This is a genomic window from Enterobacter sp. kpr-6 (assembly GCF_900116015.1).
Lineage (GTDB): Bacteria > Pseudomonadota > Gammaproteobacteria > Enterobacterales > Enterobacteriaceae > Enterobacter_D.
Genome location: NZ_FOYH01000007.1, coordinates 110,280 through 196,719 on the forward strand (window position 1 = coordinate 110,280; position 86,440 = coordinate 196,719).

Annotated in this window: 85 protein-coding genes, 2 tRNA genes, 1 other RNA gene and 1 pseudogene (1 of these 89 running past the window's edge); 44 read left to right on the forward strand and 45 right to left on the reverse strand. The window is 55.6% G+C overall.

The window, feature by feature from the left end:
• Together BM373_RS16385 and BM373_RS16390 are read right to left on the reverse strand one after the other, a co-directional pair.
• A protein-coding gene (locus BM373_RS16385) for a carbohydrate ABC transporter permease (protein ID WP_090463631.1) crosses the window boundary here: on the reverse strand, positions 1-351 show its 5' portion. Its footprint begins 516 nt before the window's first position; 351 of the gene's 867 nt are visible here — the first part of the coding sequence; the start codon lies at positions 349-351; the stop codon falls past the left edge of the window.
• Between the two features lie 9 nt (positions 352-360).
• Positions 361-1,650 carry an ABC transporter substrate-binding protein gene (locus tag BM373_RS16390; protein ID WP_090463634.1) on the reverse strand — a complete coding sequence of 430 codons (1,290 nt, stop codon included), beginning with the start codon at positions 1,648-1,650 and terminating at the stop codon, positions 361-363.
• Positions 1,651-1,834: 184 nt separating this feature from the next.
• Here BM373_RS16390 and BM373_RS16395 point away from each other — a divergent pair, with 184 nt between their 5' ends.
• Genes BM373_RS16395 through BM373_RS16405 form a run of 3 tightly spaced genes read left to right on the forward strand, consistent with a single transcriptional unit; the run spans position 1,835 to position 5,348 of the window.
• Complete coding sequence (locus BM373_RS16395) at positions 1,835-2,869, forward strand: LacI family DNA-binding transcriptional regulator (protein ID WP_090463637.1); 1,035 nt, start codon at positions 1,835-1,837, stop codon at positions 2,867-2,869.
• 27 nt (positions 2,870-2,896) lie between these two features.
• On the forward strand, positions 2,897-4,270 hold the full coding sequence (locus BM373_RS16400; protein ID WP_090463640.1) for a phosphohexomutase domain-containing protein: 1,374 nt from the start codon (positions 2,897-2,899) through the stop codon (positions 4,268-4,270).
• Positions 4,271-4,283: 13 nt separating this feature from the next.
• Positions 4,284-5,348 carry an ABC transporter ATP-binding protein gene (locus BM373_RS16405; RefSeq protein ID WP_090463643.1) on the forward strand — a complete coding sequence of 355 codons (1,065 nt, stop codon included), beginning with the start codon at positions 4,284-4,286 and terminating at the stop codon, positions 5,346-5,348.
• A gap of 129 nt (positions 5,349-5,477) precedes the next feature.
• Here the strand turns inward: BM373_RS16405 and lsrG are convergent, their stop codons facing one another.
• The 6 genes from lsrG to lsrA are packed head-to-tail and all read right to left on the reverse strand — an operon-like array spanning position 5,478 to position 11,184.
• Positions 5,478-5,771 (reverse strand): (4S)-4-hydroxy-5-phosphonooxypentane-2,3-dione isomerase, encoded by a 294-nt coding sequence (gene lsrG / locus BM373_RS16410; RefSeq protein ID WP_090463645.1) that lies wholly within the window; start codon positions 5,769-5,771, stop codon positions 5,478-5,480.
• Positions 5,768-6,655, reverse strand: a complete 888-nt coding sequence (lsrF, locus tag BM373_RS16415; RefSeq protein ID WP_090463647.1) for a 3-hydroxy-5-phosphonooxypentane-2,4-dione thiolase — start codon at positions 6,653-6,655, stop codon at positions 5,768-5,770. The genes lsrG and lsrF overlap by 4 nt, the downstream gene beginning before the upstream one ends.
• A gap of 11 nt (positions 6,656-6,666) precedes the next feature.
• A complete protein-coding gene (lsrB, locus tag BM373_RS16420) occupies positions 6,667-7,668 on the reverse strand; it encodes an autoinducer 2 ABC transporter substrate-binding protein LsrB (protein ID WP_090463650.1) in 1,002 nt (333 codons plus the stop codon).
• Position 7,669: 1 nt separating this feature from the next.
• Complete coding sequence (lsrD, locus tag BM373_RS16425) at positions 7,670-8,662, reverse strand: autoinducer 2 ABC transporter permease LsrD (protein WP_090463653.1); 993 nt, start codon at positions 8,660-8,662, stop codon at positions 7,670-7,672.
• Complete coding sequence (gene lsrC, locus BM373_RS16430; RefSeq protein ID WP_090463655.1) at positions 8,663-9,697, reverse strand: autoinducer 2 ABC transporter permease LsrC; 1,035 nt, start codon at positions 9,695-9,697, stop codon at positions 8,663-8,665.
• Positions 9,694-11,184 (reverse strand): autoinducer 2 ABC transporter ATP-binding protein LsrA, encoded by a 1,491-nt coding sequence (lsrA, locus tag BM373_RS16435; protein ID WP_090463658.1) that lies wholly within the window; start codon positions 11,182-11,184, stop codon positions 9,694-9,696. The genes lsrC and lsrA overlap by 4 nt, the downstream gene beginning before the upstream one ends.
• A 216-nt stretch (positions 11,185-11,400) precedes the next feature.
• Here lsrA and lsrR point away from each other — a divergent pair, with 216 nt between their 5' ends.
• The 3 genes and pseudogenes from lsrR (at position 11,401) to BM373_RS16450 (ending at position 16,327) form a co-directional block, all read left to right on the forward strand.
• Positions 11,401-12,372 carry a transcriptional regulator LsrR gene (gene lsrR, locus BM373_RS16440; protein ID WP_090463661.1) on the forward strand — a complete coding sequence of 324 codons (972 nt, stop codon included), beginning with the start codon at positions 11,401-11,403 and terminating at the stop codon, positions 12,370-12,372.
• 36 nt (positions 12,373-12,408) lie between these two features.
• Positions 12,409-14,008 (forward strand): annotated as a pseudogene (gene lsrK / locus BM373_RS16445) (autoinducer-2 kinase).
• A 297-nt stretch (positions 14,009-14,305) separates the two neighbouring features.
• The gene (locus BM373_RS16450; RefSeq protein WP_090463892.1) at positions 14,306-16,327 is read left to right on the forward strand and encodes an NADPH-dependent 2,4-dienoyl-CoA reductase; all 2,022 of its coding nucleotides are present in this window, start codon (positions 14,306-14,308) and stop codon (positions 16,325-16,327) included.
• Positions 16,328-16,363: 36 nt separating this feature from the next.
• Here BM373_RS16450 and BM373_RS16455 read toward each other — a convergent pair whose 3' ends face one another.
• The 3 genes from BM373_RS16455 to rlmG all read right to left on the reverse strand — a co-directional run bounded on the left by BM373_RS16455 (position 16,364) and on the right by rlmG (position 19,044).
• Positions 16,364-16,891 (reverse strand): DUF943 family protein, encoded by a 528-nt coding sequence (locus tag BM373_RS16455; RefSeq protein ID WP_090463667.1) that lies wholly within the window; start codon positions 16,889-16,891, stop codon positions 16,364-16,366.
• Positions 16,888-17,748 carry a DUF3289 family protein gene (locus tag BM373_RS16460; protein ID WP_090463670.1) on the reverse strand — a complete coding sequence of 287 codons (861 nt, stop codon included), beginning with the start codon at positions 17,746-17,748 and terminating at the stop codon, positions 16,888-16,890. The genes BM373_RS16455 and BM373_RS16460 overlap by 4 nt, the downstream gene beginning before the upstream one ends.
• A 159-nt stretch (positions 17,749-17,907) precedes the next feature.
• On the reverse strand, positions 17,908-19,044 hold the full coding sequence (gene rlmG / locus BM373_RS16465) for a 23S rRNA (guanine(1835)-N(2))-methyltransferase RlmG (RefSeq protein ID WP_090463674.1): 1,137 nt from the start codon (positions 19,042-19,044) through the stop codon (positions 17,908-17,910).
• A gap of 84 nt (positions 19,045-19,128) precedes the next feature.
• On the opposite strand from rlmG, the gene BM373_RS16470 reads away from it, so the two are divergent.
• From BM373_RS16470 to sstT, 4 genes are all read left to right on the forward strand, one after another.
• Positions 19,129-19,620, forward strand: a complete 492-nt coding sequence (locus BM373_RS16470; protein ID WP_090463677.1) for a M48 metallopeptidase family protein — start codon at positions 19,129-19,131, stop codon at positions 19,618-19,620.
• Positions 19,621-19,709: 89 nt separating this feature from the next.
• Positions 19,710-20,690 carry a Gfo/Idh/MocA family protein gene (locus BM373_RS16475; protein WP_090463680.1) on the forward strand — a complete coding sequence of 327 codons (981 nt, stop codon included), beginning with the start codon at positions 19,710-19,712 and terminating at the stop codon, positions 20,688-20,690.
• A gap of 245 nt (positions 20,691-20,935) precedes the next feature.
• Complete coding sequence (locus BM373_RS16480) at positions 20,936-21,904, forward strand: TerC family protein (RefSeq protein ID WP_090463684.1); 969 nt, start codon at positions 20,936-20,938, stop codon at positions 21,902-21,904.
• A 228-nt stretch (positions 21,905-22,132) separates the two neighbouring features.
• A complete protein-coding gene (gene sstT / locus BM373_RS16485) occupies positions 22,133-23,377 on the forward strand; it encodes a serine/threonine transporter SstT (RefSeq protein WP_090463687.1) in 1,245 nt (414 codons plus the stop codon).
• Between the two features lie 16 nt (positions 23,378-23,393).
• Here the strand turns inward: sstT and BM373_RS16490 are convergent, their stop codons facing one another.
• The 3 genes from BM373_RS16490 to uxaC form a co-directional block, all read right to left on the reverse strand.
• On the reverse strand, positions 23,394-23,948 hold the full coding sequence (locus BM373_RS16490; RefSeq protein ID WP_090463690.1) for a YgjV family protein: 555 nt from the start codon (positions 23,946-23,948) through the stop codon (positions 23,394-23,396).
• A 105-nt stretch (positions 23,949-24,053) separates the two neighbouring features.
• Positions 24,054-25,541 carry a UxaA family hydrolase gene (locus BM373_RS16495; protein WP_090463692.1) on the reverse strand — a complete coding sequence of 496 codons (1,488 nt, stop codon included), beginning with the start codon at positions 25,539-25,541 and terminating at the stop codon, positions 24,054-24,056.
• A gap of 17 nt (positions 25,542-25,558) precedes the next feature.
• Entirely contained in the window at positions 25,559-26,971 is a 1,413-nt protein-coding gene (gene uxaC / locus BM373_RS16500) for a glucuronate isomerase (RefSeq protein ID WP_090463695.1), read from the reverse strand.
• Between the two features lie 467 nt (positions 26,972-27,438).
• Here uxaC and BM373_RS16505 point away from each other — a divergent pair, with 467 nt between their 5' ends.
• From BM373_RS16505 to BM373_RS16550, 10 genes are all read left to right on the forward strand, one after another.
• Positions 27,439-28,743, forward strand: a complete 1,305-nt coding sequence (locus tag BM373_RS16505; RefSeq protein ID WP_090463697.1) for an MFS transporter — start codon at positions 27,439-27,441, stop codon at positions 28,741-28,743.
• A 138-nt stretch (positions 28,744-28,881) separates the two neighbouring features.
• Positions 28,882-29,658 (forward strand): transcriptional regulator ExuR, encoded by a 777-nt coding sequence (gene exuR, locus BM373_RS16510; protein ID WP_090463700.1) that lies wholly within the window; start codon positions 28,882-28,884, stop codon positions 29,656-29,658.
• Positions 29,659-29,988: 330 nt separating this feature from the next.
• Complete coding sequence (gene yqjA, locus BM373_RS16515; RefSeq protein ID WP_090463703.1) at positions 29,989-30,651, forward strand: DedA family general envelope maintenance protein YqjA; 663 nt, start codon at positions 29,989-29,991, stop codon at positions 30,649-30,651.
• A 1-nt stretch (position 30,652) separates the two neighbouring features.
• Positions 30,653-31,036 carry an EnvZ/OmpR regulon moderator MzrA gene (gene mzrA / locus BM373_RS16520; RefSeq protein WP_090463706.1) on the forward strand — a complete coding sequence of 128 codons (384 nt, stop codon included), beginning with the start codon at positions 30,653-30,655 and terminating at the stop codon, positions 31,034-31,036.
• Between the two features lie 148 nt (positions 31,037-31,184).
• Positions 31,185-31,553, forward strand: a complete 369-nt coding sequence (locus BM373_RS16525) for a DUF1090 domain-containing protein (protein ID WP_090463709.1) — start codon at positions 31,185-31,187, stop codon at positions 31,551-31,553.
• Between the two features lie 32 nt (positions 31,554-31,585).
• Entirely contained in the window at positions 31,586-31,894 is a 309-nt protein-coding gene (locus BM373_RS16530; RefSeq protein ID WP_090463712.1) for an ElaB/YgaM/YqjD family protein, read from the forward strand.
• 1 nt (position 31,895) lies between these two features.
• Positions 31,896-32,291, forward strand: a complete 396-nt coding sequence (locus BM373_RS16535) for a phage holin family protein (RefSeq protein ID WP_090463715.1) — start codon at positions 31,896-31,898, stop codon at positions 32,289-32,291.
• A gap of 35 nt (positions 32,292-32,326) precedes the next feature.
• On the forward strand, positions 32,327-32,587 hold the full coding sequence (locus tag BM373_RS16540; RefSeq protein WP_371261136.1) for a YqjK-like family protein: 261 nt from the start codon (positions 32,327-32,329) through the stop codon (positions 32,585-32,587).
• A gap of 196 nt (positions 32,588-32,783) precedes the next feature.
• Positions 32,784-33,176 carry a DoxX family protein gene (locus BM373_RS16545; RefSeq protein ID WP_090463721.1) on the forward strand — a complete coding sequence of 131 codons (393 nt, stop codon included), beginning with the start codon at positions 32,784-32,786 and terminating at the stop codon, positions 33,174-33,176.
• Positions 33,177-33,246: 70 nt separating this feature from the next.
• Entirely contained in the window at positions 33,247-34,251 is a 1,005-nt protein-coding gene (locus tag BM373_RS16550) for a glutathione S-transferase family protein (RefSeq protein WP_090463724.1), read from the forward strand.
• 20 nt (positions 34,252-34,271) lie between these two features.
• Here the strand turns inward: BM373_RS16550 and BM373_RS16555 are convergent, their stop codons facing one another.
• Genes BM373_RS16555 through BM373_RS16565 form a run of 3 tightly spaced genes read right to left on the reverse strand, consistent with a single transcriptional unit; the run spans position 34,272 to position 37,620 of the window.
• Positions 34,272-35,087: a sugar phosphate isomerase/epimerase family protein gene (locus tag BM373_RS16555; protein ID WP_090463727.1), complete on the reverse strand. Its 816-nt coding sequence runs from the start codon at positions 35,085-35,087 to the stop codon at positions 34,272-34,274.
• Between the two features lie 56 nt (positions 35,088-35,143).
• Positions 35,144-36,430: an ABC transporter substrate-binding protein gene (locus BM373_RS16560; RefSeq protein WP_090463729.1), complete on the reverse strand. Its 1,287-nt coding sequence runs from the start codon at positions 36,428-36,430 to the stop codon at positions 35,144-35,146.
• An 11-nt stretch (positions 36,431-36,441) separates the two neighbouring features.
• On the reverse strand, positions 36,442-37,620 hold the full coding sequence (locus tag BM373_RS16565) for an oligogalacturonate lyase family protein (protein ID WP_090463732.1): 1,179 nt from the start codon (positions 37,618-37,620) through the stop codon (positions 36,442-36,444).
• Between the two features lie 141 nt (positions 37,621-37,761).
• Between BM373_RS16565 and BM373_RS16570 the strand changes: the two genes are divergently transcribed.
• Together BM373_RS16570 and BM373_RS16575 are read left to right on the forward strand one after the other, a co-directional pair.
• Positions 37,762-39,402, forward strand: coding sequence for a hypothetical protein (locus tag BM373_RS16570; RefSeq protein ID WP_090463735.1), 1,641 nt, complete (start codon positions 37,762-37,764; stop codon positions 39,400-39,402).
• A gap of 223 nt (positions 39,403-39,625) precedes the next feature.
• On the forward strand, positions 39,626-39,991 hold the full coding sequence (locus BM373_RS16575; RefSeq protein WP_090463738.1) for a DUF805 domain-containing protein: 366 nt from the start codon (positions 39,626-39,628) through the stop codon (positions 39,989-39,991).
• Between the two features lie 25 nt (positions 39,992-40,016).
• Here BM373_RS16575 and yhaJ read toward each other — a convergent pair whose 3' ends face one another.
• Entirely contained in the window at positions 40,017-40,916 is a 900-nt protein-coding gene (yhaJ, locus tag BM373_RS16580) for a DNA-binding transcriptional regulator YhaJ (protein ID WP_090463741.1), read from the reverse strand.
• Positions 40,917-41,020: 104 nt separating this feature from the next.
• On the opposite strand from yhaJ, the gene BM373_RS16585 reads away from it, so the two are divergent.
• Complete coding sequence (locus BM373_RS16585) at positions 41,021-41,722, forward strand: pirin family protein (RefSeq protein WP_090463744.1); 702 nt, start codon at positions 41,021-41,023, stop codon at positions 41,720-41,722.
• 22 nt (positions 41,723-41,744) lie between these two features.
• Positions 41,745-41,912, forward strand: coding sequence for a hypothetical protein (locus BM373_RS21630; RefSeq protein ID WP_177220163.1), 168 nt, complete (start codon positions 41,745-41,747; stop codon positions 41,910-41,912).
• Between the two features lie 211 nt (positions 41,913-42,123).
• Here the strand turns inward: BM373_RS21630 and rnpB are convergent.
• From rnpB to garL, 4 genes are all read right to left on the reverse strand, one after another.
• Positions 42,124-42,502, reverse strand: an RNA gene (rnpB, locus tag BM373_RS16590) — RNase P RNA component class A.
• A gap of 32 nt (positions 42,503-42,534) precedes the next feature.
• Complete coding sequence (gene garK, locus BM373_RS16595) at positions 42,535-43,680, reverse strand: glycerate 2-kinase (RefSeq protein WP_090463747.1); 1,146 nt, start codon at positions 43,678-43,680, stop codon at positions 42,535-42,537.
• A gap of 93 nt (positions 43,681-43,773) precedes the next feature.
• Positions 43,774-44,664, reverse strand: coding sequence for a 2-hydroxy-3-oxopropionate reductase (gene garR / locus BM373_RS16600; RefSeq protein ID WP_090463750.1), 891 nt, complete (start codon positions 44,662-44,664; stop codon positions 43,774-43,776).
• Between the two features lie 31 nt (positions 44,665-44,695).
• Positions 44,696-45,466 (reverse strand): 2-dehydro-3-deoxyglucarate aldolase, encoded by a 771-nt coding sequence (gene garL / locus BM373_RS16605; protein WP_090463753.1) that lies wholly within the window; start codon positions 45,464-45,466, stop codon positions 44,696-44,698.
• Positions 45,467-45,941: 475 nt separating this feature from the next.
• Between garL and garD the strand changes: the two genes are divergently transcribed.
• On the forward strand, positions 45,942-47,513 hold the full coding sequence (gene garD / locus BM373_RS16610; RefSeq protein ID WP_090463758.1) for a galactarate dehydratase: 1,572 nt from the start codon (positions 45,942-45,944) through the stop codon (positions 47,511-47,513).
• Positions 47,514-47,591: 78 nt separating this feature from the next.
• Here the strand turns inward: garD and BM373_RS16615 are convergent, their stop codons facing one another.
• Positions 47,592-47,861: a hypothetical protein gene (locus BM373_RS16615; RefSeq protein ID WP_090463761.1), complete on the reverse strand. Its 270-nt coding sequence runs from the start codon at positions 47,859-47,861 to the stop codon at positions 47,592-47,594.
• A 206-nt stretch (positions 47,862-48,067) separates the two neighbouring features.
• Between BM373_RS16615 and BM373_RS16620 the strand changes: the two genes are divergently transcribed.
• Positions 48,068-48,742, forward strand: a complete 675-nt coding sequence (locus tag BM373_RS16620) for a hypothetical protein (protein ID WP_256214672.1) — start codon at positions 48,068-48,070, stop codon at positions 48,740-48,742.
• Between the two features lie 58 nt (positions 48,743-48,800).
• Here BM373_RS16620 and BM373_RS16625 read toward each other — a convergent pair whose 3' ends face one another.
• Positions 48,801-49,808 carry an SDR family oxidoreductase gene (locus tag BM373_RS16625; RefSeq protein ID WP_090463767.1) on the reverse strand — a complete coding sequence of 336 codons (1,008 nt, stop codon included), beginning with the start codon at positions 49,806-49,808 and terminating at the stop codon, positions 48,801-48,803.
• Positions 49,809-49,907: 99 nt separating this feature from the next.
• Between BM373_RS16625 and BM373_RS16630 the strand changes: the two genes are divergently transcribed.
• Positions 49,908-50,525 (forward strand): TetR/AcrR family transcriptional regulator, encoded by a 618-nt coding sequence (locus BM373_RS16630; RefSeq protein ID WP_177220164.1) that lies wholly within the window; start codon positions 49,908-49,910, stop codon positions 50,523-50,525.
• A 71-nt stretch (positions 50,526-50,596) separates the two neighbouring features.
• Positions 50,597-51,487 carry an oxidoreductase gene (locus BM373_RS16635; RefSeq protein WP_090463773.1) on the forward strand — a complete coding sequence of 297 codons (891 nt, stop codon included), beginning with the start codon at positions 50,597-50,599 and terminating at the stop codon, positions 51,485-51,487.
• A 56-nt stretch (positions 51,488-51,543) separates the two neighbouring features.
• On the opposite strand, the gene BM373_RS16640 is transcribed toward BM373_RS16635, so the two are convergent.
• Positions 51,544-52,353: a DeoR family transcriptional regulator gene (locus BM373_RS16640; protein ID WP_090463776.1), complete on the reverse strand. Its 810-nt coding sequence runs from the start codon at positions 52,351-52,353 to the stop codon at positions 51,544-51,546.
• A gap of 246 nt (positions 52,354-52,599) precedes the next feature.
• Here BM373_RS16640 and kbaZ point away from each other — a divergent pair, with 246 nt between their 5' ends.
• The 7 genes from kbaZ (at position 52,600) to agaD (ending at position 58,927) form a co-directional block, all read left to right on the forward strand.
• Positions 52,600-53,904 (forward strand): tagatose-bisphosphate aldolase subunit KbaZ, encoded by a 1,305-nt coding sequence (gene kbaZ, locus BM373_RS16645; protein ID WP_090463779.1) that lies wholly within the window; start codon positions 52,600-52,602, stop codon positions 53,902-53,904.
• A gap of 126 nt (positions 53,905-54,030) precedes the next feature.
• Entirely contained in the window at positions 54,031-54,465 is a 435-nt protein-coding gene (gene agaF / locus BM373_RS16650) for a PTS galactosamine/N-acetylgalactosamine transporter subunit IIA (RefSeq protein ID WP_090463782.1), read from the forward strand.
• Positions 54,466-54,740: 275 nt separating this feature from the next.
• A complete protein-coding gene (locus tag BM373_RS16655) occupies positions 54,741-55,886 on the forward strand; it encodes an SIS domain-containing protein (RefSeq protein ID WP_090463784.1) in 1,146 nt (381 codons plus the stop codon).
• A 3-nt stretch (positions 55,887-55,889) separates the two neighbouring features.
• A complete protein-coding gene (gene kbaY, locus BM373_RS16660) occupies positions 55,890-56,762 on the forward strand; it encodes a tagatose-bisphosphate aldolase subunit KbaY (protein ID WP_090463787.1) in 873 nt (290 codons plus the stop codon).
• A 49-nt stretch (positions 56,763-56,811) separates the two neighbouring features.
• A complete protein-coding gene (gene agaB / locus BM373_RS16665) occupies positions 56,812-57,288 on the forward strand; it encodes a PTS galactosamine transporter subunit IIB (protein WP_090463790.1) in 477 nt (158 codons plus the stop codon).
• A 54-nt stretch (positions 57,289-57,342) separates the two neighbouring features.
• Entirely contained in the window at positions 57,343-58,146 is an 804-nt protein-coding gene (gene agaC, locus BM373_RS16670; RefSeq protein WP_090463793.1) for a PTS galactosamine transporter subunit IIC, read from the forward strand.
• A complete protein-coding gene (gene agaD / locus BM373_RS16675; protein WP_090463796.1) occupies positions 58,136-58,927 on the forward strand; it encodes a PTS galactosamine transporter subunit IID in 792 nt (263 codons plus the stop codon). Before agaC ends, agaD begins: the two co-directional genes overlap by 11 nt.
• 103 nt (positions 58,928-59,030) lie before the next feature.
• Here agaD and BM373_RS16680 read toward each other — a convergent pair whose 3' ends face one another.
• A complete protein-coding gene (locus BM373_RS16680; RefSeq protein ID WP_090463799.1) occupies positions 59,031-60,032 on the reverse strand; it encodes a Fic family protein in 1,002 nt (333 codons plus the stop codon).
• A 3-nt stretch (positions 60,033-60,035) separates the two neighbouring features.
• Positions 60,036-60,899 carry a 16S rRNA (cytidine(1402)-2'-O)-methyltransferase gene (rsmI, locus tag BM373_RS16685; RefSeq protein WP_090463802.1) on the reverse strand — a complete coding sequence of 288 codons (864 nt, stop codon included), beginning with the start codon at positions 60,897-60,899 and terminating at the stop codon, positions 60,036-60,038.
• A gap of 62 nt (positions 60,900-60,961) precedes the next feature.
• Between rsmI and BM373_RS16690 the strand changes: the two genes are divergently transcribed.
• Genes BM373_RS16690 through dolP form a run of 4 tightly spaced genes read left to right on the forward strand, consistent with a single transcriptional unit; the run spans position 60,962 to position 64,597 of the window.
• The gene (locus BM373_RS16690) at positions 60,962-63,046 is read left to right on the forward strand and encodes a penicillin-binding protein activator (RefSeq protein ID WP_090463805.1); all 2,085 of its coding nucleotides are present in this window, start codon (positions 60,962-60,964) and stop codon (positions 63,044-63,046) included.
• Positions 63,004-63,399: a YraN family protein gene (locus BM373_RS16695; RefSeq protein ID WP_090463808.1), complete on the forward strand. Its 396-nt coding sequence runs from the start codon at positions 63,004-63,006 to the stop codon at positions 63,397-63,399. Before BM373_RS16690 ends, BM373_RS16695 begins: the two co-directional genes overlap by 43 nt.
• 22 nt (positions 63,400-63,421) lie before the next feature.
• On the forward strand, positions 63,422-64,012 hold the full coding sequence (diaA, locus tag BM373_RS16700; RefSeq protein ID WP_090463811.1) for a DnaA initiator-associating protein DiaA: 591 nt from the start codon (positions 63,422-63,424) through the stop codon (positions 64,010-64,012).
• A gap of 9 nt (positions 64,013-64,021) precedes the next feature.
• Positions 64,022-64,597 (forward strand): division/outer membrane stress-associated lipid-binding lipoprotein, encoded by a 576-nt coding sequence (gene dolP / locus BM373_RS16705; protein ID WP_090463813.1) that lies wholly within the window; start codon positions 64,022-64,024, stop codon positions 64,595-64,597.
• 147 nt (positions 64,598-64,744) lie between these two features.
• Here the strand turns inward: dolP and BM373_RS16710 are convergent, their stop codons facing one another.
• Both BM373_RS16710 and BM373_RS16715 read right to left on the reverse strand, forming a co-directional pair.
• Positions 64,745-65,785 carry a permease gene (locus BM373_RS16710; RefSeq protein ID WP_090463816.1) on the reverse strand — a complete coding sequence of 347 codons (1,041 nt, stop codon included), beginning with the start codon at positions 65,783-65,785 and terminating at the stop codon, positions 64,745-64,747.
• Positions 65,786-65,861: 76 nt separating this feature from the next.
• Positions 65,862-66,509 (reverse strand): NAD(P)H-binding protein, encoded by a 648-nt coding sequence (locus BM373_RS16715; protein WP_090463819.1) that lies wholly within the window; start codon positions 66,507-66,509, stop codon positions 65,862-65,864.
• Between the two features lie 131 nt (positions 66,510-66,640).
• Between BM373_RS16715 and BM373_RS16720 the strand changes: the two genes are divergently transcribed.
• Positions 66,641-67,159, forward strand: a complete 519-nt coding sequence (locus BM373_RS16720; protein WP_090463822.1) for a type 1 glutamine amidotransferase domain-containing protein — start codon at positions 66,641-66,643, stop codon at positions 67,157-67,159.
• On the opposite strand, the gene BM373_RS16725 is transcribed toward BM373_RS16720, so the two are convergent.
• On the reverse strand, positions 67,145-67,582 hold the full coding sequence (locus tag BM373_RS16725; protein WP_090463825.1) for a YhbP family protein: 438 nt from the start codon (positions 67,580-67,582) through the stop codon (positions 67,145-67,147). The two genes, BM373_RS16720 and BM373_RS16725, sit on opposite strands and share 15 nt — an antisense overlap.
• Positions 67,583-67,636: 54 nt before the next feature.
• On the opposite strand from BM373_RS16725, the gene BM373_RS16730 reads away from it, so the two are divergent.
• The gene (locus BM373_RS16730; RefSeq protein ID WP_090463895.1) at positions 67,637-67,939 is read left to right on the forward strand and encodes a GIY-YIG nuclease family protein; all 303 of its coding nucleotides are present in this window, start codon (positions 67,637-67,639) and stop codon (positions 67,937-67,939) included.
• On the opposite strand, the gene BM373_RS16735 is transcribed toward BM373_RS16730, so the two are convergent.
• Both BM373_RS16735 and BM373_RS16740 read right to left on the reverse strand, forming a co-directional pair.
• Positions 67,926-68,429, reverse strand: a complete 504-nt coding sequence (locus BM373_RS16735) for a GNAT family N-acetyltransferase (RefSeq protein WP_090463828.1) — start codon at positions 68,427-68,429, stop codon at positions 67,926-67,928. The two genes, BM373_RS16730 and BM373_RS16735, sit on opposite strands and share 14 nt — an antisense overlap.
• On the reverse strand, positions 68,423-68,947 hold the full coding sequence (locus tag BM373_RS16740; protein ID WP_090463831.1) for a ubiquinone anaerobic biosynthesis accessory factor UbiT: 525 nt from the start codon (positions 68,945-68,947) through the stop codon (positions 68,423-68,425). The genes BM373_RS16735 and BM373_RS16740 overlap by 7 nt, the downstream gene beginning before the upstream one ends.
• 240 nt (positions 68,948-69,187) lie before the next feature.
• On the opposite strand from BM373_RS16740, the gene BM373_RS16745 reads away from it, so the two are divergent.
• From BM373_RS16745 to BM373_RS16755, 3 genes are all read left to right on the forward strand, one after another.
• A complete protein-coding gene (locus BM373_RS16745; RefSeq protein WP_090463833.1) occupies positions 69,188-70,183 on the forward strand; it encodes a ubiquinone anaerobic biosynthesis protein UbiU in 996 nt (331 codons plus the stop codon).
• A complete protein-coding gene (locus BM373_RS16750) occupies positions 70,174-71,070 on the forward strand; it encodes a U32 family peptidase (RefSeq protein WP_090463836.1) in 897 nt (298 codons plus the stop codon). Before BM373_RS16745 ends, BM373_RS16750 begins: the two co-directional genes overlap by 10 nt.
• A gap of 80 nt (positions 71,071-71,150) precedes the next feature.
• Positions 71,151-72,158, forward strand: a complete 1,008-nt coding sequence (locus BM373_RS16755) for a luciferase-like monooxygenase (protein ID WP_090463839.1) — start codon at positions 71,151-71,153, stop codon at positions 72,156-72,158.
• A gap of 150 nt (positions 72,159-72,308) precedes the next feature.
• On the opposite strand, the gene mtr is transcribed toward BM373_RS16755, so the two are convergent.
• The 13 genes from mtr to BM373_RS16815 form a co-directional block, all read right to left on the reverse strand.
• Positions 72,309-73,553, reverse strand: a complete 1,245-nt coding sequence (gene mtr / locus BM373_RS16760) for a tryptophan permease (RefSeq protein ID WP_090463842.1) — start codon at positions 73,551-73,553, stop codon at positions 72,309-72,311.
• Positions 73,554-73,702: 149 nt separating this feature from the next.
• Positions 73,703-75,622 carry a DEAD/DEAH family ATP-dependent RNA helicase gene (locus BM373_RS16765; protein ID WP_090463848.1) on the reverse strand — a complete coding sequence of 640 codons (1,920 nt, stop codon included), beginning with the start codon at positions 75,620-75,622 and terminating at the stop codon, positions 73,703-73,705.
• A complete protein-coding gene (gene yrbN / locus BM373_RS21500; protein ID WP_123349176.1) occupies positions 75,615-75,695 on the reverse strand; it encodes a protein YrbN in 81 nt (26 codons plus the stop codon). Before yrbN ends, BM373_RS16765 begins: the two co-directional genes overlap by 8 nt.
• A gap of 106 nt (positions 75,696-75,801) precedes the next feature.
• A complete protein-coding gene (gene nlpI, locus BM373_RS16770; protein WP_090463851.1) occupies positions 75,802-76,686 on the reverse strand; it encodes a lipoprotein NlpI in 885 nt (294 codons plus the stop codon).
• A gap of 113 nt (positions 76,687-76,799) precedes the next feature.
• Entirely contained in the window at positions 76,800-78,935 is a 2,136-nt protein-coding gene (gene pnp, locus BM373_RS16775; protein ID WP_090463854.1) for a polyribonucleotide nucleotidyltransferase, read from the reverse strand.
• Between the two features lie 244 nt (positions 78,936-79,179).
• Complete coding sequence (rpsO, locus tag BM373_RS16780; RefSeq protein WP_004385056.1) at positions 79,180-79,449, reverse strand: 30S ribosomal protein S15; 270 nt, start codon at positions 79,447-79,449, stop codon at positions 79,180-79,182.
• A gap of 149 nt (positions 79,450-79,598) precedes the next feature.
• Complete coding sequence (gene truB, locus BM373_RS16785) at positions 79,599-80,543, reverse strand: tRNA pseudouridine(55) synthase TruB (protein ID WP_090463856.1); 945 nt, start codon at positions 80,541-80,543, stop codon at positions 79,599-79,601.
• A complete protein-coding gene (rbfA, locus tag BM373_RS16790) occupies positions 80,543-80,947 on the reverse strand; it encodes a 30S ribosome-binding factor RbfA (protein WP_090463859.1) in 405 nt (134 codons plus the stop codon). Before rbfA ends, truB begins: the two co-directional genes overlap by 1 nt.
• 143 nt (positions 80,948-81,090) lie before the next feature.
• Positions 81,091-83,802 (reverse strand): translation initiation factor IF-2, encoded by a 2,712-nt coding sequence (infB, locus tag BM373_RS16795; RefSeq protein WP_090463862.1) that lies wholly within the window; start codon positions 83,800-83,802, stop codon positions 81,091-81,093.
• A gap of 24 nt (positions 83,803-83,826) precedes the next feature.
• Positions 83,827-85,329 (reverse strand): transcription termination factor NusA, encoded by a 1,503-nt coding sequence (gene nusA, locus BM373_RS16800; RefSeq protein ID WP_090463866.1) that lies wholly within the window; start codon positions 85,327-85,329, stop codon positions 83,827-83,829.
• Positions 85,330-85,357: 28 nt separating this feature from the next.
• Positions 85,358-85,810 carry a ribosome maturation factor RimP gene (gene rimP / locus BM373_RS16805; RefSeq protein ID WP_143102675.1) on the reverse strand — a complete coding sequence of 151 codons (453 nt, stop codon included), beginning with the start codon at positions 85,808-85,810 and terminating at the stop codon, positions 85,358-85,360.
• Positions 85,811-86,018: 208 nt separating this feature from the next.
• Positions 86,019-86,095: transfer RNA gene (locus BM373_RS16810), tRNA-Met, on the reverse strand.
• A 47-nt stretch (positions 86,096-86,142) separates the two neighbouring features.
• Positions 86,143-86,219 (reverse strand) — tRNA-Met (locus BM373_RS16815).
• Between the last annotated feature and the right edge of the window lie 221 nt (positions 86,220-86,440).

Sequence of the window (86,440 nt, forward strand, 5' to 3'; positions counted from 1 at the left end):
GGAATAGGCCACGCCGGAGGAAATATTGGCGAGTAAAAAACTCAGGGCAATAAACGTTTTGCCGTATTTAATTCGCTTAAGCCCGGCGGCAAATAACAGCGAGGCGATAAAGACAATTGGCAAATAATAGAGCAGGAATCGCGCGACGTTGAGCATCGATGTCCAGAACAGCTTATCGTTTATGACGTTAATCATATTTTGCAGGCCGCTAAACGACGGCGAGCCAATAAACTGCCACTGGGTGACGCTTAATACCACCAGCCAGCCCAGCGGATAAAACCAGAACAGCAGCGAATAGCCTATCCATGAGGAGGCCAGAAGGCCTCCGGTGCGTGAATCATATCCGGCCATAGATCCCTCTTACTTTTGCAGCAGGCCGTTGATCTCTTGTGCGGACTGGTCGAGCGCTTTCGCCGGATCGTCCTGTTTGAAGATCACCTGCTCCAGCATCTGCGTCATGCTGCGCTGGATCTCCGTGGTCTGCGTGGTGGCGACCGGCGGCAGGGCGACATCCACATACGAGGCGATCTCTTTTTCCAGCGGATTTTTACTGAAGTAATCCACAAACAGCGGGTTGGTCAGCAGATCGGAACGTGCAGGCGGCATTCCGGTTAAGGTCAGCCAGGTCAGGTCGTGCTCCGCTTTGCTGTAAACCCACTGAATGAAGGCCCAGGCTTCCGCCTTGTGTTTACTGGTGCGGAACATCACCACGCCTTTACTGTCGCCAAAGGTGTGCGGGTGCGCGGTGCCTTTTTCGGTGAGCATCGGGCCGATTTTGATTTTTTGCAGCAATTCCGGCGATTCGGTGCGATAGCGGGCGATATCCCACGGTCCGCGTGCGGAACCCAGCACCTGCCCGGTTGCCAGCGGATCGTCTGCCGCCGTGAAATCGTAGCTGCTCCACTTATTGCTGAACACTTTGCCCATAAAGCTCAGCACTGCGTTGCCCGCGTCGTTATTAAACTGGGCTTTGTTATCGGCGATATAAGCCTGGCCGCCGCTTTGCGCGTAAAACAGCGGGATCAGATCAAACCAGCGCTCCCACCAGTTTTTGCCCGCCGTAAGCTGCATCACGTAGCCGTTGTTATCGGCGGCGCGGCGCTGTGCAAGGGTATAAATGTCGTCATAGGTGGTCGGCACCTGGTCAAAACCATATTGTTGCAGCAGGTCGCCGCGCCACCACCAGACAATCGGGTTCACGTACAGCGGCAGGACGTGCTGCTTACCCTTTAACGTCCAGGCGGGCATGATGGCGTCCATATGGCGGTTTTTCACCACGTCAGCAAAACCGGGCATGGCGGAGAGATCTTCAATCTGGTCGATCTCCGCCAGCTGGCTGGCGAAACCGATAAAGATATTGCTGGAGATATCAGGTTCCGTTCCCGACGCCAGCGCGTTCATGATCGCTTCTTCTGAGCTGCCCGCGACCGGGATCGCGGTGAATTCAACGGGGGTATGGGAAGGGTCCTTGTTCCACTCCTTTACCATTTCATTCCAGAACGCTTCTTCATTGACCGTGGGGGTGACCCACATTTTGATCGGGGTTTTCGCCCCGCTGCTCGCCGTTGGTTTCTCTTCCCCGTCGCAGCCGACAATACAGATACTGAGAAGCGCCGACGCCGTCCATTTCGCTACTGTTGTAAGGTTCACGATAACTCTCCCTGACTCTTGTTAAGAGGTGTCCCTGGGACTGTCCTGCTCATGTGAGCGAGGCGTAAACTAGCACCTGATTTTTATGTTTAACGTTAAACACTTCACATTTTGCTTTTTGTTTAACGTTAAACTTAGCAACCGTGATCGCGCCCACTCTGTGTGTAAAAACTAAGTTAATGAGATGAAAAATAACAAGAAAATTACCACCAAATCCCTTGCGCAAACGCTCGGGATCTCGCATACCACGGTATCGAACGCCTGGAACAACCCTGAGAAGCTTTCTGCCCGGTTGCGCGAGCGCATTTTGCGTTATGCCGACGAAGTGGGCTTCAAAGGGCCGGACACCCTCGCGCGGGCATTGCGCACCGGCAAATCCGATACCATCGGCGTGATCTTTAACGACTCCATGAGCTACGTGTTTATCGATCCGCACGACATCAACCTGATGCGCGGCATCGCCACCCGGTGCGAAAAACAGCACATCAATCTGGTGCTGATCCCGCTGCAACAGCGCCAGCACGCGGGCATCGCGCCGCTCACCACCCTGGTGGACGGCTATATCCTGAACGCCACGCACAATAACGACGCCATTATTTTGCAGACGCTGGCGCGGCGGCTGCCGGTGGTCACGCTGGATTTTCGCCTTCCCCAGTACAGCAGCGTCTCAATTGATAACGCCCGGGCGATGCAGGACATGACCCGCTATCTGCTCGGCAAAGGCCATCAGCACGTCGGGATCATCGCCTTCCCCGCCAGCACCGGTTCCCTCGGTATGCGCGATCTCAGCGCGCCAGTGACCGGGGATAATGCCCTGATGGTCACGCGCGTCAACGCCTGTCGCGACACCCTCCTCGCCCATCAGATTGCGCCGGAACAGTGCTGGCTGTATGAAACCCGCCACGACGAAGAACACGGCGCGGAAGCAGCACACGCCTTGCTGGCAGCGCACCCGGAAATTACCGCGCTGATTTGCCTGTCGGATCGCTTTGCTATGGGGGCCATGCAGCACTGCCAGCGGCGCAACATCGCCGTGCCGCAGCAGGTGGCGATCACCGGCTTTGACGATCTTGCCGTGGAATCAGGCGGCCCGGCGCTGACCACCATCGCCCAGGACGCGGTGAAAAAGGGTGAGATTGCGGTTGAGCTTCTGTTAAACAATGGGCCGGTGACCCATTACGAGCTGGAACACCGGCTGATTATTCGCGAATCAGCCTGAGGAAATTAACCCACAAGGAGCAGTTTTATGGATGAACTGACGTGTTTTAAAGCCTATGACATTCGGGGCGAAGTGGGCGTGACGCTGACGCCGGAGATTGTGTTTCGCATTGGTCGCGCATATGCCGCCTGGCTGCAACCGCGCCGGGTGGTGATTGGCGCAGATGTTCGAATAAGTTCTGATACGCTCAAAATGGCGCTGGCTGAAGGGCTGCGCGCGAGCGGCGTGGACGTGATTGATATCGGCATGTGCGGCACGGAGGAGATCTACTTCGCCACCCGCGAACTGGCGGCGGATGGCGGAATTGAAATCACCGCCAGCCACAATCCCGCCCAGGACAACGGCATGAAGCTGGTGCGTGAAGAGGCGCGCCCCATCAGCAACGATAACGGCCTGCTGGAGATTAAAGCCCTGGCGCAGCGCAACGACTTCCCGCCCGCTGCCCGCGTGGGTGACTATGTCGCGTTTGATCACCGCCCGGTGTGGGCCGCGCATCTGCTGCGCTATCTGACTCCCCGCGCGCTGCGCCCGCTGCGGGTGGTGGTCAATCCCGGCCACGGCACCGCAGGCCCGGCACTGGATGTGCTGGAAGCCGCACTGCGCGCCCGTGGCGTTAACGTGGAATTTATCCGCCTCTATCACCAGCCTGACGGACGCTTTCCCGCAGGCGTCCCGAACCCGATGCTCAAAGAAAACCGCAGCGCCACCCGTAACACGGTGCGCCTGAGAAACGCAGATTTTGGCGTGGCCTGGGACGGCGATTTCGACCGCTGTTTTTTCTTTGATGAGCACGGCGATTTTATCGAAAGCTATTATCTGGTCGGCCTGTTTGCGGAACACTTTATCCGCCAGTCGCCCGGCTGCACGGTGCTGCTCGATCCGCGTTTAACGTGGAACACGCAGGAAGTGGTGGCGAAATGCGGCGGACGGCCGGTGATCGGCAAAACCGGTCACGCCTTTATCAAAGCGCGGATGCGCGAGGAAGATGCGATTTACGGCGGCGAGATGAGCGGCCACCACTATTTCCGCGACTTCGGCTACTGCGACAGCGGCATGATCCCGTTCATCCTGATGCTGAGCATTCTCGGTCAATCCACGACCCCGCTTTCGCACTATATGGCGCAGGCACAGCAGCGCTTTCCTGTTTCCGGCGAGATCAATCTGACGGTGGCGTCACCGGAGAAGGTGATTGAGCGCATCGCCACCCACTATTCGCCCGCGTGCGTTGAGCGCGATTCGCTCGACGGGCTGAGCATGGCCTTTAGCGACTGGCGTTTTAACCTGCGCGCCTCCAACACCGAACCGCTGTTGCGGCTGAACGTGGAAACGCGCGGCAACCCGGAACGGCTGGCGGAAAAAACCGCCGAGCTACAGCAACTGATCGCCCACTATCAGGCATAAGAAAGGACGCCTCATGACTGCCCTGACCCTACGCCATATCCATAAAAAATATGAAAAATCGACCATCATTGAAAACCTGTCGCTCGATATCGCTTCCGGCGAATTTATTGTGCTGGTTGGTCCGTCCGGCTGCGGTAAATCGACGCTGCTGAAGATTATCGCCGGGCTGGAATCCCCCGACGGCGGCACGCTGCACATGGGTGAACAAGACGTCACCCAGCTTGCGGCGGGCAAACGTAATTTGTCGATGGTGTTTCAGTCCTACGCGCTCTATCCGCACATGACGGTGCGGGAGAATCTGGCGTTTGGCCTGAAGAACATCAAAACGCCTGCCGATGAAATTGACCGGCGGATTCAGGAAGCGGCGCGGATGCTGAAGCTCGACGAGATGCTCGACCGTCTGCCGCAAAACCTCTCCGGCGGGCAGCGTCAGCGCGTGGCGATTGGTCGCTCCATCGTCCAGCAGCCGGAGCTGTTTCTGTTTGACGAACCGCTCTCCAACCTCGACGCCGCGCTGCGCGTGGAGATGCGTCAGGAGATCCAGCAACTGCACAACACGCTGAATAACACCATGGTGTACGTCACCCACGATCAGGTCGAAGCCATGACCCTCGCGGATCGCATCGTGGTGCTTTACAAAGGCAAGATCGAGCAGGTTGGCACGCCGCTGGAGCTGTACAACACCCCGGCGAATCTGTTTGTCGCGGAGTTTATCGGCACGCCGAAGATCAACGTGTTTCCGGCGGTCTGGCACGACGGCGCGCTGCGCATTACTGACCGGGTGGCAATTCCACTCAGTCAGCCCCCGCAGGGTGTGAAGGAAGGCGATAAGCTGTTCGCCGCCCTGCGCCCGGAGCATGTGCAGTATGAAGGCGACGGCGGATTTACCTTCACCGCCCGCACAAAACTGTGCGAGTTACAGGGCGATTCCACGCTGGTGTGGCTGGATCTCGACGGCCTGCCGCTGTGCCTGAAATCCTTCCGCCAGTTGAGCTTTGCGCAAGGGACGGCGCTGAGTGTGTCGATCGCTGAAAGGGATTTGCATTTGTTTGATAGTCTGGGGAAAAGGATGGGGTAGTTTGCAGATCTCTCACCCTCACCCTAGCCCTCTCCCTGAGGGAGAGGGGACAGATCGAGCACGGATTTGCCCTTCCCCCTCTCCCTCAGGGAGAGGGCCGGGGTGAAGGTGAAAGCGCCCCCTCCAGAATCACTCCGGCAACAACCCCACAAAACACCGTTTCTTACGCGGCTCCGACATCAACTCATCCAGCTTTTCCACGCACGCCAGGTAGTGCGGGGTTTCTTTGTGCGCCAGCACCGCCGCTTCGTCCTTGTACGCCTCGTAAATATAAAACCGCGTCTTCACCTTTGGGTCCTGCAACACGTCGAAGCGCAGATTTCCCGGCTCCTTTATCGCCCCTTCGTGGTTGGCGCGGAACACGTCGAGAAACTCGTCCACCCTCTCAGGCTTAATGTTGATCTCCACCAGCGTCACGTTCATTGCTGCTCTCCCTGTTTTTCTTCCTGCCAGAACTGGTACGCCTCGCGGGCGCTCATATTCTCGTGCACCACTTTTTTCACCGCTTTCAGCATGGCGAGCGGCGCGCTGGACTGGAAGATATTGCGCCCCATGTCCACGCCGGATGCGCCCTGGTCAATCGCGCGGAAACACATCTCCAGCGCCTCCTGCTCCGGCAGCTTTTTACCCCCGGCGATAACAATCGGCACCGGGCAACTGGCGGTGACTTTCTCAAACCCCTCTTCGACGAAATAGGTCTTCACGAACTGCGCGCCCATCTCGGCGGCGATGCGGCTGGCGAGGGAGAAATAGCGCGCGTCGCGGGCCATCTCTTTACCCACGCCGGTCACCGCCAGCGTCGGAATACCGTAGCGATTCCCGGCGTCCACCAGCTTGATGATGTTATTGATCGACTGGTGCTCGTACTCGCTGCCGATGTACACCTGAGCGGCCACCGCGCAGGCGTTCAGGCGCAGCGCGTCTTCCATCGCCACCGCCACGCACTCGTTCGACAACTCAGTGAGGATCGAATTGCCCCCGGAGGCGCGCAGCACCACCGGCTTGTTGGTCGCGGGCGGCACCACGCTTCGCAGTATGCCGCGCGTGCACATCAGCACGTCGGTTTCACCGAACAGCGGCGCAATAGAGAGATCGATGCGCTCAAGCCCGGTAGTCGGCCCCTGAAAATAGCCGTGGTCAAACGCCAGCATCACCGTGCGGTTGCTGGCCGGGTTGAAAATACGCGCAAGCCGCGACTGCATCCCCCAGTCCAGCGCGCCGCAGCCCTTCAGCGCGAACAGCGCATTTTTCTGCGGCGTCTCCAGGCCAAAATTTTTGCCCTCTTTGATGTCATCTAAATCTGCCATTTTCTCCCCCGTCAGAAATCGTATTTGCCGATGTTCTCTTTGGTGAACACCACGCGCTCCGGCAGTAGCACGATGCCGTTGCCCTTCGCTTCATACTGATAACCCTGCACGCTGTTCGGCTCGACTTTCAGCGTACCGATATCTTTCACTTCCACGCTGTCGCCCACGTTGAGATCGCCTTTTTTCAGCAGATGATCGGCGACGTTCACCGAGATTTTCCCCTGCTGCACCACGTCCCACAGGCCGAAGGCTTTCACCGTGCCGCGCTCGACATACGGACGCATCACGTTAGGCGTACTGAAGCCGACAATCGCCACCCCTTCCCGCTTGAGGTTCTCCGCCGCCTGTGCCGCCGCAGGCAGCGCGTTAGCATCCGGGGCGATGATCGCATCCAGATCCGGGTACGCTTTTAAGATCCCCTCGGCGGTCTGCAACGATTTGGTGGCGTCGTTATAGCCAAACTGGGTGGTGACGATCTGCCACTGCGGATGATCTTTGGCGATCTTCGCTTTTGCCTCTTTCACCCACTGGTTCTGGTCGGTGACGGTCGGGCTGGAATAGAAAAAGGCGACTTTGGCGTTGGGCCTGGTCACCTGCTTTTGCGCCATCTCTACCAGCAGGCCACCAAGCTGTTCCGGCGTGCCCTGGTTGATGTAAATGCTGCGGCACTCGGGTTTGGTATCAGAATCCCAGGTCAGCACTTTTACCCCGCGCTGCATCGCCCGCTTGAGCGCCGGGCAGAGGCCGTCCGGCGACACCGCCGAAACAATAATCGCCTTGAAGCCCTGGTTGACGAAGTTGTTGATGAGCTGCACCTGGCCGGAAACGCTCGGCTCGGTCGGGCCGTCATAGGTGACGTCCACGCCCAGATCTTTGCCCGCCTCTTTCGCGCCGTTGCCGCCGCTGGTAAAGAAGCCGACGCCCACCAGTTTGGGAATAAACGCGATGCGATCGGCGGCCTGGGCCGAGGCGACGCTTAACGCCATAGCCAGCACTAACAGTTTTGTTTTCATCTTAAGCTCCGAGTGTTTTCTGTGAGAAAAGACGCCGCCAGGCCATGCGCACCCCTTCGCGGTGCAGACTCAGTGAACGCCCCATCACCACCACAACCAACAGCGCACCTGACAACGCGCTCGACACCTGGTTGGGGATGCCGACCATCTGTAACCCCTGCTGCAAATACCCCACCAGCAACGCCGCCAGCGCAGTACCTAAAACCGAACCCGATCCCCCGTAGATATTGGCCCCGCCAAGCACGGCGGCGGTGAGCGCGGGCATCAGTAAATCGCGCCCCAGATCCGAACGCGCCGAACCGAAATAAGACACCAGTACCAGCGCGGCAATCGCCGACGCCACGCCCACCAGCCCGTACAGCGCGTAGGGCATCCCGTTGACCGACAGCGCCGCATAGCGCGCCGCGCGCGGATTCTGGCCGAGGAGAAAAAGATGGCGGCCAAAGCGCCCGCGATGGGTCATCAGCCAGAAGAAAAAGGTCAGCACGCCGAACAGCACCAGCGGCACCGGCAGGCCGAACAGCGTGAGGTTGGCAAAGGCGGTGAAGCTGTCCGGGAAGCCGCCGATGCCTTCGTAACCGGTCGCCCCCGCCATCCCGGAAAGCAGCAGCGCGCCGCCGCCGTACAGGTAGAGCGTGCCGAGGGTGATCACCAGCGGGCTGATGCCGGTGTAGTGGATCAACGCGGCGTTAAACAGGCCGCACAACAGGCCGAGCAGTAGCGTCAGCGGGATCGCCACCGCCATCGGCCAGCCCGCCTGCATCATCACGCCCAGCGCAATGGCGCACAGGCCAATGGTGGAACCGAGCGAAATGTCGATGCCGCCGCTGATGATCACAAGCGTCAGAGGCAGCGCCACAATGCCGATGCAGATGAAATCGCTGGTGCTGAACAGCAGCATGTTGACGTCGAGCATGCGCGGGTTGATCGCCCCGAACAGCGCAATCTCCAGCACCAGCAGGCCGAGCAGCGCCCATTCCCAGTTGAGCTTCATTTACGCCACCTCTTTGTTTTTGCGTTTCGGAAAGGGGGCGACGTTTTTGCCGCCTTTATTGCCGGGCTGAAAACGGCTGTATTTGAGGTTGCGCTGGTGGCGGGTCAGCGCCTGGCGCAGCCGTCCGTCCAGCACCAGCACGCCCAGCAGCACCAGTCCGGCGATAAAGTCGTTCCACCAGGCGGGGAGTTTGAACAGCACCAGCACGGTGTCGATTTGGGTGAGGAAGAACGCGCCGAGAAACGCACCGATGAGCGTCCCGGTGCCGCCAAGCAGCGAAATCCCGCCGAGCACGCAGGCGGCGATGGCTTTCATCTCCAGCCCGCTGCCGGTCTGGTTCGGCACAAAACCGATTTGCGAGGCAAACACGATCCCCGCGCAGGCCGCCAGCACGCCGTTTAAGGTAAAGGCCAGCATCCGGGTGCGGTTCACCGCCACGCCAAGCTGACGGGCGGCAGCGAGGTTATCGCCCACCGCATAAAAATCGCGGCCAAACGCAGTGCGGGCGAGCAGCCACGCGCCGATCCCCAGCACGCCAAACACCAGCAGACCGAGCGGCGACACGCCCGCAACCACCGGCACCGACAGCGCTTTCAGGCTGGCGGGCAGCCCTTCAATCCATTTCCCGCCCGTCCACAGCAGCATTGCGCCCCGGTATAAACCGAGCGTGCCGAGGGTGGCGACAATCGCCGGAATGCGCAGGCCGACCACCAGCAGGCCGTTAAACGCCCCCGCCAGCGCACCGATGGAGAGCGCAAACAGCATCGCCAGCGGCAGACTGTAGCCGCTGTTGAGCGCCACGCCGACGGCAATCGCGCACAGCCCGACCGTCGATCCCACCGAGACGTCAATATTGCGCGTCAGCATCACCAGCGCCGCGCCCATCGCAAGCAGCGCCAGAATCTGGCTACTGGCGAAAATCATGCCGAGGGTCTGCAAACTCAAATACGCCGGGTTGAGCGCCACCAGCACGGCAAACAGCACCGCAATCGCCAGAAACGCGCTCAGTTCACGGTTTTTTAATAACGTCTTCATGGGCGACCTCCGCCAAATGCCAGCGCCATCATCCGATCCACGCTCACCGCCTGGCGCGGTAATTCGCCGCTGAGCCTCCCCTGATGCATCACCAGCACCCGATCCGCGAGGCCGGGAAATTCATCCAGATCGCTTGAGATCATCAGCACCGCCACGTTTTGCGCCGCCACGCTTTTTAATAGCTGGTAGATATCCGCGCGGGCGGAGACGTCCACGCCGCGCGTCGGTTCATCGACGATCAGCAGCAGCGGATTGGCTTCCAGGCAGCGGGCGAGCAGCACTTTTTGCTGATTACCACCGGAGAGCGTGCGCACGATCTGATCCGCGTCGTTCAGTTTGATCCCCAGCGCCCGGTGGTAGCGCTCCACCACCGCCGATTCCCGCTGCCGTTGCTGCCAGAGCGACGGTTCGTTAAGCGCCACCGTGTTCCAGCGCACCGACGCGTCCGGGAACAGCCCGGAAACCTGGCGATCTTCCGGCAGATAGACCAGCCCGCGCGCCAGCCGGGACTGGGTGTTCAGCTCGCCAATCTGTTGATTCTCCAGCCATACACGCCCGCCGCGCACCGGGCGCAGGCCGTAGAGCGTTTCGGCAAATTCGGTACGCCCGGAGCCGACCAGCCCGGCGAGGCCGACGATCTCACCCGCGTAGATCTCAAGGTTCAGATCGATAAACCCTTCTCCGGTCAGATCTTCCACCCGCAGCACCGGGAAATCCTGCGGCTGGGTGCGGCGATTGCCCGGCAGCGCCAGCCACAGCTTTTGCGTGTCGCTGAGGCTGTGCTCGCGGCTGGCCGGGGTCATGGCGCTGATTAATGCCGCATCGTCAAACTGCGCGGTTTCACCGTTCAGCACCACCGCCCCGTCGCGCATCACCGAAATGTGGCTGGCGAGCTGGCGGATTTCCGGCAGTTTGTGGGAGATAAAGACGATCCCAACGCCAAGCGCTGAGAGGGCGCGGATCTGGGTAAACAGCCGTTCAGTTTCCCCCGGCGTCAGCGAGGCGGTGGGTTCGTCGAGGATCAGGATCTTCGCGTCACGCATCAGCCCGCGCAGGATCTCCACCATCTGTTGATCCGCCACTTCCAGGGTGCTGGCCGCCGCCTGCAAATTTAACTGGCAATTAAGCTGCTGGAGTTTATCGACGAGCAGCGCATCGTTTTGCCGGGAGCGCGGCAGGCGAAAGAGAATGTTTTCCCGCACGCTGAGGTTGGGAAACAGCATCGGCTCCTGCGGCACCAGATAAATTCCCAACTGGTGCGCCTGGCCTGGCGTTAAGCGCGTGAAGCGTTGCCCGTTAACGGTCAACTCGCCGCTGTCGGGCGTTTCCACCCCGGCGATGATTTTCATCAGCGTCGATTTTCCCGCACCGTTGCCGCCCATCAGCGCATGCACCTGGCCCGCGAGCAAGGTGAAATCGATGCCTTTCAGCACGTCGACGCCGGAGAACTGTTTGGTGATCGTTCGGGCTGCAATCAGTGGGGTCATTTTCGCTCCGCGACTGAACAAAAGATTTTTGAATTTATTAATGTTCAAAAGCGTAGTCGGTGAACTATATTTACAACCGTGCAGGGATCACAGTTTTAGCCATTCGGATCCGCGCAAAGAATTCGCGTCAGTAAAAGATCCGTTTTGCCAGTCGGCTCACACTTTGCAGGCGGGCAATAACGAACATATGATCTAAATTTTTATAAGAGTTCAGACATGAGCGATAAAAGAGCAGCAGAAGAGAGCCGTTTCGCAGGACTTGCGCTGGCAGAAGAAGAACTGGTGGCCCGCGTGGCCTGGTGTTACTACCACGACGGGTTAACCCAGAACGACATTGGCGAGCGCCTGGGGCTGCCGCGCCTGAAGATTTCGCGGCTGCTGGAAAAGGGCCGCCAGTCGGGTGTGATTCGGGTGCACATCAATTCGCGCTACGAAGGGTGCCTGGCGCTGGAAACGGCGCTGACAGAGCGGTTTGGTTTGAAAATCACCCGTGTGGTGCCGGCGCTGAATACCTCGTCAATGAGCGTGCGGTTGGGTATTGGCGCGGCGCAGTCGCTGATGGGCGTGCTGGAACCGGGGCAGTTGCTGGCGGTGGGTTTCGGTGAAACCACCATGAGCTGCCTGCAACACTTGAGCGGGTTTATCAGCTCGCAGCAGATCCGTATGGTGACGCTCTCCGGCGGCGTCGGGCCGTATATGACCGGCATCGGCCAGCTCGACGCGGCCTGTAGCGTCAGCATTATTCCCGCCCCGCTGCGCGTCTCATCGCCGGAAGTGGCGGAGATCTTAAAACGTGAATCGAGCGTGCGGGACGTGATCCTCGCCGCCGCCGCTGCCGACGTTGCCGTGGTGGGGATTGGATCGATAAATCAGAAACGCGACGCCACCATTTTACGCTCCGGCTACATCAGCGAGGGCGAGCAACTGTTGTACGCCCGCAAAGGCGCGGTAGGCGATATCCTCGGCTACTTTTTGCAGGCTGACGGCGAGCGGGTCGACAACCTTGATATCCACCGGGAACTGCTCGGTGTGACGCTCGATGAACTGGCGCAACTGCCGACGATTGTTGGCGTGGCGGGAGGCGTTGATAAAGCAGAAGCCATTTATGCCGCACTGAAGGGTCGCCGTATCAATGGCCTGGTGACGGAAGAGACGACAGCACGCGCGGTTCTGGCACTGGCGGAGTAAAAGCCGCTTGCCCCGCGCAGACAGCGAGGCAAGCTCATGAGTTACCTTTTAGCGTTAGATGCCGGGACCGGCAGCGTTCGCGCGGTGATCTTCGATTTACAGGGGCGGCAGATTGCCGCAGGTCAGGCGGAATGGAAGCATCTTTCCGTTGAAAACGTCCCCGGTTCGATGGAGTTCGATCTGTCGACTAACTGGCAGCTTGCCTGCCAGTGCATCCACCAGGCGCTGGCGAAGGCGAACCTGACGGCGGCGGATATTCAGTCCGTGGCCTGCTGTTCGATGCGCGAAGGGATAGTGCTATACGACCGCAACGGCGAGGCGATCTGGGCCTGCGCTAACGTCGACGCCCGCGCCAGCCGCGAGGTGGCGGAACTCAAAGAGATCCACGACTACCGCTTTGAATCTGAAGTTTACGAGGTTTCCGGGCAGACGCTGGCCCTCAGCGCCATGCCGCGCCTGCTGTGGCTGGCGCACCATCGCCCGGACATTTACCGCAACGCGGCCACCATCACCATGATCAGCGACTGGCTGGCGGCGAAGCTGTCCGGCGAGCTGGCGGTCGATCCGTCAAATGCAGGCACCACCGGTATGCTGGATCTGTTCAGCCGCGACTGGCGACCCGCCCTGCTGGATATGGCCGGGCTGCGCGCGGATATTCTCTCCCCGGTAAAAGAAACAGGCACGGTACTCGGCGCGGTAACGCGGGAAGCCGCAGCGCTATGCGGGCTGCGCGAAGGCACGCCGGTGGTGATGGGTGGCGGCGATGTGCAGCTCGGCTGCCTCGGCCTTGGCGTGGTACACGCCGGACAAACGGCGGTGCTGGGCGGGACTTTCTGGCAACAGGTGGTGAATCTGCCGCAGGTGCGTACCGATCCCGATATGAATATTCGTGTGAATCCGCATGTGATCCCCGGCATGGCGCAGGCGGAGTCGATCAGCTTCTTTACCGGACTGACGATGCGCTGGTTCCGCGACGCATTTTGCGCGGAAGAGAAGCTGATTGCCGAACGGATGGGCATGGACACTTATGCGCTGATGGAGGAGATGGCCAGCCGCGTGCCCGCCGGGTCGCACGGGGTGATGCCGATTTTCTCTGACGCGATGCATTTCAGGCAGTGGTATCACGCCGCGCCGTCGTTTATTAACCTCTCCATCGATCCGGAAAAATGCAACAAAGCGACGCTTTTCCGCGCCCTGGAGGAGAACGCGGCGATTGTGTCGGCGTGCAATCTGGCGCAGATCTCGCACTTTTCCGGCGTGCAGTTTGACAGCCTGGTGTTCGCTGGCGGCGGCGCAAAAGGCGCGCTATGGAGCCAGATTTTAAGCGACGTAACTGGCCTGCCAGTGCGTGTGCCGGAGGTGAAAGAAGCCACCGCCCTGGGTTGCGCGATCGCCGCCGGCGTGGGGGCCGGGCTGTTTGACGATATGGCCGCGACGGGCGAGCGGCTGGTGAGCTGGAGCCGTGAATTCACGCCGAACCCCGCCTACCGGGAGCTGTACGACGGCATGATGCAAAAATGGCAGGCGGTGTACGCGGACCAACTGGGGCTGGTGGACAGCGGGCTGACGACGTCAATGTGGCAGGCACCCGGGCTGGTGCGGGCGGCGTCTTCTTTGTAAATACCCCTCACCCTAACCCTCTCCCCAGGGGAGAGGGGACAGATCGAGCGCGGACTTACCTCCCCCCTCTCCCTCAGGGAAGAGGGACAGATCGAGCGCGGACTTACCTTCCCCCTCTCCCTCAGGGAGGAGGGACAGATCGAGCGCGGACTCGCCTTTCTCCCTCTCCCTCAGGGAGAGGGCCGGGGTGAGGGTGTCAGCCCCCTTTTTTTGAATCCCATCACATCCCCTTCACGCTGCTTTTCCCTTTTACGCACCGGACGCTAAATTAGAACTCATCCGACCACATAACAATTATTTTACATTGGAAGAGATTATGAGCTATCCGTCGCTGTTCGCCCCGCTCGATCTGGGCTTCACCACGCTGAAAAATCGCGTGTTAATGGGTTCGATGCATACCGGGCTGGAAGAGCGCCCGGACGGACCGGAGCGGCTGGCGGCGTTTTACGCCGAGCGCGCCCGGCACGGGGTGGCGCTGATAGTGACCGGTGGCGTGGCTCCGGCGTTTTCGGGTGTCACTATGGAAGGCGGCGCGGTGCTCTGCGATGCCAGCCAGTTGCCGCATCATCGCCTGGTCACGGATGCAGTTCATCGCGAAGGGGGCAAAATCGCGCTGCAAATCCTGCACACCGGGCGCTACAGCTATCAGTCGCATCCGGTCGCGCCTTCCGCGATTCAGGCTCCCATCAACCGCTTTAAGCCCCACGCCCTCACCCACGGTGAGATCCTCGCACTGATTGACGACTTCGCCCGCTGCGCGGGACTGGCGCGTGAGGCGGGATACGACGGCGTGGAAGTCATGGGCTCGGAAGGCTATCTGATTAACGAATTTCTCGCCGCCCGCACCAATCAGCGCGACGACGAATGGGGCGGCGATTACGCCCGGCGGATGCGATTTGCCGTTGAGGTGGTGCGCGCTGTCCGCGAACGGGTCGGGGCCGATTTCATCATTATTTATCGCCTGTCGATGCTCGATCTGGTTGAAGGCGGCGGCACGTTTGATGAAACCGTGCAACTGGCGCAGGCCATTGAAGCGGCGGGCGCGAGCATCATCAATACCGGGATCGGCTGGCACGAGGCGCGTATTCCGACCATCGCCACCCCGGTGCCGCGCGGGGCGTTTACCTGGGCGACGCGCAAACTCAGGGGCAAAGTTGCGCTGCCGCTCATCACCACTAACCGGATCAACGATCCGCAGGTCGCCGACGATATTCTGGCGCGTGGCGATGCCGATATGGTGTCGATGGCGCGGCCTTTTCTGGCAGATGCGGAGATCCTCTCCAAAGCGCAAAGCGGCCGGGCTGACGAGATCAACACCTGCATCGGCTGCAATCAGGCGTGCCTCGACCAGATTTTTGCTGGCAAAGTCACCTCCTGCCTCGTCAATCCCCGCGCCTGCCATGAAACCAAAATGCCGGTGGTGCCTGCCGTGAAAAGTAAAAAGCTGGCGGTGATCGGCGCAGGCCCGGCGGGACTGGCGTTCTCGGTTAACGCTGCTGCACGCGGTCATCAGGTGACGCTGTTCGATGCCCAGGCCGAACCCGGCGGGCAGTTTAATATTGCCAAACAGATCCCTGGCAAAGAGGAGTTCTACGAAACGCTGCGCTATTACCGCCGGATGATCGAAGTAACGGGCGTCGATCTTAAGCTGAATCAACACGTCACGGCTGCCATGCTGGACGGGTTTGATGAGGTGATCCTCGCCTGCGGTATAGAGCCGCGCATCCCGCTTATCGATGGCATCGATCATCCTAAGGTGCTGACTTATCTGCAGGTGCTGCGCGACAAAGTGCCGGTCGGTGACCGGGTGGCGATTATCGGCTGCGGTGGGATCGGCTTTGATACCGCGATGTATTTAAGCCAGCCGGGTGAGCCTACCAGTCAGAATATCGACGAGTTTTGCGAGGAATGGGGGATTGATACCAGCCTCGATCAGCCCGGCGGCTTACGCCCGGAAGGAGCGAAACTGCCGAGAAGCCCGCGCCAGATCGTGATGCTGCAACGCAAAGCCAGCAAGCCCGGCGAAGGGCTCGGCAAAACCACTGGCTGGATCCACCGCGCTACCCTGCTGGCGCGTGGGGTGAAGATGATCCCAGCAGTGAGCTACGAGAGAATCGACAACGACGGCCTGCATGTGCTGATCGGCGGAGAACCGCAGGTATTTCCGGTGGATCATGTGGTGATCTGCGCAGGGCAGGATCCGCGACGTGAACTGGCGGAACCGCTACGCGAAGCGGGAAAAACGGTGCATCTGATTGGCGGCTGTGACGTGGCGCTGGAACTGGACGCCCGCCGCGCGATTGCGCAGGGCACACGGCTGGCGCTGGAGATATAAGGCTTTATACGCCGGGCGGCGCTGCGCTTGCCCGGCCTACAGATAATTCAGCGGATTAATGGATTGCATTACATTGTCATAAACACGCTCAAAAAAATGTTCATCTCTGTTCATTTTAATTATGCCATCTTTGCCAATAGTGTAAGTAATATCAGAATAACCATGCACAGTGTAGATTTCATTTCCATCGATATAAACTTCTATCGTTAAAAGCCTATTTTTATCAATACAATTTTTCTCAGACTGCATTTTATCGAAACAATATAAATCTGAGTGGCGGGAGAGTATATGGTTAGTAAATCCATTTCCGACATCCCATACAAAAATTTTATAATAAAATATATTGCTTATGTTAAATCTTTTTTTTAATTCTTCCCTGTGATTCCGAAACCACTGAATGCGATCGCGGTCGGTCAATGGTAAATGATCGACCACGACATCATTAAACCTTTCTGTACCGGTATATAAAATAGTTACTGGCTTTAGTGTCCATAGATTATAAAGCGCCACTATTAAAAAAACTAAAGAAATTTTTTTGAAAATATGCCCCCTTCTATTGCTCATAAACCTCTCCCAATACGAATATTAGCGTTGAAATTGGTAAAGAATGGTTTAAAGGCAAAGTTATGGTGACGCTGAAGAAAAAACCAGATACGAAAAAATCTAAACTTACTATAAATATGATGAGTGATATCTGTTTTATCCAGACCGAAATGATCCTGAGCTTTAAACGATAACGTCGCCTCCCAATTTCGGAGTGTATGTTTTAAATGCATCAGAGAAATTTCTTGTGCATGGATATCATGGACAGCTATTGCCAACCCATTATAATTATCCTGTACCCGTGAAAATTTAGGTAACCTTGCATTATAGATATCTTTTTTTATTTGCATAATAAGAGGCAGTCCACTACTTAGATCAATAGCACTCCCCTTTTTTTTATTAATCGTGTTTTTTATTGTGGCAAGCATACTTTCGCCCGAGGGCTCCTGAATCAAACTTTCAAATGCTTTATTCAACATGCTTGAGTGAAAAGGTTGTCCATTTCCATAGCGAAAGTGATCAATCATTTCACGAATGAGGTGCGTATATTCTCCTCGTTGAGCGAACATCGATGATAGTTCTTTCATTTCATTAAAGAGAATATCAACACATTCATAATGAGAAATTGTTTTACCTGATAAATTCCTGCGATGAATATCTAAATTTGATACCTGACCAGATATAACAAACGCGGTATTGAATTTAAGTAAACGATAAGGATCTACTTTTGCTGATACATCGTTTAATCCGAGAGATTTAAGTTGTGGTTCATTTAAATCGCCATATTGCATATCGTCTGCGTTTGTATCATTAAAACGATTAATCGTTGTAAAAATAGTGCAAGGTAAATGCAGTGATAGCTCATTATAGATGCTCATATATTCACTCCATGAATTATTATTAAAACCCTACTCACGAAATAAAATATACTGTGTGCGAAAAAATCAAACGCACACGCTGTTCACAATTAGACGTATTTATTTATACCAGACGGCGCAGTGCTTGCCCGGTCAGCGCAGCGCTGCCGGGCATTATGCTTAGCGGCGGCGGCCCAGTTTTACCGCTTTCAGCACCACAAACTTCTGGTTGGTGGCGATGGTTTCGCAGTTGCCGAAGATCTTTTTCAGTTTGTGGAAGTAGTCCAGATGGCGGTTGGCCACGATGTACAGCTCGCCGTTGATCTTCAGGCAGCGGCGGGCGTGGTGGAACATCTCCCAGGCAATGTTATCGGTCAGCGCGTGTTTCTGGTGGAACGGCGGGTTGCACAGGACCGCATTGAAGCGGAACGGTTCGACGCCGGATAACGCGTTGTTGATCATAAATTCACAGCGATCCAGCGCGTCCGGCATATTGGTTTCGACGTTCAGGCGGCTTGACGCAACCGCCATTGGCGATTCATCCACAAATACCACGTTCGCCTGCGGGTTTTTATCCAGCAGGGTCAGACCAATCACGCCGTTACCACAGCCAAGATCGACGATTTCACCTTCCAGATCGGACGGCAGATGCTGCATAAAGAAACGTGCGCCAATGTCCAGCCCGGTGCGGGAGAAAACGTTGGCGTGGTTATGAATAGTCCAGTCGGTGCCGTCGAGTTTCCAGCTAAGCGTCTGCGGGGCGTCGGCCAGGGCTGGAGCGGTAAACGTACCGTTGATCAGGCGCGCCTTCTTCCAGGCCAGCGTGGTGGTGGTCGGACCGAGCACTTTCTCAAACAATTCCAGCGTCGAGTTATGAATATCACGCGCTTTGGTGCCCGCGATGATGCGCGTTTGCGGCGTGACGACGTTGCGCAATGCGCGTAACTGCTGCTCCAGCAGTGCCAGCGTTTTGGGGATCTTAATCAACACCACGCCTGGTGCGGCCGGGTAAGCCGCCGTGCTGTCGAGGAAGGTCACGTCGCCCTCATTCAGCTCGTTATGACGCAGGTTCTCGCGGGTTGCCAGCTCACTCAGGTAGGAATCACCGATGCTGTACGGCTTGTGCTCCACCAGCGCGCAGGCCAGCGCACCGAAGGTGTCATTGAAAATCAGGACCGGGCCGCTGATTTCGGTTTCGTCCAGTTGTTGCAGCAGGTATTCATCTGCTGCTTCCCACGCCTGAAGTGGGTTGACGTCATCCGTTTCCGGGAAACGTTTTAAATTAAGTGAACGGAAACCGTTGTCTGAATGGCTCATCGGCCCTCCTGGATGGTAAAATTCGGCGTTATCCCCGAAATGGGGGCGTGAGTATACCTTCTTTGGCTTTTTAGCGGGGCAATAATGAGCAAACTTCTTTATCTCCAGGGCTACCCGGAAAATCTGCTGGCCCAGGTGAATACGCTCATCGCGCAAAACCGTCTCGGCGAGGTGCTGCAAAAGCGCTATCCGGATCCGCACGCCATCACCACCGACAAAGCGCTCTATCAATATACCCAGGATTTAAAAAGTCAGTTTCTGCGCAATGCGCCGCCCATTAATAAAGTCGCTTACGACAATAAAATCCACGTGCTCAATAACGCGCTGGGCCTGCATACGGCGATCTCCCGCGTACAGGGCGGCAAGCTGAAGGCGAAAGCGGAAATCCGCGTGGCGACGGTATTTCGTAGCGCGCCGGAGGCATTTTTGCGCATGATTGTGGTGCATGAACTGGCACACCTGAAAGAGAAAGATCACAGCAAAGCGTTTTACCAGTTGTGCTGCCATATGGAGCCGCAGTACCACCAGCTTGAGTTCGATACCCGGCTGTGGCTGACGCACCAGTCGCTGGCGTGACGCGGCTTTTGCGCCTTAGCGCACTGGTTTTGTCACAGTGACATGCTACATTGGCGGCAGGTTCCCTTTCACGGAGTTCGAAGCCGTTTATGATTCGTTTTGCAGTCGTTGGCACCAACTGGATCACCCGTCAGTTTGTCGATGCCGCCCATGAAACCGGTAAATATAAACTTACCGCCGTTTACTCCCGCAGCCTGGAACAGGCCCAGCATTTCGCTAATGATTATCCGGTCGAGCATTTGTTTACCTCCCTCGACGCGCTGGCGCAAAGCTATGCGGTCGATGCGATATACGTTGCCAGCCCTAACTCCCTGCACTTCCCGCAAACTGAACTGTTTTTACGCCATAAAAAGCATGTGATCTGCGAAAAACCGCTGGCCTCTAATCTGCGCGAAGCCGAAGCCGCCATCACCTGCGCCCGCGAAAACGGCGTGGTGCTGTTTGAGGCGTTTAAAACCGCGTCGCTGCCTAATTTCCTGCAACTCCAGCAGGCGCTGCCAAAGATCGGCAGAATGCGTAAAGCCTTTATCAGCTATTGCCAGTATTCATCGCGCTATCAGCGCTATCTCGACGGCGAGAATCCGAATACCTTTAATCCGGCGTTTTCCAACGGTTCGATTATGGATATCGGGTTTTACTGCCTGGCTTCTGCGGTGGCGCTGTGGGGCGAGCCGGTAAGCGTGCAGGCGTCGGCCAGTTTGCTGGAGAGCGGCGTGGACGCGCACGGCGTGGTGGTGATGAATTACGGTGATTTCAGCGTCACCCTGCAACACTCAAAAGTGAGTGATTCGGTGCTGCCAAGTGAAATTCAGGGCGAAGCCGGAGCGCTGTTGATTGAGAAGATCTCCGAGTGCCAGAAAGTGTCCTTCGTGCCGCGCGGCGGTAAACCGCAGGATCTGTCGCAGCCGCAGCATATCAATACCATGCTGTATGAAGCGGAGCGTTTTGCGGATCTGGTTGAAAACAACGAGGTTAACCATCCGGGGCTGGAAGTCAGCCGGATCACCGCGAAGGTGCAGACGGAAATCCGCCGTCAGACCGGCGTTATTTTCCCGGCTGACAACGCGTAAAGGTATGTAAAAGAGATGTTACATGCCATTGACGGAATGCGATCTCTGTCATATTTTGTTACCAGCAAAGGGGAGTAACTTCATCGCCGGTCGGTCGTCACTACGATGCGCAAGCATCCGGTCGCCGGGCATCCTGAACAGGATGTAAGTGAGACCTTGCCGAAAGGCGAGGACCCGTGCATCTAAATTAAGCGGCTATCGTCTTTCGACGTTGGCCGTTTTTTTTATGTGTAAGGAAATTCTCTATGAATAGTGTCGGCACACCGCTGTTGTGGGGCGTATTCGCACTTGTCGTTGTCATCATGCTGGCTATCGACCTTCTGCTTCAGGGGCGTCGTGGCGTTCATACGATGACCATGAAGCAGGCGGCCGTGTGGTCGCTGGTCTGGGTTACGCTTTCTCTGTTGTTTAACGCGGCATTCTGGTGGTATCTGGCGAACACCCAGGGACGCGCCGTGGCCGATCCGCAGGCCCTTGCCTTCCTCACCGGTTATCTGATTGAGAAAGCACTGGCGGTGGACAACGTCTTCGTCTGGTTAATGCTGTTTAGCTATTTTGCCGTACCGCCTGCGTTGCAGCGCCGGGTACTGATTTATGGCGTACTGGGCGCGATTGTGCTGCGTACGATCATGATCTTCGCCGGAAGCTGGCTGATTTCGCAGTTTGAATGGATGCTGTATGTCTTCGGCGCGTTCCTGCTGTTTACCGGCATAAAAATGGCGCTGGCGAAGGAAGATGAAGCGGGCATTGGCGATAAACCGATGGTGCGCTGGCTGCGCGGGCATTTACGCATGACGGACAAGATCGAAAGCGAGCACTTTTTTGTACGCAAAAATGGTCTGCTGTACGCCACGCCGCTGCTGCTGGTGCTGATCCTCGTGGAGTTAAGCGATGTGATCTTCGCGGTCGACAGCATTCCGGCTATTTTCGCGGTCACCACCGATCCGTTTATTGTGCTGACCTCAAACCTGTTTGCGATCCTGGGTCTGCGTGCGATGTACTTCCTGCTGGCAGGCGTGGCGGAACGTTTTGCGCTGCTGAAGTACGGCCTGGCGGTGATTCTGGTGTTTATCGGTATCAAAATGCTGATTATCGATTTCTACCATATCCCGATCGCTATTTCCCTTGGCGTGGTGGGCGGTATCCTGGCGCTGACGCTGCTGATTAACGCCTGGGTTAATCACCAGAACGACAAAAAACGTCTGCAAGAGTGATCCACAGAACCCTCTCCTGCCAGGGAGGGGGTTTAATTGTTGCTCATGTCACAAATACGTTATCAAATAGTTAAAAAACGCGATGAACCCCTGCTATCCAGCGCCTTATTCTTTCCTGTCATCCTGTAATGCGTATACTCACTTCTGCAAACATTTGTTACATCCCGTCAGAACGTCCCTTTAGAGGATGTCCGGGATGGATTCACAACATCCTTTAAGGAATTCTTCATGAGTACGCAACGCTCCACAGGCCTGCTACAGCGGCTGGCACACGGCAGTCTGGTCAAACAAATTCTTATTGGTTTAGTGCTGGGCATACTGCTCGCATGGATCTCAAAACCCGCCGCGCTCGCTGCGGGCCTGCTGGGAACACTTTTCGTCGGCGCACTGAAAGCCGTCGCCCCGGTGCTGGTGCTGATGCTGGTGATGGCGTCGATTGCCAATCACAAGCACGGTCAGAAAACCAATATCCGCCCTATCCTCGTGCTGTATCTGGTAGGCACCTTCTCGGCGGCACTCACCGCCGTGGTCTTTAGCTTTTTGTTCCCGTCGACCCTGCAACTGGTGACAGGCGCAACGGACATCACGCCACCTGCGGGCATTGTGGAAGTGCTGCGCGGTCTGCTGCTGAGCATGGTGTCTAACCCTGTTAACGCCCTGCTGAACGCAAACTATATCGGCATTCTGGTGTGGGCCATTGGCCTCGGTTTTGCGCTGCGCCACGGCAGCGAATCCACCAAAAGCCTGATCAACGACGTCGCTGATGCCGTGACCTTTATGGTGAAAATCGTGATCCGCTGTGCGCCGATCGGGATTTTCGGCCTGGTCGCCTCTACGCTGGCGGAAACCGGTTTTGCCACGCTGTACGGCTATGCGCACCTGCTGATGGTGCTGATCGGCTGCATGTTCCTGGTGGCGCTGGTGATTAACCCGCTGCTGGTGTTCTGGAAGATCCGTCGCAACCCGTATCCGCTGGTGCTGCAGTGCCTGCGTGAAAGCGGCGTGACCGCCTTCTTTACCCGTAGCTCGGCGGCTAACATTCCGGTCAACATGGCGCTGGCTGAAAAGCTGAATCTGGATCGCGATACCTATTCTGTGTCGATTCCGCTGGGAGCCACGGTGAATATGGCGGGTGCGGCGATCACCATCACCGTGCTGACGCTGGCGGCGGTTCATACGCTGGGTATTCCGGTGGATTTACCGACGGCATTACTGCTGAGCGTGGTGGCGTCGCTGTGTGCCTGTGGCGCATCTGGCGTGGCGGGCGGTTCTCTACTGTTGATCCCGCTGGCCTGTAATATGTTCGGTATTCCGAACGATGTTGCCATGCAGGTTGTCGCCGTAGGCTTCATTATCGGCGTGTTGCAGGATGCCTGCGAAACCGCGCTGAACTCCTCCACCGACGTTCTGTTCACCGCCGCAGCCTGCCAGGCGGAAGATGAGCGTCTGGCGAAAAACGCCCTGCGCAGTTAAGTTTTACCCCCCGCTGCTATCGGGCGGCGGGGGGATTTTCTTCCAGCTCTTTTTCCACTTTAAACGGGTCGATTCCCCGCTGCTGCATCCGCCAGAAGCGGATAATGTTCAGCCCGTTCATCACCAGAAAGCTGCCTTCAATCAGCGTTCCACCAATCGATCCCAGCCAGAAATTATGCGCCACCCAGCAGGCGGTGGAGCACCACATCACGCAGCGCACGTTCAGCCCTTTGCAGCGAAACAGCGCCCAGGTGCTTGCGACGGTTCCGGCAATCGGCAGCAGTTCCATGGCGTGATGCAGCTTTGCCAGCCCCAGAATCAGCGTGAGGGAGATAAACACAAACATCACCCACAGCCTGCGCGTGTAGAGCGAAATAATGGTGCGCAGGGTGTTGAGCTCCGCGCTCATCCCCGCGGGCATCGCGCCCATCAGGAAAAAATGCACGCCGATGGTGGCGCTGTATACCGAAAGCTGGAGTTTGAAGCGCCGTTCATCGCGGTTGATGAAGGTGGTGATGCCAATCAGAAAAGCGAGGACACCAACGCCCTGAGCCAGCCAATATGCGGTCATGGAGAGTCCTTATGAAACATAAAAAAGGCGCTTCAGGGAAAGAAGCGCCGTTTGTTATGCACAGATTTTGTCGCCAGGCGGTGCAAGCGCCGCCTGGTAACAGGTTTACAGGGTCACGCCGCTTTTGAAAATCGCCAGTTCGCGGAATTCATTGCGCTCGTTACAGGTCTGCTTGCCGCTGGCGATCTCCGCGATCACATCCACGAATTCATTCAGCAGCTGCGGCATCATTTTGCCGTGGATCAGCTGGCCTGCATCAAAGTCGATCCAGTGCTTTTTCTTCGCCGCCAGTTCGCTGTTGGTGGAGATTTTCACCGTCGGCACAAAACCGCCGTATGGCGTACCGCGACCGGTCGAGAACAGCACCATGTGACAACCGGCACCGGCCAGCGCACTGGTCGCCACCGCATCGTTACCCGGCGCGGAGAGCAGGTTCAGGCCGTGTTTTTGCAGACGCTCGCCATAGCGCAGAACGTCAACCACCTGGCTTGCGCCCGCTTTCTGCGTACAGCCGAGGGATTTCTCTTCAAGCGTGGTAATACCACCCGCTTTGTTACCCGGTGATGGGTTCTCGTAGATCGGCTGATTGTGCGCGATGAAATACTGTTTGAAGTCGTTCACCATGGTGACGGTTTTTTCAAACGTGGTTTCGTCCACGCAGTGGCTCATCAGGATCTGCTCGGCACCAAACATTTCCGGCACTTCGGTCAGTACAGTGGTCCCGCCGTTGCCGATCACGTAGTCGGAGAAACGCCCCAGCATCGGGTTGGCGGTAATGCCGGACAGACCGTCCGAGCCGCCGCACTCGAGGCCAAACTTCAGCTCGCTTAGTTTACCCGGCTCGCGTTTGTCGTGGCGCATCGCTTCATACAGCTGGTGCATATGCTCCAGGCCCGCTTCCACTTCGTCTTCCTGGTGTTGGCAGACCATGAAGTGAACGCGCTCAGGATCGAACTCACCCAGCGTTTCGCGGAAGGCGTCAACCTGGTTGTTTTCACAGCCAAGGCCAATCACCAGCACCGCACCCGCATTCGGATGACGCACCATGTTTTGCAGCATGGTGCGGGTGTTGATGTGATCGTCACCCAACTGTGAACAGCCATAGGTGTGGCTGAACAGGAACACGCCGTCGGTGCCTTCGGCATCGTGGGTTTCTTTCAGAAAACGGCTCTGGATCTGACGGGCGATGCCGTTCACGCAGCCTACGGTCGGCAGGATCCACAGTTCATTACGGATCCCCACTTCGCCGTTAGCACGGCGATAGATCTCAACGTCACGATCGTTCGCCTGCGCTTCTTCTGCCTGAAAATCAGGTTGATAGCTATACTCATCCAGATCGCTCAGGTTAGTGCGGGCATTGTGGGAGTGAATGTACTCACCCTCAGCGATTTCCGCCGTGGCGTGACCAATAGGCAAACCGTATTTCACGACGTTTTCGCCCTGATGAATGGTGTGCAGGGCAAATTTGTGCCCGCGCCCCACAGCCTGGCGAAGTTTCACAGTGTGATTATCTACGGTCACTTCTGCGCCTTCCGCCAGGTCAGCCAGTGCTACTGCGACGTTGTCCAGCGAATGGATCTTGATGTATTGCATATCAACCTCAAACGGCCTTAGTTCAGTTCAATCGCGAAGTAGTCACGCGCATTGTTAAAGCAGATATTTCTCACCATCTCGCCCAGCAGTTGAATGTCTGCCGGTGCTTCGCCGTTTTCCACCCAGCGACCAATCATCTGGCACAGGATGCGGCGGAAGTATTCGTGACGGGTATAGGACAGGAAGCTGCGGCTGTCGGTCAGCATGCCCACGAAACGGCTTAACAGACCCAGCTGTGCCAGTTGTGTCATCTGACGTTCCATGCCGTCTTTCTGATCGTTAAACCACCAGCCGGAACCGAACTGCATTTTGCCCGGCATCCCTTCACCCTGGAAGTTACCGATCATGGTGCCCAGCACTTCGTTATCGCGCGGGTTCAGACAGTAAAGGATGGTTTTCGGCAGCAGGTTTTCTTCGTTCTGTTTGCTCAACAGTTTGGACAGCTCTTCCGCCATCGGACGGTCGTTGATGGAGTCAAAGCCCACATCCGGCCCAAGCAGTTTGAACTGACGCAGGTTGTTATTACGCAGTGCGCCGATGTGGTACTGCTGTACCCATTCACGACGTGCATATTCTGCGCCGAGGAACACCAGCACGGCAGTTTTGAACTGGGCAACTTCATGCTCGCTCAGCGTTTCACCGGAGAGGCGGCGCGCGAGGATGCTGTCGAGTTCAGCTTCGTTAGATTCAGCAAACATCACCACATCCAGCGCGTGGTCAGAGACTTTACAGCCGTGGGCAGCAAAGTGATCCAGGCGTTTGGTCAGCGCAGTTTGCAGGTCGGCAAAGCGGCGGATCTCAGTGTCAGAGACTTCACCCAGTTTCGCCATGTAGTCATTAAAGGTCGCCAGTTCGATATTGAACGCTTTATCCGGACGCCAGCTCGGCAGCACTTTGATGCTAAAGGTGGTGTCTTTTGCCACGGTAGCGTGGTGCTCGAGGGAGTCGATCGGATCGTCAGTGGTGCCGACCATTTTTACATTCATCTGCTGCATGATGCCGCGCGCGGAGAATTTGTCCTGCGCCAGCAGTTCGTTACCCATCGTCCAGATTTCATCGGCAGTCGCAGGTGACAGCACTTTACCTGTAATACCAAACGGGCGACGCAGCTCAAGATGTGTCCAGTGGTATAACGGGTTGCCAATTGTGTGCGGTACGGTGGCGGCAAACGCGTCAAATTTCTCGCGATCAGAGGCGTCGCCAGTACACAGACGCTCAGGCACACCGTTGGTACGCATGGCACGCCACTTATAGTGGTCGCCTTTCAACCAGATGTCATACAGATTTTTAAAACGGTAGTCTTCAGCGATCTGCTGCGGCGGCAAATGGCAGTGATAATCGAAAATCGGCTCATCTTTTGCGTAATCATGGTACAGACGGCGGGAAAATTCGGTATCTAATAGAAAATCTTCGGTCATAAACGGGGTCATTATCGTCTTCCTCTTAGCGAGTGCGTAGATGCATGCCTTAATGCTGACAAAGTTATCACACCAATTTCTATAGGCCGAAGATATTTTCGTGAGTTAGATCAATAAAAGCGGACAAAAAAATTACTCTGAAGGGAGTAAACAACCCGCCAGCCCGCGCCAGCTCTGGCTTCATCTGAGCAGAACGATAACCACACAAAGAAAAACACTTTTGTGATGTCACTCACCTTTTAAAGTTGTATGACAAGTTATCTTGCTGCCGTCGCAATTCATACGCCGACGGAATGCATTACAGGTGATTCATTCATCCAGGTTAACGGTACGGAAACCGAATTTCGCACGAACACTGATGGCAAGGTTTGGGCCGTACCGGGAACGCCTCCCGGTTCGCCCCCGTTACATAACATCCTCTGTTTACGAGCAGGTGATGAACCGCTGAAAGCGGAAAATTACATAACGATGAGGTTTACATGCGTAAAATTAAAGGGTTACGTTGGTACATGATAGCGCTGGTGACACTGGGCACCGTGTTAGGCTACTTGACGCGTAATACCATTGCTGCGGCTGCGCCAACGCTGATGGAAGAGTTACACATCTCCACGCAGCAATACTCCTATATTATTGCAGCCTACTCGGCGGCTTACACCATCATGCAGCCTGTTGCGGGCTATGTGCTGGATATCCTCGGTACGAAAGTTGGCTACGCCGTCTTCGCCGTGACCTGGGCAATCTTCTGCGGCGCGACTGCGCTGGCAGGAAGCTGGGGCGGTCTGGCGCTGGCGCGTGGTGCCGTGGGTGCTGCTGAAGCCGCGATGATCCCGGCGGGCCTGAAAGCTGCGTCCGAGTGGTTCCCGGCGAAAGAACGTTCTATCGCAGTGGGCTACTTCAACGTCGGTTCCTCTATTGGTGCGATGATTGCGCCGCCGCTGGTGGTGTGGGCAATCGTCATGCATAGCTGGCAGCTGGCGTTCATTATCTCCGGCGTACTGAGCTTCGCCTGGGCAATGGCATGGCTGATTTTCTACAAACACCCGCGCGATCAGAAGAAACTGTCTGAAGAAGAACGCCAGTACATCATTGGTGGTCAGGAAGCGCAGCACCAGACTAACAACGGCAAAAAAATGTCCGTATGGCAGATTCTGGGCACCCGTCAGTTCTGGGGTATCGCACTGCCGCGTTTCCTGGCAGAACCGGCCTGGGGTACTTTTAACGCCTGGATCCCGCTGTTCATGTTTAAAGTCTACGGCTTTAACCTGAAAGAGATCGCGATGTTTGCGTGGATGCCAATGCTGTTCGCTGACCTCGGTTGCATCGTGGGTGGTTACCTGCCGCCGCTGTTCCAGCGCTGGTTTGGTGTGAACCTGATCGTCTCCCGTAAAATGGTTGTGACCATGGGTGCGGTACTGATGATCGGCCCTGGCATGATCGGCCTGTTCACCAGCCCGTATGTTGCAATCGGTCTGCTGTGCATCGGTGGTTTTGCGCACCAGTCTCTGTCTGGCGCACTGATCACCCTCTCCTCTGACGTGTTTGGTCGTAACGAAGTGGCCACGGCTAACGGCCTGACCGGTATGGCGGCCTGGACTGCGAGCACCATGTTTGCTCTGGTGGTCGGTGCGCTGGCTGATACCATCGGCTTCAGCCCGCTGTTCGCTGTGCTGGCAGTATTCGACATCATGGGTGCGATTGTTATCTGGACCGTACTGAAGAGTAAGTCGGCGGCGGAACTCGAAGAAGAGAAGCGCGGCGTCGGCGGACCGGCAACGCAGCACTAACGTTTTGAATTAATGCACCATGCATTATCCCAAATGCCGCTCTGTTATCCAGGGCGGCATTTTTGCTATCTGCGGTGGTGAGAATGGCGCAAAAGTGGTATAACAAATCTAATTTATTTCATCTTGCCTGGAGCGCATATGGAAATCACCGAATCACGTCGTTTGTATCAGCAGCTCGCCGCTGAGCTAAAGAGCCGCATTGAAAACGGCGTGTATCTTGTCGGTGATAAATTGCCTGCAGAACGCTTTATTGCGGATGAAAAAAGCGTCAGCCGCACCGTGGTGCGTGAAGCGATCATCATGCTGGAGGTTGAGGGCTACGTCGAAGTGCGTAAAGGCTCCGGCATCCATGTGGTGTCCAGCCAGGCTAAACATCATCAAACCCCGGATGAATCACTGGAGTTTGCCAACTACGGTCCGTTCGAGTTGTTGCAGGCCCGCCAGCTTATTGAAAGTAATATCGCCGAGTTTGCTGCCACCCAGGTGACCAAACAGGACATCATGAAGCTGATGGAAATCCAGGATAACGCGCGCAAAGAAAAATGCTTCCGCGACTCCGAATGGGATTTGCAGTTCCATGTTCAGGTGGCGCTTGCCACACAAAATACGGCGCTGGCGGCAATCGTTGAAAAAATGTGGACTCAGCGCGTGCACAACCCGTACTGGAAGAAACTGCACGATCACATCGATTTACGCACCGTGGATAACTGGTGCGACGACCACGATCAAATCCTTAAGGCCCTGATTCGTAAAGATCCGCACGCCGCAAAACTGGCGATGTGGCAGCACCTGGAAAACACCAAACAGATGCTGTTTAACGAAACCAGCGATGACTTCGAATTCAACGCCGACCGCTATCTTTTTGCCGATAATCCGGTCGTTCACCTCGATACCGTGGCAAGCGCGGTAAAATAAGCGCTTTCTTTTTCCTGTGCGGGCGTGACTGCGCCTGCGCTTGTTTCGCAGTAAGCTAACGGTATAGAGTGTCAGCCTTTGTAAATAGGCTGGTCACCCCCCTCCCCCGCAAGCAAAATCATTCCTCAACAGCCTGCAAATTCTGTGACGCAGAATCTGGGGGTTTGTTACAATTAGATGCACTTTGCCATTGCGTATGTTTACAGAGACCCCCGGTTTAGCTGCACTCTGCTTTACCCACGTGCGACCATAATGAAATAACGACAATATCGCCGTGCTTTTGGCTCTCTGTGTCCCGCGTGACGTTAACCGATGTACCAGGAATACTGAATGGAACTATTTACCCAGTTACTTAACGCGTTGTGGAGCCAGGATTATGAGACGCTGGCAAATCCCTCCATGATTGGCATGCTTTATTTTGTTTTGTTTATGATTTTGTTCCTGGAAAATGGCCTGCTTCCCGCCGCGTTTCTGCCCGGCGACAGCCTGCTGGTGCTGGTTGGCGTATTGATTGCCAAAGGTGCGATGGGCTATCCGCAGACCATTCTGCTGTTAACCGCCGCGGCAAGCCTCGGCTGTTGGGTCAGCTATATTCAGGGCCGATGGCTGGGAAATACCCGTATTGTACAAAACTGGCTTTCACACCTGCCTGCACATTACCACCAGCGCGCACACCATATGTTTCATAAACATGGGCTCTCTGCGCTACTGATTGGTCGTTTTATTGCCTTTGTTCGCACATTGTTACCAACTATTGCCGGACTTTCGGGTCTGAATAACGCGCGCTTTCAGTTTTTCAACTGGGTAAGCGGTCTGCTGTGGGTCGTGATCCTGACGACGCTGGGTTATTTGCTGGGCAAAACGCCCGTATTTCTCAAATACGAAGATGCGCTGATGTCCTGCCTGATGCTGTTGCCGGTGGTACTGCTGGTGTTTGGACTCATCGGCTCGCTGGTGGTGCTGTGGAAAAAGAAACATGGGAACAGGGAATAAGATGTTTACTCAACGCGTTGCCGTAAGGCGTTTCGCCCTGATGCTGACGCTACTTGTCGCGTTCAGCGTCCTTTTTGTCGCGTGGGCAACGTTACAGCAGCGAGAATCGACGCTGGCCATCCGCCCGGCCAGCCAGAGCGTTAGCGTGCCGGATGGCTTCTCCATCTGGCATCATCTGGACGCCAATGGCATTCGCTTTAAAAGTATTACCCCGCAAAACGATACCTTACTCATCAAATTCGACTCCAGCGCCCAGAGCGCGGCGGCAAAAGTGGTGCTCGATCGTACCCTGCCGCACGGTTATATCATCGCGTTACAGGACGATGACGACCATACTGCCGCCTGGCTGTCGCGGTTGCGTGACACGCCACATCGCCTGGGTTAGTGACTTCAATTATTCCGAATCTTTTCACCTACTTTGGTGTTCTCTCCGTTAGTTACTATGCTTAACAGACGGGCACGTTGTAACTCTTCTCATCAACTGGATATCGGCATCGCGTTGCGCTGCCGGGCAACAATGGAAGGTTTTACGAATGAAATACCGCATTGCGCTGGCGTTAGCCCTTATTTCTTTGAGTACCGCTTCACAGGCTGTTTCCCTTTGTCAGGAAAAAGAGCAAGACATACAAAAGGAAATCACTTACGCCCAGAAGCACAATAATCAGAGCCGGATTGACGGTCTGAACAAAGCACTCAAAGAAGTCAGAGCAAACTGTACGGACAGCAAGTTACGTGCAGATCACCAGAAGAAAATTGCCGGGCAGAAAGAAGAGATCGCTGAACGTAAGCAAGATCTTCAGGAAGCGAAGCAAAAGGGCGATGCGGATAAAGTGACCAAACGTGAACATAAGCTGCAAGAAGCACAGAACGAACTGAAAGCGCTTGAGGCTCGTGATTATTAAAGGAAGTTAACACTCACTCACTGGAGAGAACTATGTCTAAAGATACCACTTCGGAACATCTGCGCACTGAGTTGAAATCCCTGACCGATACCCTGGAAGAAGTGCTGAACAGCTCCGGGGAAAAATCGAAAGAAGAGTTGAGTAAGCTGCGCAGTAAAGCGGAACGCGCACTGCATGAAAGCCGTTATCGTCTGGGTGAAACCAGCGACGTCATCGCGAAACAAACGCGTGAAGCGGCAACCAAAGCGGACGAATACGTTCGCGAAAACCCCTGGACAGGAGTAGGCATCGGTGCCGCGATTGGTGTGGTACTGGGTGTGCTGCTAACTTCACGGCGCTAATATGGCAGATTCACGTCAAACACACGGGCCTGCAAAAAGCGTATTGGGTATCGGGCAGCGCATTGTCACCATCATTGTAGAAATGGTGGAAACGCGTGTGCGGCTGGCCGTGGTCGAACTGGAAGAAGAAAAAGCAAATCTCTTCCAGTTACTCCTGATGCTGGGATTGACCATGCTGTTCGCCGCTTTTGGTCTGATGAGTCTGATGGTTCTCATTATTTGGGCAGTCGATCCACAATATCGTCTTAATGTGATGATCGGCACCACGGTGGTACTGCTTCTGGCGGCGCTTATCGGCGGGATCTGGACGATGCGCAAAGTGCGTCACTCCACCCTGCTGCGTCATACGCGTCAGGAGCTGGCCAACGATCGGTCGCTGCTGGAGGATGACAAATAGTGAGCAATCAGGCTGAACGTCAAAAACGCAAAGCAATGCTGTTGAGCCAGATCCAACAGCAGCGTCTTGATCTCACCGCCAGTCGCCGTGACTGGCTTGAGGTGACAGGCGCTTACGATCGCGGATGGAACACGTTACTCAGCCTGCGCTCATGGGCACTGGTCGGAAGTAGCGTGCTGGCTATCCGCACCGTTCGTCATCCTAACTTTCTGCTGCGCTGGGCAAAACGCGGCTTTGGTGCATGGAGTGCGTGGCGTCTGCTGCAAACGACCATTCGCCAACAGCAACTGCGTTAATCCCCTCCTAACGCCGGGTAGCACGTTTACCCGGCGTCATTCCCTCAGATATTTTGAAGAAGATTGACAGTATTCCTAGCTAACAATCATTCACGCCCACGTTTATTATCCTCTCCATCGACAGCAAACCCGCGGCCCACGCCGTAATTGATTGAATTAATTCATCTGCACACAGAGTGAATTCCTGGAGAGGAAAATGAAAAAATTAGAAGATGTTGGTGTACTGGTTGCACGTATTTTAATGCCTGTTCTGTTCATCTATGCAGGCTGGGGCAAAATCACAGGTTATGCCGGCACACAGCAGTATATGGAAGCGATGGGCGTTCCGGGCTTCATGCTGCCACTGGTTATCCTGCTTGAGTTTGGCGGCGGTCTGGCAATCCTGTTCGGCTTCCTGACCCGTACTACGGCGCTGTTCACCGTGATTTTTACCATCATCACCTCGTTTATCTTCCACAGCAATTTCGCGGAAGGTGTTAACCAGCTGATGTTTATGAAAAACATCACCATTTCAGGCGGCTTCCTGCTGCTGGCAGTGACCGGGCCAGGCGCATACAGCATCGACCGTGTGCTGAATAAAAAGTGGTAATCTGACTATACTGAAAGAATCAAAAAACGAGGGACCTTCCCTCGTTTTTGCTATCCGGAGGAGAGAGAAAATGGGACAACTGATCGACGGCGTCTGGCATGACACCTGGTATGACACCAAATCAACCGGAGGCAAATTTCAACGTTCTGTCTCGGCTTACCGTAACTGGCTCACCGCCGATGGCGCGCCGGGTCCAACGGGCGAAGGCGGTTTTGCAGCAGAAAAAGACCGCTATCATCTTTACGTCTCGCTGGCCTGCCCCTGGGCGCACCGCACGCTGATCCTGCGCAAACTGAAAGGCCTGGAGCCGTTCATTGACGTGTCGGTAGTCAATCCGCTGATGCTGGAAAACGGCTGGACCTTTGATGACAACTTCCCGGCGGCCACCGGTGACACCCTCTATCAGCACGATTTTCTCTATCAGCTTTACCTGCATGCCGATCCGCACTACACCGGTCGCGTCACGGTGCCGGTGCTGTGGGATAAAAAGAATCACACCATTGTCAGCAATGAATCCGCTGACATCATCCGCATGTTCAATACCGCGTTTGATGCCCAGGGCGCAAAAGCAGGCGATTACTACCCGCCGGAACTGCGCGATAAAATTGATGAACTGAACGGCTGGATCTACGACAACGTGAACAACGGCGTCTACAAAGCCGGTTTTGCCACCAGCCAGGAAGCCTACGACGACGCCGTGACCCATGTGTTCGAGGCGCTGTCCCGCCTGGAACAGATTCTGGGCCAGCACCGCTACCTGACCGGCGATCGCCTGACGGAAGCCGACATCCGCCTGTGGACCACGCTGGTTCGTTTTGATCCGGTCTACGTGACCCATTTTAAATGCGACAAGTACCGCATCAGTGATTACCTGAATCTGTACGGCTTTTTGCGCGATCTCTGGCAGACGCCGGGCATTGCGGAAACAGTGGATTTCGGCCATATCCGCACGCACTACTATCGCAGCCACAAAACCATTAACCCGACGGGGATTATTTCCATCGGCCCGTGGCAGGATCTGGACGAACCGCACGGTCGCGATACCCGTTTCGGCGCGGGTGAATCCGACGAGTAATCCTTCATGCGGCAGCGGATTTACCGTTGCCGCAGTTTTGCCAGCAGGCTCTCCGCTTCATCAATTACGGTTTGTACCGAAGGCCGGCACAGACACTCCAGCGACACCGCTCCCTGATACTCCGCCTGCCTGAGCGCAGCCACAATCTCCTCTACCGGCATGTGCCCGTAGCCCGGAAATCCGCGATTTGAATCCGCAAGGTGAACGTGGCGCAGCCGCGCGCCCAGCGTGGCAATCGCCTGCGTGAAGTCCGGATCTTCAATGCTGGCATGGAACATATCCCACAGCACGCCGACATTTTCCGGCGCATCGGAAAACGCCATGTAATCCATCATCTCCTGTGCGCTGTGCAATTGACTCACTTCATAGCGATTGAGCGCTTCCAGAATCAGCACCACTCCGTTGCGCCGGGCGTATTCCACGCACGGATGCAGCGCCGCCGCCAGTTCATTCATATACTGCGCCGTATCCAGCGGCAGCGCCGTTACCCGCAGCGACCCCACCGTCACATGGCTGCTCAGTTCAGCGGCGGCATCGATATGTTCAAACAGCCGCGTCTGGGTGCGACGCACCACGGCTTTATCCGCCGATAACAGCGTCAGCCCGTCGCGTTTGCGCGCCTGCCCGGTGGCGATCGTCGTGCAGCCCAACCCCCGACGACGAAGGGCATGACGAAGACTTTTTACATCCAGCTCTTCGTAATCGTTAATACACAGTTCAGCGGCGTCAAAGCCGCTTTCTGCCAGCCAGTCCAGCCCGCGACTGAACTGCGCCGCCGGAAAGGGAGAAAAGAGCGTGTCGTACTGACACGCCAGTGTTGCGCTGAAGGTGATCATCGTCCGAATCCCGGTGAGGTAATGCGCCGAAAGATTGCGCTTCCGGCGCGGGAAGATTATTTCCTGATGGCCCGCTGCAAAATACGCCCGGCATTTTTCTCGAAGATCGGTGCCGCTTCTGCCACCGTCACATTGCCGTGATCGATGTTCTGGATAGTGTCATGCCAGAGTGCCACAAGCTGCGGGTTGTCGAAGTACGGCGACGTCGGGATCTGGTGCGGTAACGCCAGCGACGATTTGATCCCGGTGACGGTAATGTTGTCATCCTGGATCGCGCCGCTCGACGACAGTTGCGCCCAGGCTTTTTTACTCAGCGGCGTGCCGCGCTCAAGCCCCATCGCCTCCACGCCTGCCGGATCGTTCATCAGGAAGTCGATAAGTTTCGCTGACTGCTGAGGATATTTAGTGCTTTTACTCACGCTGAACATCATGGTGGGTTTCAGGAACAGCCCCGCATCTTTCGCGCCCGGCAGCATAAAGAACGGCCCCAGTTCCAGCTTGTCATACGGCGCGGCGAGATTGTTCTCATACATCACTGCGTTGGTGTTCCACATGTAGATCCCGCCCCACATCCCCTGGATCCAGGGTTTCATTTCCCAGGTGTTGGATTTGCCATAGGACGCCAGAACGCGGGTGGAAGGAAAGACATGGCTGTCGACCAGATCTTTGTAAACCTGGAAGAACTCCACCCACTGCTGCGGGGTGTAATTAAATTTCCCGCTTTTTTCATCTATGGCCGCAATATTATATTTTTGCACCATCCATGATTGTACCAGGGTAATCGATTCCATATAATCGAGCACCAGTGGATATTTATTTTCATCCTTCGCTTTAAAGGCTTTACCCGCTGCTTTTAATTCATCCCAGCTTTGCGGATATTTCACCCCCATTTCCTGCCATAATTTCTGATTGTAATAAAAGCTGCGGGCGGTCATCGCTACCGGAATACCGTTGAGCTTATTATTAACCATCACGCTTTTCAGCGACTGCGGATCGTATTGACTGAGATCGAAGCTCTCTTTTAATTTCAGTAAATCGTAAAAGCCCGTCCCGTCTTTAGAAAAGAGCGGCAGCCAGTTCCAGTTGGTCTGAATCACATCCGGCTCGTTGCCGCCCGCAATTTGCACTGTCAGGCGGGAGAGATAGCCTTCCCAACCGGCGTATTCCGCTTTGACTTTAATCTCCGGGTTTTGCTTCTCAAATAACTCAATGGCTTTCAGCGTTGCCTGATGGCGGCTGTTACCGCCCCACCAGGAGATGCGGATCTCAGCGGGCTGAGCCAGCGCCGCGCTGGCGCAAACCAACAGCAGTGAAGCCGTCACGGGCATGAATTTCTTTAACATCGCGCGTCCTCTCAGGAGTGAATGCTGCGTAACACATCGTCGGGAATAGCCGCGAGATAGAGCGCGGGCTTGCCGTCTTTATCGGAGCTGAACAGCACCCCTTTCTCATCCGGCGTAAAAGAGGGATGCGGATGCGTGACCTGGCGATCGCCATCCAGCACGCGCCAGGAGGAGCTGTGGCGCGCCACTTTGTGCGTCTGTTGTTTATTAATATCAAACAGATAGAGATAGGGATCGGTGACGTCGCCGTACCCGGCATTGTCAGCGATATCAATGGGTTTGCCGGAACCGTCGCCCACCACCAGCGAGCCGTTGTCGTTGCTCATCACATGCGAGCACGGCGGCATGGCGAGCAGTTTTTCGTCGGCCCCGCTTTCCCCGTCCACCCGGCACAGATAGCGCACCGGACTGTCCTTGACGTAGGTGACGTACATCAGCGCCGAGCCGTCAGGCACCCAGAATTCATGGGTGTAGCTCTCGCCCGGCTGCGGCTCTTTGGCTTTACGAATGTGGCTGCCGTCTTCATTCATCAGCCACATCCGCGCATCCACCCGATCCAGCGGCCCTTCGTGGCAGAACGCGACCGTGTTGTCGTCAAACGGGCGGTAGATGGGATGTCCAAGCCACTGATTTTCTTCCAGCAGCGTCACGCGGTGTCCGTCTTCCAGCGAAATGCGGATCACCCGGCATCGCGGTTGTTCAGCGTAAAACTCCTGAAACACCGTCCAGTCGCTGATAGGACGCCAGCTATCACGGTGAATTTCCACGCCCACCAGTTTGCTGCAATCGGAATTTGCCACCCAGGTGCCGTACCCTACCCACTCGTCGGGTACGCGATAGACTACCGTTTCCTGAAGTGTCGTCAGATCGACGCGCATTAAATTCCGTTCGGCCTTCACGTAATAAAGCGCCGTTTCATCCGGGGAGAGAAAACCGCCAAAAGTATTATCGCCCGGCCCTTCGGTAAGCTGTTTGGCTTCGCCGCTGGCGATATCGAGTAAATAATAATTACGGTGCTCGCTAAATTCCCCGGCAAATATCAGCCTGCGCCCGCCATCAAGAAAACATTTTTGATAGAAGTAATTACGGTGACAAATAATATCCGGCGGCGTCAGGCGAATAACGCGCGCGCCGGTATCTTCATCGGTATATTCAACATAGTGAAGTTGAACGATGTCCCCTTTAGCCATTATCTCTCTCCGTTCGTTTTAAATAACGTGGTTAACCCATGCCGCAGGCGTGCCTGCGTACATCACATTTCAGAAATGTATCCGTCGATCGTCCGGGCGCTTGCCCGTATGGTGAGAGGACATGCTCACTGTGGAAAGGTCATGATGTCCGCTGCACCGCTGTTATTACTGGAAGTCAACACGGCAAAAATCTGGGACTGGCCCTGTTTCCTGCGTATTGCGGCCCTGCTTAAGGCGCATTCATTTAACGGGCTTATCATTCACCAGCAGACGCTGCTTGCCGATCTGGTTGCCCCTTCGCCCGGCTGTCGTCCTGGCGATATTCGTCCGTTGATCCATCGCCGTGATAACGCGCTGTTATATCTGCAAAAGATTGGCCGCTACTGTGACGAACAGCATCTGCAACTGTGGTTACAGGGCGAAGCCGTCCCCGAGTGCAGCGAACTGAAAGCCAAATTCCCGGAGTTCTTTTTAGCGGACACCCGCAGCGATGACGCCCGCTTTACCGACTGGCTGTTTGGTCAGGCGATCCCGGACCTGCTTCAGGCTCTGCCGTCTGTGCGCGGCCTGCGGCTTTCGCTCTCCTCCTCGGAGATGAGCGACAACGCGTGGACCGGCACGCTGCACCAGCTCTATCAGTCCGTGCGCCGCCAGGGTCGCCAGTTAGTCCTGCGCGATTACCGGGATAAAACCTGGCCGCGCCACATGTTAAAAACGGCCCTCGACGCGCTGCCCGCCGACGTTTGCGCCTCCATTAAAGCCACCGAACTGGATTACCGTCCGGGCTTTGCCAACAATCCCAATCTCACTACCCTTGCGGGTTACCGCAAATGGCTCGAATTCGACCTGTGGGGCATCGAATACGGCTGGACGCTGCTGCCCTGCTATTTGCTGGAGGAGTTCCACCAGCGCCTGCAATGGATCGGCGGGCTGGATGATGCGCCGCCTGAAGCCATCACCTTGCGTCTTAACTGGGAGTGGGTCCCGGATCTGGAACTCACCGACTCCCTCAATGAAATCAATCTCTTTGGCCTCGCCCGGCTGGTGCGCGATCCGCACAGTACGCCGGACTTACTGGCAAAGGCATGGCTGCAAAAGCAGTCCACTCAGCCGCTGCCGCTCCCGGTGGTGACGCAGTTCAGCAATCTGCTCGCCGCCAGCTACGAGTGGAGCTGTAAAACGCCGACGCTGCTGGGCCGTGTTTTACAAAGCCACAGCCAGCCGCCGTGGAATCTGCAACAGGCGTTGCACCTGCTTCATCTCGATACCCGCAGCGCCAACTGGGTTCAGGCGTTCCAGCCGCTGATGCCCGCCGACGATCCTGACCTGGGCGTGCAACAGTTTCAGCTTATTGAACTGGAGCGCCAGCAAACGCTGTTCCTGGCCGGCCACATGCAAACGCTGGCCCAGCAGTTACAGGCGCACAGCTTTCTTTGCCCGACGCTGACGCAGCGCATCATTGACGGCACCACCCGCGCCCTGTGGTATACCCGCGTGTTTAGCGCCGTCACCCGGTCAATTGTGCTGCGGATCTGGCTGCGTAAATACGGCGCACAGCCCGGCATTCAACAACAACTGACTGACGCACTTCAGGCGCTGCGCCACCTCAGCCGGGAACTCGACGCCTGGTTTGCCACCGACGGTCAGCATCACCCTTACATCTTCCAGACCCTGCTCAACCCTGTGCGGCTGCTTGAGCTTGCCCGCAGTCTTGAGGAGGATTTGCCTTCCGGGATCAGCATGGCGTTAACCCCCGGGGGTGTAAATCTGCCCCGGCGCTGATCGCCACGCCAAAAGGCGTGCTGGCGGCTAAAAAGCGAACACGCTCACAGAACGCGATCTTTTCAGGTGAGGTGGATCACGGTGATCAACTTGCGTTTTGTGATCCGGCTCGGTACTGCCCGCACTAATTCATTCGGGTGATATTTACCGCCCAACCATTCATAGCTATTCTTAATTTGATTGCTTATAAAACAGTGGATTGGCAATAAATTGAGGTGTTGACATGGACTGGTATTTTAAAGTTCTCAGGAACTACATTGGATTTGGTGGCCGGGCGCGCCGCAAAGAGTACTGGATGTTTATTCTGGTCAACATTGTGCTGACCGGGGTGCTTGGCGTGGTGGATAAACTGCTCGGCTTTCAGCGCGCGGGCGGGGAAGGCATTCTGACAACGATTTACGGCGTGCTGATCTTTCTGCCCTGGTGGGCGGTCCAGTTCCGCCGGCTGCACGACACCGACCGCTCGGCGTGGTGGCTGTTACTTCTGCTGATCCCGGTCATCGGCTGGCTGGTGATCATTATCTTTAACTGCCAGAACGGGACACCGGGCGAAAACCGCTTCGGGCCGGACCCGAAACCGCTTTCTTAACAACTTACTCCTCCGCACGGAGGAGTTATTTCTTGCCCATAAACAGCTTCGGAATTTCGCGCAGGCACCAGGCTTTTGCTTCGCCCATGCTGTCGCGCCGCCAGGCCATAATAATGTCGATTTCACTGGTGGATTCCGGGCTGACAACCCGCAATCTTCCTTCGGCGATATCCTGCTCTACCAGTGAATAGGGCATGGTCGCCACGCCTAGTCCCGCCAGCAGCGCCTGACGTTTATCTTCAATCGAACTGACCGTCAGACGCGGCTGTTTATCCAGCAACTGCACGGTTAACACCGGGCGCTCGCGGGCGGTATCCGCCACCGCCACGCCACGGTATTTCACGCGGGTGACTTCCGACAGCGGTTCAGGTTCATGGTGAATGGGGTGATCCGGCGCAGCCACGTAGACATTCATCAGGGTGTAGAGCTTGCGCGAGTTGATTTCCGAGGAGGAACGGAAGTGCATATCCGGCGCGATGACGATATCTGCCCGCCCCTGCTCCAGACGCTCCCACGCCCCCGCCAGTACCTCGGTGATCACCGATAGCTGGGTGTTAGCTTTGGTGGCGAGTTTTTCCACCAGCGGGAAAAACGAGGGGGTTGGCACCAGCGCTTCGGTAACCAGCGTCAGATGCGTCTCCCAGCCGCGTGCCAGCGCTTCGGCATCGGTGGTCAGTTTATCCGCCGCTTCTAACAGCACGCGCCCGCGTTCAAGCAGCATTCGTCCGACGTTGGTGAATTTTGTGCGATGCCCGGAACGATCGAAGAGCACCACATCCAGCTCTTCTTCCAGTTTTTGCATGGTGTAGCTGAGGGCAGAAGGCACGCGGCCCAGTTCGTCCGCCGCCGCCGCAAAGCTGCCACGCCGATCAATGGCATCCATCACGCGCAGCGCTTCCAGTGTTAAAGCCCTTTCTTTGGCCATCACATTCTCATTCAGTAAATTTGAACATACCGGGCAGAATATCTGGCTAACAATGCAGCGTCCATACCTTTACCATTGATTTCGTGTAAAGAGAGGTCAAGATTATGATTACTACCAGAACCGCCAAACAATGCGGACAGGCTGACTTCGGATGGCTTCAGGCCCGCTACACCTTTTCCTTTGGACATTACTTCGACCCAAAACTTCTGGGATATGCTTCTTTGCGCGTTCTGAATCAGGAGGTGCTGGCTCCCGGCGCGTCCTTCCAGCCGCGTACCTATCCGAAAGTGGATATTCTGAACCTGATTCTGGAAGGCGAAGCGGAATACCGTGACAGCGAAGGCAACCATGTCCAGGCGAAAGCGGGCGAAGCGCTGCTGATCGCCACGCAGCCGGGGATCAGCTACAGCGAGCATAACCTGAGCAAAGATAAGTCCCTGACACGGATGCAGTTGTGGCTCGACGCCTGCGCTGAACGTGAAAATCCGCCGGTGCAGAAAATCGTCCTTGCCGACACCGCAAAGCAACTGCTGGCCTCGCCCGACGGCAGCCAGGAGAGTTTGCACCTGCGTCAGCAAGTGTGGCTGCACCATATCGAACTGGCAAAAGGCGAACAGCTTAGTTTTCAACTGCATGGGCCGCGCGCCTATTTGCAGTCGATTCACGGCACCGTGCATGCGTTAACGCCGGGCGAAGATCGCGAAGCGCTCACCTGTGGCGACGGCGCTTTTATTCGTGATGAGGCTAACATTACGCTCGTCGCCGATACGCCGCTGCGCGCTTTACTGATAGATTTACCGGTGTGAACCAGGGTACGGGAGTGCGCAAATGAGTAAAAAACAGAAGAAGAATAAACCGGTGGCTGTGAAGGTGCCGGTAATGCAGCCAGAAGCCGCCCATGTGCGTCTGGCCTTCGGGTATGACGAGATGCTGAGCGAGCTGGAAGCGATTGTCGCGGATGCCGAGGTGCGGTTGTCTGAGGAAGAGGCGGCGTAGCCCGCTTTAATCCCCCTCACCCTAACCCTCTCCCAATGGGAGAGGGGACAGATCGAGCACAGACTTGCCTTTCCCCTCTCCCTTGAGGCGAGGGGCCAGATTGAGCACAGACTCGCTTTTCTCCCTCTCCCCTGGGGAGAGGGCCGGGGTGAGGGGAAAACCTCTCCCCATCCCCAAAAGCAAAAACCCCGCCGAGGCGGGGTTTTTTAATAGGTGAAACTGACCGATAAGCCGGGTTCTGTCGTGGACAGTCATTCATCTAGGCCAGCAATCGCTCACTGGCTCAAGCAGCCTACCCGGGTTCAGTACGGGCCGTACCTTGTGAACCCCTATTTGGCCTTGCTCCGGGTGGAGTTTACCGTGCCGCGAACTGTTACCAGTCGCGCGGTGCGCTCTTACCGCACCCTTTCACCCTTACCTGATCCCACTTGCGTGGGCCATCGGCGGTTTGCTCTCTGTTGCACTGGTCGTGGGTTTCCCCCCCAGGCGTTACCTGGCACCCTGCCCTATGGAGCCCGGACTTTCCTCCCCTCCGCCCGTCTCCCCCCGAAAGAGGACGACGACGAAGCGGCGACTGTCTGGTCAGCTTCGGCGCGCAGTATAGAGGGTTTGCACGCCGCTGTCACCCTTCCGTCAGCATCCCCACCTGCAATGTGGCGGCAATGTTGCGTGAAGCGCGATAAATATTGTCGAATGCTCCGCGAAAGGCTTCTTCCAGCGTGGTAACAGAGGTTAATACGCTAAATACCGCGTCGATGCCGCAGGTGTGCACGACGCCGACGTCGTGCGTCAGGCTGCCCGCGATACCGATCACCGGCTTGTGGTATTTCTTGGCCACTGTCGCGATGCCCATCGGCACTTTGCCGTTAATGGTCTGGCTGTCGATGCGGCCTTCGCCGGTCACCACCAGCGTACAGTCGTGAATATGTTCTTCGAGGTTTAACGCCTCGGTGACAATCTCAATCCCGCTACGTAATTCCGCGCCGAGAAACGCCATCAGTGCCGCGCCCATACCGCCCGCCGCACCCGAACCCGGTACGTCTTTCACATCCACCCGCAGCGATTTTTTAATCACGCTGGCGTAGTGGGCAAGATTGTTGTCCAGCTCGACGATCAGCGCTTCCGTGGCCCCTTTTTGCGGGCCAAATATCCGCGATGCGCCCTTTTCACCGATCAGGGGATTGGTCACGTCGCAGGCCACGCGGATCGCACACGCTTTCAGACGCGGATCGAGCCCGCTGATATCAATCGTATTAAGCGTGTTCAGGCTACCGCCGCCGTAGCCGATGCTGGTGCCGTTGGCATCGCACAGCTTCGCGCCGAGCGCCTGCACCATGCCCGCGCCGCCGTCGTTGGTGGCGCTGCCGCCAATGCCGATAATGATGTTGCGCGCCCCGTGATCCAGCGCATGAAGGATCAGCTCGCCGGTCCCGCGCGATGTGGTAATCAACGGATTGCGTAATTCAGGAGGAACCAGTGCCAGCCCGCTGGCCGCCGCCATTTCAATAAAGGCCGTTTTCCCGTCCCCGGACATCCCCCAGCGCGCGTCAACAGCAGTCCCTAAAGGCCCGGTCACACGGGCGACCTGTTCAGAACCCTGGGTGGCAGCAATCATCGCCTCAACCGTTCCTTCGCCACCGTCGGCGACAGGGACAGCAACGTAATGCGCTTGCGGAAAGATTTCCCGAAATCCTTTTTCTATCGCCTGGGCCACTTCTGAGGCGGACAGGCTTTCTTTATAAGAGTCTGGGGCAATGACGATTTTCATAGGGAATAGCCTGTTACGACTTAGCGCCGGAGGGTGTGACTCACCGGCTCACAGGTTAAGCCCGGCAGCGGGGGGCCGCCGGGTATTACGGTATTAGCGAGTGACTTCGATTTTCGCCAGTTTTTCGTAGTAGCACGCGATGGCGCTGTGGTCATCGTTGCCATGCCCGTCGGCACGCAGCGCCTGCATCATTTCCATCACCGCCGCGGTCAGCGGCAGTTGCGCGCCGACGCCGTGAGAGGTGTCCAGCGCGTTCGCCAGATCTTTAATATGCAGATCGATGCGGAAGCCCGGCTTGAAGTTACGATCCATCACCATCGGCGCTTTCGCTTCCAGCACGGTGCTGCCTGCCAGACCGCCACGGATCGCCTGGAACACCAGATCCGGGTTCACACCGGCTTTGGTCGCCAGGGTCAGCGCTTCAGACATGGCGGCAATATTCAGGGCCACAATTACCTGGTTTGCCAGTTTGGTCACGTTGCCCGCACCGATTTCACCGGTATGAACAACCGAGCCTGCCATCGCTTTCATCAGGTCGTAGTATTTGTCGAAGACCGCTTTGTCACCGCCCACCATCACAGAGAGGGTGCCGTCGATCGCTTTCGGTTCGCCGCCGCTGACCGGCGCGTCGAGCATCTCCACGCCTTTCGCTTTCAGCGCCTCGCTGATTTCACGGCTCGCCAGCGGTGCAATTGAACTCATGTCGATAAGCACTGTGCCAGGCTTCGCGCCTTCGATGATGCCGCCTTCGCCCAGCGCCACTTCTTTCACGTGCGGGGAGTTCGGCAGCATGGTGATGATGACATCACACTGTTCCGCCGCTTCTTTTGCGGTTGCAGCAGTTTCCGCACCCGCGGCAATCACTTCAGCCACAGCCTGCGCATTACGGTCAACCACCACCAATGAGTAACCTGCTTTAATGAGGTTCTTACTCATTGGTTTACCCATAATACCAAGGCCAATAAAACCAACTTTCATCGTCATAATTACGTCTCTCTTTTAATATCGGTGGTCGTTATTTTTTAAAGGAATCGGCTAATTTCTGCGTACCGGCGCGGAATACGCCCAGATCGCTGCCAACGGCAACCACGGTCGCGCCCCACTCCAGGTAACGCCGAGCGTCGGCTTCAACCGGGGCCAGGATCCCGCTCGGTTTACCGTGCGCTTTGGCACGGGCAAAAATGTGCTGGATGGTACGCTGCACTTCCGGGTGCGCGGCGTTGCCGAGATAACCGAGGCTTGCAGCCAGATCGCTTGGCCCGACAAAAACCGCATCGATGCCGTCGGTCGAGAGGATCGCATCAAGGTTATCCACGCCCGCCTGGCTTTCGATCTGCACAAGAATTGAGATGTTTTTGTTGGACTGAGCAAAGTAGTCAGGCACGGTGCCGAACATGTTAGCGCGATGGGAAACCGACACCCCGCGGATGCCTTCCGGCGGATAGCGGGTGGATGCCACGGCCAGCACCGCTTCTTCTTCGGTTTCAACAAACGGGATCAGGAAGTTATAGAAGCCGATATCCAGCAGGCGCTTAATCACCACCGGATCGTTGGTCGGCACACGCACAACCGGTGCGCTGGGGCTGCCCTTAAGCGCCATCAGCTGTGGCACAAACGTAGTGATGTCGTTAGGCGCGTGTTCACCGTCCAGCAGCAGCCAGTCAAAACCGGCGAGGCCCAGCACTTCAGTCGTGATCGGGTTTGCCAGCGCTGACCAGCAGCCAATCTGGATTTGCTGTGCCGCCAGCGCAGCTTTGAACGTGTTCGGAAAAATCGTGTTATTCATCACATATACCTTGAATTAACCGTTGCTTAAACCTTCAGTCCCATACGTTATCAGAGCTGAGCAGCCATTTATTTATCTTCTGACCTGACGCCAGCGCCGGGTTATATCACTTAAACATGACGCAGATAATTAATGGATATAATGAAGCGCGTTAAACGCATCCGATACAATTAAATTGGGGATCAGTATAATCACGCCGCAGGCATGATGCATTGTTGCTTTGCTCAAGATAATCGGGGAAGGCATCTGATAACTTGAGCATATGCACAAGAGACTGGGCGGTAATGCACAGATTTATAGATTGCCCGCCTTGCGGGGCCTGCAACCGCAAAAAGGAGTGATCTGCATCACGTTTCGCCAACCAAACTCCTGACATGCTTTATTCCATTGCAACGCTTTTTAATTGCCAATAATTAGAAATCCACTTTTTATTTAATACTTTTCGTCATCTAAATTGGTTGGAGAATACTGGACAATGGCCGATATCGAAATCAGACAATATTCGCCGGCAGCGTTTTATATTAAAGTGCATGACACTGATAACGTCGCGATTATTGTTAATGACAATGGCTTAAAAGCGGGGACGCGCTTCCCGGACGGCCTTGAACTCATTGAACACATTCCCCAGGGCCATAAGGTGGCGCTGGTGGATATCCCGATCCATGGCGAAGTCGTGCGTTACGGTGAAGTGATCGGCTACGCGGTTCGCGACATCGCGCGCGGGAGCTGGATTGACGAGTCTACCGTATCACTGCCGGAAGCCCCGCCGCTTAACACCCTGCCACTGGCGACCAAAGTGCCAGAGCCGCTGCCACCGCTCGAAGGGTACACCTTCGAAGGCTATCGCAATGCCGATGGCAGCGTCGGCACCAAGAACCTGCTCGGCCTCACCACCAGCGTGCACTGCGTGGCGGGCGTGGTCGATTACGTGGTGAAAATCATCGAGCGCGATCTGCTGCCTAAATACCCGAACGTGGACGGCGTGGTGGGGTTAAACCACCTCTACGGCTGCGGCGTGGCGATTAACGCCCCGGCGGCAGTGGTGCCGATCCGCACTATTCATAACATCGCGCTGAACCCCAATTTTGGCGGCGAAGTGATGGTCATCGGCCTCGGCTGTGAAAAACTCCAGCCGGAGAAACTGCTCCAGGGCACCGAGGACGTGCAGGCCATTGCGGTAGATGATGCGAGCATTGTGCGTTTGCAGGATGAACATCACGTCGGCTTCCGCTCGATGGTGGACGACATTCTTCAGGTGGCAGAACGTCATCTGATCAAACTGAACCAACGTAAACGTGAAACCTGCCCGGCCTCGGAACTGGTCGTCGGCATGCAGTGCGGCGGCAGCGATGCGTTTTCCGGCGTGACCGCTAACCCGGCGGTGGGTTACGCCTCCGACCTGCTGATCCGCTGCGGCGGCACGGTGATGTTCTCGGAAGTAACCGAAGTGCGCGACGCGATCCATCTGCTGACGCCGCGCGCCATCAACGAAGAAGTGGGCAAGCGCCTGCTCGAAGAGATGGCCTGGTACGATAACTATCTGGACATGGGCAAAACCGACCGCAGCGCCAACCCCTCGCCGGGCAACAAAAAAGGCGGCCTGGCAAACGTGGTGGAAAAAGCGCTCGGCTCGATTGCCAAATCCGGTAAAAGCGCCATTTCCGAAGTGTTGTCACCGGGTCAACGCCCGACCAAACGCGGCCTGATTTACGCCGCTACCCCGGCCAGCGACTTTGTGTGCGGCACCCAGCAGGTGGCTTCCGGCATTACGGTGCAGGTCTTCACCACCGGGCGCGGCACGCCGTACGGCCTGATGGCGGTACCGGTGATCAAGATGGCGACGCGTACCGAACTGGCAAACCGCTGGTACGATTTAATGGACATCAACGCCGGTACTATCGCCACCGGCGAGGAAAGCATCGAGGATGTGGGCTGGAAACTGTTCCACTTCATTCTGGATGTCGCCAGCGGCCGCAAGAAAACCTTCTCGGATCAGTGGGGGCTGCACAACCAACTGGCGGTGTTTAACCCGGCTCCGGTGACGTGATCATGGTTAAATATAAAAGGGGCTAAGGCCCCTTTTTTTGTCTGAGTGAAGCGTCGTTCTCTGACTGCTCATCGCCGGTTATTTTTTGCGGAACAGAAAAGTGGTAATCGCCGTTAGCACCCCGATCAGAGGCATGGCGATCGCCCCGGCCAGAAAATTATGGTGGTCTATCTGGTTATTTCTGCGGATATCAGCAAAACGGGCAAGTGCACTTTTCTCACTCATTGCACTGACTTCTTCAAATTGTTTTTTATACCCTTGCTGAGTTAATTGCGCGGCGCGGTCTACATCTGATCTTTCCAGCGCAATAGTTTGCTTACCCTTTTGAAAAAAGCAGTAATCCGGCATTGAGTGCTCCCTGTTGAGAACGGTATTTTTAAATCAATATATCCTATTTTGATACCGTTGCCATACATTTTCCTGCCCGAAAGCCTGTGTGATTTAAATCAATGTCGATGATTTTACTCAATAAAAAATAACAAAAAAGACTAAAGATTTTTCTTATCTGTCCGTTGTAGGTTATGGCATTTTTAATTAAGGGATTAGAACTCATGATGAATAAATTATTAATAACAGGTGCACTGTCTTTAACATTTCTGACAGGTTGTGCCGGGAACCTCGATTCTCATAAAGTGCGGGCCGATAACGGTAGCACGCTGGATGTTGCCACTATCTTTGCACCAGCAGATATGAACAATAATCGCTATGCGGATCCGAAATTGCGTGAAGTATCCCCGGCGCATTCCAGTGCCGGGATGGGGCTGGCGGTATTAGGTGCTGCCCTTGGCGGGGGGATCAGTAGCGGTGCATTTGATAAAGATAGCTATAAAGGCTCGTCCATTGAATCCATGCCAGAGCCTACCGCGCGTTATTTAGGGCCAAAAGCCGAAGTCAAAATCCGCGACTGGCTCAACAAAAATGGTAACGGGCATGCTTACACACAACCGCTGTTTATTGCAGCCGCTCAGTGGTCGCTCGTCTATACCGACATGTCAGCCAGCAACAGCAATTACGATTTAACCTACCGCGTGAAATTCTATAAACGTCAGGAAGGTGGAAACATGCTGAGTGCCTATGTGGTGTCAGAATGTGCCCCGACACATGCAACAGCACAACTGAGCGACTGGAAAGCTAACGGCTACGCGAAGGTCACCCAGGAAACGCAAAAAATGATGGATGCATGTCTGCTTGAACTGGAAAATCAGCTGCCTCGATTGCTGAAAAAATAGCTATCCACACTGCCTGATAGCACCGGCGGGCCTGTAGCAAGCTCGCCGGTTGTAACTCTTATGAAGACGAGAGGTCCAGAAGCTCTCCCCCCTCCTGCGCCAGACGCGCCAGGTAGTGTGACGCATCCAGAATCTGATAAGGGAAGTACAGACCAGGTGCGACCGGCGGCTTTCCATCCAGCCCGATTAACCGTTCCAGAAGCAATGCTATCCCCATTCCCGTAAGGGGTGCCGCGCCGCCCGGATGCACTACCGCATGTCGGGTCTGGAGTGCCTGCCCTGAGTGGTCCAGGCCTGCAATCTCAAGGATGATCTCCGTCGAGAAATTCCCCCCTTTGCGTCGGCTTGAGCTGATGCCCATGCCCAGATTGAACTGTACGCTGGTTGCCCCCGTTGCCGATGCCAGCCCAACCACATCGATCGATGAAAATCCCGTGGCTGTAATTTCGCTTCCATCAAGCGCTGAGAACACGGCTTTTGCCTCATCGCCCTCGCGCCAGATGTAATCTCCATCCCGGCGCGTAAGTGCCGCTGGCAACAGATGATTCAGGTGTTCGAAATCCGCAGCGACGGCAGGACCGCCGACATCTTTTTCATCCACCAGCGCGCCCATACGGATTTCATGCACCTGACTGAATGCGTGGGACAGATGGAGTGCAGGCACTGTCGTGGCACCGACCAGCCACTCATATCCGAGAACAATCGCTGATGCCTCCGGCGACTGCATAAAGCTGGCGATCTCCGGGGCGATTTCGAATATGCCTGAAGAGATGCTCAGATACGGCACACCGCGCGATTGCGCAAAGCGGAGTGCGGCGAGTGAGCGGTCATGGTAGAGGACAACCACTGCACTGATTTTCTGCTCACCGAGGCCCAGATCCGCAGAGGTTGTGTCGATCTGTATCCCCTGGGCGCCCTTAAATTCAGCCGCAGCATTCTGCGCTTTCGTCAGATCGCGACCGCCTATCAGCAGAGGCAGATCGGGGTACGTCGCCTTCAGTGCACGGGCTGCCTGATGCCCAATCGCACCGGAGCCGCCAAGCAGTAATACAGGATCAAAAGACATAAGTAAGGTTCCTTATTTGCGTGATAAGCTACCATTAGTAGGAAAGATAGCACCGAAGATAACAGAAAGCTACTTTTGGTAGGTTTAATAAAGAGAGATATGAAAAAAGAACTCCCCCCGGCATCCGGTCCTGCTACGCGCAGCAGGTTAACGAAGGCAGAGCGGCGTATGCAGTTACTCCACACCGCACTTCTGATTGTTCAGGAAGAAAACGCAGATCGTCTGACGCTCGGACACCTCGCCGTGCAGGCAGGTGTTTCCAAGCCCGTGGTATATGACCACTTCCCTACCCGCTCGGCGTTACTGATCGCCCTGTACAGGTGGATTGATATGGAGCGGGTCAGGGCATTCGCTGAGGCGATGGCCACCACCCTCAGAAGTGCGGAGGAAACGATACAGTTGCTCGCGAGCACCTATATCCGCTGCGCCGCAGACAATACAGACGTATTTCACGCCGTTGGTGCGGCACTGGCGGGCAGCGAAGAGAAGTCCGCGGTCTTTCAGGAACTTCTGGATAATTGCGTCGCGATGTTCATATCGGTCCTGACACCCTACGTAAAAATGTCACCCCTCTCCCTGCAACAATGCTGCATCGGCATCGTTGGCGCAGGAGAAGCGCTGTCCGCCGCGCTCGTCCGTGGACAACTGAATGAGAATGAAGCCATTACCTCTTTCGCCTTACTGATCCGGGGAGCGGTTCAGGTAAGCGAAAGCTGAGAGGCGTTAAGAGGGGACCTGGCTAGAATTGTATTCTGATTAACCAGCCTTTAGTGATGAAGGAGAACACCATGTCTGACCGTTCTGCGATTGCCCTGCTTGGCCCCGGCGCTATCGGTACGACCATCGCCGCAGCACTGCATGAAGCTGGCCGCACGCCCGTGCTTTGCGGGCGCACCGCGCATCCGCAGTTAATTCTGCGTCACGATGAGGGAGAAGTTACCGTGCCAGGCCCGGTACTGAACAAGGCGGCGTCTCTCAGTCAACCGTGCGATCTGGTGTTTGTGGCGGTGAAAACCACGCAGGACGCGGACAGCGCCGACTGGCTGGCCACCCTGTGCGATGAAAATACGGTGGTGTGCGCCCTGCAAAACGGCGTGGAGCAGAAAACCCAACTGGAGCCGTATGTGAATGGCGCGACGGTGGTGCCGTCGGTGGTGTGGTTCCCGGCCCAGCGCGAGCCGGATGCTTCTGTCTGGCTGCGCGGCCAGCCGCGTCTGACGCTGCCGGATACGCCGCAGGCACAACGCATCGTTGATGCACTGAGCGGCACCCGCTGCGCGGTTGAACTTGCTGATGATTTCCTCTCCACGGCCTGGCGCAAACTGCTACAGAACGCGGTGGCCGGGCTGATGGTGCTATCTAATCGCCGTGCCGGGATGTTTTCACGTACCGATATTACGGAACTGGCGCTGGCTTATCTGCGCGAGTGTCTGGCGGTAGCCCGTGCGGAAGGTGCGCGACTGAGTGATGCGGTGCCGCAGGAGATCGTGGACGGTTTTCACCGCGCCCCGGCGGATTTAGGCACCTCGATCCTCGCCGACCGCCAGGCTAATCGCCCGCTGGAGTGGGATATCCGCAACGGCGTGATACAGCGTTACGGTCGCGCGCACGCTATCCCGACGCCGATCAGTGACGTGCTGGTTCCGTTGCTGGCAGCCGGGAGCGATGGGCCAGGGTAATTCCTGATAACCGCCCGGCGGCACAAATATCACGCCGCCGGGCTATAACTGCGGTTTTATGCGGGCACCAGCACCACTTCGATACCGCTTTTGCGCAGGCTATTGAGGCTGTCGGCCGGAATGCCTTCATCGGTAATGATCATGTGAATACGCTGGGTATCGATGATTTTATGCAGACTTGAGCGGTCAAATTTGCTGGAGTCCGTCACCACGACAATGCGCTCCGCCACTTCACACATCCGGCGGTTGATCCGGGCCTCGTCCTCGTTATGCGTGCTCACCCCCCGCTCCACATCGAACGCATCGCTGCCGAGAAACAGCAGATCGAAATGGTAGTTCTGCAATGACTGCTCGGCCTGATCGCCATAGAACGACAGCGACTGGCGGCGCAGATGCCCGCCCGTCATCAGCAGTTCCACCCCCTCCGCCTCCAGCAGCGCATTCGCCACATTCATGCCGTTAGTCATGACGATCACATTCTGATGGTGCCGCATCAGGCGGGCGATTTCCCAGGTGGTGGTACCGGAATCCAGAATCACCCGCAGGCCGGGGGTAATCAGATCTGCCGCGACTTTCGCAATATTGCGTTTCACCGCCGTGTTGAGCGAGCTTTTGTCCTCAACGGAAGGTTCCGCGACAGAAACCCCGCCTTCGCAAATCAGCGCGCCACCGTAAGCTCTCACGGCAATACCCTGCTTCTCCAGGAAGGTTAAGTCATTGCGGATCGTCACCGTGGAAACGCCAAATAATGTAGATAAATCATTAACCTGCACGCTTCCGTGCTGACGCAGAAGCTGAATGATTTGCTCACGTCGCTCGCTGGTGCCCGCTACACGCTTATCCGTTGGGGTGTCCGAATCACTCATAACGCATCCTTTTTACTTTCGTTTCATTTCGATTCCGTTATTAACGCCTTTCTGTTAGCAGATTGCAAGGGGCCGGAGCGGGAAAAATGCGCGGTGAATTGTTGTCATAGACCTTTCACTATGTTTCTTTTGTGAAACGGATCGTAATTTTATTATCTTCCGTTTTATTTTTAATCGCCCCTGATACAGGATTAATAGAAATAAAACGAAAGACAACCTTCAGTTAAAACTGAAAAGGACAGGAAAGTGAAACATCTGACGGAAATAGTTGAACGCCATAAACGCAACGCGCAAAGCGGCATCTATGCGGTGTGTTCGGCACATCCGCTGGTGCTGGAAGCCGCGCTGCGCTTTGCGCGTCAGACCGGCGGCCCGCTCCTCGTCGAAGCAACGTCGAATCAGGTCGATCAGTTCGGCGGGTACACCGGCATGACACCGCAGGATTTCCACGATTTTATTTTCAGGCTGGCCCAGGAACAGAACTTCCCGGCCGGGCAGCTTATCACCGGCGGCGATCACCTCGGCCCTAACCGCTGGCAGGATCAGCCGGCTGAGGTCGCCATGGGCCATGCGGAGGAGCTGATCAGGCAGTATGTCGCTGCCGGGTTTAGCAAAATTCATCTCGATTGCAGTATGTCGTGCGCGGACGATCCGGTCCCGCTGACCGATGAGATTGTTGCCGGGCGTGCAGCACGGCTGGCAAAAATCGCGGAAGAGACCCATCAGGCCTGCGCGCACAAAACCGATCTTGTGTACGTCATTGGCACCGAAGTGCCGGTGCCGGGCGGCGCGCATGAAGCCCTCGGCGAGCTTGCCGTCACCACTCCGCAGGCGGCGCATAAGACGCTGGAAGCGCACCGGCTGGCGTTTGCCCGTGAAGGGCTGGAGGCGATCTGGCCGCGCATCATCGCCCTGGTGGTGCAGCCCGGTGTGGAGTTCGATAACACGCAGGTCATTGATTACGTGCCGGAAAAGGCCCAGGCCCTGAGCCAGGTGGTGGCCGATCTCGATACTCTGATTTTTGAAGCCCATTCCACGGATTACCAGACGCCGCAGGCGTTAGCCCGGCTGGTGAACGATCATTTTGCCATTCTGAAAGTCGGCCCGGCGCTCACCTTTGCCCTGCGTGAAGCGCTGTTTGCACTGGCGGCGATTGAAGAGGAATTGCTGCCTGCCCGCGCCTGTTCGGGCCTTCGTGCAGTACTGGAAGACGTAATGCTGGAAAAACCGGGCTACTGGCAAAGCCACTATGCCGGGGACGGTCATGCCCGCCGCCTGGCGCGTGGTTACAGCTATTCCGACCGGGTGCGTTATTACTGGCCGGATAAAGAAATCGATGCCGCTTTTGCCCGGCTGGTCAGCCATCTGACCCATGAAACTATTCCGCTGCCGTTACTCAGCCAGTACCTGCCTACACAATATGTGCGGGTGCGCGAAGGGCAGATTACGGCCACGCCGAAAGACTTAATTATCGACCACATCCAGGACGTGCTGCGCCAGTATCACGCGGCGTGTTGTGGCGATCCCATTAATCACAGCCAATCCGCGTAAAGTGAGTCATGCGATGGTGAAATGGCAGACCGGCGTGATAAATAAGCGGATGCCTGATGGCGCTCACCCTGGTGCCCGGCATGGTGGGTCGTTCTGCCATTTTCTGTAAATCAGAGAGGAATTAGGATGTTAGGTATTATTCTGACCGGCCATGGCGGGTTTGCCAGCGGCCTCGAACGTGCGATGAAACAGATCCTCGGCGAGCAGGCGAAGTTTATCGCTATCGATTTTGGTGAATCCTCCACTACTGCGTTGCTTACTGCGCAGATTCAGGAAGCCGTACAGACGCTTGATGACGGTGAAGGCATCGTGTTTCTCACCGATTTGCTGGGCGGAACGCCCTTTCGCGTTGCCTCGACGCTGGCATTAAGCCAGCCGGGGTATGAAGTGATCACCGGCACCAACCTCCAGTTGCTGCTGGAAATGGTCATGGAGCGCGATGAACTGAACGCCGTCGACTTTCGCCAACAGGCGCTGGCGTGCGGTCATCGCGGCCTGACCAGCCTTGCCGACGAATTGCTGCGCGACCATGCGCCCGCTTCTGAAGAAGAAGGGATCTGATCCCGCGCCATTCTGTGTAACCTCATTTTGTCGGCAGGATTTTCTTGCCGACTTTTTCATTTCATTTCGTTATGCCCCCGCCCCGCTTTCGATCCGCCGATAGTCTCCTGTTGATACATCGTTATCTCGCTCACAATTTTCGTTTTATTTCCTTTTGCACATTGACCCTTCGTTTTCTTTCTTATAGATTTTCTTTAACGCAGTACCCCTATTAGCGCAATGAAACGAAAGGAAAGACCTTTCTTTCAGCTTAATGCCCGACTAAGGACTTTGTAATGAGCGAACAGTACGCTACTGATGTATTCACCACATGGACTGAAAAAGAGATCCGCCAGCAGCCCGACTGCTGGATGCAGAGCCTGGCGACGATCGATGCACGCCGTCAGGAGATCGACGCGTTTCTCTCTCCGGTTCTCGCCCTGCCGGATGTGAAAATCGTGCTCACAGGCGCAGGCACTTCGGCGTTTATCGGCGATATGATCGCGCCCTGGCTTGCCAGCCAGAGCGGGCACAATATTGTGGCGATCCCGACCACCGATCTGGTGACCAACCCCATGGATTATTTACGCGCGGATCAGCCGACGCTGCTGGTGTCGTTTGCCCGCTCCGGTAACAGCCCGGAAAGCGTGGCCGCGGTGGATCTGGTGGATCAATGCGTGGAAAACAGTTTTCATCTGGCGATCACCTGCAACGAGGGCGGTAGCCTGTATCAGAACGCACAGTCCTGCGATAACGCCTTGGCGCTGCTGATGCCTGAAGAAACCCACGATCGCGGATTCGCGATGACCAGCAGCATCACCACCATGATGGCAAGTTGCCTTGCGGTGTTTGCCCCAGAGACGATCAACCGCACCACCTTTGCCGATGTCGCGCAGCGCTGCCAGCAGATCATCGCCTCACAGGGTGATTTCAGCGGTGCGGTGTTTGGTGATTTACCTTATCAGCGCGTGGTCTATCTGGGCTGCGGCGGATTGCAGGGCACAGCGCGGGAATCGGCGCTAAAAGTGCTGGAACTGACAGCGGGAAAACTGGCCGCTTTTTATGAAACCCCGACCGGCTTTCGCCACGGGCCAAAATCACTGATCGACAAACAGACGCTGATCGTGATGTTTATTTCCGCTCACCCTTACACCCGCCAGTACGATCTGGATCTGTTAAACGAGTTACAGCGCGACGGCGAAGCGATGCGGGTGATCGCCATTACCGCTGATCCGATCGCGGCGCAGGACACCATCACCCTGCCCCCGGCCCGCACCTTTACTGATGTTGAACAGGCTTTCTGCTTTTTGATGTACGCCCAGATTTTTGCCCTGACGCAATCCATCAAGGCGGGTATCACCCCGGACACCCCATCAGTCAACGGCACCGTCAATCGCGTGGTGCAGGGCGTCATCATCCATCCATGGCAAGATCAGGAGTAGAACATGGCGATCATCTCCACGAAATACATGTTGCAGGCAGCGCAGGCCGGACGTTACGCCGTGCCGGCGTTCAATATCCACAACGCCGAAACCATCCAGGCGATCCTTGAAGTGTGCCAGGAACTGCGATCGCCGGTGATCCTCGCGGGCACGCCGGGCACCTTTAAGCACATCGCCTTTGAAGAGATTTATGCCCTGTGCAATGCCTATTCAGAAAGCTACGACATGCCGCTGGCGATCCACCTCGATCATCACGAATCACTGGCGGATATCCGCCGTAAAGTCGGCGCGGGCGTGCGCAGCGCGATGATCGACGGCAGCCACTTCCCGTTTGAAGAAAACGTCGCCCTGGTGAAATCCGTGGTCGATTATTGCCACCGCCATGATTGCAGCGTCGAGGCCGAGCTTGGGCGTCTCGGTGGTGTGGAAGACGATATGAGCGTCGATGCCGAAAGCGCATTTCTGACCGACCCTGAAGAGGCACGCCGTTTTGTAGAACTTACCGGCGTCGATAGCCTTGCAGTCGCCATTGGCACCGCGCATGGTCTCTATACCCATCGGCCCAAAATTGACTTTGACCGGCTGGAGAAGATTAGCAAGGTGGTCGATATCCCTCTGGTCCTGCACGGCGCAAGCGATGTCCCGGACGAATATGTCAGGCGCGCGATTGAGCTGGGCGTGTGTAAAGTCAACGTCGCCACCGAACTGAAAATCGCCTTTGCCGCCGCGGTCAAAAAATGGTTTGGCGATAACCCGGAGGGCAACGATCCGCGTTATTACATGCGCGTCGGCATGGATGCAATGAAAGCGATTGTCAGCGATAAAATTAAGGTATGCGGTTCGGCGGGAAAATTAATGCCAGAATCAATCACCTGAAAGCGAATTTATCGATATCACCTGTTCACTTAACGCTGGAATTAAAAATATGAGTACTCCCAATATTCTGTTAACCCGCATCGATAACCGGCTGGTGCATGGTCAGGTCGGCGTGACATGGACCTCCACGCTGGGTGCAAATTTGCTGGTGGTGGTGGACGATGAGGTCGCTACCGATGAGGTGCAGCAAAAACTGATGGGTATTACTGCCGACACGTACGGATTTGGTATTCGTTTTTTTTCCGTCGACAAGACCATCAACGTTATTTCAAAAGCGGCTCCCCATCAGAAAATATTCCTTATTTGCCGTACGCCTGCGATTGTTCGTCAACTGGTGGAAGGCGGCGTGCCATTAAAAGAGGTCAACGTCGGCAATATGCATTTCTCCGAGGGGAAAAAACAGATCAGCAGCAAGGTTTATGTTAACGACCAGGATTTAGCCGATCTGCGGTTCATTAAACACAGCGGCGTTAACGTATTTATTCAGGATGTGCCGGGCGATCAGAAAGAATTTATTCCTGATTAATCCCCGTCTCGATAAAGGCAACAAACAAGACCATTAACAGAACGAGGCGTTAAAATGCATGAAATAACATTGATGCAGGGGATAGCCCTTGCAGCCCTGGTGTTTTTTCTGGGGATCGACTTTTGGCTTGAAGCACTGTTTATGTTCCGCCCGATTATCGTCTGTACTCTTACCGGTGCGATCCTCGGGGATATTCATATTGGCCTTATCACCGGCGGTTTAACCGAACTGGCGTTTGCGGGCCTGACGCCAGCGGGCGGCGTACAACCGCCCAACCCCATTATGGCGGGGCTGATGACCACGGTGATCGCCTTCTCGACGGGCGTGGATGCAAAAACCGCCATCGGCCTTGGCTTACCCTTCAGCCTGTTGATGCAGTACGTGATTCTGTTCTTCTACTCCGCGTTTTCGCTGTTTATGTCGAAGGCGGATAAATCTGCGAACGAAGCCAATACTGCCGCGCTTTCACGTCTCAACTGGACCACCACGCTGATCGTTGCCAGCTCGTATGCGGTGCTCGCGTTCCTCTGCACCTATCTGGCGCAGGGCGCGATGCAGTCGCTGGTAAAAGCCATGCCCGCATGGCTGACCCACGGCTTTGAAGTCGCAGGCGGCATCCTTCCGGCGGTCGGCTTTGGCCTGCTGCTGCGCGTGATGTTCAAAGCGCAATACATCCCTTACCTGATCGCTGGTTTCCTGTTCGTTTGCTACATCCAGGTCAGCAACCTGTTACCTGTGGCGGTACTGGGCGCGGCCTTTGCGGTGTACGAATACTTCAGCAGCAAAACCAGAACGGCCCAACAGGCAGCCGTGGCAACCAAAGAAAACTCTACTGAGGATTACAGCAATGGGATCTGAAATTACTAAAAAGGACATCACGCGGTTAGGGTTCCGCTCCTCTCTGCTACAGGCCAGTTTTAACTATGAAAGGATGCAGGCGGGCGGTTTCACCTGGGCGATGCTGCCTTTGCTGAAAAAGATTTATAAAGATGATAAAGCGGGCCTGAGCGCGGCCATGAAGGATCATCTGGAATTTATTAATACCCATCCTAATCTGGTCGGCTTCTTAATGGGGCTGTTGATCTCCATGGAGGAGAAAGGCGAAAACCGTAATACCATCAAGGGCCTGAAAGTTGCATTATTTGGCCCGATTGCCGGGATTGGTGATGCTATTTTCTGGTTCACCCTGCTGCCCATTATGGCCGGGATCTGCTCTTCCTTTGCCAGTCAGGGAAATATTCTCGGGCCGATTCTGTTTTTCGCGGTCTATATCGCCATCTTCTTTTTACGCGTGGGCTGGACGCATATTGGCTATACGCTGGGGATAAAAGCCATCGACCGGGTTAGGGAAAACTCGCAAATGATTGCCCGCTCGGCCACCATTCTGGGGATCACCGTTATTGGCGGACTGATCGCGTCATACGTGCATATTAACGTCATCACGACATTTGCCATCGATGACACACACAGCGTGGCGCTGCAAAAAGATTTCTTCGACAAGGTGTTCCCAAATATTTTACCGATGGGCTATACCCTGCTGATGTATTACCTGCTGCGCGTGAAAAAAGCGCACCCGGTATTATTGATTGGCGTGACGTTTATATTATCGATTGTCGCATCAGCGGCGGGGATTTTATAAGCAAAGCGATAAAGGCATCATGCCGGATGGAATGTTTACAACGCCATCCGGCAAAACGCACATCGGGTAATCAACTAAAAAAGAATTTCTGGAACGTTTAGTCTTATAAAACCTGCCAGTATCCGCCCTTAGTGGGGCCGCAACGCTGCACTTTTTTCTTCTGTTGTAACGCTTTCAGGTGACGCTCAATGGTGCGATCCGTCACGCCCAAAGCCTGCGCAAGCGTTTTTGCGGTATGGCCGGGGTGAAGCTGAATTAGCTCAATCAGTCTGGTTTCCATCGCGGTAAGCCTGTTGGCGATTTCTTCCGACATTTGTTCCGACATTTCTTCCGACACACCGGGAAGCGATACCAGTCCCTCTTGCAACGCGGCGGCGATATTTTCCAGCATGAACTCAATAAACAGTGTGCATTCACTGGCCCGATCATACTCGCGGAGTACCTGGTAATAGCGCTCCTGTTGATGATGGATCAGCGTTTCAACGGGCAACCAAGCCAGTTCAGGCCGCCATGAACTTAGAATCAGCGTTTGCCACAGGCGTCCCATGCGCCCGTTGCCATCGGCAAACGGATGGATAAATTCAAATTCGTAATGGAAAACAGAACTGGCTATCAGTGGATGAAGGTCGGTGGCGGCCAGCCAGTCAAGCAGTTCATGGACAAGCCGGGAAACCTGAGAAGCAGGGGGAGCCATATGCACCAACTGCCGATCGCGGTAAATACCCACGTCACCACGGCGTAATACACCGGGATTATCGACCAGCCCCGTCATTAAAAGATGGTGTGCGCTCAGCAGATCAGAGAAGCGACCGTAATGCCAGTCAGACAGCTTCTCATACGCCTTAAGGGCGTTTCTGACCTCCTGAATATCCTTCGCTGGCGCAAGGACGCGTTTACCCTCCATGACTGCCGTAACCTGTTCCGTTGTCAGACTATTATGCTCAATTGCCAGCGATGCCTGAATGGTGCGGATTCGATTCTCTTTGCGCAGTAATGGCGAAGCGCGCCCGGCCTGTGCCGCCCAGTGCCCCATAAGCTCGCCGATACTTACCACCTGATTAAGTATCGCCGTTGTGATCGTAAACGGGGGCTGGTAGCGGCTCATCGCTTATTCTCCCTGTTCCTCCAGCGCGTGTTTATACAGCGCGTTTTTCTTCACGCCATGGATCTCGGCGGCGAGCGCGGCGGCTTTTTTTAGCGGCAGTTCGGCCTGAAGTAGTGCGAGGGTGCGCAACGCGTCGGCGGGCAGATCTTCTTCCTGAGCTTTATGGCCTTCAATAATCAGCACCATTTCGCCTTTGCGGCGGTTTTCATCTTCTTTTACCCATGCGAGCAGTTCGCCAATCGGTGCACCGTGGATTGACTCCCAGGTTTTGGTCAGTTCGCGTGCCAGCACCACGTAACGGGATTCACCCAGCACGGCGCAGATATCTTCCAGACTGTCGATGAGGCGATGGGTGGACTCGTAAAAAATCAGCGTGCGTGGCTCGGCTTCGATGGCTTTCAGCGCATCGCGGCGGCCTTTGGATTTGGCGGGCAGGAAACCTTCGTAGCAGAAACGATCGGAGGGCAGTCCGGCGGCGCTCAGTGCCGCAATCGCGGCGCAGGGGCCGGGCAGCGGTACAACACGAATTCCGGCTTCACGGCAGGTGCGCACCAGATGGTAGCCCGGATCGTTAATCAGCGGCGTACCGGCATCGGACACCAGCGCGATGTTCTGCCCTTCTTTTAACTTAGCCACCAGCGTCTCGGCTTTTTGCTGCTCGTTATGATCGTGCAAGGCGAACAGGCGTGCGCTGATGGCGAAATGTTGCAGCAACAGCCCGGTGTGGCGGGTATCTTCCGCCGCAATCAAATCAACGCTTTGCAAAACGGTGAGGGCACGCTGGGTAATATCAGCCAAATTCCCGATAGGAGTGGGTACAATATAAAGCTGACCTTGAGAATTCTCTGCTGATTCGTGTTGTTTCATTGTTTCATCCGTAGTGCCGATTTAATATTGAGCATTGCATAAAAAATATCACTGGATACAGAATGGTACCCTCAACATTTCTTCGTTCAAAAGCCGTGCGTTGTTTGCCTGTGGTGCTGGCCGCCCTGCTGTTCGCGGGCTGCGGAACACAGGCCCCCGATCAGAGCAGCGCGCATATGCAGGGCACAGCGCAGGCTGACTCCGGTTTTTACCTGAACCAGATGCAGCAAAGCGCCGATGATAGCAAGACCAACTGGCAATTACTCGCCATTCGTGCACTGCTTAAAGAGGGTAAAACCCAGCATGCGAGCGAGCTGTTTACGCAGTTACCGCAGGATCTGAACGACGATCAGCGTAAAGAGCAGGCGTTGCTGGCGGTAGAACTCAAAATCGCGCAGAAGGATTTTACGGGTGCGCAGGCGCTGCTTGAGAAATTAAAACCCAACGATTTCGCTGAAAACCAGCGGGCACGCTACTGGCAGGCCCATATTGATGCCAGCCAGGGCCGTCCGTCATTAGCGTTACTGCGGGCGCTGATTGCCCAGGAACCGCTGCTGGCAGCCAAAGATAAACAGGCTAATATCGACGCCACCTGGCAGGCACTCTCTCAAATGACGCCGGATCAGGCGCGCGCGCTGGTCATCAACGCCGATGAAAACGTGCTGCAAGGCTGGCTGGATCTGCAACGCGTATGGTTCGATAACCGTAACGATCCCAACATGCTCAAAGCAGGCATCAGCGACTGGCAGGTACGTTATCCGCAAAACCCCGGCGCGAAAATGCTGCCTTCCCAACTGGTGAATGTGCAGAATTTTAAACCCGCCTCCACCAGTAAAATCGCCCTGCTGCTGCCGTTAAATGGTCAGGCGGCGGTGTTCGGTCGTACCATTCAGCAAGGTTTTGAAGCGGCGAAAAACGGCGTGGCAGCAGTGTCTGGCCCGGCGGAACCGTCGCAAATGGCTCAGGCGGCCACCACCGATGAAAACGGAGACGTTGTTAGTCCGTCTGATGCCGCGATCGGTGAGTTAACCAACGAACAGCAGGAACAGCCTGAAGCCGCACCGACAGAAACGGCAGAACCGGAAGCGACTCCGCAGGCTGGCACCGTCAACGATCCAGTCAGCGCGCCGCAAACGGATACTGCGCAGACGGTCGCCAGTACGCCTGCAAGCCCTGGTGCTGAGCTGAAAATTTACGATACCACCTCTCAACCGCTCGATCAGATCCTCAATCAGGTGCAGCAGGACGGGGCCAGCATTGTGGTCGGGCCGCTGCTGAAGAACAATGTGGAAGAACTGATGAAGAGCAACACAGCACTGAACGTGCTGGCGCTGAATCAGCCAGAAGCGGTCGAAAACCGGGCCAACATCTGCTACTTCGCGCTGTCGCCGGAAGATGAAGCCCGCGACGCGGCGCATCACATCTGGGATCAGGGCAAACGCGCCCCGCTTTTACTGGTTCCCCGCAGTGCGTTAGGCGATCGCGTCACCAGTGCCTTTGCCAGCGAATGGCAGAAACTCGGCGGCGGCACGGTGTTGCAGCAAAAACTGGGCTCTGCGGCTGAACTGAAAATGGGCATTAACGGCGGTTCCGGGATCGCCATGAACGGGACGCCGGTAAGCACCAGCGCGTCGGCACAACCGGGCGTCACTATCGGCGGCCTGACCATTCCGGCTCCGCCAACGGATGCGCAAATCACCGGCAGTGGCAATGTGGACGCCGCTTACATCCTGGCAACCCCGTCTGAAATTGCGCTGATTAAACCGATGATCGCTATGCGTTCTGGCAGTCAGAGCGGCGTAACGCTGTATGCCAGCTCCCGCAGTGCACAGGGTGGCGCAGGCCCCGATTTCCGTCTGGAAATGGAAGGCTTGCAGTACAGTGAGATCCCGATGCTTGCGGGCGCGAACCCGGCGCTGATGCAGCAGGCATTAAGCCGCGTTAACAATGATTATTCGCTGGCGCGTCTTTACGCGATGGGCGTGGATGCCTGGGCGTTAGCCAACCATTTCTCGCAGATGCGTCAGGTGCCCGGCTTTGAACTTAACGGCAATACCGGCGATCTATCGGCAAGCCAGGATTGCGTGATTAACAGGAAGTTATCATGGCTCAAATACCAGCAGGGGCAGATCGTTCCGGCCAGTTGACCCGTAAACAGATCGGCGACGCGTGGGAGTTAAAGGCGCGTCGCTGGCTGGAAGGCAAAGGACTGCGTTTGATTGCCGCCAACGTGCAAACGCGTGGCGGCGAAATTGATCTGATCATGAAACATGGCCCCACAACGGTCTTTATTGAAGTGCGCTATCGAAAAACGGCCTCTTTCGGCGGTGCGGCTGCCAGCGTCACGCGACCTAAACAGCGCAAACTCTTGCAGACTGCCCGTTTATGGCTCGCCCGCCACAATGGGAGTTTTGATACTGTGGATTGCCGGTTCGATGTGATAGCCTTCACCGAAAATGACGTTGAGTGGATACAAAACGCCTTTAACGACCACTCATAAATGCTTAAACCAAGGGATCATCGTGCTCGAAAGAATTAAAGTCTGCTTTACGGAAAGCATTCAAACTCAGATTGCAGCGGCGGAAGCTCTGCCGGATGCGATTTCCCGTGCGGCTATGACGCTGGTTCAGTCCTTGCTTAACGGCAACAAAATCCTCTGTTGTGGCAATGGCACTTCCGCCGCCAATGCACAGCATTTTGCTGCCAGTATGATCAACCGGTACGAAACAGAACGCCCCAGTTTACCGGCCATTGCACTTAATACCGATAACGTGGTCTTAACTGCGATTGCTAATGACCGGATGCAACACGAGATCTATGCCAAGCAGGTACGGGCACTGGGTCATGCGGGTGACGTGCTGCTGGCGATTTCCACACGCGGCAACAGCCGCGATATCGTTAAAGCCGTGGAAGCGGCGGTGACGCGCGACATGACTATCGTGGCGCTCACTGGCTATGACGGCGGCGAGTTGGCCGGGCTGCTCGGCCCGCAGGATGTGGAGATCCGCATTCCCTCTCACCGCAGTTCACGCATTCATGAAATGCATATGCTGACGGTCAACTGTTTATGCGATCTGATTGATAACACGCTATTTCCTCACCAGGATGATTAAGGAGTACACATGAAGGCATTTTCGCCCCTCGCAGTCCTTATTTCTGCGCTACTGCTTCAGGGATGTGTTGCCGCAGCGGTCGTGGGCACGGCGGCGGTTGGTACGAAAGCAGCAACCGATCCGCGCAGCGTTGGCACCCAGGTCGATGACGGAACGCTGGAAGTTCGCGTGAATAATGCGCTGTCGAAAGACGAGCAGATCAAGAAAAACGCGCGTATTAACGTCACCGCTTATCAGGGCAAAGTGCTGCTGGTGGGCCAGTCGCCAAACAGTGAACTCGCATCACGCGCCAAACAGATCGCGATGGGCGTGGATGGCGCGACGGAAGTGTATAACGAGATCCGCCAGGGCCAGCCGATTGGTCTGGGCACGGCGTCAAATGACACCTGGATCACCACGAAAGTGCGTTCGCAGTTGCTGGGCAGCGACCAGGTTAAGTCGTCGAACGTGAAAGTGACGACGGAAAATGGCGAAGTCTTCCTGCTGGGCCTGCTGACCGAGCGCGAAGCGAAAGCGGCAGCGGATATCGCCAGCCGGGTCAGCGGCGTGAAGCATGTGACCACGGCGTTTACGTTTATTCAGTAAGTCCCCTTTCCCCTCACCCCGGCCCTCTCCCAATGGGAGAGGGGGAAAAACGAGTCCGCGCCCGGACTAACCCCTCTCCCTCCGTGAGAGGGTGAAAAGCCCGGACTGTTCCCTCTCCCATTGGGAGAGGGTTAGGGTGAGGGTAAATCACACCAGCGCAACAGCACCGGTCAGCACACCACACACCGCCACCAGCCCACCCGTCAGCCACAAGGCTTTTGCCGGGAACGATTTACGCAGCATTATCAGCGACGGCAGACTCACCGCCGGAAGGGTGATCAGCAGTGCCAGCGCGGGCGCGATGCCCATGCCAGCCAGCATCATAGTCTGCACAATCGGGATTTCCGCAGCCGTTGGGATCACAAACAGGCACCCCACCACCGCCATCGCGATGACCCACAGCAGCGTGTTATCCACCGCGCCTTCCGCATGCGGGAACAGCCAGACGCGCGCGGCACCCAGGACCAGCACCGCCAGAATGTAAACAGGGATAGTGCTCCAGAATAATGACCACAGCGCTCTGCCCCAGCGCGTCAGGAAATCGCCCTGCGGCGGCTGTGGTGTCGCCATCTCAACGGGTGCCAGTGGTTGCGCATCGTCCTTCACCAGACGCTGCACCAGCATCGCCACACCGAGCACGGTCACCAGCCCCGCCGCCAGGCGGATCAGCGCGAAATGCCAGCCGAGTACAAAACCCATAAACACCAGCGTGGCGGGATTCAACAGCGGATTGCCCATCCAGAACGCCAGCGCCCCGCCCATGGAAATCTGCTGGCGGCGCATTCCGGCGGTGACCGGCGCGGCACAGCACGAGCACATCATGCCCGGCAGCGAAAACAACGTTCCCAGAAGCGTGCCGCGAAAGCGCGGTTGACCGAGCGTGCGCAGCAACCAGTCGCGCGGAATTAAGACCTGGATCAGCGAGCCGAGCAGTACGCCGAGCACGGCGGCTTTCCAGACGGCGAGGAAGTAAACCATGGCGTAGTCGAGCGCTGCCTGCCAGGGCGTTGCCGCCGCCTGGCCGAGAATCGATTTACCGATGCTGTGCGTGTCGGCAGCGAGAAAGGCTTTGCCGTAATAAGGCTGCCATTTCACATACCAGAGGCCGACGATAACGACGAGAAAAAAGAGTGCGGGTTTCCACCACTGAACCGGTGTTACCGCCTGAGATGAAGACTGACCAGTCATAGCATTCCCCGGGGATCATTATGGATATTATTGAGCGGGCAAATACTACGCCTGGCGTCAGGCTTTGGGAACTATTTTACTCTTTCTCGCGCTCAGCGATCTCCCGCAACTGCGCTGAGCTTAACACCGTCACCCCTTCCTGCGCGGGTGACAGCGCGGTGACCAGCATAGCGGTGGCCACATCTCGCGCATTTATGGATTTTAAGTTACCGGGCAGCAGACGGAATAACGGAGCCATCAGCGATTCGTTAAAGCGGTGCTTCGTGCGGTCGCCGAGCAGCATTGACGGGCGGGCGATGGTCAGGTGTTCCCAGCGCTGTGCTTTAAGCGCGTCCTCCATTTTGCCTTTCACCTGGTTATAGAAAAAGGGCGAGCGGGCATTCGCGCCCATTGAGCTGACCACCAGCATATGTTTTGCCCCCAGCCGTAGCCCCGTCAGCGCGGTATCCACCACCAGCGTATAATCGGCGTGAATAAATGCCTCTTTGCTGCCCGCCTCGCGCCGGGTGGTGCCGAGGCAACAAAAAACGATATCCACCGGATCGGTGACCTGAGCAAGCGCGTCAGTAAGCTGCGGATCGTAAGGATTAAATACCCTGGGTGTGGGATCAAGCGGGCGGCGAGTGGGTGCGGCGATCGAGGTAACTTCACGCGTCTGGATGAGCATCCGCAGTAAGTGCCCACCAACCAGTCCCGTTGCGCCTGTGATCAATACCTGACTCATAGCTTCTCCTGTTTACAGATTAGTCCGCCTTGCAATGTCATTGTGCTGAACCAAACTTAGAGTCTGGTCTTCGTCATTATTAACGATTTACGGCGAATTCACCTGTCTGAAGCCAAAACAACGGAGGAAGTATGGGCAAGAAGATTGCAGTCTTGATCACCGACGAGTTTGAAGATTCAGAATATACCTCTCCCGCAGAAGCGTACCGGAAAGCGGGCCATGAGGTGATCACCATTGAGAAAGAAGCCGGGAAAACCGTCAGCGGGAAAGAAGGCGAAGCGACCGTAACCATCGATAAAAGCATTGATGAGGTGTCGCCTGATGATTTTGATGCGCTGTTGCTGCCGGGCGGTCACTCTCCCGATTTACTGCGCGGCGATGAGCGTTTTGTGACGTTTACCCGTGACTTTGTGAATTCCGGCAAGCCGGTGTTTGCGATTTGCCACGGCCCGCAGTTGCTTATCAGCGCAGAGGTGGTACGCGGGCGTAAGTTGACGGCGGTGAAGCCTATCGTCATTGATTTGAAAAACGCAGGCGTGGAGTTCTACGACCAGGAAGTGGTGATCGATAACGATCAGATCGTCACCAGTCGTACCCCGGATGATTTGCCCGCGTTTAACCGCGAATCGCTGCGTCTACTCGGTACCTGAGTCGCGTAGCCAGTGAAGTTTTTTACCAAAGCCCAGTGTGTTGTCGGTGAATTTGATTTCATCAAGTTCGATCTCCCAGACGGGAGCCGCCAGCACTCTGGCAACCGGAAAGCGACGGTTGTACTGCTCACGCAGGGCCTCGCTTTCTTCTTCATTTAGCCGACGGATCACCCCTTTAAACTGCACGCCACGGATTAACGCCACGGTTTTCGGCTGTCCGTTGACGGTGCCTGCCACTTTAGCCTGCGGCCCGGTCATCTGTGCATGGCGGGTATGATCTTCACTGAGGATGTAGAACGCGACTTTTTTGCTATCAAAGAGATAAAAGGCGTTTGCGCACCACAACTCTCCCTGATTTGCCACACACCAGGTTAATACATGTTGCTTTGCCAGCCAGCGATTAATGGCTGCGAGTGATTCCATCTGTCGTATTCCTCATGCTATGTTGCGCCCACTGACTCTTATGTGAACGCTGTGATGACGCCCTGGTTTCTCTATCTTATTCGCACCGCTGATGACTCTCTCTACACGGGCATTACGACGGATGTTTCGCGTCGCGTGACTCAGCACCAGACGGGTAAAGGCGCGAAGGCATTACGGGGTAAAGGCGAGCTACGGCTGGCCTTTGCTGCTCAGGTTGGTGAACGCTCACTTGCGTTAAAGATTGAGTATCGGATCAAGCAGTTAACGAAGCGCCAGAAAGAACGCCTCGTTACCAATGACGGTTCGTTTGAGGCGCTGTTAAGCAGCCTGCAGATGCCCGCGCTTAAAAGCGATTGAAATGATCGTGATACTCCACGAGGCCCGTCACGCCTTTTAAGGCATCATCGGCCAGCGGATGGATCTGGAATGCGCTTTCCGTGCCCGGCCAGCGGCAGTGGAGATCGTAGTGTGCGGCCTGCTCAAAACCAAGACGGCTGTAAAACGCGGAGTCGCCCAGCGCCACCACAGCGGCATAACCAAATTCATTGAGTGAATCCAGTCCTTCATACACCAGCTGGCGCGCCAGCCCCTGACCGCGATAGTTTTCATCTACCGCCAGCGGTGCCAGTCCCACCCACTGCATGTCCTCACCCTGAATGGTCACCGGGCTGAAGGCCACATAGCCAATCACCTGCCCTTCATCATCCGTGGCGACAAGGCCCAGCGTGATTAAACCGTCTTCACGCAAATCGTGTACCAGACCGGCTTCGCCATCCCCGTTGAAGGCGCGACGGAGTAATGCGTCAATGCCTGGCGCATCAATGGGTATTTCGACTCTAATCAGCATGGCTCACCTACAGTGATTGGTTTGGTTGCTGCGGGAGGTTGCAGGCCCGCTTCAACAAAGTCCGCCAGTTGCATCAGCATGACGCGCAAGGGTTTTGGCATCTGCTCCAGTTCAATGGCGTCCATCAGGTTTTTAACGTACAGCCCAAGTTCGGTATCGCCTTCAATGACCAGGCGGCGCTGGAAGAACAGCGTGTCTGGATCCTGCTTGCGGGCGGCTATCATCAGCAAATCGCTGGCATCCGCGCTAAAGCTGACATCGGCGGTGGCAGTCTGACGCACAATAAGCTGCCCCTCTGCAACAGAGGTATACCACTTCAGGCCGATATCACGCACCTCAATACTTAACCAGCGTCCTTCGAGGAACTCAAGTTCTCCCTCCGCCAGCGCCTGCTGAAATTGCCAGCGCAGCATCTGTTCCAGCACCTGGCGTCTCAGCGCAAAAGGCGCAAGTTTGACGGGCACACTCAGTAATGAAGGGCCCGCGAGAACGAGACGTGAGCGCAGTTTATCCAACACAAGCTTTACTCCCTGAAATGAAACGTGTGCGTATTCTGCCATATCGCACAACTGACATAGCGGCGTAAATCAACAATTACGGAGAAGAAATACACCTTTATGGATGTCATGAATACGCGATTAACTGCCTCAAATCAAAAATTGTCGCCGAAGGGTTAACTAAAATCCCAGTTCGTTAACATTTTTAGCACCTCGCACGTGCACCCGGGCCTGCTGGCCCGTCAAATTGCAGGATATCTTATGGAGTTGCTCTGCCCGGCCGGAAATCTCCCGGCGCTGAAGGCGGCCATCGAAAACGGGGCTGACGCCGTTTATATCGGCCTGAAAGATGATACTAATGCCCGCCATTTTGCCGGACTCAACTTCACGGAGAAAAAGCTCCAGGAAGCGGTGAGCTATGTGCATCAGCATCGCAAAAAACTGCATATCGCCATTAATACCTTTGCCCACCCCGACGGCTACGCACGCTGGCAGCGGGCGGTGGATATGGCGGCACAACTCGGCGCGGATGCGCTGATTCTGGCGGATCTGGCGATGCTGGAATACGCCGCCGAACGTTACCCGCACATTGAGCGCCACGTTTCTGTGCAGGCGTCGGCAACCAACGACGAAGCGATCCGTTTTTATCATCGCCACTTTGATGTGGCCCGTGTGGTACTGCCGCGCGTCCTGTCGATTCACCAGGTGAAACAACTGGCGCGTACTACGCCGGTTCCGCTGGAGGTCTTCGCCTTCGGCAGCCTGTGCATTATGGCCGAGGGGCGCTGCTATCTGTCGTCTTACCTGACCGGCGAGTCGCCCAATACCGTGGGAGCCTGCTCGCCCGCCCGCTTTGTGCGCTGGCAGCAAACCCCGCAGGGGCTGGAGTCCCGTCTCAATGAAGTGCTGATCGACCGCTATCAGGATGGCGAAAACGCCGGGTATCCGACGCTGTGTAAAGGCCGCTATATGGTAGAGGGCGAGCGCTATCACGCGCTGGAAGAACCCACCAGCCTGAACACACTGGAACTGTTACCTGAACTTCTGGCGGCAAATATCGCCTCGGTGAAAATCGAAGGCCGCCAGCGCAGCCCGGCGTATGTCAGCCAGGTGGCGAAAGTCTGGCGTCAGGCCATCGACAAATGTATGGCCGCGCCGGAAAGCTATGCGCCGCAGGCCGCATGGATGGAGACGCTTGGGGCGATGTCGGAAGGCACGCAAACCACCCTTGGCGCATATCACCGTAAATGGCAGTGAGAACAACCATGAAATATTCATTAGGGCCGGTGCTTTATTACTGGTCGAAAGAGACGCTGACCGACTTTTATCAGCAGGCAGCCACCAGCAGCGCTGACGTTATCTATCTTGGCGAAGCCGTGTGCAGCAAGCGCCGCGCCACCAAAACCGGCGACTGGCTGGACATGGCAAAAGCCCTCGCCGGGAGCGGCAAACAGGTGGTGCTCTCTACCCTTGCGCTGGTGCAGGCATCATCCGAACTGGGCGAATTGAAGCGTTATGTCGAGAACGGGGAATTTTTGGTGGAAGCCAGCGATCTCGGCGTGGTGAATCTGTGTGCCGAGCGCAAGCTACCGTTTGTCGCCGGACATGCGCTCAATTGCTATAACGCGGTGACGCTTCGCCTGCTGCTGAAACAGGGCATGGTGCGCTGGTGTATGCCGGTGGAACTCTCCCGCGACTGGCTGGTGAATTTGCTGAATCAGTGTGACGAACTGGGCATTCGTAACCAGTTTGACGTAGAAGTGCTGAGCTACGGGCATCTGCCGCTGGCCTACTCCGCCCGCTGCTTCACCGCCCGTTCGGAAGATCGGCCAAAAGATGAATGTGAAACCTGCTGCATTAAATACCCGACCGGGCGTAACGTGCTGTCGCAGGAAAATCAGCAGGTGTTTGTGCTTAACGGCATCCAGACGATGAGCGGCTACGTCTATAACCTCGGCAATGAACTAACGTCAATGCACGGGCTGGTGGATATGGTGCGCCTGTCACCGATGGGCAATGAGACGTTCGCCATGCTCGACGCCTTCCGGGCCAATGAAAACGGCACCGCCCCGCTGCCGCTGGCTGCCAACAGTGATTGCAATGGTTACTGGAAGCGCCTGGCCGGGCTGGAGTTGCAGCTCTGAAAAAAAGCTCACTTTGTTAACAACAGTTATTAAATTTTAATGCACTATTAAAAGATACATCGTCGACAAAGTGAGCTGTTATGTCTGATAAATCCATTTCATTTTCGGTGCTGGACCTGGCACCGATCCCGCAGGGCGCGTCTGCCCGTGACGCGTTTGGACACTCGTTAGATCTCGCTCGTCTGGCTGAAAAGCGCGGTTATCACCGCTTCTGGCTGGCGGAACACCACAATATGACCGGCATCGCCAGCGCCGCAACCTCGGTGCTGATTGGCTATCTGGCGGCGAACACGACCACTCTGCACCTGGGTTCCGGCGGCGTGATGCTGCCGAACCACTCCCCGCTGGTGATTGCCGAGCAGTTCGGCACGCTCAATACGCTTTATCCGGGGCGTATCGATCTCGGTCTGGGCCGTGCGCCGGGCAGCGACCAGCGCACCATGATGGCGCTGTGCCGTCATATGAGTGGTGATATTGATAATTTCCCGCGCGACGTGGCGGAACTGGTGGACTGGTTTGATGCCCGCGATCCAAATCCACATGTGCGGCCGGTGCCGGGTTACGGCGAGAAAATCCCGGTATGGCTGTTGGGATCGAGCCTCTACAGCGCACAACTGGCCGCCCAGCTTGGTCTGCCGTTCGCATTCGCCTCGCACTTCGCTCCGGATATGCTGTTCCAGGCGCTGCATCTGTACCGCACCAACTTTAAGCCTTCGGCGCGTCTGGAAAAGCCGTATGCGATGGTCTGCATCAATATCGTTGCCGCCGACAGTAACCGCGATGCGGAATACCTGTTCACGTCCATGCAGCAGGCGTTTGTGAAGCTGCGCCGGGGCGAAACCGGACAACTGCCGCCGCCGATTGAAAATATGGATCAGTTCTGGTCACCAGCAGAGCAGTACGGCGTGCAGCAGGCACTGAGCATGTCGCTGGTGGGTGATACCGCGAAAGTGCGGCACGGGCTGGAGTCGATTCTGCGTGAAACCCAGGCCGATGAGATTATGGTCAACGGCCAGATTTTTGATCACCAGGCGCGACTGCATTCGTTTGATTTGGCGATGCAGGTGAAAGAGGGGTTGCTGGGGTAAGGTGATTGGGTAGCCCCTCACCCCGGCCCTCTCCCACAGGGAGAGGGAGAAAACCTGGTCCGCGCTCGAGCTGTCTTCTCTCACCTAAACCGGGATCGCGCTCGATCTGTCCCCTCTCCCCTGGGAGAGGGTTAGGGTGAGGGGTAAATATTACTGATAAATCGGCAACAGATTAAAGCTCGATAAAATATGCACCACTGCGTTCCCTACCCCGAACACCAGGATCAATGCAATCATTGGCTTTCCGCCCCAGACGCGGAAAGTTGGGCTGCCGAAGCGCTTGCGTGATTTACGTGCCAGCAGCGCAGGGACAATTGCCGCCCAGATGGTTGCCGCAAGCCCGGCATAACCAATCGCGTATAAAAAGCCGTTCGGCCACAACAGGCCGCCAACGACCGGCGGCAGGAACGTCAGCAACGCGGTTTTAAATCGTCCCATCGCAGAATCATCAAAACCAAACAGATCGGCCAGATAATCAAACAGGCCCAGCGTCACGCCCAGGAAAGAGCTGGCGACGGCAAAGTTTGAAAACACCACCAGCAGCAGATCCAGACTGCGACTGTTCAGCACACCACTTAGCGCTTCTACCAGCACATCAATGTTGCCACCCTTTGCTGCAATGCCGATAAACGCCGGGCGCGGAATGTTGCCCATGGTGCCGAGCAGCCAGATGGTGTACAGCGCCAGCGCCAGTAAGGATCCGAAGATAATGCAGCGTACAATGGTGCGCGGATCTTTGCCGTAAAACTTCATCAGGCTCGGTACGTTACCGTGGTATCCAAATGAGGCCAGACAGAACGGCAGCGTCATCAGTAAATAGGGAGTGTAGGACGCGTGGCTTTCGCCAACGTTCAGTAACGTGGCGGGTTCCACATGCCCCAGCAGGCTACCGAAAGTAAGAAAGAAAGTGATGACTTTGGCACCCAATACGATAGCCGTCATGCGGCTGACGGCTTTGGTGCTCAGCCAGACCACGAAAGCCACCAGCAAGGCAAAACTCAATCCCGCCAGCCGCGCCGGGACGTTAAGCGACATTTCAGAGAGGGTGTGATGCAGAATGGAGCCGCTCGCCGAAATGTAGGCGTAGGTCAGAATATAGAGCACAAAGGCAATGGAAATGCCGTTGACCACATTCCAGCCTTTGCCCAGCAAATCTTTGGTGATGGTGTCGAAGCTCGCACCGATACGGTAGTTCAGGTTGGCTTCGAGGATCATCAGCCCGGAGTGCAGCATGCAAAACCAGGTGAAAACCAGTGCTGCCAGCGACCAGAAGAACCACGCCCCCGACATCACCACCGGCAGAGAAAACATGCCAGCGCCAATAATCGTGCCGCCGATGATAACCACTCCCGCCAGTAGCGAGGGAGTCGTTTGTGTGGTCGTTAAGGTCGCCATCCCGGTATTTCTCCTGTTTTCAGTAAAAGCTCCAGTCAATGAAGCAACCGCCGCAATGTACCAGTACATGAGTACAAAAGAAAGAAAAAAAGCCCCGATGGTTGAGATCGGGGCTGGAAGCTTTACTTTACAGTAAATCTTTTATGCGATTATGCATCACCGAAGCGACGACGGCCAGTTGCGGCACCGTCTTCACGACGCGGACCACGGCTGCCTTCACGACGTTCGCCGCTGAAGCGACCTGCACCCGGTGCTGCGCCTTCACGACGCGGACCACGGTTGCCTTCGCGACGCTCGCCGCCACCGAAGCGACGTTCACCCGCCGGACGATCGCTACCACCGCGACGCTCATGCGGCTGTGCATCGCCCAGCAGTTGCATGTTCATCGGCTTGTTCAGAATACGCGTGCGGGTGAAGTGTTGCAGAACTTCGCCCGGCATACCTTTCGGCAGCTCGATAGTGGAGTGCGTACCAAACAGCTTGATGTTACCGATGTAACGGCTGCTGATGTCGCCTTCGTTAGCGATAGCGCCAACAATGTGACGAACTTCAACGCCATCATCACGGCCCACTTCGATGCGATACAGTTCCATTTCGCCAGCGTCACGACGCTCACGACGCGGACGATCTTCACCACCACGCTCAGGACGATCACCACGCGGACCACGATCGTTACGGTCGCCACGACGTTCAAAACGCTCGTCACGCTCACGGAATTCACGCTTCGGACGCATCGGTGCATCTGGCGGTACGATCAGAGAACGTTCGCCCTGCGCCATTTTCAGCAGTGCCGCAGCCAGGGTTTCGATATCCAGCGCTTCACCTTCCGCGGTCGGCTGGATGTTCGCCAGCAGAGCACGGTACTGATCCAGATCGCTGCTTTCCAGTTGCTGCTGAACTTTAGCGGCAAATTTTTCCAGACGGCGTTTGCCCAGCAGTTCTGCGTTCGGCAGTTCTGCTTCCGGAATGGTCAGCTTCATGGTGCGTTCGATGTTACGCAGCAGACGACGCTCGCGGTTCTCAACGAACAGCAGTGCACGACCTGCACGACCCGCACGACCGGTACGACCGATACGGTGAACGTAAGACTCGGAGTCCATCGGGATGTCGTAGTTAACAACCAGGCTGATACGCTCAACGTCCAGGCCACGGGCCGCAACGTCGGTTGCAATCAGGATGTCCAGACGACCATCTTTCAGGCGCTCCAGGGTTTGCTCACGCAGTGCCTGGTTCATGTCACCGTTCAGCGCGGCGCTGTTGTAACCGCTACGCTCCAGCGCTTCAGCCACTTCCAGGGTCGCATTTTTGGTACGAACGAAGATGATAGCCGCATCAAAATCTTCTGCTTCCAGGAAACGCACCAGCGCTTCGTTTTTACGCATGCCGTATACAGACCAGTAGCTCTGGCTGATGTCCGGGCGAGTGGTTACGCTGGACTGAATGCGCACTTCCTGCGGCTCTTTCATAAAGCGGCGGGTAATGCGACGAATCGCTTCTGGCATGGTTGCGGAGAACAGCGCGGTCTGATGTTCAGCCGGGATCTCAGCCATGATGGTTTCAACGTCTTCGATGAAGCCCATACGCAGCATTTCATCCGCTTCGTCCAGTACCAGACCTTTCAGGCCGGACAGGTTCAGCGTGCCACGTTTTAAGTGATCAAGCAGGCGGCCCGGGGTGCCCACAACAACTTGTGGACCCTGACGCAGGGCGCGCAGTTGCACGTCATAACGCTGACCGCCGTAAAGGGCTACAACGTTTACGCCATGCATATGTTTAGAGAAATCAGTCATCGCTTCTGCAACCTGAACAGCAAGTTCACGGGTCGGAGCGAGTACGAGGATCTGCGGAGCACGCAGGTCCGGGTCAATGTTGTGCAGCAACGGCAGCGAGAACGCTGCGGTTTTGCCGCTACCCGTCTGGGCCATACCCAGCACATCGCGGCCAGACAGCAGGTGCGGGATGCACTCAGCCTGGATCGGAGATGGTTTTTCGTAACCGAGATCGTTAAGGGCTTCAAGAATAGAGGTTTTCAGCCCCAGATCGGAGAAAGTGGTTTCGAATTCAGCCATGTAGTACAAGTGCCTCAATGTCAGTGGCGGCCAGTCTACATAACTCATCGTGAAATTGATCTGCAATTTTCATTGAAAAGTGTGAACCGGCTCAAATTAGGTGTATTGACGAACAACAACGCCCTCACCCGTTAAGATGATGGCAATCAAAAGAGATCGTGGGCTGATATGTTCGTCAGCTATTGCTGGTCCGATTCTGCCAGGTCGTCATGCTCCTGGCCCAAGAGCGCTAATTCCAACAATGCATAACGGTGCTCAACGAAGTTGTGTACGTTGTTAGCAACCGCCAGTTTGAACAGTGCCGTGGCGCTGTCCATTTCCCCCAGACTTAGGTAGTACTTACCTAAATAGAAGTTGGTTTCACTGAGATGCTCAGCGAGCGAGGTGTTATCCGTTGCGTCCGCCTTCAGGCGTTCCATTAACGTTGCTTCGTTAATGTTGCCTAGGTAGAACTCGACAATGTTCCATCCCCATTGTTCTTTGTCCGATTTCTCGAAGCGCTGTTTCAGGGCTTCTTTCGCCTGCTTCTCATCGAGCTTACGCTCAACAACGTAAAGCCACAGGCTGCGGAAAGGATCATTGGGATCGTCTTGATAAAACGCCAGCAGATCATCTTGCGCTAACTTATCACGTCCGCCGTAATAGAGGGCGATACCGCGATTCAAGTGCGCGTAGTTGTAAGTTGGATCAAGCTCAAGTACAGAATCAAACGCTTCATAAGCGGCATCAAAGTTGCCCGCTTGCGTTAAGTATATACCAAGGTAGTTAAACACCTCAGGCATATCGGGTCGGATTGCCAGCGCTTGTGAGAAATCATTTCGCGCTAATGCCCTCAGACCGAGACTATCATACAACACTCCGCGCTCATATAAAAGCTGTGCGCGTTCGTCGTCGGTTAAAGCCCGACTGGCAAGAATTTGTTCCATGCGTGCCAGAATCACTTCTTGCTGCAAAGTCGGTTGCAATGGCACCGCGAGGACTTCGCTCTTACGCCAGGCAGAGTTGCTGCATCCTGCCAGCGTTAAAGCTGTCGCAACGAAACACCAGCGCAAAAAAGGCTTCATTTCCCACTCCCGAAGACAACAATTTGATGAACGTCCTGTCCCCCGGCTGCAAACACGGCGTCCTGCCCGGCATTAAAAGCTCTCCGTCAATGACGGAGAGCTAAATAGCAACCTTACTCGCCTTGTTCTGCCGCAGGCGCTTGTGGCGCTTCTGCTGGCTGAGACTGTTCAGTCGCTTCTTTGATGCTTAAACGGATACGGCCCTGGCGATCAACTTCCAGAACTTTAACCGGAACTTCCTGACCCATTTGCAAGTAGTCAGTGACTTTCTCTACACGCTTATCAGCGATCTGAGAAATGTGCACCAGACCTTCTTTACCGCCACCGATGGCAACAAACGCACCAAAGTCGACGATACGGGTCACTTTACCATTATAGATACGGCCCACTTCGATTTCTGCGGTGATCTCTTCGATACGACGAATCGCGAATTTCGCTTTCTCGCCGTCGGTCGCTGCTATCTTCACAGTACCGTCATCTTCGATTTCGATGGTGGTGCCTGTTTCTTCGGTCAGCGCACGGATCACAGAACCGCCTTTACCGATCACATCTTTGATCTTGTCCGGGCTGATCTTGATGGTGTGGATACGCGGTGCGAACTGAGAAATATCGCCACGCGGTGCGTTGATCGCTTGCTCCATCACGCTCAGGATGTGCAGACGTGCACCTTTCGCCTGGTTCAGCGCAGCATGCATGATCTCTTTGGTGATACCTTCAATTTTGATATCCATCTGCAGTGCAGAGATACCGTCGCGGGAACCCGCCACTTTGAAGTCCATATCGCCCAGGTGATCTTCGTCGCCCAGAATGTCAGACAGCACAACGTAGTTGTCGCCTTCTTTCACCAGACCCATTGCGATACCCGCAACGGCGGCTTTAATCGGCACGCCTGCATCCATCAGTGCCAGAGAAGCACCACACACGGAAGCCATAGAGGAAGAACCGTTAGATTCGGTGATTTCAGAAACCACACGAACGGTGTACGGGAATTTCTCGATTTCCGGCATCACTGCCAGTACGCCGCGCTTCGCCAGACGACCGTGACCAATCTCACGACGCTTCGGCGAGCCGACCATACCGGTTTCGCCTACGGAGTACGGAGGGAAGTTATAGTGGAACAGGAAACTGTCAGTGCGCTCACCCATCAGTTCATCGATGTTCTGTGCGTCACGGGTGGTGCCCAGCGTGGCCGTAACCAGCGCCTGAGTTTCACCACGGGTGAACAGTGCAGAACCGTGAGTACGCGGCAGCACGCCAGTACGCACGTCCAGACCACGGATCATGTCTTTTTCACGGCCATCGATACGTGGTTCGCCTGCCAGTACGCGGCTACGAACAACGTTTTTCTCAATGGCGTGCAGAATGTCGCCCAGCTCGTTCGCGTCCAGAGACTCATCTTCTGCCAGCAGTGCAGCAATAGCGTCAGATTTGATTGCATCAACCTGAGTGTAACGCTCTTGCTTGTCGGTGATGCGGTAAGCATCGCTCAGACGGGATTCTGCCAGTGCTGCAACGCGCGCATTCAGCGCATCGTTAGCGGCTTCAGGCTGCCAGTCCCAACGCGGTTTACCCGCTTCTTTCACCAGATCATTGATGTTCTGAATAACGATCTGCTGCTGCTCGTGGCCAAATACCACCGCGCCCAGCATCTGGTCTTCACTCAGCAGTTCTGCTTCGGATTCAACCATCAGCACAGCGCCTTCGGTACCGGCAACAACCAGATCCAGTTTGCTCTCTTTCAGCTCTTCCTGGGTCGGGTTCAGCACGTACTGGTCATTAATGTAACCTACGCGAGCAGAACCGATCGGGCCGTTGAATGGAATACCAGACAGAGACAGGGCAGCGGATGCGCCAATCATTGCCACGATATCCGGGTTAACCTGCGGGTTAACGGAAACAACAGTTGCGATAACCTGAACTTCGTTAACGAAGCCTTCCGGGAACAGCGGACGAACCGGGCGGTCAATCAGACGCGCAATCAGGGTTTCGCCTTCGCTTGGACGGCCTTCACGACGGAAGAAGCCACCCGGGATTTTACCGGCAGCGTAAGTACGCTCCTGGTAGTTAACGGTCAACGGGAAGAAGTCCTGGCCTGGTTTCGCTTTTTTCTGACCAACTACGGTTACGAAAACCGCAGTGTCATCCATGCTTACCATAACAGCGGCAGTTGCCTGACGCGCCATCATGCCGGTTTCCAGGGTCACAGTATGCTGACCGTACTGGAATTTACGAATGATCGGATTAAGCAAAATTTTATCCTTTCTTAATGTATGACAGCACACCATGAGGTGTGCTGACGTGTAAACCCGATCTTCTCTGCATCCTCGCGACTAATGACAACCCTAACCCAAATTGGGTAAAGCCTCTCATTAGCCGCGCGAACCTCTGCAACGAAGATCATTCATAGCAACAATACAGTAGTTTAGAGTGAATTGCTGCCGTCTGGTTGAAAAAAGGGGCCGTTAAGGCCCCTTTCTCTGAAACTCGCCAGACTTAGCGACGCAGACCCAGACGCTCGATCAGCGCGGTGTAGCGTGCAACATCTTTACGCTTCAGGTAGTCGAGCAGTTTACGACGCTGAGAAACCATGCGCAGCAGACCACGACGGCTGTGGTGATCTTTTTTGTGCTCTGCAAAGTGACCTTGCAGGTGGTTGATCTGGGCAGTCAGCAGGGCAACCTGAACTTCGGTAGAACCGCTGTCGTTCTCGCCACGACCAAACTCGGAAACGATTTTTGCTTTAGCTTCAACGCTTAGAGACATTTTAAACTCCAAAATTAAAAGAATTACAGGACGCCGATCTCTAATTCAGCCGCCCCAGATTTAACGCCGCCTTATGTTAAACATCCGGCCAGACGTTAAGCGGCGATATTCTACTCGCAGTACCCTGTTATCGCAAGGTACTGCGTGCTTTACGCCGGATACTCAACAACGAGGCGACGCGGAGCGATACGCCCTTCGTCATCAATTTCAGCCATCCCGATAAACTGGGCTTCCGGGCCTTCCGTCACACGGACCAGCCCTTCTGCTGGCGCTTCCTGCGCGCGCACTGGCTGACCTTGCTTGAAATACGCCGCCGTAACCGCCGGGATATTAACCACCGGGAAGTCCGATGCAGGGCTGTCCATCGGCATCAGCAAAGGATCAAGCAACTGCGCGGCAGGACATTCCTGCTGCCCGGCCTGCTCAACCAGTTCATGCAACTGTTCCAGCGTCACCATGCGCTCAACCGGATATTTACTCACCGCCAGACGACGCAGGAAAATGACATGCGCGCCACAGCCGAGTTTTTCACCGAGATCGTCAATGATGGTGCGGATATAGGTGCCTTTTGAACAGTGCACCTCCAGCTCCAGTTCCATGCCTTCATGGCGGATGAACAGCAACTCGTAAACAGTAATCGGGCGCGCTTCACGCGGCACATCAATGCCCTGACGGGCGTATTCATACAGCTTTTTACCCTGGTATTTCAGGGCGGAATACATTGATGGCACTTGTTCGATGTCGCCACGGAAGGTGTCCAGCGCAGCCGCAAGTTGGGCTTCGGTGAAGTTCACCGGGCGTTCTTCAACGATTTGTCCATCCGCATCGGAGGTATCGGTGCGCTGGCCCAGCCGGGCAATGACGCGATAACGCTTGTCGGAATCCAGCAAATACTGGGAAAACTTGGTGGCTTCTCCCAGGCAAATCGGCAGCATGCCGGTTGCCAGAGGATCCAGCGCACCGGTATGCCCGGCCCGGTTCGCGTTATAAATACGTTTTACTTTTTGCAGCACGTCGTTACTGGACATGCCCTGCGGCTTATCCAGCAGCAACACGCCATGCACATCGCGACCGCGACGACGAGGACGACTCATTAGTCCTCCTTGCTGTCTTCGTCCGGGTTAACACGACGTTCATCGTCCTGTCGCACCACGTTAGTCACCAGGTTAGACATGCGCATGCCTTCAACCAGCGAGTTATCGTAGAAGAAGGTCAGTTCCGGCACGATACGCAGACGCATGGCTTTACCCAGCAGCGAGCGAATGAAACCAGAGGCATCCTGTAATGCTTTAAGGCCAGCTTTCACCGCCTCTTCGTCTTTGTCGTTCAGGAAGGTAACGAACACCTTGGCATATGCCAGGTCGCGAGACATTTCAACCCCGGATACCGTGGTCATCATGCCCAGACGGGGATCTTTAATTTCGCGTTGCAGGATGATTGCGATCTCTTTTTGCATCTCCTGGGCCACGCGCTGCGGGCGACCAAATTCTTTCGCCATAATAAATTCTCCAGACAAAAAAGGGGCTAAAAGCCCCTTTTAAAATTATTGCCGGGTGGCGCTTCGCTTCCCCGGTCTACGCAAAACAATCTTCTAAGTATTTAGGGTAGCCAACACGGTGGCGACCCTAAAGAAGACGAAGATTAAGCGATGGTACGTTGGATCTCGATGATCTCGAACACTTCGATCATGTCGCCAACGCGAACGTCGTTGTAGTTCTTCACGCCGATACCACATTCCATGCCGTTACGGACTTCGTTAACGTCATCTTTGAAGCGGCGCAGGGATTCCAGCTCGCCTTCATAGATAACCACGTTGTCACGCAGAACGCGGATTGGGTTGTGACGCTTGATGTTGCCTTCGGTAACCATACAGCCCGCGATCGCACCAAATTTCGGTGATTTGAACACGTCACGTACTTCAGCCAGACCGATGATCTGCTGTTTCAGTTCCGGAGACAGCATACCGCTCATTGCCGCTTTCACTTCGTCGATCAGATGATAGATGACGGAGTAGTAACGCAGATCCAGGCTTTCCGCTTCGATCACGCGACGCGCAGAAGCATCAGCACGGACGTTGAAGCCAACCAGAATCGCGTTGGACGCTGCAGCCAGGGTTGCGTCGGTTTCGGTGATACCACCTACGCCAGAACCGATGATCTTCACTTTCACTTCGTCGGTAGACAGTTTCAGTAAAGAATCGGAGATCGCTTCCACAGAACCCTGAACGTCGGCCTTCAGAACGACGTTCACTTCGTGAACTTCGCCTTCGGTCATGTTGGCAAACATGTTCTCGAGTTTAGATTTCTGCTGGCGAGCCAGTTTAACTTCACGGAATTTGCCCTGACGATACAGCGCAACTTCACGCGCTTTCTTCTCGTCACGAACAACGGTCACTTCATCACCGGCAGCCGGAACACCTGACAGACCGAGGATTTCCACCGGAATGGACGGACCTGCTTCCAGGACTTCCTGACCCAGTTCGTTACGCATTGCACGAACACGGCCATATTCGAAGCCACACAGAACGATATCGCCTTTATTCAACGTACCTTCACGTACCAGTACGGTTGCAACCGGACCACGACCTTTATCCAGGAAGGATTCGATCACTGCACCGCTTGCCATACCTTTACGCACGGCTTTCAGTTCCAGAACTTCAGCCTGCAGCAGGATGGCGTTCAGCAGGTCATCAATACCGGTACCCGCTTTCGCCGACACAGGGATGAACTGAGATTCGCCGCCCCACTCTTCCGGCATAACACCGTACTGAGACAGTTCGTTTTTAACGCGATCCATGTCCGCTTCTGGCTTATCGATTTTGTTCACTGCAACGACCAGAGGCACCTGCGCCGCTTTCGCGTGCTGGATTGCTTCGATAGTCTGCGGCATCACGCCATCGTCTGCTGCAACGACCAGAACAACGATATCCGTCGCCTGAGCACCACGAGCACGCATGGAGGTAAACGCGGCGTGGCCCGGGGTATCCAGGAAGGTGATCATCCCGTTGTCGGTTTCTACGTGGTAGGCACCGATGTGCTGGGTAATGCCGCCTGCTTCACCGGAGGCCACTTTCGTAGAACGAATGTAGTCCAGCAGAGAGGTTTTGCCGTGGTCAACGTGACCCATGATGGTTACAACTGGTGCACGCGGTTCAGCCGCTGCGCCAGTGTCACGGTCGCTCATTACCGCTTCTTCCAGCTCGTTTTCACGACGCAGGATAACTTTGTGGCCCATTTCTTCTGCAACCAGCTGAGCAGTTTCCTGATCAATAACTTGGTTGATGGTCGCCATTGCGCCCAGTTTCATCATAGCTTTGATGACCTGAGAGCCTTTTACTGCCATTTTGTTAGCCAGATCGCCCACGGTGATGGTTTCACCAATGATGACGTCACGGTTAACAGCCTGAACCGGTTTCTGGAAGCTCTGCTGTAAAGAGGAACCTTTACGCTTGCCGCCTTTACCACCGCGAACCGCAGCACGTGCTTCTTCGCGATCGGCCTTGGATTCAGAATGCTTGTTACCTTTCTTCGGACGCGGCGCTTTCGCGGTACGCGTACGGCTACGGCCGCCTTCAACTTCACGGTCGTTGTCATCTTCCGCCTGGCGAGCGTGCTGAGAAGTGGTGACGTGATAGTCACTGCTCTCTTCTACAGGCTCAGCCGCGACGTTGATGCCGTTTTTCTCGTTTTCTTCCGCCATACGACGCGCTTCTTCTGCAACGCGACGCGCTTCTTCTTCCAGTTTACGACGTGCCTCTTCTTCGGCTTTGCGCTTAAGTTCCTGCGCTTCGGCTTCACGACGGGCTTTTTCAGCCTGGGCAGTCCTGGTCATTTCGTCAGATTGTTGATTGCTCACTTTGCTCGTTTCCGCAGCTTCGCGTTTCGCCGTATCAGCGGGTTCGCGTTTCGCTTTTTCTTCGGCTTCACGTTTCGCTTTCTCTTGTGCGTCACGTTTGGCTTTATCCTCGGCTTCACGCTTAGCAGCTTCCTGCGCTTCACGACTGGCCTTCTCTTCCGCTTCGCGCTTCGCCTCTTCTTCCGCGGCGAGACGTTCAGCCTCTTGCGGATCGCGTTTTACAAAGGTGCGTTTTTTGCGGACTTCGATCTGCACCGATTTACTTTTCCCGCCGGTGCCAGGGATATTCAGTGTGCTGCGCGTTTTGCGCTGCAACGTCAGTTTGTCAGGCGCAGAACCGTGTTCACGGTTCAGGTGCGCTAACAACGTCTGTTTTTCTTGTGCCGTTACCGAGTCATCAGCTGACTTCGGGATCCCTGCATCAGCAAATTGCTGTACCAGGCGGTCCACGGAGGTCTGAATCTCAACGGCCAGCGTTTTTACGGTTACATCTGTCATGCTGTTCCTTCCTGCTACAGTTTATTACGCTTCGTCACCGAACCAGCAAATATTACGTGCGGCCATAATCAGCTCACCCGCTCTTTCGTCGGTCAGACCTTCGATATCACTCAGGTCATCAACGCCCTGGTCGGCGAGGTCTTCCAGCGTACAAACACCACGAGCAGCCAGTTTGAACGCCATTTCGCGATCCAGCCCTTCGAGATTCAACAGGTCATCAGCCGGCTTGTTATTACCAAGGCTTTCTTCCTGCGCCAGGGCCAGGGTGGTCAGTGCGTTCTTAGCGCGATCGCGCAAGGCTTCAACGGTCGCTTCATCAAGACCGTCAATTTCCAGCAGCTCTTTCATTGGCACATAGGCCAGTTCTTCCAGCGTCGAGAAACCTTCTTCTACCAGTACAGTTGCGAAATCTTCGTCAATATCGAGGTACTTGGTAAAAGTGTCGATCGCTGCATGGGCTTCCGCCTGATGCTTAGACTGAAGATCGTCAACGGTCATTACGTTGAGATCCCAGCCGCTCAGTTGCGAAGCCAGGCGCACGTTTTGACCATTACGGCCAATCGCCTGCGCCAGGTTGCCCGCTTCCACGGCGATATCCATGGTGTGCTTATCTTCATCAACAACGATGGAAGCCACATCGGCAGGTGCCATCGCGTTAATCACGAACTGCGCTGGGTTATCGTCCCACAGTACGATATCAATACGCTCGCCGCCCAGTTCGGTAGATACCGCCTGAACGCGCGCGCCACGCATACCTACGCAGGCACCGACAGGATCGATACGCTTATCGTTGGTCTTCACGGCGATTTTCGCACGTGAACCCGGATCGCGTGCAGCGGCTTTGATTTCGATAACTTCTTCACCGATTTCAGGCACTTCGATACGGAACAGTTCAATCAGCATTTCCGGTTTGGAACGCGTCACGAACAGTTGCGCACCGCGTGCTTCCGGACGCACAGCGTAAAGTACGCCGCGAATACGGTCACCCGGACGGAAGTTTTCACGTGGCAGCATATCTTCACGCAGGATCACAGCTTCAGCGTTACCGGCCATCCCTTCGGATTTAATTTCCAGAGAGATGTTGTCGCGGTTCACTTTCTTCACCACGCCAGTGACGATTTCGCCTTCCTGATCGCGGAACTGATCGACTACCATCGCGCGCTCTGCTTCACGCACTTTCTGGACGATAACTTGTTTTGCCGTCTGCGTAGTAATGCGGTCAAAGGTGACAGATTCAATCTGGTCTTCAACGAATTCGCCTACGTTAAAGCTTTCGTCTTCGTAGCGTGCAGCTTCCAGCGTGATTTCACGCGTTGGCTGTGTGACTTCTTCAACAATCACCCAGCGACGGAAGGTGTCAAAATCGCCGCTCTTACGATCGATTTCTACGCGAACGTCGATTTCCTGCTCATATTTTTTCTTGGTTGCTGTCGCCAGAGCACTTTCCAGCGCTTCAAAAATTTTTTCACGCGGCAACGATTTTTCGTTGGAAACAGCTTCAACAACAGCCAAAATTTCTTTGTTCATTGGGGGCCTTTCACCTCAATCCAGACTGTTAAAAGTGGGGGATCAGGTTCGCTTTCTGAATATTGCTCAGCGCGAACACTTCATCTTTACCTTCGACCGTAACGGTGATCATCTCGCCATCAACACTCTTAATCACACCCTGCCATTTGCGGCGGTTTTGTACTGCCATACGCAGCACCAGTGTGACTTCTTCACCCACATAACGAGTGTAGTGTTCAGCGGTAAACAAAGGACGATCAAGACCCGGTGAGGAGACTTCCAGGTTGTAAGCAACGGTAATAGGATCTTCAACGTCCAGAACCGCGCTTACCTGGTGGCTGACATCAGCACAATCGTCAACATTGATGCCATTATCACTATCAATATAGATGCGCAGCGTAGATGTGCGACTGCGTACGAATTCGATGCCGACCAGTTCATAACCCAGTGCTTCAACTGGTGCCGTGATCATCTCTGTTAATTTTTGCTCTAATGTGGACAAACCCACCCCCAAGACATAAAAAAAGGGCGTAAAGCCCAGTTATTCTGTAGTCAGATAACAAAAAACCCCGATAAATCGGGGCTTTAGATAACTGAACCCTATAGCCGCAAATGCGGCCTGGAGAACCTTCCGAAAGTATTTTTTTCAAATCTAACGATGAAGGCATAAAGTCTCCACAGTATATTTGAAAAAGAACACTAAGGGAAAGTGGTTGCGGGGGCCGGATTTGAACCGACGACCTTCGGGTTATGAGCCCGACGAGCTACCAGGCTGCTCCACCCCGCGTCCGTCTTTACTCTGCTATCGAGTAATCTTTCTTTAATGCACTTAATTGGTTGCGGGGGCCGGATTTGAACCGACGACCTTCGGGTTATGAGCCCGACGAGCTACCAGGCTGCTCCACCCCGCGCCTGAAACGTGGCAAATACTACGCCGATCGTGCAATAAATGCAAGTTAAGACAGGTGTAAACACCGGGAACGACTGGTAAGACGGGCATTATAATCATTTGATTTTATTCATTCAAGTAAAAACCACCGCTTACAGCAATCGGGACGGCATTAAAAGAAAAATACACTCACCGTCATATGCGCCACGCGTTTATTTGAATAGCGCAGCGGAGCAGCCTGTC

Coding starts and splice junctions, on each gene's coding strand:
- lsrR (WP_090463661.1), top strand. CDS start 11,401: ATGAGCGATAAAAGAGCAGCAGAAGAGAGCCGTTTCGCAGGACTTGCG.
- BM373_RS16585 (WP_090463744.1), top strand. CDS start 41,021: ATGATTACTACCAGAACCGCCAAACAATGCGGACAGGCTGACTTCGGA.
- BM373_RS16480 (WP_090463684.1), top strand. CDS start 20,936: ATGAATAGTGTCGGCACACCGCTGTTGTGGGGCGTATTCGCACTTGTC.
- BM373_RS16560 (WP_090463729.1), bottom strand. CDS start 36,430: ATGTTAAAGAAATTCATGCCCGTGACGGCTTCACTGCTGTTGGTTTGC.
- BM373_RS16575 (WP_090463738.1), top strand. CDS start 39,626: ATGGACTGGTATTTTAAAGTTCTCAGGAACTACATTGGATTTGGTGGC.
- BM373_RS16470 (WP_090463677.1), top strand. CDS start 19,129: ATGAGCAAACTTCTTTATCTCCAGGGCTACCCGGAAAATCTGCTGGCC.
- rpsO (WP_004385056.1), bottom strand. CDS start 79,449: ATGTCTCTAAGCGTTGAAGCTAAAGCAAAAATCGTTTCCGAGTTTGGT.
- BM373_RS16555 (WP_090463727.1), bottom strand. CDS start 35,087: ATGATCACCTTCAGCGCAACACTGGCGTGTCAGTACGACACGCTCTTT.
- agaD (WP_090463796.1), top strand. CDS start 58,136: ATGGGATCTGAAATTACTAAAAAGGACATCACGCGGTTAGGGTTCCGC.
- lsrB (WP_090463650.1), bottom strand. CDS start 7,668: ATGAAAACAAAACTGTTAGTGCTGGCTATGGCGTTAAGCGTCGCCTCG.
- BM373_RS16680 (WP_090463799.1), bottom strand. CDS start 60,032: ATGAGCCGCTACCAGCCCCCGTTTACGATCACAACGGCGATACTTAAT.
- BM373_RS16505 (WP_090463697.1), top strand. CDS start 27,439: ATGCGTAAAATTAAAGGGTTACGTTGGTACATGATAGCGCTGGTGACA.
- BM373_RS16630 (WP_177220164.1), top strand. CDS start 49,908: ATGAAAAAAGAACTCCCCCCGGCATCCGGTCCTGCTACGCGCAGCAGG.
- uxaC (WP_090463695.1), bottom strand. CDS start 26,971: ATGACCCCGTTTATGACCGAAGATTTTCTATTAGATACCGAATTTTCC.
- BM373_RS16745 (WP_090463833.1), top strand. CDS start 69,188: ATGGAGTTGCTCTGCCCGGCCGGAAATCTCCCGGCGCTGAAGGCGGCC.
- BM373_RS16625 (WP_090463767.1), bottom strand. CDS start 49,808: ATGTCTTTTGATCCTGTATTACTGCTTGGCGGCTCCGGTGCGATTGGG.
- BM373_RS16475 (WP_090463680.1), top strand. CDS start 19,710: ATGATTCGTTTTGCAGTCGTTGGCACCAACTGGATCACCCGTCAGTTT.
- BM373_RS16615 (WP_090463761.1), bottom strand. CDS start 47,861: ATGCCGGATTACTGCTTTTTTCAAAAGGGTAAGCAAACTATTGCGCTG.
- BM373_RS16640 (WP_090463776.1), bottom strand. CDS start 52,353: ATGAGTGATTCGGACACCCCAACGGATAAGCGTGTAGCGGGCACCAGC.
- rlmG (WP_090463674.1), bottom strand. CDS start 19,044: ATGAGCCATTCAGACAACGGTTTCCGTTCACTTAATTTAAAACGTTTC.
- BM373_RS16395 (WP_090463637.1), top strand. CDS start 1,835: ATGAAAAATAACAAGAAAATTACCACCAAATCCCTTGCGCAAACGCTC.
- BM373_RS16765 (WP_090463848.1), bottom strand. CDS start 75,622: ATGGCTGAATTCGAAACCACTTTCTCCGATCTGGGGCTGAAAACCTCT.
- garR (WP_090463750.1), bottom strand. CDS start 44,664: ATGACGATGAAAGTTGGTTTTATTGGCCTTGGTATTATGGGTAAACCA.
- yqjA (WP_090463703.1), top strand. CDS start 29,989: ATGGAACTATTTACCCAGTTACTTAACGCGTTGTGGAGCCAGGATTAT.
- BM373_RS16405 (WP_090463643.1), top strand. CDS start 4,284: ATGACTGCCCTGACCCTACGCCATATCCATAAAAAATATGAAAAATCG.
- agaF (WP_090463782.1), top strand. CDS start 54,031: ATGTTAGGTATTATTCTGACCGGCCATGGCGGGTTTGCCAGCGGCCTC.
- BM373_RS16455 (WP_090463667.1), bottom strand. CDS start 16,891: ATGAGCAATAGAAGGGGGCATATTTTCAAAAAAATTTCTTTAGTTTTT.
- mzrA (WP_090463706.1), top strand. CDS start 30,653: ATGTTTACTCAACGCGTTGCCGTAAGGCGTTTCGCCCTGATGCTGACG.
- nusA (WP_090463866.1), bottom strand. CDS start 85,329: ATGAACAAAGAAATTTTGGCTGTTGTTGAAGCTGTTTCCAACGAAAAA.
- yrbN (WP_123349176.1), bottom strand. CDS start 75,695: ATGAAAATTGCAGATCAATTTCACGATGAGTTATGTAGACTGGCCGCC.
- BM373_RS16400 (WP_090463640.1), top strand. CDS start 2,897: ATGGATGAACTGACGTGTTTTAAAGCCTATGACATTCGGGGCGAAGTG.
- BM373_RS16735 (WP_090463828.1), bottom strand. CDS start 68,429: ATGCTGATTAGAGTCGAAATACCCATTGATGCGCCAGGCATTGACGCA.
- garL (WP_090463753.1), bottom strand. CDS start 45,466: ATGAATAACACGATTTTTCCGAACACGTTCAAAGCTGCGCTGGCGGCA.
- lsrF (WP_090463647.1), bottom strand. CDS start 6,655: ATGGCAGATTTAGATGACATCAAAGAGGGCAAAAATTTTGGCCTGGAG.
- lsrG (WP_090463645.1), bottom strand. CDS start 5,771: ATGAACGTGACGCTGGTGGAGATCAACATTAAGCCTGAGAGGGTGGAC.
- BM373_RS16635 (WP_090463773.1), top strand. CDS start 50,597: ATGTCTGACCGTTCTGCGATTGCCCTGCTTGGCCCCGGCGCTATCGGT.
- yhaJ (WP_090463741.1), bottom strand. CDS start 40,916: ATGGCCAAAGAAAGGGCTTTAACACTGGAAGCGCTGCGCGTGATGGAT.
- lsrC (WP_090463655.1), bottom strand. CDS start 9,697: ATGAAGACGTTATTAAAAAACCGTGAACTGAGCGCGTTTCTGGCGATT.
- BM373_RS16655 (WP_090463784.1), top strand. CDS start 54,741: ATGAGCGAACAGTACGCTACTGATGTATTCACCACATGGACTGAAAAA.
- BM373_RS16725 (WP_090463825.1), bottom strand. CDS start 67,582: ATGGAATCACTCGCAGCCATTAATCGCTGGCTGGCAAAGCAACATGTA.
- BM373_RS16565 (WP_090463732.1), bottom strand. CDS start 37,620: ATGGCTAAAGGGGACATCGTTCAACTTCACTATGTTGAATATACCGAT.
- BM373_RS16535 (WP_090463715.1), top strand. CDS start 31,896: ATGGCAGATTCACGTCAAACACACGGGCCTGCAAAAAGCGTATTGGGT.
- garK (WP_090463747.1), bottom strand. CDS start 43,680: ATGAAAATCGTCATTGCCCCAGACTCTTATAAAGAAAGCCTGTCCGCC.
- agaC (WP_090463793.1), top strand. CDS start 57,343: ATGCATGAAATAACATTGATGCAGGGGATAGCCCTTGCAGCCCTGGTG.
- BM373_RS16755 (WP_090463839.1), top strand. CDS start 71,151: ATGTCTGATAAATCCATTTCATTTTCGGTGCTGGACCTGGCACCGATC.
- BM373_RS16695 (WP_090463808.1), top strand. CDS start 63,004: ATGGCTCAAATACCAGCAGGGGCAGATCGTTCCGGCCAGTTGACCCGT.
- BM373_RS16730 (WP_090463895.1), top strand. CDS start 67,637: ATGACGCCCTGGTTTCTCTATCTTATTCGCACCGCTGATGACTCTCTC.
- BM373_RS16495 (WP_090463692.1), bottom strand. CDS start 25,541: ATGCAATACATCAAGATCCATTCGCTGGACAACGTCGCAGTAGCACTG.
- garD (WP_090463758.1), top strand. CDS start 45,942: ATGGCCGATATCGAAATCAGACAATATTCGCCGGCAGCGTTTTATATT.
- BM373_RS16550 (WP_090463724.1), top strand. CDS start 33,247: ATGGGACAACTGATCGACGGCGTCTGGCATGACACCTGGTATGACACC.
- rbfA (WP_090463859.1), bottom strand. CDS start 80,947: ATGGCGAAAGAATTTGGTCGCCCGCAGCGCGTGGCCCAGGAGATGCAA.
- lsrD (WP_090463653.1), bottom strand. CDS start 8,662: ATGAAGCTCAACTGGGAATGGGCGCTGCTCGGCCTGCTGGTGCTGGAG.
- mtr (WP_090463842.1), bottom strand. CDS start 73,553: ATGGCGACCTTAACGACCACACAAACGACTCCCTCGCTACTGGCGGGA.
- truB (WP_090463856.1), bottom strand. CDS start 80,543: ATGAGTCGTCCTCGTCGTCGCGGTCGCGATGTGCATGGCGTGTTGCTG.
- nlpI (WP_090463851.1), bottom strand. CDS start 76,686: ATGAAGCCTTTTTTGCGCTGGTGTTTCGTTGCGACAGCTTTAACGCTG.
- kbaY (WP_090463787.1), top strand. CDS start 55,890: ATGGCGATCATCTCCACGAAATACATGTTGCAGGCAGCGCAGGCCGGA.
- BM373_RS16570 (WP_090463735.1), top strand. CDS start 37,762: ATGATGTCCGCTGCACCGCTGTTATTACTGGAAGTCAACACGGCAAAA.
- BM373_RS16530 (WP_090463712.1), top strand. CDS start 31,586: ATGTCTAAAGATACCACTTCGGAACATCTGCGCACTGAGTTGAAATCC.
- BM373_RS21630 (WP_177220163.1), top strand. CDS start 41,745: ATGAGTAAAAAACAGAAGAAGAATAAACCGGTGGCTGTGAAGGTGCCG.
- BM373_RS16720 (WP_090463822.1), top strand. CDS start 66,641: ATGGGCAAGAAGATTGCAGTCTTGATCACCGACGAGTTTGAAGATTCA.
- BM373_RS16540 (WP_371261136.1), top strand. CDS start 32,327: ATGCTGTTGAGCCAGATCCAACAGCAGCGTCTTGATCTCACCGCCAGT.
- lsrA (WP_090463658.1), bottom strand. CDS start 11,184: ATGACCCCACTGATTGCAGCCCGAACGATCACCAAACAGTTCTCCGGC.
- BM373_RS16525 (WP_090463709.1), top strand. CDS start 31,185: ATGAAATACCGCATTGCGCTGGCGTTAGCCCTTATTTCTTTGAGTACC.
- BM373_RS16710 (WP_090463816.1), bottom strand. CDS start 65,785: ATGACTGGTCAGTCTTCATCTCAGGCGGTAACACCGGTTCAGTGGTGG.
- exuR (WP_090463700.1), top strand. CDS start 28,882: ATGGAAATCACCGAATCACGTCGTTTGTATCAGCAGCTCGCCGCTGAG.
- dolP (WP_090463813.1), top strand. CDS start 64,022: ATGAAGGCATTTTCGCCCCTCGCAGTCCTTATTTCTGCGCTACTGCTT.
- sstT (WP_090463687.1), top strand. CDS start 22,133: ATGAGTACGCAACGCTCCACAGGCCTGCTACAGCGGCTGGCACACGGC.
- agaB (WP_090463790.1), top strand. CDS start 56,812: ATGAGTACTCCCAATATTCTGTTAACCCGCATCGATAACCGGCTGGTG.
- BM373_RS16545 (WP_090463721.1), top strand. CDS start 32,784: ATGAAAAAATTAGAAGATGTTGGTGTACTGGTTGCACGTATTTTAATG.
- BM373_RS16490 (WP_090463690.1), bottom strand. CDS start 23,948: ATGACCGCATATTGGCTGGCTCAGGGCGTTGGTGTCCTCGCTTTTCTG.
- BM373_RS16460 (WP_090463670.1), bottom strand. CDS start 17,748: ATGAGCATCTATAATGAGCTATCACTGCATTTACCTTGCACTATTTTT.
- BM373_RS16715 (WP_090463819.1), bottom strand. CDS start 66,509: ATGAGTCAGGTATTGATCACAGGCGCAACGGGACTGGTTGGTGGGCAC.
- BM373_RS16690 (WP_090463805.1), top strand. CDS start 60,962: ATGGTACCCTCAACATTTCTTCGTTCAAAAGCCGTGCGTTGTTTGCCT.
- rsmI (WP_090463802.1), bottom strand. CDS start 60,899: ATGAAACAACACGAATCAGCAGAGAATTCTCAAGGTCAGCTTTATATT.
- BM373_RS16620 (WP_256214672.1), top strand. CDS start 48,068: ATGAATAAATTATTAATAACAGGTGCACTGTCTTTAACATTTCTGACA.
- BM373_RS16750 (WP_090463836.1), top strand. CDS start 70,174: ATGGCAGTGAGAACAACCATGAAATATTCATTAGGGCCGGTGCTTTAT.
- infB (WP_090463862.1), bottom strand. CDS start 83,802: ATGACAGATGTAACCGTAAAAACGCTGGCCGTTGAGATTCAGACCTCC.